85 protein-coding genes and 2 pseudogenes are annotated in these 93,455 nt (G+C 73.5%); 48 read left to right on the top strand and 39 right to left on the bottom strand.

Going from position 1 to position 93,455, the window contains the following annotated elements; translation table 11 throughout:
- Positions 1-169: 169 nt before the first annotated feature.
- A complete protein-coding gene (locus ABZY33_RS18205) occupies positions 170-862 on the bottom strand; it encodes a metal-dependent transcriptional regulator (RefSeq protein ID WP_356492596.1) in 693 nt (230 codons plus the stop codon).
- Positions 863-1,072: 210 nt separating this feature from the next.
- Between ABZY33_RS18205 and ABZY33_RS18200 the strand changes: the two genes are divergently transcribed.
- Entirely contained in the window at positions 1,073-1,837 is a 765-nt protein-coding gene (locus ABZY33_RS18200) for an SIS domain-containing protein (RefSeq protein ID WP_356492595.1), read from the top strand.
- A gap of 33 nt (positions 1,838-1,870) precedes the next feature.
- Here the strand turns inward: ABZY33_RS18200 and ABZY33_RS18195 are convergent, their stop codons facing one another.
- On the bottom strand, positions 1,871-3,250 hold the full coding sequence (locus ABZY33_RS18195; protein WP_356492594.1) for a PAS domain-containing protein: 1,380 nt from the start codon (positions 3,248-3,250) through the stop codon (positions 1,871-1,873).
- A gap of 694 nt (positions 3,251-3,944) precedes the next feature.
- Between ABZY33_RS18195 and iscB the strand changes: the two genes are divergently transcribed.
- On the top strand, positions 3,945-5,297 hold the full coding sequence (iscB, locus tag ABZY33_RS18190) for an RNA-guided endonuclease IscB (RefSeq protein WP_356492599.1): 1,353 nt from the start codon (positions 3,945-3,947) through the stop codon (positions 5,295-5,297).
- Between the two features lie 264 nt (positions 5,298-5,561).
- Here the strand turns inward: iscB and ABZY33_RS18185 are convergent, their stop codons facing one another.
- The 3 genes from ABZY33_RS18185 to ABZY33_RS18175 all read right to left on the bottom strand — a co-directional run bounded on the left by ABZY33_RS18185 (position 5,562) and on the right by ABZY33_RS18175 (position 8,678).
- A complete protein-coding gene (locus ABZY33_RS18185; protein WP_356492593.1) occupies positions 5,562-7,133 on the bottom strand; it encodes a transporter in 1,572 nt (523 codons plus the stop codon).
- Positions 7,130-7,912, bottom strand: a complete 783-nt coding sequence (locus ABZY33_RS18180) for an ABC transporter ATP-binding protein (RefSeq protein WP_356492592.1) — start codon at positions 7,910-7,912, stop codon at positions 7,130-7,132. Before ABZY33_RS18180 ends, ABZY33_RS18185 begins: the two co-directional genes overlap by 4 nt.
- A gap of 79 nt (positions 7,913-7,991) precedes the next feature.
- Positions 7,992-8,678: a bifunctional DNA primase/polymerase gene (locus ABZY33_RS18175; RefSeq protein WP_356492591.1), complete on the bottom strand. Its 687-nt coding sequence runs from the start codon at positions 8,676-8,678 to the stop codon at positions 7,992-7,994.
- Positions 8,679-8,993: 315 nt separating this feature from the next.
- Here ABZY33_RS18175 and ABZY33_RS18170 point away from each other — a divergent pair, with 315 nt between their 5' ends.
- Both ABZY33_RS18170 and ABZY33_RS18165 read left to right on the top strand, forming a co-directional pair.
- Positions 8,994-10,382 (top strand): transcriptional regulator, encoded by a 1,389-nt coding sequence (locus tag ABZY33_RS18170; RefSeq protein WP_356492590.1) that lies wholly within the window; start codon positions 8,994-8,996, stop codon positions 10,380-10,382.
- 152 nt (positions 10,383-10,534) lie between these two features.
- Positions 10,535-12,094, top strand: coding sequence for a hypothetical protein (locus ABZY33_RS18165; protein WP_356492589.1), 1,560 nt, complete (start codon positions 10,535-10,537; stop codon positions 12,092-12,094).
- A gap of 22 nt (positions 12,095-12,116) precedes the next feature.
- Here the strand turns inward: ABZY33_RS18165 and ABZY33_RS18160 are convergent, their stop codons facing one another.
- Positions 12,117-13,385: an ABC transporter substrate-binding protein gene (locus ABZY33_RS18160; RefSeq protein ID WP_356492588.1), complete on the bottom strand. Its 1,269-nt coding sequence runs from the start codon at positions 13,383-13,385 to the stop codon at positions 12,117-12,119.
- Between the two features lie 117 nt (positions 13,386-13,502).
- On the opposite strand from ABZY33_RS18160, the gene ABZY33_RS18155 reads away from it, so the two are divergent.
- Both ABZY33_RS18155 and purU read left to right on the top strand, forming a co-directional pair.
- Positions 13,503-14,003, top strand: a complete 501-nt coding sequence (locus ABZY33_RS18155) for a hypothetical protein (protein WP_356492587.1) — start codon at positions 13,503-13,505, stop codon at positions 14,001-14,003.
- An 85-nt stretch (positions 14,004-14,088) separates the two neighbouring features.
- Positions 14,089-14,967, top strand: a complete 879-nt coding sequence (gene purU / locus ABZY33_RS18150; protein ID WP_356492586.1) for a formyltetrahydrofolate deformylase — start codon at positions 14,089-14,091, stop codon at positions 14,965-14,967.
- A 473-nt stretch (positions 14,968-15,440) separates the two neighbouring features.
- Here purU and ABZY33_RS18145 read toward each other — a convergent pair whose 3' ends face one another.
- Positions 15,441-16,721 (bottom strand): zf-HC2 domain-containing protein, encoded by a 1,281-nt coding sequence (locus ABZY33_RS18145; RefSeq protein WP_356492585.1) that lies wholly within the window; start codon positions 16,719-16,721, stop codon positions 15,441-15,443.
- Positions 16,718-17,290 carry a sigma-70 family RNA polymerase sigma factor gene (locus ABZY33_RS18140; protein WP_356492584.1) on the bottom strand — a complete coding sequence of 191 codons (573 nt, stop codon included), beginning with the start codon at positions 17,288-17,290 and terminating at the stop codon, positions 16,718-16,720. Before ABZY33_RS18140 ends, ABZY33_RS18145 begins: the two co-directional genes overlap by 4 nt.
- Before the next feature lie 311 nt (positions 17,291-17,601).
- Between ABZY33_RS18140 and ABZY33_RS18135 the strand changes: the two genes are divergently transcribed.
- Positions 17,602-17,976, top strand: coding sequence for an STAS domain-containing protein (locus ABZY33_RS18135; protein ID WP_356492583.1), 375 nt, complete (start codon positions 17,602-17,604; stop codon positions 17,974-17,976).
- Between the two features lie 138 nt (positions 17,977-18,114).
- Positions 18,115-18,612, top strand: coding sequence for an EF-hand domain-containing protein (locus ABZY33_RS18130; RefSeq protein ID WP_356492582.1), 498 nt, complete (start codon positions 18,115-18,117; stop codon positions 18,610-18,612).
- Here ABZY33_RS18130 and ABZY33_RS18125 read toward each other — a convergent pair.
- Positions 18,596-20,158 carry an AMP-binding protein gene (locus ABZY33_RS18125; RefSeq protein WP_356492581.1) on the bottom strand — a complete coding sequence of 521 codons (1,563 nt, stop codon included), beginning with the start codon at positions 20,156-20,158 and terminating at the stop codon, positions 18,596-18,598. The genes ABZY33_RS18130 and ABZY33_RS18125 overlap by 17 nt on opposite strands.
- A gap of 155 nt (positions 20,159-20,313) precedes the next feature.
- On the opposite strand from ABZY33_RS18125, the gene ABZY33_RS18120 reads away from it, so the two are divergent.
- From ABZY33_RS18120 to ABZY33_RS18105, 4 genes are all read left to right on the top strand, one after another.
- Complete coding sequence (locus ABZY33_RS18120) at positions 20,314-21,534, top strand: amidohydrolase family protein (protein ID WP_356492580.1); 1,221 nt, start codon at positions 20,314-20,316, stop codon at positions 21,532-21,534.
- A 7-nt stretch (positions 21,535-21,541) separates the two neighbouring features.
- A complete protein-coding gene (locus ABZY33_RS18115) occupies positions 21,542-22,699 on the top strand; it encodes an acyl-CoA dehydrogenase family protein (RefSeq protein ID WP_356492579.1) in 1,158 nt (385 codons plus the stop codon).
- 2 nt (positions 22,700-22,701) lie between these two features.
- Positions 22,702-23,562 carry an acyl-CoA dehydrogenase family protein gene (locus ABZY33_RS18110; RefSeq protein ID WP_356492578.1) on the top strand — a complete coding sequence of 287 codons (861 nt, stop codon included), beginning with the start codon at positions 22,702-22,704 and terminating at the stop codon, positions 23,560-23,562.
- 444 nt (positions 23,563-24,006) lie between these two features.
- Positions 24,007-24,474, top strand: a complete 468-nt coding sequence (locus ABZY33_RS18105) for an ATP-binding protein (protein WP_356492577.1) — start codon at positions 24,007-24,009, stop codon at positions 24,472-24,474.
- Between the two features lie 87 nt (positions 24,475-24,561).
- Here the strand turns inward: ABZY33_RS18105 and ABZY33_RS18100 are convergent, their stop codons facing one another.
- Positions 24,562-25,488 carry a cyclase family protein gene (locus ABZY33_RS18100; RefSeq protein ID WP_356492576.1) on the bottom strand — a complete coding sequence of 309 codons (927 nt, stop codon included), beginning with the start codon at positions 25,486-25,488 and terminating at the stop codon, positions 24,562-24,564.
- 102 nt (positions 25,489-25,590) lie between these two features.
- Here ABZY33_RS18100 and ABZY33_RS18095 point away from each other — a divergent pair, with 102 nt between their 5' ends.
- From ABZY33_RS18095 to ABZY33_RS18085, 3 genes are read left to right on the top strand one after another with little or no spacing between them, the layout of a single operon-like run.
- Positions 25,591-26,502 (top strand): SDR family oxidoreductase, encoded by a 912-nt coding sequence (locus ABZY33_RS18095; protein WP_356492575.1) that lies wholly within the window; start codon positions 25,591-25,593, stop codon positions 26,500-26,502.
- A 36-nt stretch (positions 26,503-26,538) separates the two neighbouring features.
- Entirely contained in the window at positions 26,539-27,750 is a 1,212-nt protein-coding gene (locus ABZY33_RS18090; RefSeq protein WP_356492574.1) for an acyl-CoA dehydrogenase family protein, read from the top strand.
- A 3-nt stretch (positions 27,751-27,753) separates the two neighbouring features.
- On the top strand, positions 27,754-28,803 hold the full coding sequence (locus ABZY33_RS18085; protein WP_356492573.1) for an alcohol dehydrogenase catalytic domain-containing protein: 1,050 nt from the start codon (positions 27,754-27,756) through the stop codon (positions 28,801-28,803).
- A 52-nt stretch (positions 28,804-28,855) separates the two neighbouring features.
- Here the strand turns inward: ABZY33_RS18085 and ABZY33_RS18080 are convergent, their stop codons facing one another.
- Complete coding sequence (locus ABZY33_RS18080; RefSeq protein ID WP_356492572.1) at positions 28,856-29,833, bottom strand: helix-turn-helix domain-containing protein; 978 nt, start codon at positions 29,831-29,833, stop codon at positions 28,856-28,858.
- A 71-nt stretch (positions 29,834-29,904) separates the two neighbouring features.
- On the opposite strand from ABZY33_RS18080, the gene ABZY33_RS18075 reads away from it, so the two are divergent.
- Positions 29,905-31,230, top strand: a complete 1,326-nt coding sequence (locus ABZY33_RS18075) for an MFS transporter (protein ID WP_356492571.1) — start codon at positions 29,905-29,907, stop codon at positions 31,228-31,230.
- A 13-nt stretch (positions 31,231-31,243) separates the two neighbouring features.
- Here the strand turns inward: ABZY33_RS18075 and ABZY33_RS18070 are convergent, their stop codons facing one another.
- Genes ABZY33_RS18070 through ABZY33_RS18060 form a run of 3 tightly spaced genes read right to left on the bottom strand, consistent with a single transcriptional unit; the run spans position 31,244 to position 34,984 of the window.
- Positions 31,244-31,867, bottom strand: coding sequence for a flavin reductase family protein (locus ABZY33_RS18070; RefSeq protein ID WP_356492570.1), 624 nt, complete (start codon positions 31,865-31,867; stop codon positions 31,244-31,246).
- A 50-nt stretch (positions 31,868-31,917) separates the two neighbouring features.
- Positions 31,918-32,736 (bottom strand): enoyl-CoA hydratase-related protein, encoded by an 819-nt coding sequence (locus ABZY33_RS18065; protein WP_356492569.1) that lies wholly within the window; start codon positions 32,734-32,736, stop codon positions 31,918-31,920.
- A gap of 25 nt (positions 32,737-32,761) precedes the next feature.
- Positions 32,762-34,984, bottom strand: a complete 2,223-nt coding sequence (locus ABZY33_RS18060) for an acetate--CoA ligase family protein (RefSeq protein ID WP_356492568.1) — start codon at positions 34,982-34,984, stop codon at positions 32,762-32,764.
- A 247-nt stretch (positions 34,985-35,231) separates the two neighbouring features.
- Here ABZY33_RS18060 and ABZY33_RS18055 point away from each other — a divergent pair, with 247 nt between their 5' ends.
- Positions 35,232-36,635, top strand: a complete 1,404-nt coding sequence (locus ABZY33_RS18055) for a hypothetical protein (RefSeq protein ID WP_356492567.1) — start codon at positions 35,232-35,234, stop codon at positions 36,633-36,635.
- Between the two features lie 7 nt (positions 36,636-36,642).
- Here the strand turns inward: ABZY33_RS18055 and ABZY33_RS18050 are convergent, their stop codons facing one another.
- Positions 36,643-37,815, bottom strand: a complete 1,173-nt coding sequence (locus ABZY33_RS18050) for an NAD(P)/FAD-dependent oxidoreductase (protein ID WP_356492566.1) — start codon at positions 37,813-37,815, stop codon at positions 36,643-36,645.
- A gap of 188 nt (positions 37,816-38,003) precedes the next feature.
- On the opposite strand from ABZY33_RS18050, the gene ABZY33_RS18045 reads away from it, so the two are divergent.
- Both ABZY33_RS18045 and ABZY33_RS18040 read left to right on the top strand, forming a co-directional pair.
- Entirely contained in the window at positions 38,004-38,453 is a 450-nt protein-coding gene (locus ABZY33_RS18045) for a DoxX family protein (RefSeq protein ID WP_356492565.1), read from the top strand.
- Complete coding sequence (locus tag ABZY33_RS18040; protein ID WP_356492564.1) at positions 38,453-38,890, top strand: Zn-ribbon domain-containing OB-fold protein; 438 nt, start codon at positions 38,453-38,455, stop codon at positions 38,888-38,890. The genes ABZY33_RS18045 and ABZY33_RS18040 overlap by 1 nt, the downstream gene beginning before the upstream one ends.
- A gap of 21 nt (positions 38,891-38,911) precedes the next feature.
- Here ABZY33_RS18040 and ABZY33_RS18035 read toward each other — a convergent pair whose 3' ends face one another.
- Complete coding sequence (locus ABZY33_RS18035; RefSeq protein WP_356492563.1) at positions 38,912-39,568, bottom strand: pyridoxal 5'-phosphate synthase; 657 nt, start codon at positions 39,566-39,568, stop codon at positions 38,912-38,914.
- 69 nt (positions 39,569-39,637) lie between these two features.
- On the bottom strand, positions 39,638-40,807 hold the full coding sequence (locus ABZY33_RS18030) for an acetyl-CoA acetyltransferase (RefSeq protein ID WP_356492562.1): 1,170 nt from the start codon (positions 40,805-40,807) through the stop codon (positions 39,638-39,640).
- 103 nt (positions 40,808-40,910) lie between these two features.
- Between ABZY33_RS18030 and ABZY33_RS18025 the strand changes: the two genes are divergently transcribed.
- Together ABZY33_RS18025 and ABZY33_RS18020 are read left to right on the top strand one after the other, a co-directional pair.
- The gene (locus tag ABZY33_RS18025; protein ID WP_356492561.1) at positions 40,911-42,107 is read left to right on the top strand and encodes an acyl-CoA dehydrogenase family protein; all 1,197 of its coding nucleotides are present in this window, start codon (positions 40,911-40,913) and stop codon (positions 42,105-42,107) included.
- Positions 42,107-42,583 (top strand): nitroreductase family deazaflavin-dependent oxidoreductase, encoded by a 477-nt coding sequence (locus ABZY33_RS18020; RefSeq protein ID WP_356492560.1) that lies wholly within the window; start codon positions 42,107-42,109, stop codon positions 42,581-42,583. The genes ABZY33_RS18025 and ABZY33_RS18020 overlap by 1 nt, the downstream gene beginning before the upstream one ends.
- A gap of 92 nt (positions 42,584-42,675) precedes the next feature.
- Here the strand turns inward: ABZY33_RS18020 and ABZY33_RS18015 are convergent, their stop codons facing one another.
- A complete protein-coding gene (locus tag ABZY33_RS18015; RefSeq protein WP_356492559.1) occupies positions 42,676-43,323 on the bottom strand; it encodes a TetR family transcriptional regulator in 648 nt (215 codons plus the stop codon).
- Positions 43,324-43,529: 206 nt separating this feature from the next.
- Here ABZY33_RS18015 and ABZY33_RS18010 point away from each other — a divergent pair, with 206 nt between their 5' ends.
- Together ABZY33_RS18010 and ABZY33_RS18005 are read left to right on the top strand one after the other, a co-directional pair.
- A complete protein-coding gene (locus ABZY33_RS18010; protein WP_356492558.1) occupies positions 43,530-44,282 on the top strand; it encodes a VOC family protein in 753 nt (250 codons plus the stop codon).
- A gap of 194 nt (positions 44,283-44,476) precedes the next feature.
- Positions 44,477-46,831: a PQQ-binding-like beta-propeller repeat protein gene (locus tag ABZY33_RS18005; RefSeq protein ID WP_356492557.1), complete on the top strand. Its 2,355-nt coding sequence runs from the start codon at positions 44,477-44,479 to the stop codon at positions 46,829-46,831.
- 22 nt (positions 46,832-46,853) lie between these two features.
- On the opposite strand, the gene ABZY33_RS18000 is transcribed toward ABZY33_RS18005, so the two are convergent.
- Positions 46,854-47,852, bottom strand: coding sequence for a hypothetical protein (locus ABZY33_RS18000; RefSeq protein WP_356492556.1), 999 nt, complete (start codon positions 47,850-47,852; stop codon positions 46,854-46,856).
- A 97-nt stretch (positions 47,853-47,949) separates the two neighbouring features.
- Between ABZY33_RS18000 and ABZY33_RS17995 the strand changes: the two genes are divergently transcribed.
- Positions 47,950-48,552 carry a hypothetical protein gene (locus ABZY33_RS17995; RefSeq protein WP_356492598.1) on the top strand — a complete coding sequence of 201 codons (603 nt, stop codon included), beginning with the start codon at positions 47,950-47,952 and terminating at the stop codon, positions 48,550-48,552.
- Positions 48,553-48,558: 6 nt separating this feature from the next.
- On the opposite strand, the gene ABZY33_RS17990 is transcribed toward ABZY33_RS17995, so the two are convergent.
- From ABZY33_RS17990 to ABZY33_RS17980, 3 genes are all read right to left on the bottom strand, one after another.
- Entirely contained in the window at positions 48,559-49,332 is a 774-nt protein-coding gene (locus ABZY33_RS17990) for an enoyl-CoA hydratase/isomerase family protein (protein WP_356492555.1), read from the bottom strand.
- Positions 49,329-49,787, bottom strand: a complete 459-nt coding sequence (locus ABZY33_RS17985) for an OB-fold domain-containing protein (RefSeq protein ID WP_356492554.1) — start codon at positions 49,785-49,787, stop codon at positions 49,329-49,331. The genes ABZY33_RS17990 and ABZY33_RS17985 overlap by 4 nt, the downstream gene beginning before the upstream one ends.
- Positions 49,788-49,861: 74 nt before the next feature.
- Positions 49,862-51,037, bottom strand: coding sequence for a lipid-transfer protein (locus tag ABZY33_RS17980; RefSeq protein WP_356492597.1), 1,176 nt, complete (start codon positions 51,035-51,037; stop codon positions 49,862-49,864).
- Positions 51,038-51,131: 94 nt separating this feature from the next.
- Here ABZY33_RS17980 and ABZY33_RS17975 point away from each other — a divergent pair, with 94 nt between their 5' ends.
- The gene (locus tag ABZY33_RS17975; protein ID WP_356492553.1) at positions 51,132-52,715 is read left to right on the top strand and encodes a FadD3 family acyl-CoA ligase; all 1,584 of its coding nucleotides are present in this window, start codon (positions 51,132-51,134) and stop codon (positions 52,713-52,715) included.
- 103 nt (positions 52,716-52,818) lie between these two features.
- Here the strand turns inward: ABZY33_RS17975 and ABZY33_RS17970 are convergent, their stop codons facing one another.
- Together ABZY33_RS17970 and ABZY33_RS17965 are read right to left on the bottom strand one after the other, a co-directional pair.
- Complete coding sequence (locus ABZY33_RS17970; protein ID WP_356492552.1) at positions 52,819-53,502, bottom strand: nucleoside/nucleotide kinase family protein; 684 nt, start codon at positions 53,500-53,502, stop codon at positions 52,819-52,821.
- A 44-nt stretch (positions 53,503-53,546) separates the two neighbouring features.
- The gene (locus tag ABZY33_RS17965; protein ID WP_356492551.1) at positions 53,547-54,299 is read right to left on the bottom strand and encodes a DUF4232 domain-containing protein; all 753 of its coding nucleotides are present in this window, start codon (positions 54,297-54,299) and stop codon (positions 53,547-53,549) included.
- A gap of 189 nt (positions 54,300-54,488) precedes the next feature.
- Here ABZY33_RS17965 and ABZY33_RS17960 point away from each other — a divergent pair.
- The 3 genes and pseudogenes from ABZY33_RS17960 to ABZY33_RS17950 form a co-directional block, all read left to right on the top strand.
- Positions 54,489-54,737: pseudogene (locus ABZY33_RS17960) on the top strand (helix-turn-helix transcriptional regulator); the annotation flags it as partial.
- 954 nt (positions 54,738-55,691) lie between these two features.
- A pseudogene (locus ABZY33_RS17955) lies at positions 55,692-56,582 on the top strand (transcriptional regulator); the annotation flags it as partial.
- Between the two features lie 170 nt (positions 56,583-56,752).
- Positions 56,753-57,979 (top strand): PLP-dependent aminotransferase family protein, encoded by a 1,227-nt coding sequence (locus ABZY33_RS17950; protein WP_356492550.1) that lies wholly within the window; start codon positions 56,753-56,755, stop codon positions 57,977-57,979.
- On the opposite strand, the gene argS is transcribed toward ABZY33_RS17950, so the two are convergent.
- On the bottom strand, positions 57,976-59,736 hold the full coding sequence (gene argS / locus ABZY33_RS17945; protein ID WP_356492549.1) for an arginine--tRNA ligase: 1,761 nt from the start codon (positions 59,734-59,736) through the stop codon (positions 57,976-57,978). The two genes, ABZY33_RS17950 and argS, sit on opposite strands and share 4 nt — an antisense overlap.
- Before the next feature lie 348 nt (positions 59,737-60,084).
- Here argS and lysS point away from each other — a divergent pair, with 348 nt between their 5' ends.
- Complete coding sequence (gene lysS, locus ABZY33_RS17940) at positions 60,085-61,833, top strand: lysine--tRNA ligase (RefSeq protein ID WP_356492548.1); 1,749 nt, start codon at positions 60,085-60,087, stop codon at positions 61,831-61,833.
- Between the two features lie 94 nt (positions 61,834-61,927).
- Here lysS and ABZY33_RS17935 read toward each other — a convergent pair whose 3' ends face one another.
- The 3 genes from ABZY33_RS17935 to ABZY33_RS17925 all read right to left on the bottom strand — a co-directional run bounded on the left by ABZY33_RS17935 (position 61,928) and on the right by ABZY33_RS17925 (position 65,226).
- Positions 61,928-63,178, bottom strand: a complete 1,251-nt coding sequence (locus tag ABZY33_RS17935) for a DUF2637 domain-containing protein (RefSeq protein ID WP_356492547.1) — start codon at positions 63,176-63,178, stop codon at positions 61,928-61,930.
- 129 nt (positions 63,179-63,307) lie between these two features.
- Complete coding sequence (locus ABZY33_RS17930) at positions 63,308-64,189, bottom strand: DUF3558 domain-containing protein (RefSeq protein WP_356492546.1); 882 nt, start codon at positions 64,187-64,189, stop codon at positions 63,308-63,310.
- Between the two features lie 155 nt (positions 64,190-64,344).
- Positions 64,345-65,226: a DUF3558 domain-containing protein gene (locus ABZY33_RS17925; protein ID WP_356492545.1), complete on the bottom strand. Its 882-nt coding sequence runs from the start codon at positions 65,224-65,226 to the stop codon at positions 64,345-64,347.
- Positions 65,227-65,429: 203 nt separating this feature from the next.
- Here ABZY33_RS17925 and ABZY33_RS17920 point away from each other — a divergent pair, with 203 nt between their 5' ends.
- Positions 65,430-66,623, top strand: coding sequence for an RtcB family protein (locus tag ABZY33_RS17920; RefSeq protein WP_356492544.1), 1,194 nt, complete (start codon positions 65,430-65,432; stop codon positions 66,621-66,623).
- A gap of 46 nt (positions 66,624-66,669) precedes the next feature.
- Here ABZY33_RS17920 and ABZY33_RS17915 read toward each other — a convergent pair whose 3' ends face one another.
- Positions 66,670-66,834, bottom strand: coding sequence for a hypothetical protein (locus ABZY33_RS17915; protein WP_356492543.1), 165 nt, complete (start codon positions 66,832-66,834; stop codon positions 66,670-66,672).
- A gap of 282 nt (positions 66,835-67,116) precedes the next feature.
- Here ABZY33_RS17915 and ABZY33_RS17910 point away from each other — a divergent pair, with 282 nt between their 5' ends.
- On the top strand, positions 67,117-67,452 hold the full coding sequence (locus tag ABZY33_RS17910; RefSeq protein WP_356492542.1) for a YnfA family protein: 336 nt from the start codon (positions 67,117-67,119) through the stop codon (positions 67,450-67,452).
- Between the two features lie 75 nt (positions 67,453-67,527).
- Positions 67,528-68,295: an SDR family NAD(P)-dependent oxidoreductase gene (locus ABZY33_RS17905; RefSeq protein WP_356492541.1), complete on the top strand. Its 768-nt coding sequence runs from the start codon at positions 67,528-67,530 to the stop codon at positions 68,293-68,295.
- Positions 68,296-68,370: 75 nt separating this feature from the next.
- On the opposite strand, the gene ABZY33_RS17900 is transcribed toward ABZY33_RS17905, so the two are convergent.
- Complete coding sequence (locus ABZY33_RS17900; protein WP_356492540.1) at positions 68,371-69,189, bottom strand: helix-turn-helix domain-containing protein; 819 nt, start codon at positions 69,187-69,189, stop codon at positions 68,371-68,373.
- 79 nt (positions 69,190-69,268) lie between these two features.
- Here ABZY33_RS17900 and ABZY33_RS17895 point away from each other — a divergent pair, with 79 nt between their 5' ends.
- From ABZY33_RS17895 to ABZY33_RS17885, 3 genes are all read left to right on the top strand, one after another.
- On the top strand, positions 69,269-69,868 hold the full coding sequence (locus tag ABZY33_RS17895) for a TIGR03086 family metal-binding protein (RefSeq protein WP_356492539.1): 600 nt from the start codon (positions 69,269-69,271) through the stop codon (positions 69,866-69,868).
- A 65-nt stretch (positions 69,869-69,933) separates the two neighbouring features.
- Entirely contained in the window at positions 69,934-71,031 is a 1,098-nt protein-coding gene (locus tag ABZY33_RS17890) for an LLM class flavin-dependent oxidoreductase (protein WP_356492538.1), read from the top strand.
- On the top strand, positions 71,028-71,681 hold the full coding sequence (locus tag ABZY33_RS17885) for a CE1759 family FMN reductase (protein WP_356492537.1): 654 nt from the start codon (positions 71,028-71,030) through the stop codon (positions 71,679-71,681). The genes ABZY33_RS17890 and ABZY33_RS17885 overlap by 4 nt, the downstream gene beginning before the upstream one ends.
- A 6-nt stretch (positions 71,682-71,687) precedes the next feature.
- Here the strand turns inward: ABZY33_RS17885 and ABZY33_RS17880 are convergent, their stop codons facing one another.
- The 3 genes from ABZY33_RS17880 to ABZY33_RS17870 form a co-directional block, all read right to left on the bottom strand.
- Positions 71,688-73,220: a hypothetical protein gene (locus ABZY33_RS17880; protein ID WP_356492536.1), complete on the bottom strand. Its 1,533-nt coding sequence runs from the start codon at positions 73,218-73,220 to the stop codon at positions 71,688-71,690.
- Between the two features lie 10 nt (positions 73,221-73,230).
- A complete protein-coding gene (locus ABZY33_RS17875; RefSeq protein ID WP_356492535.1) occupies positions 73,231-74,538 on the bottom strand; it encodes a glycosyltransferase in 1,308 nt (435 codons plus the stop codon).
- 333 nt (positions 74,539-74,871) lie between these two features.
- Positions 74,872-75,462, bottom strand: a complete 591-nt coding sequence (locus ABZY33_RS17870; protein ID WP_356492534.1) for a hypothetical protein — start codon at positions 75,460-75,462, stop codon at positions 74,872-74,874.
- A 244-nt stretch (positions 75,463-75,706) separates the two neighbouring features.
- On the opposite strand from ABZY33_RS17870, the gene hemL reads away from it, so the two are divergent.
- The 6 genes from hemL (at position 75,707) to ccsB (ending at position 82,854) form a co-directional block, all read left to right on the top strand.
- Complete coding sequence (hemL, locus tag ABZY33_RS17865; protein ID WP_356492533.1) at positions 75,707-77,041, top strand: glutamate-1-semialdehyde 2,1-aminomutase; 1,335 nt, start codon at positions 75,707-75,709, stop codon at positions 77,039-77,041.
- Positions 77,038-77,733 carry a histidine phosphatase family protein gene (locus ABZY33_RS17860; RefSeq protein WP_356492532.1) on the top strand — a complete coding sequence of 232 codons (696 nt, stop codon included), beginning with the start codon at positions 77,038-77,040 and terminating at the stop codon, positions 77,731-77,733. Before hemL ends, ABZY33_RS17860 begins: the two co-directional genes overlap by 4 nt.
- A 157-nt stretch (positions 77,734-77,890) precedes the next feature.
- The gene (locus ABZY33_RS17855) at positions 77,891-79,147 is read left to right on the top strand and encodes a hypothetical protein (protein ID WP_356492531.1); all 1,257 of its coding nucleotides are present in this window, start codon (positions 77,891-77,893) and stop codon (positions 79,145-79,147) included.
- 129 nt (positions 79,148-79,276) lie between these two features.
- On the top strand, positions 79,277-80,053 hold the full coding sequence (locus ABZY33_RS17850) for a cytochrome c biogenesis protein CcdA (protein WP_356492530.1): 777 nt from the start codon (positions 79,277-79,279) through the stop codon (positions 80,051-80,053).
- A 3-nt stretch (positions 80,054-80,056) separates the two neighbouring features.
- Positions 80,057-81,766, top strand: coding sequence for a cytochrome c biogenesis protein ResB (locus tag ABZY33_RS17845; protein WP_356492529.1), 1,710 nt, complete (start codon positions 80,057-80,059; stop codon positions 81,764-81,766).
- The gene (ccsB, locus tag ABZY33_RS17840; RefSeq protein ID WP_356492528.1) at positions 81,763-82,854 is read left to right on the top strand and encodes a c-type cytochrome biogenesis protein CcsB; all 1,092 of its coding nucleotides are present in this window, start codon (positions 81,763-81,765) and stop codon (positions 82,852-82,854) included. The genes ABZY33_RS17845 and ccsB overlap by 4 nt, the downstream gene beginning before the upstream one ends.
- 117 nt (positions 82,855-82,971) lie before the next feature.
- Here ccsB and ABZY33_RS17835 read toward each other — a convergent pair whose 3' ends face one another.
- Both ABZY33_RS17835 and ABZY33_RS17830 read right to left on the bottom strand, forming a co-directional pair.
- Positions 82,972-83,421 (bottom strand): nucleoside deaminase, encoded by a 450-nt coding sequence (locus tag ABZY33_RS17835; protein WP_356492527.1) that lies wholly within the window; start codon positions 83,419-83,421, stop codon positions 82,972-82,974.
- A gap of 213 nt (positions 83,422-83,634) precedes the next feature.
- Positions 83,635-83,982 carry a PLD nuclease N-terminal domain-containing protein gene (locus tag ABZY33_RS17830; RefSeq protein WP_356492526.1) on the bottom strand — a complete coding sequence of 116 codons (348 nt, stop codon included), beginning with the start codon at positions 83,980-83,982 and terminating at the stop codon, positions 83,635-83,637.
- A 129-nt stretch (positions 83,983-84,111) separates the two neighbouring features.
- Here ABZY33_RS17830 and ABZY33_RS17825 point away from each other — a divergent pair, with 129 nt between their 5' ends.
- Together ABZY33_RS17825 and mqnP are read left to right on the top strand one after the other, a co-directional pair.
- Positions 84,112-85,566 (top strand): menaquinone biosynthesis decarboxylase, encoded by a 1,455-nt coding sequence (locus ABZY33_RS17825; RefSeq protein ID WP_356492525.1) that lies wholly within the window; start codon positions 84,112-84,114, stop codon positions 85,564-85,566.
- Positions 85,563-86,468 (top strand): menaquinone biosynthesis prenyltransferase MqnP, encoded by a 906-nt coding sequence (gene mqnP, locus ABZY33_RS17820; RefSeq protein WP_356492524.1) that lies wholly within the window; start codon positions 85,563-85,565, stop codon positions 86,466-86,468. The genes ABZY33_RS17825 and mqnP overlap by 4 nt, the downstream gene beginning before the upstream one ends.
- On the opposite strand, the gene ABZY33_RS17815 is transcribed toward mqnP, so the two are convergent.
- Positions 86,458-87,216 carry a hypothetical protein gene (locus ABZY33_RS17815; RefSeq protein ID WP_356492523.1) on the bottom strand — a complete coding sequence of 253 codons (759 nt, stop codon included), beginning with the start codon at positions 87,214-87,216 and terminating at the stop codon, positions 86,458-86,460. The two genes, mqnP and ABZY33_RS17815, sit on opposite strands and share 11 nt — an antisense overlap.
- A 60-nt stretch (positions 87,217-87,276) precedes the next feature.
- Positions 87,277-87,897: a rhomboid family intramembrane serine protease gene (locus ABZY33_RS17810; RefSeq protein ID WP_356492522.1), complete on the bottom strand. Its 621-nt coding sequence runs from the start codon at positions 87,895-87,897 to the stop codon at positions 87,277-87,279.
- 106 nt (positions 87,898-88,003) lie between these two features.
- Between ABZY33_RS17810 and ABZY33_RS17805 the strand changes: the two genes are divergently transcribed.
- On the top strand, positions 88,004-88,684 hold the full coding sequence (locus ABZY33_RS17805; protein ID WP_356492521.1) for a UbiX family flavin prenyltransferase: 681 nt from the start codon (positions 88,004-88,006) through the stop codon (positions 88,682-88,684).
- Here ABZY33_RS17805 and ABZY33_RS17800 read toward each other — a convergent pair.
- Complete coding sequence (locus ABZY33_RS17800; protein WP_356492520.1) at positions 88,681-88,815, bottom strand: hypothetical protein; 135 nt, start codon at positions 88,813-88,815, stop codon at positions 88,681-88,683. The genes ABZY33_RS17805 and ABZY33_RS17800 overlap by 4 nt on opposite strands.
- A 140-nt stretch (positions 88,816-88,955) precedes the next feature.
- Between ABZY33_RS17800 and ABZY33_RS17795 the strand changes: the two genes are divergently transcribed.
- Both ABZY33_RS17795 and mqnE read left to right on the top strand, forming a co-directional pair.
- Complete coding sequence (locus ABZY33_RS17795; RefSeq protein WP_324776280.1) at positions 88,956-89,411, top strand: Lrp/AsnC family transcriptional regulator; 456 nt, start codon at positions 88,956-88,958, stop codon at positions 89,409-89,411.
- 74 nt (positions 89,412-89,485) lie between these two features.
- Positions 89,486-90,649: an aminofutalosine synthase MqnE gene (gene mqnE / locus ABZY33_RS17790; protein ID WP_356492519.1), complete on the top strand. Its 1,164-nt coding sequence runs from the start codon at positions 89,486-89,488 to the stop codon at positions 90,647-90,649.
- A gap of 28 nt (positions 90,650-90,677) precedes the next feature.
- On the opposite strand, the gene ABZY33_RS17785 is transcribed toward mqnE, so the two are convergent.
- Positions 90,678-91,226, bottom strand: coding sequence for a GNAT family N-acetyltransferase (locus tag ABZY33_RS17785; RefSeq protein ID WP_356492518.1), 549 nt, complete (start codon positions 91,224-91,226; stop codon positions 90,678-90,680).
- Between the two features lie 108 nt (positions 91,227-91,334).
- Between ABZY33_RS17785 and ABZY33_RS17780 the strand changes: the two genes are divergently transcribed.
- Together ABZY33_RS17780 and ABZY33_RS17775 are read left to right on the top strand one after the other, a co-directional pair.
- Positions 91,335-91,628, top strand: coding sequence for a DUF4229 domain-containing protein (locus ABZY33_RS17780; protein ID WP_356492517.1), 294 nt, complete (start codon positions 91,335-91,337; stop codon positions 91,626-91,628).
- 370 nt (positions 91,629-91,998) lie between these two features.
- Positions 91,999-93,333, top strand: a complete 1,335-nt coding sequence (locus ABZY33_RS17775) for a dicarboxylate/amino acid:cation symporter (protein ID WP_356492516.1) — start codon at positions 91,999-92,001, stop codon at positions 93,331-93,333.
- Positions 93,334-93,455: the final 122 nt, after the last annotated feature.

The following is a 93,455-nucleotide window of genomic DNA, read 5'->3' as shown; positions in this document are numbered from 1 at the left end:
AGCGGCGCCAGGTGACGGACCGGGCCAACGGGACGACGGACGGGGTGCTCTCCCCCGACGGCGAGTGGATCTGGTGGTTCAGCGACACCGACGGGAAACTCCCTCAGGGGCGCGGGGAACTGCGCGCTCGGACCCCGCTGAAGTCGGGCTCGAAGAACGGCGGGCACGCCTATCGCTTGGCCACGAACACATGCGAAGCAACATCCGCCACCAACTCCGCCGCCTCCCCACTGCTCCCCACCAGCACCCCACCCGGCGACTGCGTCACACTGACCACAGACCCGGGCTGCACCCCGGCCCGCCGCAACGTATACATCAGCTGCGCATCCGTCTGGATCGGCTCACCGATACGCCGCACGACGACCGTCTTGCCGTCCGCACCAGGGTCCAGATCGGCCAGCGACACCATGCCCTCGTCCAGGAACGGATCCGCCCCGTCCTTCTCGCCCAGCTCCTCAAGGCCCGGGATCGGGTTCCCGTACGGCGACTCCGTCGGATGCCGCAGCAGCTCCAGGACGCGCCGCTCCACGGCCTCGCTCATCACGTGCTCCCAGCGGCACGCCTCCGCGTGCACCTGCTCCCACTCCAGGCCGATCACGTCGACCAGCAGACACTCGGCGAGCCGGTGCTTGCGCATCACGCGCGTCGCGAGCCGGCGCCCCTCGTCGGTCAGCTCCAGATGGCGGTCGGCGGCGACGGCGACCAGGCCGTCCCGCTCCATACGGGCCACGGTCTGGCTGACCGTCGGGCCGCTCTGGTCGAGCCGCTCGGCGATCCGGGCGCGCATGGGGACCACACCTTCCTCTTCGAGCTCGAGGATGGTGCGGAGGTACATCTCCGTGGTGTCGATCAGTCCGGACATACGTGCCCCTCGTGTAGCTCTGCTCCGTGACGGCCCCGCGGCCGCCGCGACGCTCCTGCGCCGGCCCTGCCCCCAATTCTGACGCATACCGCTGACAACGGTCCCGCGCCAGGGGAACGGCGGCCCGGCAGAGCACCGGAGGCGTATTGACACAACCCTGGTCCAGACCGCACCGTGATCCGCGACACCACGACGCAAGGGGCTACGCAGATGCGCGAGACCAAGCCGGCGACGCAGTATCTCGACGCCGCGATCAGCCTGCTCCAGCGGGTCCGCGACGAGGAGACGGCGAACATCACCGCCGCCGGCACCCTGCTCGCCGACACCGTCATCGCCGGCGGCCGCCTCTTCGCCTTCGGCGCCGGACACTCCTCGCTCGCCGCGCAGGACGTCGTCTACCGCGCGGGCAGCCTCGCCCTGATGAACCTGCTGGCCGTCCCCGGCGCCGTCGGCGTCGACGTCATGCCCGCCACCCTCGGCTCCGCGCTCGAACGGGTCGACGGCCTCGCCGCCGCCGTCCTCGACTCCAGCCCCGCCACGGCCGGCGACGCGCTGGTGATCATCTCGCTCTCCGGCCGCAACGCGCTCCCCGTCGAGATGGCCATGAACGCCCGGGCGCTCGGCCTCAAGGTCATCGGCGTCACCTCCCTCGCCTACGCGAGCGGACCCGACGCCCCCCGGTCCCGGCACGCCTCCGGCACGTACCTGCGCGACCACTGCGACGTCGTCCTGGACTCCAAGATCGCCGTCGGGGACGCGGAGCTCGGCCACGAAGGGGTCGACGCCCCCTTCGCCTCCGCCTCCACCGTCACCACCAGCGCCCTCATGCAGGCCACCCTCGCCACCTGCGCCACCACCCTCGCCGACCGCGGCATCCAGCCGCCCCTGCTGCGCTCCGGCAACGTGGACGGCGGCCACGACTGGAACGCCAAGGTCTTCGCCGAGTACCGCGACCGCATCTTCTACCAGCACTGACGAGCGCCCCCCGGCCGGCACCGGGCGGCGCGCTCAGCCCCCGGCCCCGCCCAGCGCCGCCAGATCCACCGCGGCGGCGATACGTGCCGCCACACTCTCCGCGTACATCGCGTCCCCCCGCTCGAACCGGGCCCGGCTCGCGCCCCGCAGGAACGTCACCACCCCCAGCGTCCGCCCCCGGCTGCGCAGCACCGCGCAGAGCGCGAACACGGACCCCTCCGGCCACTGCCGGGCCGCCGCCCACCGCCCGGCCTCCGCGCCGCCCGGCTCCGGCGCCCCGGTCCGCACCGAACCGGCCCGCTCCACGCACTGCACCGCCGGATGCCCCTCCCCGTACCGCACCGGCAGCGTGCCCCGCGGCACGAGAAGACTGGCGCCGGGCGCCCCCGAAGGCGTCGCGGCGGCGCGCACCAGCCGCAGCGGCTCCTCGTTCTCCACCAGGTCGATCAGCGCGTGGTCGGCGAAGCCCGCCAGCGCGAAGTCCAGATGGACGGTGGCCGCCTCGGCCGGGTCCTCGCACTCCGCGGCGGCCCGCGCGGCACGGTGCAACTGATTGGCCCGAAACCGCAGTTGCGCTGCCTCCTGCTCCACGAGCCGGGCCTCGGTCACGTCCTGGAACAGCCAGCCGACACCCAGCGGCACCGGCTCCTCGGCCAGCGGCGACGAAAGCCGTACGAACCCGCTCCGCCAGCACCTGCGCTCGGGCCGCCCGCCGGCCTCGCCGGGCACCCGCAGCGTCACCCACACCTCCATCGGCGACGGCGGCGCCCCCTCCGCCAGTACGTGGCCGAGCGCCCCCTCCAGCTCCTCCACGCCCTGGCCGATCAGCTCACCCAGCGGACGGCCCAGAAGGGCGGTGCGCCCGGAGCCCAGGGCCCGCGCCGCGTACGCGTTCACCACGGCGGGCCGCAGGTCGGCGTCGACCAGCACCACACCCCACGCGGCGTCCTCGAACAGCGCCTCGCTCAGCGCGATGGACCGCTCCAGGTCGATCTGCGCGTGCACCTCGCTGAAGGCGCAGTACACCCCGACGGGCTTGCCGTCGGCCCCCGGCACGGCCGCGGACTGGGTCCGCACGAGGACCCGCCCCCCGTCCTTGGTCACGAGCGCGAACTCGTGCACCTGCCGCCCCGGCGCGTGCATCGCGGCCAGCAGCCGCCCCTGCACCTCGTCCGCGTCGGCCGGCCGCACAGCCCACCCCGCGAACCCCGTACGCCCCACGGCCTCCGCCGCCGACCAGCCGAGAATCCGCTCGGCCTCCCGGTTCCAGTGGGTCACGACCCCGTCGGCGTCCAGCGCGCAGAGCGCGGCGTCCATCCCGTCCAGCAACGCGGCCAGCAGCTCACCCCCGTCCCGCCCGGGCTCATCGGGCCCGAGCGCGCCGGCGGTCCCCGTACGCCGGGAAGCACTCACCTGGCACCCCCTGCAGGCTGTGTCGGCGCTACGGAATCGGCGCGGTCCTCGTACTGCTCCAGATCATTCAACTCGAACGTGACGCACCGCACACGGAGTTCGGTCAACTTCACGCCACCCGATGTGATCATCCACCCAGCATGCCCGGACGTCCATGACGCGTCTCGACCACCCCGCCTCTGCGTCCCGCTCCTTACCAGTCCACTGGGGAGGAGACCCGAAGAAGCGCGGATATTCGCGCATTCGTGCAGGACGCGGCTCGGGGCCGGTGGTCCCGGCCGGGAAGCCGTAGCGTCGGCGCCGTACACGAGAGGGGAGGCCACCTGTTCCCCGGCCGGAAGGCCGATGGGTGGCCAGCCCGAGTCATCGCGATGAAGGAGCTGTCGCTTCGGTGACTACGTTTCCGATGGGCGAGCAGACCCACTCCGGCGTGCTTCCTCAGCGCCGGACTCTGGAATCCGTGGGAGCAGACAACCCTGGGAGCAGGGACGAAACGGCTCACGGACTTCCCGGCGGTGGCCGGGGCACCGGTCGGAGACATGGGCGAGGGGAGACCGGCGGGAACGACAGCGCGTCCCGTCGGCGTCACACCGGTCCTGCGGCCTCGGCGGCAGGGACGGTAGAGAACGAGGGCGGTGACGCTCTCGCTTCCCGGCGCGACGAACGGTGTTTCGGCGCGGGATGGGTATTCGTACTGGCCAGGGAGGGGCGGCCGCTCATGCCGTGCCATCCGGCGCGCGCCCGGGAACTGCTGGGCAGGGGCAGAGCCGTGGTCGTGCGGCAGATCCCGTTCACCATCCGGCTGCGGGACCGGACGCGCACCGAGTCCGAGATCGAAGGAGTGCAGCTGCGCATCGACCCGGGCTCGAAGGGGACCGGTATGGCTCTGACCGACGAGAAGCGCGAGGTCGAAAGGGGCGGCGGCACGGTGACCGTCCGCCGCGGTCTGCTCGGCATCGAGCTGCGGCATCGAGGCGACGGCATCAGCCGCTGCCTTCGACAGCGTGCTGGTTTCCGGCGCAGGCGGCGCACGGCCAACCTCCGCTACCGGGCTCCGAGATTCGGCAACCGGGCACGACCGGAGGGCTGGCTGCCACCATCGGTCCGGCACCGGGTGGACACGACGGTCTCACTCGCCACCCGCATCTGCCGTTACGCGCCGGTGACGGAGATCCACGTCGAATGTGCGGCTTTCGACACCCACTCCCTGAGTGTGGGCCGCAGGCTGACCGGCCCCGCGTACGGAAGGGGTGTCCTTGCCGGGACGGACGTCCGGGCCGAGCTGCGAGCGAGGTGGGGCGATGCCTGTGCCTACTGCGGCGCCTCGGCCGTTCCGCTCAACATCGAGCACCTGCATCCGCGCAGTCGGGGCGGATCGGACCGGATCGCCAACCTTGTCCTCGCCTGCGTGCCCTGCAACCGGGCGAAGGGAACCCAGTCCCTGCGGCGCTTCCTCGCCCACGACGCCGTCCGGCTGGCACGCGTGCTCGCGCACGTGCGGCCTTCCCTGCGGGACGCCGCGGCGATGAACTCCATCGGCCGCCCCCTCGTCCGGGCCCTGGGTGCTCTCGGCAAGCCGGTACAGAGCTGGCCTGCGGCGCTCACCCACAGGAACCGTACGGCCTCAGGGCTGGACAAGACGCATACGCTCGACGCCCTCGTGGTCGGGCCGTCCGCCGGCGGCGGCGCCCCCCTCGCCGTACGGGTGCCGCACCAGGTCCTCGTCGTCACGGCGACGGGCCGGGGCTCCTACGCGCGTACGACGCCGGACCGGTTCGGCTTCCCCCGCCTGCGACGTGCACGGGGCAAGCGCCACTTCGGGTACGTCACGGGCGATCTGGTGCGCGCGACGATCCCGCGTGGACAGTGGGCGGGCGTCCGGACCGGGCGTATCTCGGTCCGGGCCAGGGGGCAGCACAGTCTCGCCACGCCGCACGGCCGGATCAATGTCTCGTATCGATGGCTGCGCCTGGTCCAGCACGGTGACGGCTACGCCTACAGCCGTCGGTGGGAGGCCGGTTCTCCGCTGTTCCGAAAAACCGCTTGAGTGCCGGCACATCGGTTCCTAGGCTGTGGTGCACAGAGGAGAGGAGGTGGTTCGGAGCATGTATGCCCACCGGACGTCTGAGGTGACTGCGGGCTAGCGGCCCGTCGTCGCATCTCGGATTCGGCGCCGGACCGGCACGTGAGTGTTGGCGTGCAGCCGGCCCTATTCCCAAGCAGTCACCCGACCCGCGAGCCGCCGGTACGTCCGGCCGGCTTCCGACCGTCTCGTACGGGAGGAACCACGGCTCGCGGGTCGTCTGCGTGTTCAGCCCTTGCTGACCGCCGTCAGGATCTCCGGCAGCCGTGCCGCCGTGCGCGGGGCCGCCAGGCGCAGGCCGAGGTGGGTCGCCGCCGCGCCGTAGGCCGCGCCGACCGGCAGGAGCGTCCAGGTCCAGGCGGTGGACCCGGTCGCGTGCAGGGCGACGGTGAGCGCGAGGACGGGGGCGCAGAGCAGGGCCGCGGCCACCATGCCGCCGAAGATGGAGATCCAGGCGAGCCCGGCCTGGCCCGGCGCGACGTTCTTGTAGCCCTCCTGCGGGATCGAGTAGGGGAAGCGGGCCGAGGACCAGGCGCCCGTCGCGAGCATCGCGCCCAGTAGGGCGAAGGAGAGGCCCAGCACCTCGGCGAGGTCGCCCCAGGCGCCGAGCAGCGCCGTGGTGACGACGGTGACGAGCGTCGCGTAGGGCAGCGTGATCACGAGCAGGGCCAGGGCTCGCGCGCGCATCTCCAGGTAGGCGTCGCGGGGCGAGGCGATGGTCATCGCCACTATCCAGAACGCGGACGTGTCCTGCCCGAACTGGTTGTACATCTGGATGCCGAGCATGCCGGCGGCGAAGCACGCGAAGTAGACGGAGCCGGTGCCCTGGAGCGCGTTGAAGACCGGCACGATCAGGCCGATGGCGAGGGACGTGATCCAGGCGGCCTTGGTCTTCGGGTCGCGCCACACGTAGCGCAGGGTCCGTTCCATGACGACGCCGGTGCGGCCGTCGGGGAGCCGGCGCCGCCCGCCGCCGGTGCGCCGGCGGGTGGGCTGTGCCGCCTGGACGGTCGAGCCGTCGGGGGAGGTCATCAGGCGGGTCAGGGCGCGCCGCCAGAGGGTGAGCAGGGCCGCCAACCCGGCTGCTGTGAGCAGGAGTTGGGCGGCCGCCCGGAGGTAGGCGCCGTCGCCCGCCGCGTCGACCGCGCCGATCGCCGCGGCCGGCGGGATCCAGCGCAGCACGTCCGCGACGGGGTCGAGCGCCCCCACGCCGCCGGCCGAACCGAGGCGCTGCACCCCGAAGTTGACGAGCTGGGCGCCGACGGCGACGACGAGGCCGCTGAGGACGGCGAGGTCGCGGCCCTTGCGGCTGGTGAGCAGCCGGATGTTGGCGGCGGCGACGGCCCGGGCGAGGGCGACGCAGGTCAGGACGGTGAGCGGCACCGCGAGCATGGCGACGAGGGCGGCGCCGGGACCGCGGGCGGCGGCGTACGCGGCGCCGGCCGCGAGGCAGAGCGTGAACAGCGGGCCGATGCCGACGAGGGAGGCCACGAGCAGTCCGCGCACGAGCGCGTCGGGGCGCAGCGGCAGCATCGCGAGGCGGGTCGGGTCGAGGGTCTCGTCGCCGCTGGGGAAGAAGAGCGGCAGGACCGCCCAGCCGAGCGCGAGCAGGGCGGTGAGGAGGGTGCCGACGGTGGCGGCGTGGGCGTTGCCGTGGAGCAGGACGAGGCCGAGGAGCTGGAGCGCCGTGATCAGCAGGACGACGGTGACCGAGGCGAGGTAGGCGGCGCGGCGTCCGGCGGAGCGGCGCAGGCCGTTGCGGAGCAGGGCGAGTTTGAGCCGGACCAGGACGCGGGTCACCGCGCGCCGCCGAGCCAGTCGAGGGCGGTGCCGCCGTCGCGGCCGCCCGCTCCGACGAGTTCGAGGAAGGCTTCCTGGAGGGTGGCCGCGGAGCCCTTCACCTCGGCGAGGGGCCCCTGGGCGCGGATGCGGCCGGCCGCCATCACGGCGACCCAGTCGCAGAGCGATTCGACCAGTTCCATGACGTGGGAGGAGAAGACGACCGTGGCACCGCCGTGGGTGAAGCGCTCCAGGACGCCGCGGATGGTCTGCGCGGAGACGGGATCGACGCCCTCGAACGGCTCGTCCAGGAAGAGGACTTCGGGGTTGTGCAGGAGCGCCGCGGCGAGCCCGATCTTCTTGCGCATGCCGGTCGAGTAGTCGACGACGAGCTTGTGCTGGGCGGTGGCGAGGTCGAGGACGTCCAGGAGCTGGGCGGCGCGTCTGTCGACCTCCGCGCCGGGCAGACCGCGCAGCCGGCCGGTGTAGGCGAGGAGTTCGCGCCCGGAGAGGCGCTCGAAGAGGCGCAGGCCCTCGGGCAGGACGCCGATGCGGGCCTTGACCTCGGCCGGGTCGGCCCAGACGTCGTGGCCGGCGACGTGCACGGTGCCGCGGTCGGGCCGCAGCAGGCCGGTGAGCATGGACAGGGTGGTGGTCTTGCCGGCTCCGTTCGGGCCGACGAGTCCGATGAACCTGCCTGCGGGGAGGGCGAGTTCGATGCCCGCGACGGCGGTCTGTGGGCCGAACGCCTTCCACAGGTCGTGTACGCGTACGGCGGCCGGTTCCTCGGTCGGGGTCACCGGGGCGCGCTCCCTTCGTCGGCGTCAGCGTGCGTCCGGGCACGATACGTCGGCGGCCGGGCGGGTGCGGTCAGGGGGCTCAGCCGCGCCGTCCCTCGCGCGCGCAGGCGTAGGCGAGGGGCGAGAGGAGTTCCTCGGCGTCGGGCAGCCAGCGGTTGGCGGCGGTGGGGCGGCAGGCCCATTGGGCGGCGCCCCGGTTGCCGAAGCGGGTGGGCGGCGCCGCCACGTAGCGGCCCTCGCCGAGGGTGACGAGGTCCAGGATGGCGGGCGGCCAGCCGAGCCTGCGGACGAGGTCGGGGACCTTGAGGCCGGCGCCGGGCAGCACGAAGAAGTGCATGCGGCGGTCGGGGGTGCAGGTGACCGGGCCGAGGGTCAGCTCCATGCGCTCCATGCGGGCGAGGGCGAGGAAGCCGGCGGTCTCGGGGACGTCGATCGCGTCGAAGGTGCGGCCGGTGGGGAGCAGGATCGACGCCGTCGGCTGCTTCGACCACAGGCGGCGGGCGCCGGTCGCGCTGCCGGTCGCCTGGGCGGCCCAGTCGGGGCGCGCGGGGTGGGCGCCGGGCGCCGGGCACGCGCCGTCGCCGCAGGAGCAGCGCTGCACGCCGTCCACGTACTCCAGCGAGGTGCCGGGGACCACGTCCCAGTGCCGCTCCTCCGCGTAGCGCACGGCCGCGTCGAGGAGGCTGTCGCCCCGCTGCTGGGGGATCTGTCCGGCGGCGGTGACGGGTGAGGTGACGTCCGGGGTGCCTGCGAGGGTCTCTTCCACGACGTTCTCAACTCCCGCCGCCATTCGGGGTTACGGGCGGACACGCGCGCGGCACGGGAGCATCGTTCCCGCATGTGGGGCGCATGGATGCATGGGCGGGGGCGCGCACGCGAGACGGCCGCGGGGGGTGGGTAGGGCGGTGAGGGAACGAGGGGGAGGGCGAGGAGGAGGTGCCACCGGGCGGCGCCACGCCGAGTGCGCGGTTTGATACCCGTTTGTGGTGCATCTTCCGTTTCTCCGCCGGGCAGTGATCACATCGGCCGGCTGCCCTCGCAGCCGGGACACCGGGAGACGGGCACAGCAGGGGGTAACGCCATGGCCGCACGGCCACTCGTCGCGCGACAGCCCAACGAACGCTTGCAGGCACTCATCCAGGAGGCGGGGTGCTCGAACGCGGGCCTGGCCCGCCGGGTCAACATGTGCGGAGCGGAGCACGGCCTCGATCTGCGGTACGACAAGACGTCCGTGGCGCGCTGGCTGCGCGGGCAGCAGCCGCGCGGCCGGGCCCCGGGCATCATCGCGGAGGCGCTGGGCCGCAAGCTCGGCCGGACCGTGACGATCGACGAGATCGGCATGGCCAACGGCAAGAACCTCGCCTCCGGCGTCGGCCTGCAGTTCTCGCCGACCGTGCTCGGCGCCATCGAGCAGGTCTGCGAACTGTGGCGCAGCGACGTGGGGCGGCGGGACTTCCTCTCCGGTTCCTCCGTGGCCTCCTCCGCGCTCGTCGAGCCCAGCCGCGACTGGCTGATCTCGGTGCCCGACTCGCAGGTCGGCCGGGCGGCCGGGCCGCGGGTCGGCCCCTCGGACGTGGCGGCGGTGCGGGCGATGACGCGGGCGCTGACCGACCTCGACCACCAGTACGGCAGCGGGCACGTGCGCCCGGTGCTCGTGCACTACCTGAACAGCGTGGTCAGCGGGTTGCTCGCCGGCTCCTACCGGGAGGCGGTCGGGCGCGAACTGTTCGCGGCAGTCGCGCGGTTGACGGAGCTGGCCGGATACATGGCCGTCGACACCGGGCAGCCGGGGCTCGCCCAGCGGTACTACATCCAGGCGCTGCGCCTTGCCCAGGCCGCCGGGGACCGCGGCTACGGCGGATACGTGCTGGCCGCGTCGATGAGCCACCTGGCGGCGCAGCTGGGCAATCCGCGCGAGATCGCCCAGCTGGCCCGCGCGGCGCAGGAGGGCACGCGCGGGCGCGTGACTCCGCGCGCCGAGGCGATGTTCCACGCGGCGGAGGCCCGCGGCCACGCCCTGCTCGGGGACGCCCGGGCCGCGCAGCTCTCCCAGGGCGCGGCGGTCGACGCGATGGAGCGGGCCGACGGAGTGGCCGGCTGCGGTGACGACCCGGTCTGGATCGGCCACTTCGACCACGCCTATCTCGCCGACGAACTCGCCCACTGCCACCGCGATCTGGGGCAGGCGCGGGAGGCGGCGCGGTGGGCGCAGGAGGCGCTCGACGGGCACCCCGAGTCGCGGGCCAGGCGGCGCGCCATCGGCCTGGTCCTGCTGGCCACGGCGCAGGTGCAGCAGCGCGAGGTGGAACAGGGCTGTGCCACGGGACTTCGGGCCGTGGAGCTGCTCGGCACGCTGCGCTCCAACCGGGGCGCGGAGTACCTGGAGGACTTCAAAGAACGGCTCGAACCGTTCGGAGAGGAGCCGGTGGTACGGGAGTTCGGGGCGCGGGTGGAACTTCAGGCGGCCTGAATCCGGCGCCCGGCGCGTAAACAGCGCTCACCTGCGTTGTTTTGTTACTCCCGGCACGGGGGAGGCTTCCTTGATTTGAGGTGCGTAGCACGGGCGTGCGGGGACCCGGTAGCGTGAGCCGACGATTCCGACCCCCATACGTAGGAGTCCCGGTGACGCAGCAGCGCGGACACGGAGAAGATCCGCATCTTCCCGCGGCACGGCAGGCACGTGAAGGTGTCGTGCTGCCCGCCGACGGCGGAGAGCCTCTGTTGCCGGGCACCTTCGGCGACCAGGCGGGGCCCGCGGGCGCCTCCCCGTGGGGCCAGCCCTGGGGCCCCGAGACGCAGCAGCCGGGCGCCGCCGGGCCGATGCCGACCTACGAGTGGGGCCGGCCGCAGCCGGGCGCCCCGCTGCCGCCGCAGAGCCCCGCCCAGCCGCTGCCGCCCGCCGCGCCCACCGGGTACGACGGGACGCAGGACGGCGGCTCCGGCGCCGGGTACGCCGGTTCCTACGACGCGTACGCCTCGTACGACAGCGATGCCACGCAGTACATCGCGCCGGTCGCACAGCCACAGCCACAGCCGCAACCGCAGCCGTACGCGCAGTCGCACCAGCAGTCCTACGCGCACCAGCAGCCGCAGCCGTACGCGCAGCCGCAGCCGCACCAGGAGCCGCCGCACGGGCACGGCGCCGCCCCGCTGCCGCCGGAGGCGCCCGTCGCCGACGCCACGCAGTTCCTGGGCCGGGCGGTGTCCCGGCCGATGCCGGGGGCGCTGCCCGACGCGGTGCCGGGCGGCCCGGACAGCGAGGCGACGCAGTACATACCCCCGGTGCCCGCGCAGCCCTCACCGCCGCCGCAGGGCACCTCCTACGACGTCCGGCCCGGCGCGCCGGGCGAGCGGCAGCCGCCCGCCGAGTTCGACGCCCTCTTCCGTACGGAGCCCGAGAGCGCGGCCGGATCGACGCAGCAGATGCCGCGCTTCGATCCGCACGCCCAGCAGCCGCGCCCGGCGCCGCACGCCGCGCACGGACCGGGCGGCCGCGGCCCGCAGGCCCCGCCGGAGCAGCCCTACGAGCCCCGGCCGCCGCGCCGCCCGGCCCGCACCGGCTCCAAGGTCCCGCTGATCGCCGCGATCGGTGTCGCGCTCCTCGTCGTCGGCGTCGGCGCGGGCGCCCTGCTCAGCGGGGGCGGCGACGACGAGAAGACCGACGCCACGAAGACCGTCTCGGACTCCTCGCCCGCCGCCTCGGACGCGTCGTCACCGGCCGCGGACCCCGCCAAGACGCAGGCCGTCGCCCTCGACAAGCTGCTCGCCGACTCCAACAACAGCCGCGAGGCGGTCGTCGGGGCCGTGGCGAACATCGGCGCCTGCAAGGAACTGCCCCCCGCCTCCCAGGCCCTGCGGGACGCCGCGACCCAGCGCGCCAACCTCGTGACGCGGCTCGACGCCCTCGCCGTGGACCAGCTCCCCGGCAACGCCGCGCTCAAGGACGCCCTCACCAAGGCGTGGAAGGCGTCCGCGTCGGCGGACACCCACTACGCGGCCTGGGGCGACCAGGCCGCCGGGAAGAAGGGCTGTCACAAGGGGCGGGCCAAGGTGACGGCGCAGCGGCACGCGGGCGACGCGGCCAGCCGGACGGCGTCCACCGAGAAGACCAAGGCCTCGGGCCTGTGGAACACCATCGCCGCGAAGTACGGGCTGACCCAGCGCTCGGCGGTGCAGCTGTAGCAAAGCCGGGCGGGCGCCCCGCTCAGGGCGCCTTCGCCAGGGTGTCCGTCACGTCCACCGCGTCCCTGCGGGTCGCGACGAGCCGGCCTCCCCGCACCTGCTGGAAGGTGACCCGGGCGTTGACCAGGCGGGGGAAGTCACCGGCCGCGGACATGTGGTCGTAGCTCCAGCGCAGCGGTGGCGTGAGGCCGCCCGTCGTGATCCGGCGGCCCTGGTCGAGCGAGCGGCGCAGCGCCCGCGCGCTCACCTCGCCGTTTCCGGCCCCCTCGACCAGCTGTTTCAGGACGGTGTACGCGATCCAGGTGGTCTGCACGCCCGCGTCCGCCGGGTCGATCCGGTTGTCACCGAACGCCTGTTCGTTGATGGCGTCGCGCATCCGCTTCCAGCGCGCGTCGTCGGCCGCCGGGTACCAGCCGGTGACGTACGCGCCCTCGTACGGGCTGCTCGCGCCGCCGGTGCGGTTGATGACGCTCTGGTCGACGCTGCCGAGGACGCTCGCCGTGCGCACCGCCGGATACTGCGCGCGCAGCCGCCGGAACGAGTCGAAGAACGTGGCCGTACGGTCCCCGAGCACGGCGGCGACACAGCCGTCGGCGAGCGGGTCGGCGCTCGCCGCGCGCAGCGCCCTGCGGGCCTGGCCGCCGTAGTCGGACGCGTTCTCCGGGGCGCGCAGATCAATGGCGGCGGAGCGGTCGCGCAGCGCGAGCCCGGTGGTGAGCAGGTCGGGCAGTTCGTCGCCCGCGATGGTGTCGGGGCGGATCAGGACGGTGCGGTCGCAGGCCCCGGCGAGCTGTTCGCCGTTGCCGGCGAGCAGGGCCGCCTGGCCGCCGTTGACCGGGTAGGACAGCGGGCTGGTGAACTCCGCGTCGGTGACGCCGTAGCCGCCGATGTAGGGGATGCCGGCGGACTCCAGCGGTGAGAGGAAGGCGCGGCCGTGCTGGCTGTAGGAGCCGACGACCGCGACGGCGTCCCGGTCGACGGCGGAGCGCGCGCACTTGGCCGCGCCCACGCTGTCGTTGTGGTCGTTGCAGGTCAGGACCTTCAGCGCCCGGCCGCCGAGGCCGCCGTGGGCGTTGACCCAGCGCGCGTACGCCCGTGCCATGGCGGGCATGCCGGGCATGTTCGTCGCGTCGGTCTTCTCCGGGGCCCAGGTCATCACGGTGACGCTGTCGCCGCCCGCGCCGTCCGCCGTGCCGGGGACGAGTCCGCAGCCCGCCACCAGGGCCGCGCCCACAGCGGCGGCGGCGAAGCGGACGGTGCTCTTGCTGCGGGTGTGACGCCGATGGGTCATGGACCCGCACGATTCCCCCGCACACCGAACCACCGAGTGACCCGCGGTCGACACCGGGTGACACGGAGGTGAATTACGGGGGGAGGTCGGGGCGTTCCGGGACGGGACGTACGATCGATGACCGTGCAAAGCTCGGAGAACTCTTCCCGCCGCGGCCGTCGCTCCACAAAGATGGGCGCCATGCCACTCAACGACATGCCGTGGTGGCGCTGGCGCAGCAATGTGCGCTCCGCGCTGCACATGCTCTCCGACCCCTCCTTCCAGCGGGACGTCTGGCTGGCCGGCGTGGACGGGTACGGGGACGTGACCGACGCCGTCTACCGCCTGGTCGAGGACACCTGGCTGGACAACTGGTCCGCCGAGAAATACGTCGGGACGATATTCCGGGACTCGCAGGAGGCGGCGCTCGTCGACACCGCCGTGCTGCGGGTGCTGCGGATCATGCACCAGGTCGGCCCGGACGCACCCGTCTCCGCCTACCTGGACGACCCCGGATGGCCGGACGCGGTCCGTTCGGCGCGGGACGCGCACGTGCGGCTCGCCACGAGCGACGGCGAGGACCCGGACACCGCGCCCCGCACGCTCGACGTGCTGCGGATCATGACGCGGGCCGCGTAGCGCGGGCCCGCTCGCCGGCTGATCGGGGCGTCCGGCACCCAAGACGTGCCGACGCCGGACGCCGCCGATGTGCGAACCTTTTCGCATGAACGCGTCCGCGCCTGTCGCCACCGGCCCCGATCAGTACGTCCTCACGCTCTCCTGCCCCGACAAGCAGGGCATCGTGCACGCCGTGTCGAGCTACCTCTTCATGACCGGCTGCAACATCGAGGACAGCCAGCAGTTCGGTGATCACGACACGGGACTGTTCTTCATGCGCGTCCACTTCAGCGCGGAGGCGCCCGTCACCGCGGAGAAGCTGCGCGCCAGCTTCGCCGCGATCGGGGACTCCTTCCAGATGGAGTGGCAGATCCACCGGGCCTCGGACCGGATGCGGGTCGTGCTGATGGTCAGCAAGTTCGGGCACTGCCTGAACGACCTCCTCTTCCGCGCGCGGATCGGCGCGCTGCCCGTGGACATCGCCGCCGTCGTCTCCAACCACACGGACTTCCGCGAGCTGGTCGGCTCCTACGACATCCCCTTCCACCACATCCCGGTCACCAAGGACACCAAGGCCCAGGCCGAGCAGCAGGTCCTCGACCTGGTGCGGGCGGAGGGCGTCGAGCTGGTCGTGCTCGCGCGCTACATGCAGGTGCTCTCGGACGACCTGTGCAAGCAGCTGAGCGGGCGGATCATCAACATCCACCACTCTTTCCTGCCGAGCTTCAAGGGGGCGAAGCCGTACCACCAGGCGCATGCGCGCGGGGTGAAGCTGATCGGGGCGACGGCGCACTATGTCACCGCCGATCTCGACGAGGGGCCGATCATCGAGCAGGAGGTCGAGCGGGTGGGGCACGACGTCACTCCGGACCAGTTGGTGGCGGTGGGGCGGGATGTCGAGTGCCAGGCGCTGGCGCGGGCCGTCAAGTGGCATGCGGAGCGGCGCATTCTTCTCAATGGGCGGCGCACGGTGGTTTTCGCCTGACGTCTACGCTGGCCGCTTCTTGGGCGGGCCCGCACGGGGCTGCTTTGCGCAGTTCCCCGCGCCCCTGAGGGGGTCGCCTGCCCGCGGCCCGGTGGGGCTTCTCCTAGGTAGCTGCTTGCCCGCGGGCCGGTGGGGGCTGGTCGCGCAGTTCCCCGCGCCCCTGAGGGGGCTTGCGGCTTCGCCGCTGCCCCCAGGGGCGCCCGATGAGATGGCGCACGAAGTGCGCGTCTCGGGGGCGCGGGGAACTGCGCGAGAAGCCCCACCGGCCCGCAGCCGAAAACGTGGGCGCACGCAGTGCGCCTTTCAGGGGCGCGGGGAAAATGGGGGCGCACGTAGTGCGCTTCTCGGGGGCGCGGGGAACTGCGCGACCAGCCGCGATGCGAGGCGCGCTCGGCGGGCTTGCCAGGGGCGCGGGGAACTGCGCGACCAGCCCTCGCCGGGTCGCGGCCGGGGCCCGTTACAAGCGGGCAGCGTTATAGGCGACTCAGCGCTGCCGTGGCCGAGAGGACGTCGCGGATCGCCGCCCGGTCTCCCACCTGCCCCGCAGCCGCCTCGTCCGGCGAGACATGCCCCGCCGCAAGCCGGCAGAACTCCACCCCGTCGAGCGCGACATGCGCCACCTCCCGCCCGCCGCCACCCCCGTCGAGGGAGATCAGCCACTCACCCCCGCCCGCCCCCTCGACCTCCAGCCGCACCACACGACCGGGCCCGACCCCCGCCACGGGGGCGAGGAGGCCACTGTCGCGGCGGGCGGCGAGCGAGCCGGGCAGCATCCGCGCGGCGAGCTCGATCATGCGCCCGAGGTGGCGCGGCGCGGGCGGCTCGTAGGGGTAGTCGACGGCGTCCGCGATGTCCCCGGCATGGATCCAGCACTCGAAGGCCCGGTCGACCATGGCATCCCGCAGCGCGAGCTCGAAGTCGCCGTACGAGACGGGCAGCCGCCCCGAACCCCCGGCCCCGCCGCGGTCCGACCCGGCGAAGGAGACCGTGCGGATCAGGGCGTGCGACTGGTCCCGCCAGGTCCCCCGGACGGCCCGGGACGCCGGCAGCCACCCGGCCCGCCAGTACGCCTCCGTACGCGCCGCGGGCCCGAGCCCGCTCAGCGCGGCGGCGGCCCCCGCGCGGTGCCCGGCGCCCGCCGGCGGATCGTCGAGGCCGAGGGCGCGGGCGACCAGGGCGTCGACACCGGTCAGATGGGCGATCACCCCGGCGACCGTGGTCCGGCGGCCGACCTGCTCCTCGCCCTCGTACCAGCGCAGCCGCACCGGCGCGTGCCACTCGTCCTCGCCGATGTCCTGGAGCAGCGCGTCGAGCCGGGCGGTCTCCGCGTCGTACGGGGCGGCCCAGCCGGGGACCGGGATGCGCGCCGGGCGCCGGCCGAGGCAGCCCTCCAGGACGCGGGCGCGCAGCATCGGATCGAGATCGAGGGACTCCTCGGCGTGCAGCAGGCCGACGGCGTCGCGCAGCCGCAGCGCCTCCTCGGCGCAGGCGCCGCAGAGGTCGAGGTGGGCGTCGACGGCGGCGGACTCCTCGGGCGAGCAGGCGGCGAGGGCCCAGGCGCCGAGCAGCGAGGTCAGGACGCGGTGCTCCAGGACGAGCGCGGCGGGCGGCCGCGGCAGGGGGCGCGCGCTCTCCTCGACGGAGACGCGCGGCGGCGGTATGCGGGGCGCGCCGCCCGCGCGCTGTCCGCCCTCCGCGTCCCCGCCGAAGGGGTCGAAGGGGTCGAAGCGGCCCGGCCCGTGCTCACCGTTCACTCCGGCCTCCCGGGCCGGCCGGGCGGGGCCCCGCTGTCGTGCGCCGTCGAGAGCAGCTGGAGGCCGAGCCGCAGCCGGCGGCGCGCCTCGTCCTCGGTGACACCGAGATCGGCGGCGGTCTGGCGGTAGTCGCGGCGCTGGAAGTAGGCCGACTCCAGGGCGGCCCGCAGCGGGGCGGGCATCGCCGTGACGATGTAGTCGGCGCGGGCCGCGGCGGAGGCGTGGCGCACCTTGCGCTCCAGGTCCTCGGTGGTGCCGAGGCCGGTGCGGGCGAGGACGGCCGACTCGGTCCTGCGCAACTGCTGGACGGCCTCCTGGTGGGTGAGGGTGGCGAGGTAGGAGCGCAGCGGTCCCTGCCGGGGCTCGTACGCCTCGGGGGTCTCCCAGATCCGGGTGAAGACCTCGCGCGTTATCTGGTCGGCGGCGTCCTCGTCGTCCAGGACCCGGTGGGCCAGGCCGTGCACCAGGGACGCGAAGCGGTCGTACAGCTCGCCGAGCGCGGCGGCCTCGCCGTGCGCGAGGCGCTGCTGCATCCTCCGGTCCCAGCGGGACGGAGTCTCCTTGGGCATGGGGCCCCCTCACCGACCGCCCGTGGTGCTGAACTGCTGAACTGTTCTGCCTAGTAACCGAATGTAGACCGCGGCACCGGTACCGCACCTTCCTTTACACATTGTGCGCGCCGGTGTGGTAGTGGATGGTAAAGAACGGCGCCACGCAGTGACCGTAACTGATCGAATACGACCGGCCCGGTTTTCACAAGGTCATATGTGATAGGCCTGCCGGGGTGTTTCAGCGCCGCCGCCGCCGGGCAGCCGCGCTGTGCAAGCGTAGTGACAGGTTCCGGATCTGGATCACCGGCGAGCGGGAGGAGGGGTGGCGCGTGACGCTCAGGATGAGCGAGAGCGGACGGGGCGGGTGGGCCGTCGTACGGGTGTCGGGCGAGATGGACCTCGTGACCTCACCGGCGCTCCGCCAGCAGGTCCACGACGCGGTGGCCGACGGCCGCCACAGTCTCGTGCTCGACCTCTCCGACGTGCTGTTCTGCGACTCCAGCGGGGTCAGCGTGCTGGTCGCCGCCCGCCGCCTGATGCGCTCCTGCCAGGGCCGGCTCCGGCTGATCCTGCCGGCGCAGGGCGCGGTCGACGGCTCGCACGTGAACCGGGTGCTCGCCGCCCTCGGCGTCCGCCGTCTCTTCGAGGTCTACCCGGACGTCGCGGCGGCCGTGGACGACGAGGCCGAGCCCCTGTCGGCCTGAGGGCGGCGCGAGGCCGCCCCCGCGGGACGGAAATCCAGCGGCCTTGCCCCAACCCCCGTACTTCCGGCCCTGGTCGGGGCCTGTCCGACGTACGCTCCCAGGGGTAGGACCCACCGATGCGAGAGGCGGCTCATGAGCATGGACGAGCGGAGGATCGCGGACCGGTTCGCCGGCTTCGACCAGGACGGCAACGGATACATCGACCGCGAGGACTTCTACGTCGCGGCCAAGGCGCTCCTCGCCGAGTTCTCCACCACGGCCCGCTGCGACAAGGGGCAGGCCCTCTTCGCCGGGGCGGAGGCGTTCTGGCAGGGCATGGCGGGGATCGCGGACGTGGACGGGGACCAGCGGGTGACCCGGGGCGAGTTCGTGACCGGGGCGGTGAAGCGGCTGCGGGACAGCCCCGAGCGGTTCGCCGAGATCGCGCGGCCGTTCCTGCGGGCCGGCCTCGCGGTGGCGGGCGCGGACGAGACCGGGGTCGGCTCCGAGGCCGCGCGGCGGGTGCTGAAGGCGCTGGGCGCCGCGGACGACGCCGCCCAGGAGGCGGTCGCCGCACTCGACGCGGACGGGGACGGGCGGATCAGCGAGGACGACGCCGTCCAAGGCTTCGCGCGGTACTTCACCGTCCCGGAGTGAGCGCCCCGCCCCCGCCCGAATACCGCTCCCGCAGCTGGTACTTGAGAACCTTGCGGAGCGTGTCGTTGCGGGGGAGGGCGTCCACCACCTCCAGCTGTTCGGGGAGCTTGACCGGGGACAGGCCCTGACCGCGCAGGTACGCCGTGACGGCGTCCAGCGTCAACGGGCCGTGTCCTGGGCGTAGTTCCAGCACCGCGCAGACCCGCTCCCCGCGCTCGGCGTCGGGCAGGCCGATGACCGCCGCGTCCTGGACCGCCGGGTGCCCGTGGAGCAGGTCCTCGATCTCCCTGGCGGAGATGTTCTCGCCCTTGCGGATGATGATGTCCTTGGCGCGGCCGGTGAGCACCAGGTGGCCGGATGGCAGGACGTGGCCCAGGTCGCCGGTGACCAGGAAGCCGTCCGCGTCGAAGGCGGCCGCGCTCTGGCGCGGGTCGAGGTAGCCACGGCAGACGGCCTCGCCGCGCAGCCGCACGGCGCCGTCGGTCCCGGCGGGCAGTCGCTCGCCGTCGGCGCCGACGATCCGGATCTCCATGCCCGCGGGCGGCCGCCCCTCCGTCGTAGCCAGGTGGTGCGCGGTGTCGTCGGGCGCCCCCATCGTGATCATCGGCACCTCGGTCATGCCGTAGCCGTGGGTGAGCTGGACGCCCATCTCGCGCACCACCGCGTGGTACAGCTCGGGCGGCTTGGGCGCGCCGCCGCCCGCGAGCAGCCGCAGCGACGGGATCAGCCTCCGCCCGGGGTCCTTGCGTTGCTCGGCGAGGAACATCGCGTAGAACGCCGTCGAGCCGCCCGCCACGGTGACGCCGTGCCGCCGGTACTCCGCCAGCGCGCCGGGCAGCGCGAACTGCTCGAACAGCACCGCGGGGAACCCGTAGAGGAGCAGCATCACGGTGTAGTCGGGGCCCGCGATGTGCGCGTACGGGAAGGCCATGGAGCCGACGTCCGCGGCGGACAGGCGCAGCGCGTGGGCGAGGCAGGAGCCGCCCGCGATGAGGGAGCGGTCGGTGTGCAGCACGCCCTTGGGGTCGGAGGTGGTGCCGGAGGTCCAGTAGATCCAGCGGACCGCGGTGCCGTCCGCGGGCGGTGGCGGCAGCACGGCGGGGTCGGCCTCCGGCAGCTCCTCGTACGCCTCGAAGACGCCCGGGGCGCCGAGCCGGTGCGCCATGGCGGTGTGGTCGAAGCCGCGCCACACCCCGGGCGTGGCGAAGAAGGCGGCCCGGGACTGCCGCAGCGCGAAGCCCGCCTCGCGGTCCCGGCAGAAGGGGATGAGGGGGGTCTGCACCGCGCCGATGCGGGCCAGCGCGAAGGTGAGCAGGACCGTCTCGATGCGCGTGGGCAGCTGCCAGGCGACGACGCTGCCGGGGCGGACGCCGCGCCCGTACAGGGCGGCCGCCACCCGCTCGGAGCGCTCGCGCAGCGCACCGAAGGTCAGCCGTCGGTCGCCCTGGAGCAGGACCGGGCGGTCCGGGGTGAGCGCGGCGCGGCGTTCGACCAGCTCCCACAGGGTGCGGGAGGCGCCCAGGGCGTGTGCGGTGCTCTGCGTCATGGCCGTGACCCCCATTGCGTACCCGGGCGGGCGCCCGGAACTGACGGAGCGTCAGAATGAGGGAGAGCGTAGGTCCGTCCTCCTTGTCGGTCCAGGGGTGCGGGGCTAGCCTGGATCTGACGGGGCATCAGGTACGGCGGAGGGGCTCAGCACTCATGACGGAACTGCCGCGCATCGTCAGCGTCGACGACCATGTGATCGAACCGGCCCACCTCTTCGACACCTGGCTGCCTGCCAAGTACCGCGACCGCGGGCCCCGGCCGCTCACCGCCGGGATCGGTGAACTCGCCTATGTGGCGGGCAAGTACCAGATCACGATGGACCCCGCCGGGCCGCCCGCCGACTGGTGGATCTACGAGGACCTGAAGTTCCCGTACAAGCGCAACATCGCCGCCGTCGGCTTCGACCGGGACGACATGACCCTGGAAGGCATCACCCGCGAGGAGATGCGGCGCGGCTGCTGGGACCCGAAGGCGCGCCTGGCCGACATGGACCTCAACCACGTCGAGGCCAGCCTCTGCTTCCCGACCTTCCCGCGCTTCTGCGGCCAGACCTTCGCCGAGGCTCACGACAAGGAAGTCGCCCTCGCCTGCGTGCGCGCCTACAACGACTGGATGGTCGAGGAGTGGTGCGGCGACAGCGGCGGCCGGCTCATCCCGCTCTGCATCGTCCCGCTCTGGGACATCGGCCTCGCCGTCGCCGAGATCCGGCGCAACGCGGCCCGCGGCGTGCGCGCCGTGACCTTCTCCGAGATCCCCACCCACCTCGGCCTGCCGTCGATCCACTCCGGGTACTGGGACCCGTTCTTCGCGGTCTGCCAGGAGACCGGCACGGTCGTGAACATGCACATCGGCTCCTCCTCCCAGATGCCCGCCGCCTCCCCGGACGCCCCGCCCGCCGTGCAGGCCTCGCTCAGCTTCAACAACGCCATGGCCTCGATGATGGACTTCCTCTTCAGCGGCGTCCTGGTGAAGTTCCCGACGCTCAAACTCGCCTACAGCGAAGGCCAGATGGGCTGGATCCCGTACGCCCTGGAGCGCGCCGACGACGTGTGGGAGGAGCACCGCGCCTGGGGCGGCGTCCGCGACCTGATCCCCGAACCGCCGTCCACGTACTACTACCGGCAGATGTTCTGCTGCTTCTTCCGCGACAAGCACGGCGTCGCCTCGCTCGACGCCGTCGGCCGCGACAACGCCACCTTCGAGACCGACTACCCGCACGTCGACTCGACCTTCCCGCACACCAAGGAGGTCGCCCTCGACCACGTGAAGGGGCTCGACGAGGCGACCGTGTACAAGCTGATGCGGGGCAACGCGATCCGCATGCTGGGCCTGACCCTCGACCGGGACGCCGCGCACGCCGGGCACGGCAAGTAGGCCCGGTATGGACCTCGCGTACACCGACGAGGAAGAGGCGTTCCGGGCCCGGCTGCGGGAGTGGCTCGCCGCCGAGCTGCCGACCCTGCCGGCGAGACCGTCGCCGGACGACTGGCCGGGGCGGCGCGCCTACGACACCGGCTGGCAGCGCCGCCTGTACGACGCCGGGTACGGGGAGGTCCACTGGGACGCCTCCCCCGCCACCCGGCTGATCTTCCTGGAGGAGACGGAGAGGGCGGGCGCGCCCTACGTCGGCGCCAACTTCGTCGGCCTGCTGCACGCCGGGCCGACCGTCGCCGCCGAGGGCAGCGAGGAGCAGCGGGCGCGCTGGCTCGCGCCGATCCTGCGCGGCGACGCCGTGTGGTGCCAGGGGTTCAGCGAGCCGGACGCGGGCTCCGACCTCGCGGCCCTGCGCACCCGCGCGGTGCGCGACGGCGACGTGTACGTGGTGGACGGCGCGAAGATCTGGACCTCGCACGCCGAGGTCGCCGACTGGTGCGAGCTGCTCGTACGCACCGACCCAGCCGCCCCCCGGCACCGCGGCATCTCCTGGCTGGCCCTGCCGATGGACACCCCGGGGATCACCGTGCGCCCGCTGCGCACGCTCGCCGGGACCGCGGAGTTCGCGCAGCTGTTCCTCGACGGCGTACGGGTACCGGTCGCCAACCGCGTCGGGGCGGAGAACGACGGCTGGCGCGTCACGAGGGTGACCCTGTCCTTCGAGCGCGGCACCGCCTTCGCCGGCGAGGTCGTCGCCTGCCGGCGCACCCTCGGCGAACTGGCCGCGCACGCCCGCAGGACCGGCCGCTGGGACGATCCCGTCCTGCGCCGCGAACTCGGGCTGCTGAACGCCGAGTTCGGCGCCCTGTGGCGGCTCACGCAGTGGAACGTGAGCGAGGCCCAGGCGAGTGGCGGCGGGCCCGGCACCGGCGGCTCCGTCTTCAAGCTGCGCTACTCCCACGCCCGCCAGTGGCTGTACGACGCCGCGGCCCGGGTCCTCGGCGGCGCCGGGGCGCTCGACACCGGCCAGGAGTGGACCCGCGAGCGGCTCTCCTCGCTCTCCTACACGATCGCGGCGGGTACGTCGCAGATCCAGCGGAACATCGTCGCCGAGCGCATCCTCGGCCTGCCCAGGGAGCCGGGCCCGGCCGAAGGCAGGCGGTGACGGTGCGCTTCGAACTGACATCGGAGCAGCGGGAGTTGCGGGCCGCGACGCGCGGGCTGCTCGCGCGGCGGTGCGGGCGGGACGCGCTGAGGGAGGCGGTCCGCGAGCCCGGGATCGACCGGGCGCTGTGGCGGGAGCTGGGGGCGGCGGGGCTGTTCGCGCTCTGTCTGCCGGAGTCCGCGGGCGGCCTCGGGCGCGGACTGCCGGAGGCCGTCGTGGTCTTCGAGGAGTGCGGCCGGGCGCTGCTGCCCGGGCCCGTGGTGGCCACGTTCCTCGCCGCGGGCGAGGTCCCGGAGGCGGCCCGCGGCGCGGCGGTCGTGACGCGGCCCTGCCACGGGCTGGTCCCCTGGCTCGACGCGGCCGACACGGTGCTCGGGGACGTCACGGACGCCGCGCCGCTCGCCTCCGCCGACCCGCTCACGCCCCTGCACACCGCTCCCGGCGACCCGGCGCGAGCGCCGGGCGAGGCCGTCCTGCTGTACGCCGCGGAACAGCTCGGCTCGGCCGGCCGCACCCTGGACATGGCCGTCCAACACGCCCGGGAGCGACAACAGTTCGGCCGCCCGGTCGGCTCCTTCCAAGCCGTCAAACACCTGTGCGCCGACATGCTCGTACGGACGGAAGTGGCCCGTGCGGCGGTGTACGCGGCGGCCGTCACCCGGGACCCGGTGGAGATCGCCGCCGCGCATCTGCTGGCCGGCGAGGCGGCCGTGCGGGGCGCCCGCGACTGCCTCCAGATCCACGGCGGCATGGGCTTCACCTGGGAAGCCGACGTCCATCTGCATCTGAAGCGGGCCTGGGTGCGCGCCGAGTTGGCGGGCGGGGCTCGGGCCGCGGAGGAGGCGCTGGCCGCCGCGCTCTGAGAGGGCGGGCGGACGGGACGCGCACGCCTTGAGGAAAGTTGTACGGACAGTGACGGCGCGTCGATACCGGGTTGTGTCCTTCAGGAGGCTCGTCACGGCATGGAGTCGGCCTCCGGCTCCGGTACCTTGTGGCAGATGCGAGTGGTGCTGAACCCGAGCGACGGTGCCGGTGTTGCCTCCGAGGCGGCTCCGGGGCCGGGGATGCCCGCCGTTCGCCGGGCAGGCCGGTACGGCACGCCTGCCTGTTCGACCCCCCGCAAGACGCGTCGCACAGTATGCCGCACGCGTACTCCTTCGCGCTGGAATATGCCCGAAGCGCTTGTTGGGGTGACTGTACGTCAACCATGCTGTGCAGCACAGGGATCACGGACCGTGATCCCGGGCAGTGACCAGGATGGTCAGTGGCGCGAGGCGACGTGTCCGCCGGTTCGGATGGTGTGAGCGGTGCAGCTGCTTCAGGTTCAGTTGGAGGTCGGGGCCGACCCCGCAGAGGTGGGACGGGCCCGCAGGTGGGTGCGGACGCGCCTCGCCGGTTCGGGTATACAGGCCGACGAGCCGCTGGCCGAGACGCTGCTCCTGCTCGTCTCCGAACTCGTCACCAACGCCGTGGTGCACACCGGCCGCCCGGCGGTCCTGCGCATCGTGCTGCGCGGCGGTGAGGGGCAGGCGCTCGGCACCGTGCGGGTCGAGGTCTGCGACACCAGCGCGCGGCCGCCCGCGCCCCGGCACGCGGACGGCGACGAGACGAACGGGCGCGGCCTGGAACTCGTCGACGGTCTCGCCGACCGCTGGGGGTGGCGGCCGGAGGGCGCCGGCAAGGCCATCTGGTGCGAGATCGACCGCTGCGCGGCGGCCGCCGCCGGGAGCGTGGGCATGGGCGGCTACGACACCGTGGCGTTCGAGGCGGTGTGACCCCCTGGGGGGCCCGGCGCGACCGCGCTGGGCCCCCCAGGGCGCAGCCGCCACGTCCCTGACCTGCCCCGGCCGGGCGCTCCGTGCTCACAGCACCGCCACCGGTGCCACCGGCGTGCCCGTCGCCCCGGTGAAGGGTTCGGGCATCGCCGCGAGGAAGAACGCGTAGCGGCCTTCTTCTCCACAGGCTGTGGACAACTTTTCGAGATTCCAGTTCTGGCCCTGGAGCATGCCCATCTCCACCAGGTCCAGCGCGTGCACGGGCAGCCAGAGCCCCTCGATCTCCGGCGGGAAGATCTCGAAGGTCAGGGTGTCGTTCGCCACGGCCGCCACGTCATGGGCGTGGAACCACTCCGGGGTGCGCACCGACAGGCCCGGTGACGGATGGCCGTAGCCGTGCTTGTCGCCCGCCAGGTAGACCTGTACCTGGCCGGTGCGGACCAGGACGACATCGCCGGGGCGGACCTGGACGCGGCCGAACTCCGCCGCCTCGTCCAGGTCCTCGGGCGTGACCGCGTGGTCGCCGGGGAGGCGGGCCACGCCCTTCGCCGCCGCCACGTCGAGCAGGACGCCGCGCCCGACGACGTACGGGACCTTGTCGATGCCGCTGAACCCGGCGCCGCCGTGCGCCGTGATCGTGGCGGCGGGGCGGCCGTTGTAGAGGCGGCCCGAGTGCGAGACGTGCGGGAGCGCGTCCCAGTGGGTGCCCGCCTGGAGGCCCATGGTCACCGCGTCGTCGCTGGTCGCGACGGTGTCCGGGCCGAAGATCTCCTGGTTGATCTGGACCATCGTGTGCAGCGGGTTGACGCGGCCCGGGATCAGGCCGGCCTGGACGCCGTCCGCCCGGAGCGGGAGCGCGAGGGGGACGCGGCGGCCCGTGCGGACCCCGGCGGCGGCCGCGCGCACCGCCTCGCCGGTGATCAGGTTCAGGGTGCCGATCTCGTCGGCCGCCCCCCAGCGCCCCCAGTTGTTCACGCGTCCGGCGATGGCGTGGAAGTCGGCGGACAGCGGCATCGGGGGCCTCCCGGGTCTTGTGTTCCGGTAGCTGACGGGTCGTAAAATCCGAACCTCAGCAAAATCTAACGGGTCGTCAGAAACCGCGGGAAGGGGCCGGGCGTGGGGAACTTCTTGGCTGGCAAGGTCGTCGCCGTGACGGGGGCCGGGCGGGGCATCGGGCGGGCCGTGGCGCTGGCGTGCGCCGCCGAGGGCGCGAAGGTCGTCGTCAACGACCACGGGGTCTCCCTGGCCGGTGCCGAGCCCACGTCCGAGGTGGCCCTCGGTGTGGTGCGGGAGATCGAGGCCGCGGGCGGCACCGCCGTCGCCGTGGCGGACGACGTGTCGGCCATGGCCGGGGGGCAGCGGGTGGTCGACGTGGCCGTGGCGGAGTTCGGCCGGCTCGACGGGGTGGTGTGCGTCGCCGGGATCCTGCGGGAGCGGATGCTCTTCAACATGTCCGAGCAGGAGTGGGACCCCGTCGTCGCCACCCACCTGAAGGGCACCTTCACCGTCTTCCGGGCCGCCTGCGCCGTCATGCGCGCGCAGGGCTCCGGCACCCTGATCGGCTTCACCAGCGGAAACCACCAGGGGTCGGTGGCGCAGGCCAACTACAGCGCCGCCAAGGGCGGGATCATCTCGCTGGTGCGCAGCGCGGCCCTGGGGATGCACAAGTACGGGGTGAGCGCGAACGCCGTCGCACCGGTCGCCCGTACGCGGATGTCGGCCGGTGTGCCCATGGAGCTGAAGGAGATCGGGGAGCCGGAGGACGTGGCCGCGCTCGTCGTCTACCTGCTCAGCGAGCGGGCCCGCGCCGAGCGGATCACCGGGCAGGTCTACACCGTCGCCGGCCCGAAGATCGCGGTCTGGGCGCAGCCGCGGGAGCTGCGGGCCGGGTACGCGCAGGGGCGCTGGACGCCGGAGCGGATCGCCGACTTCCTGCCCGGGACCGTCGGGACCGACCCCATGCCGCTGCTGGCCACCGTGGAGGAGATGGCGCGGGCCGCGGTGGCGCGGGAGCGGCCCAACCGATAGGCGGGTCAGGGACTTCGGCGCGGGAGGGTGGTCGGTGTGGACGACGGGCCTGGGGCCGGGTTCGGCTTCGGTTTGGGATCCCAGGCGCGGGACGAGGCGTTCCGGTCGGAGGTGCGGGAGTGGCTCGGCGCGCATCTCGTCGGCCGGTTCGCCGCGGGCGGCGCGCGGGCGGGGGCGGACGTACGGCGGGCGTGGGAGCGGGAGTTGGGGGCAGCGGGCTGGATCGGACTGGGGTGGGGCGCGGCCGGGCGGGGGGCGTACGGGAACCGGGTGGTCCCGCTCGCCCAGCAGGTCGTCTGGGCCGAGGAGTACGCGCGCGCCGGGGCCCCGGGGCGGTGCGGGCACATCGGGGAGAACCTGCTCGCCCCGACGCTGCTCGCCCACGGCACCGAGGAGCAGCGGCGGCGGTACCTGCCGCCCATCGCGCGCGGCGAGGAGCTGTGGTGCCAGGGGTACAGCGAACCCGGCGCGGGCTCGGATCTCGCGTCGGTGCGGACCGCCGCCGCGCCGGGCGGGGACGGGCGGTGGCGCGTCACCGGGCAGAAGGTGTGGACCTCGCTGGCCCGGGAGGCCGACTGGTGCTTCGTGCTCGCCCGGACGGAGACCGGGTCGGTACGGCACCGGGGGCTCTCCTTCCTGCTGGTGCCGATGGACCAGCCGGGACGGATCGACGTACGGCCCATCCGGCAGCTGACCGGGACCAGTGAGTTCAACGAGGTGTTCTTCGACGGGGCGCTCGCCGCGGAGGTCGTGGGGGGCGCCGGCGCGGGGTGGCGGGTCGCCATGGGGCTGCTCGGGTTCGAGCGGGGGGTGTCGACGCTCGCGCAGCAGGTGGGGTTCGCGGAGGAACTGCGCGCGGTGGTGCGGTGCGCCGTCGCGTCGGGCGCGGCGGGGGACCCGGTGGTGCGCGGGGAGATCGTCCGGCTCTGGGCCGAGCTGCGGGTCATGCGGTGGAACGCGGTGCGGACCCTGGGCGACGCGGGCGGCGGGGACGCGGGAGCGGCGAGCGTCGCCAAGCTGCTGTGGGGCCGGTGGCACCAGCGGCTGGGGGAACTGGCCGTCCGGGTGCGCGGGGCCGAGGGGGCCGTCGGACCCGAGGACTGGGACGCCGCGGCGCCCTACGAACTCGACGAGCGGCAGCGGCTGTTCCTGTTCAGCCGGGCCGACACCATCTACGGCGGTTCGGACGAGATCCAGCGGAACATCATCGCCGAGCGCGTGCTCGGCCTGCCGAGGGAGAAGGCGTAGGAGATGAGAGGTGTGCTGTTCGACGGGGGGCGGGCGGTCGTGGTCGACGACCTTCAGGTGCGCGGGCCCGGGGCCGGGGAGGTGCTCGTCGCCGTCGCCGCCGCCGGGCTCTGCCACTCGGACCTCTCCGTGATCGACGGGACCATCCCCTTCCCGCGGCCGGTGGTGCTGGGGCACGAGGGGGCGGGCGTCGTCGAGGCGGTGGGGGAGGGGGTCGGCCATGTCGTCCCGGGGGACCATGTGGCGCTCTCCACCCTGGCCAACTGCGGGACCTGCGCCGAGTGCGACCGCGGGCGGCCGACGATGTGCCGCAGCGCGATCGGCAGGCCGCGGCGGCCGTTCTCGCGCAACGGCGAACCGGTCTACCAGTTCGCGTCCAACTCGGCGTTCGCCGAGCGGACCGTGGTGAAGGCGGTGCAGGCCGTGAAGATCCCCGCGACCCTCCCGCTGACGTCGGCGGCGCTGATCGGATGCGCGGTGCTGACCGGGGTCGGTGCCGTGCTGAACCGGGCCCGGGTGGACCGTGGGGAGTCGGTCGTGGTGATCGGGGCGGGGGGTGTGGGGCTGAACGTGCTGCAAGGGGCGCGCATCGCCGGGGCGTCGACCGTGGTCGCGGTCGACGCCAACCCCGGAAAGGAGGAGATCGCCCGGCAGTTCGGGGCGACGGAGTTCCTGACGGACGTGGGCGCGGTGCGCGGCGTGCTGCCGGACGGCGCCGACCACGTCTTCGAGTGCGTCGGCCGGGTGGAGCTGGTGCGGGCGGCGATCGACCTGCTGGACCGGCACGGACAGGCGGTGCTGCTCGGCATGCCGGCGGCGGACGCGGAGGCCTCCTTCGTGCCTGCCGCGCTCTTCCTGGACAAGTCGGTGCTGGGCTGCCGGTACGGCTCGTCGCGGCCGCAACGGGACATCCGGCTCTACGCGGAGCTGTACGGGGCGGGACGGTTGCTGCTGGACGAACTGGTGACGCGGACCTACGGGGTGGAGGAGTTCGGCCAGGCGGTGGCGGACGCGGAGGCCGGGCGGATCGCGCGGGGGGTGCTGACCTTCTAGGGGTGCGATCGGGCGGGGGTGCGGGGGCCGGCTCCGCCTGCGGCCGGGCCCGCTACGGAAGCGTCTGGAACGTGCGGCGGTAGGTCGTCGGCGTCACTCCCAGGGCGGCCTGGAGATGCTGGCGCATGGACTGGGCCGTGCCGAAGCCCGCGTCCCGGGCCACCTGGTCGATGGAGAGCGCGGAGGTCTCCAGCAGATGGCGGGCCCGCTCCACGCGCTGCTGGGTGAGCCACTGCCCGGGGCTGATCCCCGTCTCCTCGCGGAAGCGCCGCGTGAAGGTGCGGACCGACATGGACTCCTGCTCGGCCAGGTCGCGGAGCCGGAGCGGCTCGTGCAGCCGGGCCAGGGCCCACGCGCGGGCCGCCGTCGTGGTCGCCGCCCCCGCCTCGGGCACCGGGCGCCGGATGAACTGGGCCTGGCCGCCGTCCCGGTGGGGCGGCACCACCGTGCGCCGGGCCACCTCGTTGGCGACCGCCGCCCCGTGGTCGCGCCGCACGATGTGCAGGCACAGGTCGATCCCCGCGGCGACCCCGGCCGAGGTCAGCACCTCCCCGTCGTCGATGAAGAGGACCTCCGCGTCGACCCGTACGGCCGGGAACATCCGCTGGAAGGCCGCCGCGTCCGCCCAGTGCGTGGTGGCGGGCCGCCCGTCGAGGTACCCGGCCGCCGCCAGCACCCAGCTGCCGGTGCAGATCGAGACCAGCCGGGTGCCGGGCCGGACCCGGGCGAACGCGACGGCCAGCTCCGGGGTGAGACGGCCCTCCTCGTGGACCGGGCCGAGTTCGTACGACGCCGGGACGATCACGGTGTCCGCGCCGGCCAGCGCCTCGGGGCCGTGCGCCACCAGGATCTCGAAGTCCGCGTCCGTGCGGACCGGGCCGGGCCCGCCGACCCCGCAGGTCGTCACGGAGTACAGCGGCTCGCCCTCCGGGGTTCGCGCGCGGCCGAAGATGCGCTGCGGAATGCCCAGTTCGAAGGGGATCACCCCGTCGAGGGCGAGCACGGCGACATGGTGCGGCTGGGCGGTCATGGCCCGATCCTAACGAACAATGGCATTCGGGCCACTCGTTCCGGGGTGCCCGCTGCTCCAGGCTCGAAGCCGTGACGACGCAGACGCAGGACCCTTCTTCCGCCACCCCGAGAGCCACCGGCCGCCGGCGACCGCACCGCGCCTGGGCCGTGGCCGCGGTCACCTTCGTGACGATCATCGGCGCCGCCGCCTTCGCCTCGCTGCCCGGCCTGCTCATCGAACCGCTGCACGACCCGGACCTCGGCTTCGGCTGGTCCCGCGGCACCATCGGCTTCGCCGTCTCCATCAACCTCGCCCTGTACGGCGTCACCGCGCCGTTCGCCGCCGCGCTGATGGACCGGTTCGGCATCCGCAGGGTCGTCGCGGCCGCCCTCCTCACCATCTCGCTCGGCTCGCTGCTCACCGTGTGGATGACCGCCGCCTGGCAGCTCGTCCTGTACTGGGGCGTCCTGGTCGGTCTGGGCAGCGGGTCGATGGCGCTCGCCTTCGCCGCCACCGTCACCAACCGGTGGTTCGCCGCCCGCCGCGGACTCGTCACCGGGCTGCTCACCGCCGCCGGCGCGTCCGGGCAGCTGATCTTCCTGCCGCTGCTCGCCTGGATCGTGGAGGAGCACCAGTGGCGGCCCGCCGCGGTCACGGTCGCCCTGGCCGCGCTCTGCGTGGTGCCGTTCGTCTGGCTGCTGCTGCGCGACCACCCCGCCGACGTGGGCGCCGCGCCGTACGGGGCCACGGAGTTCGTGCCCAAGCCCGCCCCGGTGCCCGGGGCCGCCCGGCGCACCGTCACCGTCCTGGTGAAGGCGGCCCGCACCGGTCAGTTCTGGCTGCTCGCCGGCACCTTCGCGATCTGCGGCGCCTCCACGAACGGGCTGGTCAAGACGCACTTCGTGCCCGCCGCCCACGACCACGGCATGCCCGTCCCCGCCGCCGCGTCGCTGCTCGCGGTCATCGGGGTCTTCGACGTGGTGGGGACGGTCGCCTCCGGCTGGTTCACCGACCGGTTCGAGGCCCGCCGGCTGCTCGCCGGGTACTACGCGCTGCGCGGCATCTCGCTGCTGTTCCTGCCCGTGCTGCTCGCGCCGGACGTGCACCCGCCGATGGTCTTCTTCATCGTCTTCTACGGCCTGGACTGGGTCGCCACGGTGCCGCCGACCATCGCGCTCTGCCGGGAGCACTACGGCGAGGACAGCGCCATCGTCTTCGGCTGGGTGCTCGCCTCGCACCAGGTCGGGGCGGCGGTCGTCGCCTTCCTCGGCGGCCTCGCGCGGGACGCCTTCGGCTCGTACGACGTGGTCTGGTACGCGGCCGGGGCCCTGTGCGCCGTCGCCGCGCTGATGTCGCTGGTGATCCGGCGCGGCGGGCGCGGCGCGCAGGCCGTGATCCCCGCCGCCGCCGGCTGAGTCCGGGCGGGGTTCAGCCGTCGGCGAGCCGGGCGAAGCGGCCCCGGTGGAAGAGGAGCGGCGGGCGCTCGGCGGGGTCGGCGCCGAGGGCGGTGACCCGGCCGACCACGATCAGGTGGTCACCGCCGGTGTGGACGGCGTGGATCGCACAGTCGACCCAGGCGGCGGCCCCGTCGAGCAGCGGCGCACCGGAGACCGGCGCCGGCCGGTGGCCCACCCCCGCGAACTTGTCGGCGCCGCTCACCGCGAACGCGCGGCACAGCGTGCCCTGGTCCGCGCCGAGCACGTTCACGCAGAAGACCCCCGCGCGGGCGATCCGGGGCCACGTCGCCGACGTGCGGGCCACCATGAACGCCACCAGCGGCGGGTCGAGGGAGAGCGAGGCGAACGACTGGCAGGCGAAGCCGGCGGGGCCCGCGCCGGGCGAGGCGGGCGGGGCCGTGACGACGGTGACGCCGGTCGCGAAGGCGCCGAGGACGCGGCGGAAGGCGGCCGGGTCGACCGGGGCCCGCTCGTCCGCGGCGACGGCCCGCAGCTCGGGGCGGGGCAGCGGTTCCACGGGGCCCGCCGTGGTGGCGGCGCCGACCGACCTGAGGTAGCGGACGGCGGTGGCCGCCATCCCTGCGTGTCCCATCATGGACCCAGTGAAACTGACGAACCGTCAGATGGGAAGGGGTGGGCAGGCCCTCACCGGCCCCGGAAGCGCGGGTCGCGGCGCTCCCGGAAGGCGGCGACGCCCTCGTTCGCGTCGTGCGTGGCCATGTTCAGCTCCTGCGCCGCCGCCTCCGCCGCGAACGCGGTCGCGCGGTCCGTGTCCGGAGCCGCGTTCACCAGCTGCTTGGTCAGGGCCAGGGCGCGGGTCGGACCGGCGGCGAGGCGCTGCGCCCAGTGCCGCGCCACCGGCTCCAACTCGGCGTCCGGCACAGCCCTGTTGACCAGTCCAAACCGTGCCGCCTCGGCCGCGGACAGCGCGTCGCCGAAGAACATCAGCTCCTTCGCCCGCCGCGGCCCCACCAGGCGCGGCAGCAGATACGCGCCGCCTGCGTCCGGGACCAGGCCGCGCCGGACGAACACCTCGATGAACCGGGCCGACTCCGCCGCGAGGACCAGGTCACAGGCGAACGCCAGGTGCGCGCCGAGCCCGGCCGCCGTGCCGTTGACCGCCGCGATCACCGGCTTCTCGCAGTCGAGCACCGCGCTGACCAGCCGCTGGGCGCCGAGCCGGATCGTGCGGGCCACGTCGCCCGCGATCCGCTCCCCGGGCGCGGCGGGCGCGCCCCGCAGGTCCGCGCCCGCGCAGAACCCCCGGCCGGTCGCCGTGAGGACGACCGCGCGCACCCCGGGGTCCGCGGAGGCGGCGGCGAGCAGGGCGATGACGCGGTCCCGCTGGTCCCAGGTGAGCGCGTTCATCGCCGCGGGCCGGTTGAGGGTGATCCAGGAGACGTGGTCCTCCACGGTGTGCAGGACGGCGGCGCCGGGCGCGGGTGAGGGCGAGGGATCGGTCATGCGGACGCGGCTCCGTTCCGGGCGGTCAGCGGCAGACGGCCAGCGCGTCGAGGGCGACCGCGCCCTGGCCGCGGCCGAGCACCAGCAGCGGGTTGATGTCCAGCTCGGCGAGGTCGTCGCCGAGTTCGAGCGCCATGCGCTGGATCCGCAGGACCACCTCGACCAGCGCGTCGACGTCCGCCGGGGGCGCGCCCCTGACCCCGTCGAGCAGGGCGCGGCCGCGCAGCCGGCCGAGGGCGGCGCGGGCCTCGCGCTCCCCGAAGGGCGGCACGCACACGGCCGTGTCCCGCAGCACCTCGACGAGGACGCCGCCGAGGCCCACGGTGACGGTCGGGCCGAACAGGTCGTCGTGGGTGACACCGACGACCATCTCCACGCCCCGCTCGACCAGCTGGCAGACGAGGACGCCGTCGAGGTCGATGCCCTCGTAGCGGGCGATGTCGGTGAGTTCGCGGTAGGCGTCCCTGACCTGGCTCGCGGAGGTCAGGTCGATCTTGATGAGGCCGAGTTCGCTCTTGTGGGCGAGCTGGGGCGCGGACGCCTTCATGACGACGGGGTAGCCGACCTGTGAGGCCGCCCGCACCGCCGCCGCCGCGCTGGTCACCAGCTGCTCGCGCGGGACACGGATGCCGTACGCCCGCAGCAGCTGCTTCGCCGCGTGCTCGCTCAGCTGCCGGCCGGGGCGCATCAGGGCCTGCGCCTTGCGGAACGAGGGGGAGGGGGTGCGCGGGGCCTCGTCGAAGGGCGAGCGGTAGCCCGCGACGAAGCGGTGGTGGTCCAGGTAGGCGCGGACGGCGGTGATGCAGTTGGCGAAGGTGCGGAAGGTCGCCACCCGGGAGGAGCCGAGGAGCGTCTCGCGGTACGCGGCCTCGGTGCCCACCGGCGAGCCCCACACCACGCAGACCAGCTTGTCGGTGCGCTCGGCCGCGTCCACCAGGTCCTGGGCGAGCCTGTCGCTCATGGGAGGGAACGGGCCGGTGACGGGGCAGATGAGCACGCCGATGTCCGGGTCGGCGAGGAGCGCGTCGATGATCTTCCGGCCGCGCTCGTCACCGGCCGGGTGGCCGCCGTTGTCGACCGGGTTGGCGACGCTCAGGTAGCCGGGGATCCACTGGTGCAGTGCGGCCTGGCGCGCCGCGCCGAGCGTCGGCAGGGTCAGCCCCGCCGCGGCCGCGAGGTCCGCGAAGTGGGCGCCGGTGCCGCCGGAGATGGAGTAGACGCAGACGCCTTCGGCCCGGGGCGGCCGGGCCCGGGCGAGCAGCGCCGCGGTGTCCTGGAGTTCGTCGAGCCCGTCGACGCGGACGACGCCGAACTGGCGCATCGCCGCGTCGGCCACGGCGTCGGCGCCGGTCAGCTTCCCGGTGTGGGAGGCGGCGGTGCGGGCGCCGGTCTCGGTGCGGCCGACCTTCACCGCGACGACGGGCACACCCGCGCGCGCGGCCCGGTCGGCGGCGAGCAGGAAGGACCGGCCGTCCTTGAGCCCTTCGACGTAGGCGGCGATGGCGCCGACCTCGGGGCACCGGGAGAAGTACGCGATGAAGTCGGCGCTCTCCAGGTCGGCCTCGTTGCCGGTCGGCGCCCAGTGCGAGAGGCGGATGCCGAGTTCCTGGAGGGCGAAGACCGGGCGGCCCTGGTGGCCGGACTGGGTGATGAGCGCGATGGCGGGCCCGTCGAGGTCGTCCCGGAAGTGCTCGAAGGCGTTCAGGTTCGTGTTCGGGCCGAGCAGCCGCAGCCCGGTTCCCTCGACCGCGGCGGCGAGCCGTCGCTGCGCCGCCGCGCCCGCCTCGCCGGTCTCGGCGAACCCGGAGGCGAAGGCGACCGCGAACTTCACCTTCGCCTCCACCAGTTGGCCGATGACGGGCAGCGGATCGGCCACCAGGAGGACCGCGAGGTCGACCGGCCCCGGCAGCTGGGCGACGGACGGGAAGCACGGCAGGCCGAAGACCGCCTCCCGCGTGGGGTGCACCGGGTACAGGCGGGCGCCGACGCGCTCCGCCCAGCTCAGCAGCCGGCGGGTGAGGCCCGCGTTCGGGCGCCCTTCGGTGTCCGAGGCCCCGACGACGGCCACGGACTCCGGGCGGAAGAACCGGTCCAGGTCGGGGACGTCCGCGTGCAGCGGCCGGCCGCTGACGTCGCGTGCGCCGGCGCCGGTCCTGCCGTGCACGGCAGGACCGGGCTGCTCGCCGCAGGCGATCACGCGGGCCCGGCGGGAGTCGGTGGTCAGGGTGCCGTACGTCGATCCAAGCATCGGTCCGCCCCGCTCCTGTGTGACAGCGACTGTGACAGCGACAACTGGTGCCCGTGCGGTACGTCGGCGGGCGCGCGACTGCCGGACGCCGACTGACGCGGTGTCAGGTTACTGAACTGACGGTCCGTCAGGAACCGTGCTGCACGCAAAGGATGGGACGGATGCTGCCGCACCGGCCCGGCCCGCCCGCTATCCCTGCCCACTGCGCGGGCGCGCGGAACGGAGCCGGGTCCGTACAACCCTCTCCATGGCCGGATCGTCTCCCTTCGTGGCGGCCCGGTCCGGCCGCGCCTCCCCGACCGCGAAGGACGCCATGAGACTCCCCGCCCGTGTCACGGCCGCGGCCGCGCTGACCGCCCTGGTCGCCCTCGGCCCCCTCGGCGCGCCCGCCTCGGCCGGCGAACCGGAGAGCGACCAGCTCTGGCTCGCCACCCCCTACGAACTGCCGCTCCCGGCCGGGGACGCCCACCGCCCCGGCGCGGCGCGGGCGTTGGACATCGGGCTCTACCACGACAACGCCCTCGCCACCGTGGCCGACGGCCGGGTGCGCGTCGACGCCTCGGGGATCGCGGACGTCGCCGAGATCGACTGGCCGGAGAACTGCGCGCCCACCGGCGCCACGGCCGTCTGCTCGGTGCCCGTCGTCAGCGCCACCGGCGACGCCGACGACATCCGGCTCACGGTCCGGGCCGCGCCCGGCGCCGCGGGCGGCGCGCGGGGCACCGTCCGCTACTCCGCGACGGCGACCGGCGGCCCCGACGGGACGCTGACCGCCTACGAACAGGAGACCGCCGTTTCCGTGGCCGCCGGGCCCGACCTCGCCCCGGCCGGCCTGCGCGACGTCGAACACGCCGTGCGCGGCTCCACGCTCACGCAGCCGGTGGCGGTCGTGAACCGCGGCACCGAGGCCGCGCACGGGTTCACTCTGGAGATGAACGTCCCGTACGGACTGGACTTCGCCCGGCGCGGGCCCGAGTGCCAGTACCGCGCCACGGATGGCGGGAACGCGCCGATCACCTTCGCCACCTGTACCTACGACACGGTCGTGGCGCCGGGTGAGACCTTCACGCTGCCCGGCGGGGTCGGCCTGGCGGTCCGCGCGCACGCCATGGACGAGCGGTTCGGCGTGACGGTGACCCCCGGCGGCGGCGCCACCGACATCGACACCGGCAACGACTCGGCGTACGCGTCCGTGCGGGCCGACAACACCGCGGACTTCCGGGTCCGCGGCGCCACGGTCCGGGGCGCGGCCGGCCAGACCGTCACCGCGCGCGTGCGCTTTCGCAACGCCGGCCCGGCGTGGGTGGCGAACCTCGGCTCGGGCGACCCGGTGGCCTCCCTCGGCTTCGTCGTCCCGCGGGGCGCGACCGTCACCGGCTACCCCGAGGAGGAGTGCCACCCCACCACCCTGAGCGGGCAGTACTACGAGGGCACGACCGGTGCCCCGCGCTACGCGTGCGCGCTGCCGATCTGGGCGGCCCCCGACGCGGTGCGCGACTTCGTCTTCGCGCTGCGCGTCGACACGGTGGTGCCCGGCGCGACCGGGGCGCTCACGCTCACCCCGCCCTACGGCGACGGCACCTTCCCCTTCGACCCGAAGCCGGGGAACAACAAGGCGAAGGTGGTGCTGAACCCGGGGGCGAAGCCGTAGGGCCCGCTCAGAGGGACTTGGCCAGGGCCCGGCCGATCCGGTCCGCGTCCAGGGCGAGTTCGCGCAGCATGCCGCTGATCGGATTCGTGTAGCCCGAGAAGTACAGGCCCGGCGCGGCCGGCAGGGTGCGGGCGCCGTGCGGGCGGGGGCGGCCGGTCGCGGGGTCCAGGACGCCGAGGTGGCCCACCAGCGGCTCAAGGCCCCGGCGGTAGCCGGTCGCCGCGACCACGGTGTCCGGGGTGAGGCGGGCGCCGTCCGCGAGGACGGCCTCGGCGCCGTCGAAGGACGCGACGGCCGCGACGGGCTCGATCCGGCCGGAGCGCACCGCGGCGACGAGCCCGGCGTCCTGCACGGGGATGGCGCCCGCGCGGGCCCGCGAGTACAGCCCGGTGTCCGGGCGCGGCAGCCCGTGCTCCGAGAGGTCCGGCACGCTGAGCCGGCCCAGCGGGACGGCCAGCCGGTCGACGAGCCGCACCGGCAGCCGGCGGCAGAGGATGCCGGTGCGCTGGGCCGGCCAGCCCAGCGTGGAGCGGCGCACGATGTGCGGCGCCGTGCGCACCGCGAGCCGCACGCGCGCGGCGCCGCCCTCGACGAGGTCGACGGCGATCTCCGCCCCGGTGTTGCCGGCGCCGACGACCAGGACGTCCTGGCCGGCGTAGGGGGCGGCGTCGCGGTACGCACTCGCGTGCAGCAGCCGCCCGGTGTACGAGGAGGCGCCCGGCCAGTCGGGCAGGTACGGGGTGTGGTTGTAACCGGTGGCGACGACGACCGCGGCGGCCGTCAGCTCGCGTCCGCCGGTGGCCCGCAGCACCCAGCCGGCGCCGTCCGGGGCGCGGTCGACGCGGGTGACCTCGACGCCGGTGACCACTTCCAGGTCGTGGAAAGCGGCGTACTTCTCCAGGTAGCGCACCACGTCCTCGCGGGCCACCCAGCGGCCGAACCGGCGCGGCATCGGCAGGCCGGGCAGGGCCGAGAGGCGGCGGGTGGTGTGCAGACGCAGCCGGTCGTAGTGGCCGTGCCAGGCGGCGCCGACCCGGTCGGACTTCTCCAGGACGACGGCCCGCACGCCGTGGTCCTTCAGGCGTGCGGCCGCCGCGAGTCCGCCGGGGCCGCCGCCGATGACGTACACGGGCGGGCGTTCGTGGCTGCGGGGGGCCGGTGAGGAGATCGGGGCGGTCATGTGCGGGAGCGTAATCGCGCGCTTACTTGATGGGTCTCGGTCAAGGCCGGAATCGGTTGCGAATTGATCACGGCTGTCCGTGCGGGGCGTTTTCGGTGTGCGGACTCTTGCGCGGGTGGCGGCCGGTGCGCTGAACTGACGTACCGTCAGAAACGCGGGACGCAACCGATCACGGACGGCGGGAGCGCATGGACGCGGTGGTTCTCAACGGCGCCGAATGGTTCGCCGTGCTGCGGATCGGGCTCGGCCTGTGGTGGCTGGAGAGCTGGCGGCACAAGGACAAGAAGGGCTGGTTCGAGCGCGGCACCGGCATCGCGTGGGCCGCGGACGTCGCCGCGAACCACCGCTGGGCGGCCGTGCGCGGCGGCTTCGACGCCGTCGTCCGGCCCCGGCCGACGACCATGTCCTACCTCGTCGTGTACGCCGAACTCGCCCTGGGGCTCGGCCTCGTGCTCGGGCTCCTGACCCCGGTCGCGCTCGTCGGCGGGCTGCTGCTCAACGTCCTGTACTTCACGCTGATGATCCACGACTGGGCCGAGCAGGGGCAGAACGCGATGATGGGGCTCATCTCCCTGGTCGCACTCTTCGCGATGGCCTGGCAGACCTGGTCCCTCGACCACGTGATCGGCCTGTTCTGATGGCCGCCGACAGCGCCGCCGGACGCTTCGACGTCCCCGAGCCCGACGCCTTCAGCCGGACCTACTGGGACGCGGCCGCCGAGGGACGGCTGCTGCTGCGCGGGTGCGCGGCCTGCGGACGGGCGCACCACTACCCGCGCGAGTTCTGCCCCTACTGCTGGAGCGCGGACCCGGACACCGTCTCGTGGCAGGTCGCCGGCGGGCGGGCCGTGCTCTACACGTGGTCCGTCGTGCACCGCAACGACCTGCCCCCGTTCGGCGAGCGCGCCCCGTACGTCGCCGCCGTCGTCGACCTCGCGGAGGGGCCGCGGATGATGACGGAGATCGTGGACTGCGCGGCGCGGGCGCTGCGGCCCGGGATGGAGCTGCGCGTCGCCTTCCGGCCCGGCGGGGGCGGGTTCACCGTGCCGGTCTTCCGGCCCGCCGACCGCGCCTGAGCCGGGCCGGCCCGGGTCCGCTCAGGGCCACAGCAGCTGCTTCGCCCAGCCGTCCGGGCGGCGCGTGTAGGTGAGCCGGACGTGCCGGCGGCGCGCGTCGCCCTGGAAGAACTCGACCTCCCGCGGCTCCAGTTCGTACACCGTCCACGACGGCACGGCGGCGTCCGGCTCGCACCGCGCCCGCTCCCAGGCCGCCTCGGAGGCGCGGACCAGGGTGTCGTAGGAGGCCAGCGGCTCGCTCTGGTGGCCGGTGAGCGCGGCGGCGAGCGCCCCTGTCGAGCGGGCGTGCAGGTCGGCGTGGGCGGCCTCGGCGGGGGCGGTGCGGACCGGGCCGCGCAGCCGGACCTGCCGGCCCTGGACGGGCCAGTAGAAGCCGAGCGCCGCGAACGGACGGGCGGCGAGCTGGCGGCCCTTCGCGCTGCCCGCGTGCGAGGCGAAGTGCAGGGACCGGTCGTCGGCGCCGTGCAGCATCACCGTCCGCACGTCGGCGTGGCCCGCTTCGTCCGTGGTCGCCAGCGACGGGGTGTGCGGCTCGCGCTGCCCGGCCGCCACCGCCGCCGCGAACCACTGCGTGAAGAGCGGCAGCGGGGCGGCGGGCGCGGCCTCGGGGTCGAAGGCGGGCAGCTCGGTGTCCCACACACGCAGGGAGCGCAGCAGGGTGTCCAGGTCTGTTTCCATGGGGCGATTGTCGCGGGCCCGCCGCCGGGACCGGACGCGGCCGCGCGGGGCGGGCGCGACGGCGGGCGCTCAGTCGCGGCCCAGCACGACCGTGCCCGAGGAGCAGAACCAGCCGCCCGTGCCGGAGGCGACCGCGAGCGCGGGCGGCGAGCCGTCCGGCCGGTACACCTGGTGCCCGCCCGCCTCCCCGCGCAGCTGCCGCACCGCCTCCACCAGCAGGAAGAGCCCGCGCATGCCGGGGTGCTGGGCGGAGAGGCCGCCGCCGTCGGTGTTCGTCGGCAGCGCGCCGTCGTGCCGCAGCCGCCCCTTTCCGACGAACGCGCCACCCTCGCCCTTGGCGCAGAACCCGAGGTCCTCCAGCGTCACCAGCGTCATGTACGTGAACGCGTCGTAGATCTCGGCGATGTCGATCTCGTCCGGGCCGACCCCGGCCCGCTCGAAGGCGGACCGCCCGCTGACCGCGGCCGGGGAGAGCGTGAAGTCGTCCCACTGCGACATCGTCGTGTGCGAGACGTACGTGCCCGAGCCGAGCAGCCAGACGGGCCGCCCCGCGCAGTCCGGCACCAGGTCCTCGGCGACGATGAGCACGGCGGCGCCGCCGTCGGAGCGCAGGCAGCAGTGCAGCCGGGTGAACGGGTCGGCGATCACCGGCCCGGCCAGGACGTCGTCGACGCCGATCGGGTCGCGGAACATCGCCTCCGGATTGCGCGCCGCGTTCGCCCGCGCCGCCACCGCCACCTGGGCGAGCTGGTCGAGCGTGGTGCCGTACTCGTGCATGTGGCGCCGGGCCGCCATCGCGTACTTGGCGATGAGCGTGTGCCCGTAGGGGACCTCGTACTGCAACGGGCCGCGCGCGCCGAACGACAGGTTCGCCGTGCGCCGCCCGGCCCGGATGTCGGCGCGGGCCGTCGAGCCGTAGACCAGCAGGACGGCGCGGGCGTGCCCGGCGGCGACGGCGTCCGCCGCGTGCGCCGCCATCACCTCCCACGTGGCACCGCCGACCGCGGTCGAGTCGACCCAGCGGGGCCGCAGCCCGAGGTACTCGGCGACCTCGGCCGGGGCGAGCGTCCCGAGGCCCGCGCTGGCGAACCCGTCGACGCTCTGCGGGCCGAGCCCGGCGTCGGCGAGGGCGCGGCGCGCGGCCTGCGCGTGCAGGGCGTAGGGGGTGGCGTCGTCGATGCGGCCGCAGTCGGAGAGGGCGACGCCCGTGATGGCGGCCTTGCGGTGGGGGCCAGACATGGATCTGACGGTACATCAGTTCTGGTGTGCCGTAACGGGTGTTGCGGGCCTGGGCATCCGCGGCCCGCGGCCTTAACATGACGACCCGTCAGGAAGGGGCCCCATGGACGACGCCAGGTTCACCGAGGAGCAGCGGGAGATCCGCCGCACCCTGCGCGCACTCACCGCCGAACGCTGCACCCCGGACGACGTCAAGGCCGCGGCCCGCACCCCGAGCGGCCACGACGCCGCCCTGTGGCACACCCTCGGCCGGGAACTGGGACTGCCCGGCCTCACCCTGCCCGAGGCCCGCGGCGGCGTCGGCGCGGGCCCGGCCGAAGCGGCCCTGGCCGCCGAGGAGCTGGGCCGCGCCCTCGCCCCCACCCCGCTCTTCGCCACCAGCGCCCTCGCCGCCCCGCTGCTCCAGGCGCTCGGCACCGAGGAGCAGCAGGCGGCGCTGGTGCCGCGGATCGCCGACGGGAGCCTGACCGCGACCCTCGCCGTCCCCGGCGCCGGGCTCGCCACCGCCCTCGGACTCACCGCCGACAACACGGGCGACTGGGCCGGCGGCGGCCGGGCGGGCGGCGTGCAGGCCACCCGGACCGCGGCCGGCTGGCAGCTGTACGGGCAGGCCGGGCAGGTCCTCGACGGGCACAGCGCGGAGCTGCTGCTCGTCGCCGCGCACACCGGCGGCTTCGCCCGCTCCCGGACTCTGCTCTTCCTCGTCCGCGCCGGCGCCCCCGGCCTCGCCCGCACCCGGCAGACCTCCCTCGACTCGACCCGGCCCCAGGCCCGGGTCGAACTCCGCGACGTGGCGGCCGCATTGCTCGGCGAGGAAGACGCCGACGTGGCGGGCGCGCTCGCCGCCACCGGTGACACCGCCGCCACGCTGCTCGCCGCGGAGGCCGTCGGCGCCGCCGGCCGGGCCCTGGAGCGGACGGTCGAGCACGTCAGGCAGCGCGAGCAGTTCGGCCGCCCCATCGGCTCCTTCCAGGCGGTCAAGCACCGGCTCGCCGACGTGTACGCAGGGGTGCAGGCGGCGCGCTCGGCCGCGTACTACGCCGCCTGGGCCGCGAGCCGCCACGACGGCGAGCGGGCCGGCGGGCTCGCCCTCGCCCAGGGCCTCGAAGCGCTGCGCACGGCCGCCGCCGAGGCCGTGCAGCTGCACGGCGGCACCGGCTTCACCTGGGAGCACGACGCCCACCTCTACCTGAAGCGGGCCACCGGCGACGAGCTGCTCTTCGGCCCCGTCCACCTGCTGCGGGCCCGCGCGGCGCAGGCCGCCGAGCTGTTCGGGCGGGCCGGGGCGGTGAGCGCCTGATGGTCGCGCCCGGCGTCCGGCTCGTCCAGAAAATCTCCTCGACCCGCGCCTTCGCCCGCGCCGCCCCCTACGTCGTCCCGGCCTTCGACCGGGCCGTGCACCGGCTGACCCGCGGCAAGGTGCTGCCCAGCGCGCGGATGCTGCCCGGCGCCGTCCTCGGCGTGCGCGGCGCGCGGACCGGGACCGTGCGGCGGACCCCGCTCGCCTGCCTGCCCGAGGAGGAGCGGGGGACCTGGCTGCTGATCGGGTCGAACTTCGGGCGGCCCGGCCACCCCGCGTGGACGGCGAACCTGCTCGCCCACCCGGACGCGGTGATCAGCCTGCGGGGCCAGGACGTGCCGGTACGGGCCCGGCTGCTCGGCTCCGCGGAACGGGCCGAGGCATGGGCGGCCGCGCTGGCGTTCTGGCCGCCGTACGCGGCGTACCAGGCACGGGTGGACCGGGAGATCAGAGTGTTCCGCCTCGAACGGCGCTGAGGCGCGGAGGAACGGCAACGGCGGCGGCTCACGAGGAACTCGCGAGCCGCCGCCGCACGACAGGACCAGGAACGCAAAAGGCGGGCAGACGCCTACTTCGTCGGCTTCTTGCCGGTGACGCCGAGATGCACCAACAGGGCCAGATTCGGTTTGAGTTCGGCCTGCTTGACGCCCCAGGTCTGGAAGCCGCGCTGGTGCGAGGCGACCGCCGCGAGCATCGCCACCAGGGATCCGGCCACCGCCGCGGGGCTCACGTCCTTGTCGACCTTGCCCTTGTCCTGCAACCCCTTGACCGCGTCCGCAAGGGAGTTGTTCACCGAGTTCAGGATCTTCATACGGAGCTTGTAGAACCGCTTGTCACCCTCGGCGGCGCCCAGGTCGACCACGCGCAGGATCGCGTCGTTGCGGCGCCAGAACTCCAGGAACCCGTCCACGAGTTCCTGCGCCGTGGCCCAGCCGGCCTTGCCGACCCAGGAGCGCCCGGCGACCAGATCGGTCAACGCGGCCCCCTCGGCGGCCATTTGCTCGGCGATCTCCAGAACGGCGCCCTCGACGTCCGGGAAGTACTGGTAGAAGGTCGCCGGCGACGTGCCTGCCTTGCGGGCCACATCGATGACTTTGACGTCCCGATAAGGCGAGGAGCTGAGCATCTCGCCGAGGCAGTCGAGCAGCTTCTGACGTGTTGCCTGACCACGCCGTCCGGCCACACGGCCGTCGACGGTACGCACTTGTCCTGTCATGCCGTCAGCTTACCGAGGGGTGATCGGAGCGCGATCTGACCGACTGCAAATGGGGTTGGGCCCCGGTGGGCGGGGTCCGCGGCCGCGGCGCGCCCAGGCCACGGGAAGGCCCCGCCGCCGGACAAAACCGGGGGCCGGGGGCCACAATCCGGCCAGAGGCACGGAGCGGAACCACCGGGCCCGCATCCCGTGGCTAGCGTTGTTTCATGTACCCGGACTTTCCCGAAGGCGCCCCGTGCTGGGCCGACGTCCGGCTGCCCGACGTCGAGGCGGGCAAGCGCTTCTACGGCGACCTCTTCGGGTGGACCTTCGACGAGGGCGCGGGCGCCGAGCGCGGCTTCTACACCGGGGCCTACGCCGCGGACCTGGCCGTCGCCGCCCTCGCCCCCGGCGGCCCCGGCTGGACCGTGTACTTCGCGGTACGGGACGCCTACACCGCGGCCGGCCGGGTCGTCGCGGCCGGCGGCCACCTCGTGTCCGGGCCGGTCTCGGACGGCGCCGTGGCCACCGTCGCCCTCGCCGCGGGCCCCGACAGCGCGGTGTTCGGGCTCTGGCAGGCCGGCAGCCACCAGGGCTTCGAGCGGACCGGGGCGCCGGGCGCCCTCTGCCGCGCCGAGCTGCGGACCCCGGACCCGGCGCTCAGCGACGCCTTCTATCCGCGGGTCTTCGGGTACCCGGCGCCGCGCCCCGGCGGCGGTACCCCGCCCGGCCCGCGGATATGGCGCCGGGGCGGCCCGGCGGGGGCCGGACCCGGGGCGCCGGAGGTGAGCCGCCGGCCGCTCCGCGGGGGGCACGCCCGCTTCCTGCCCCACCTCGGCTCGGCCGACCTCGCCGCCACCTGCGCCGAGGCGGTCCGGCTCGGCGGGCGCGTCCGGGCGGCGCCGCACCCCACCCCGTACGGTCCGGTCGCGGTCCTCGGCGACGACCAGGGCGCGGTCTTCGCCGTGTGCGCCGCCTGAACCCGGCTCCGGCGCGCCCCTGGAGGCCCGGGACACCCCGATTTGCCCCCAGGTTCGCCACCAGCGCCTCGGACAGGAAGAATCAGGGTGCGTGCCGCCGTAGCGCTGCGGTGGTGAGACGCTGACGGGGGCCGTATGTGCGAGGGGCCGGGAAACCCGGGGATTCCGGCATCGCACGGGGAGGTGGCAGGCAAGTGATGGATCAGCTGACGCAGCACGATCCGAGGAGGATCGGCCCGTTCGAGGTCCTGGGGCGGCTCGGCGCGGGCGGCATGGGTCTGGTCTATCTGGCCCGCTCGGCCTCCGGCCGCCGCGTGGCGATCAAGACGGTCCGCACCGAACTCGCCGAGGACCAGCTGTTCCGGGTGCGCTTCACGCGCGAGGTCGAGGCGGCCCGGGCGGTGTCCGGCTTCTACACCGCCGCCGTCGTCGACGCCGACCCGCGCGCCGCCGTCCCCTGGCTCGCCACCGCGTACGTGCCGGCGCCCTCCCTCGAAGAGATAGTGAACGAGTGCGGGCCGCTGCCCGCCCAGGCCGTGCGCTGGCTGGCGGCCGGCGTCGCCGAGGCGCTCCAGTCCATCCACGGCGCGGGCCTGGTCCACCGCGACCTCAAGCCGTCGAACGTGCTGGTGGTCGAGGACGGGCCGCGCGTCATCGACTTCGGCATCGCGTCCGGCGTCTCCAACACCCGCCTGACCATGACGAACGTGGCGGTCGGCACCCCCGCGTACATGTCGCCCGAGCAGGCGAAGGACTCGCGCAGCGTCACCGGCGCCTCCGACGTCTTCTCGCTCGGCTCGATGCTCGTCTTCGCCGCCACCGGGCACGCGCCCTTCCATGGCGCCAACCCCGTCGAGACGGTCTTCATGCTGCTGCGCGAAGGCCCCGACCTGGAGGGGCTCCCCGCCGAGCTGCGGCCGCTCATCGAGTCGTGCATGCAGATGGACACGGCCCGGCGTCCCTCGCCGGCCGATCTCCAGGCCCAGCTCGCCCCGCACCTCTTCGGCCCCGGCAGCGACGACAGCGGGACGGCGTCGGCGTGGCTGCCCGAGCGGTCCGTCGCGCTGATCGAGGCGCGCCGCGGGGTACGTACCGTCGCCAAGCCCGCCGCCGCCCGCACCCCGGGCCACGGCGCCCGGGTACCCGCCATGCCCGCGCAGCCGCCCGGCCCGCTCTCCTTCGACGGGCCGCGCCCCGCGCCGGCCCTGGCGGGCCCCGGCACCGACGGGCCGGTCCACCTGGCCGGGGCCCGGGTGCCGATCGGCCCGGGGCCGCGGGTCGCCGACGCGCGCGCCGCCGCGGTGAAGGCGCCGCCCGCGGAGTCCGGCCTCGTCGCCTCCTGGACCCGGGCCCGGACCACCGGGGCCGCGCGGGGCGCCGCGCCGGACCCGGTCGTGCCGCCGCCCGCCCCGGCCGAGGGCGCGGCGTGGCGGCCCTGGCGGTTCCGGATGTCGAACGACGTGTGGGGCACGCCCAAGGTCGCGGGCGACCTCGTGTACGTCACGTCCTTCGAGGTCCACGCACTGGACGTGGCCACGGGGCGGCGCCGCTTCAAGACACGGGACGTCGCGTGGGCCATGGACGTGACCGACGGTCGCATCCACGCCTCCGACGGCCCGACCCTGTGGGCGCTCGACGCCCGCGAGGGCGGCGATCTGTGGCGCCTGGGCACCGACGCCTGGGTGTACGCGCTGCGGGCCGACCGCGGCACCGTCGTCACCGCCACCCGCGGCGGCGGCGTCCAGGCCCGCGAGGCCGTCACCGGCGACCTGCTGTGGGAGATCACCGGGTGCCAGACCGACTTCGAGGCGCCCGAGGCGGGCCCCGTCGTCCACGACGGCACCGTCTTCGTGTGGCAGGACGCCCGGCTGCGCGCCCTGGAGGCCCGCACGGGCGAGGAACGCTGGTCGTACCCGATCGGCGACGCCGCGTCCTGCGGCGGCGTCCCGGTCCGCCTCACCCCGGCCGCCGACGGCTACGTGTACGTCGCGGCCGGCACCCGGGTGCTCGCCCTCGACACCGGTTCCGGGCACGTGCGCTGGCACTTCGAGGCGCCCGCGGTCTTCCTCTCGCCGCCCGCCTTCGCCCCCGGCCCCGCGGTGGCCGGCGGCGGCATCTACCTCGCCGACCACCTCGGCACGGTCTACGCGCTCGACGCGACGGACGGCCGGGACCGCTGGCGCATCGCGACGGAGGCGCGGCCCGCCTCGACCGACCCGGTGCTGGTGGCGCACGGCCATGTGCACGTCGGCAGCGGCCAGGGCCTGTACACCCTGGACGCCGTGGCGGGCACCCCGAAGTGGCGGTTCCAGGCGGGTGGGGAGATCGTCGGCTCGCCGGTGGTCGCCGACGGCCGGGTGCACTTCGGCTCGACCGACCACCTGCTGTACACGCTGAAGGCGGACGACGGCCGGCTGCGCTGGAAGCTCGCGACCGGCGGCGAGATCACCGGTACCCCGGTGGTGCGGGACGGGGTGGTGTACGCGTGCAGCAAGGACCGGTGCGTGTACGCGCTGGACGCGGAGAAGGGGACGGGGACCAGCCGGTAGCGGCCCCGCCCCCGCCGCACCGTCAGGCGGGCCCGCCCCGTTCGTCCCGCCGGGGGCTGCCGGAGCTTACGGTGCTGCCCCCGGCGGGGCCGGCGCCGTCCGGGTCGTCGGCCCCCGCGTCCGGGTGGCCGTTCCCCCAGGTGGGGGGCGTCTCCGGCGGCGGGCCGGGGTCCGTGCCGTCGCCCGGGCCCGCCCAGCTCTGCTGCTGCCCCGCAGCCGTGCCCTGCGGGCGGCCGTAGGCCGGGATCTCCTGCGTCTCCCCGGCTGCGGCCGCACCACCGGCCGGGCCGGGGTAGGGAGCCGGTGCGGTACGGGGCTGGCCAGCCGGGGTGGGGTCCGTGGCCGGGGCCGCGTAGAGGGGGCCCGTGAGGGTGGGCGGGCCGTCGTAGGGGTCGGCCGCCGGGGGCGGCGGGGTGTTCCAGGTGACCGGCTGCTGCCGGTCCTGGCCGGTGGTGTCCCAGGCCGCGGGCTCGCCGTGACCGGCCTCCGTGCCGGTCTCCTGCCACGGGCCCGGCTGCCCGGCCGCGCCGGTGGCGTACGGCCCGGGGTCGTCGCGCCGGCTCTCGTCATAGGCCCGCGGGTCGTCCCTGCGGTACCGGCTCCGGCCGTGGCCGGACATGACCAGCGCGGCCACGAGCAGCAGCAGCCCGCCGCCGAGCGAGGCCGCGACCCCGTCGCCGACACCGCGCCCGTCGGCGGTGAGGACCAGCTCGCCCTCGGCCTGGGCCACCCGCACCATCCACAGCACCGTGCCGGCCAGCACCACGACCCCGGTCAGGGCGACCAGCAGCCGGGACCGGAGCACCAGGCCCAGCAGGGCGAGCAGCGCGAGGATCACGAAGGGCAGGAACAGGGAGCCGAACAGCTCGGCGCGGGTGCCCGTGATCCCGCCGCGCGAGAACAGGTCCCCGAGCCGGTAGTCACGGCCGTGCCGGCTGTCGTACCAGAGGCGGAAGGGGCTCCAGACGACGGCCGCCGCCCCGACGAGAGCCAGGACCGATCCGACGATGTTGCGCAGCATCAGGCCTCCTCGGTCTCGGTTCCGACGCTACGCCGGGTGGGTCGGGGGTGCCACGCGGCCATGGGCGGGACGCCCACGGGGTAGGGTCCCGGGCGTGATGAAACGGGGAATGAAGCTGACGGCGGTAGCGGCGATGGTGGTGCTGGCCCTGACGGGGTTCTCCACCGGACGGGGGCATTCGCGGGGGCACCACAGCAGCAGCGGGGGAGGCGGCGGGTGCAGCAGCTCCTCGCAGAACCACGGCAGTTCGTCGAACTCGTCGACTTCCGGCGGAAGTTACGGCTCGTCGGGCTCGACCGGCTCGACCGGGTCCACGTACGACGACGATGACGACGACCGGTACGGCAGCGGCACCGGCGGCAGTAGCTACAACCGGCGGCCCGGGTACCGGTCCACGCCGACGTCGTCCGCGTCCGGCAGCGGCCGCACCGCGCAGGAGGGCACCGCGCGCCTGATCACCTGCGCCGGCGCGGGCCGGCCCTACGCCACCGTCGAGGTGCGCAACCCGAACGCCCGGCGCGTCCGGTTCGCCGTGCACGTCACCTTCACCGACGCCTCCGGCGCCACCGTGAAGGACACGTACCACGAGGTCAAGGCGGGCGCGAAGGACAAGGTCACCGTGCGGGTGCCGGTGGGCAGCGCCGACCGGGCCGCACGGGTGGAGCACTGCGCGGTCGACCGGGACGCCACCGTGGTGTGACCGCGCTCAGCGCACGCGGTAGCCGCCCGGGGTCCGGGCGGCGAACAGCTCCGCCTGGCCGGCGGGGGGCAGGTTGCCGAGGGCGATCAGGTGCGGGGCCTGGGCGAAGGCATGGGCGCGGGCGGCCTCCGTGGCCGCCCACACCGCCCGCACCGTGCCCTGCACCGCCGCCGCCGGATACCCGGCGATCGTGCGGGCACAGCGCAGCGCCGCCGCCAACGCCTCGCCGGGCGGGGTGACTTCACTGACCAGGCCCGTCTCCAGGGCCCGCCGCGCCGACATCCGCTCCGCCGATCCGAGCAGCGCGAGCCGCGCCACGTCGCCGGGCGGCATGCGCTGCGCCAGGTACACCGACTCGTACGCGCTGACCATGCCGTACGTGGTGTGCGGGTCGAAGAACGTGGCCGTCTCGTCCGCGACCACGAACTCCGCCTCGCCCAGCAGGTAGAACGCCCCGCCGCAGGCCATGCCGCGCACGGCGGCGATCACCGGCTTCCACAGGTCGTTGGCCTTGGGGCCGATCGTGAGGAGCGGGTCATCCGCCGAGAAGGGCGAGTCCGGCTGCGGGACGTCGGTGGCGCGGTCGACGCCCGTGCAGAACGCGCGGTCGCCGGCGCCGGTCAGCACGATCGCCCGCACCCGGTCGTCGAAGCGGAACTCCCTCCAGGCCGCCGCCAGTTCGCGGGCCGTGGGCGCGTCGATGGCGTTGTGCCGGTGCGGGCGGTCCAGGGTGACCACGGCGACCCCGGCCGCCGTGTCGGTCTCGGTGCGCAGGGTCACGGCCGCTCCAGGACCCAGCGGGGCAGGGTGACGTCGCCGACCCGCGCGAAGACGGCCTGGACCCGCGCGCCGATACGGATGCGGGCGGGGTCGACCGAGTCGAGACGGGCGTCGGCGGCCGCGACCAGGTTGCCGACGAGGCGGATGCGGGGGGCCTCCGCGAGTTCGACGACGATCGCGTTGTACGGGGCCTGCGCAGCGTAGGCCGGGAGCAGCGGCGGGTGCGGGACGACGTAGGACCAGATCCTGCCGCGCCCGCTCATCCTGCGCCACGCGCTGTCGAAGGAGTGGCAGTGCGGGCAGCAGGGGCGGGGCGGGAAGCGGAGTTCCGCGCATGCGGGGTTCGCGCAGGTCTGGATGCGGAGTTCGCCCCGGGCGGCGTAGGCCCAGAAGGGGGCGCCGTCGTCGTCGGCGGTGGGGGTGAGCAGGGGGGCTGTCTCCGTCGCGTCTGCCATGTTCGGTCCTTCGTCGGGTGCGGCTCTCGTCGTGGCTCGTCGCGCAGTTCCCCGCGCCCCTTGCGGGGCGCTGTCTAGGCCGTTGTCAGGAGTACTGCCGAGGTCGGCACGCCCTCGCCCGCCGTCACCAGGCAGGTGCGGGCGCCGGGGACCTGGGCCGTGCTCGTGCCGCGTAGTTGCCTGACGCCCTCGGTGATGAGGTTGAAGCCGTGGACGTACGCCTCGGAGAGGCCGCCGCCCCCGGTGTTGAGCGGCAGCCGGCCGCCGGTCTCCAGGGCGCCGCCCTCGGTGAACGCGCCGCCCTCGCCGCGCCCGCAGAAGCCGTAGCCCTCCAGGGAGAGCGGGATGAGCGGGGTGAACGCGTCGTAGATCTGCGCGACATCGACGTCCTCGGGGGTGAGGTCGGCGTGTTTCCACAGGTGCCGGGCGGCCGTCCAGGCGGGGCCGGTCAGCGGGTCGTCGTTCCAGTAATTGACCATGCCGTGGTGCTGGGCGGGCAGGCCCTGCGCGGCCGCGTGCACGTAGACCGGCTTCCGGCGGCAGTCGCGGGCCCGTTCGGCGGAGACGACGACGCAGGCCAGCGCGCCGTCGGTCTCCAGGCAGTTGTCGAAGAGGCAGAGCGGTTCGCTGATCCAGCGGGCCGTCATATACATGTCCCGGGTCAGGGGGCGCTCGTACATCATCGCGGCCGGGTTCTGGTTGGCCCGGTTGCGGCAGGCGAGGGCGACGTTGAAGAGGTGGTCGCGGGTGGCGCCGTACTCGTGCATGTAGCGGCGGGCCAGCAGGCCGATCTCGTCAGCGGGCCGCAGCAGGCCGAAGGGGCGGGTCCACTGCGCGGGCGTGGGGAGCTGGACGGCGGTGTCGCGCCACGGGCGCGGGCCGCTGCCCCGCTTGCGGGAGCGCCAGGCGACGCCGACGGTGGCCTGGCCGGTGGTGATCGCGGCGGCGAGGTGGGCGAGGGTCGCGCAGGAACCGCCGCCGCCGTAGCCGACCCTGCTGAAGTAGGTGACGTCGCCCGCGCCGATGGACTTGGCGATCTCCACCTCGTCCGTCTCCTCCATCGTGTAGGAGACGAAGGCGTCGACCTCGGCGGGGGCGATGCCCGCGTCGTCGAGCGCGGCGAGGACCGCCCGGCACGCCAAGGTCTTCTCGGACTCGGGGAGTTGCTTCGCGAAAGCGGTCTGGCCGATGCCGACGACGGCCGTCGTGTCCTTGATCCCCACCGTGATCCCGCTCGCCGCGTGCGCCATGGCCACCCCCGCCTGCTTCCGCGTGTGCTGACAGCGCGTCAGGTTACAGCTAATCTGACGGTTAGTCAGCTGCGGTGCGGCGGAAGGTCGTTCGATGCGTGAGGGCGGCGAGTGGGGGACGATCCCGGAGCTGGTCCGGGACGCGGCCGGGCGGCACGGCGCGCGCGAGGCCGTCGTCGAGGGGCGCACCCGGATCAGCTACGCGGAGCTGGGCGAGCGCGTCGAGCGGGCCGCCGCCGCCTGCCTGGCGGCCGGGACCGAGCCCGGCGACCGGGTGGCCCTCTGGGCACCGAACACCCTCGACTGGATCGTCAGCGCCCTCGGCGCGGTCACCGCGGGCGCCGTCCTCGTCCCCCTCAACACCCGGTTCAAGGGCGCCGAGGCCGCCGACGTCCTGGCCCGCTGCCGCGCCCGCCTCCTCTTCGTCACCGGCACCTTCCTCGGCACGTCGTACGTGGCCTCACTGCGCCGCGCCCAGCAGGCCGGGGCCGAACTGCCGTACCTGGAACAGGTGGTGGTGCTCGGCGACAGCGCGCCCGCCGCACCGGGGTACCAAACCTGGAAGGAGTTCCTGGCGGCCGGGGACCCGGTGCCGGGCGCCGCGGTCCGCGCGCGCGCCGCCGCGATCACCCCGTCCTGCGCGTCGGACATCATCTTCACGTCCGGCACCACCGGGCGGCCCAAGGGCGCGGTCATCACCCACGCGCAGACCCTGTGCGGCTACGCGATCTGGTCGGACCTCGCGGGCCTGCGCGCAGGCGACCGGTACCTGATCGTCAACCCCTTCTTCCACACCTTCGGCTACAAGGCGGGGATCATCGCCTGCCTGATGCGCGGCGCGACGATGGTCCCCCAGCCCGTCTTCGACGTGGACACGGTCCTCGCCAACATCGCGGCCGAGCGCATCTCCGTCCTGCCCGGCCCGCCCACCCTGCACCAGGCCCTGCTCGACCACCCGGGCCGCGACGCCCACGACCTCTCCGCGCTGCGCCTGGTCGTGACGGGCGCCGCCGTGGTGCCGCTGCGCCTCGTCGAGCGGCTGCGCGGGGAGCTGCACATCGACACCGTGCTCACCGCGTACGGCCTGTCGGAGGCGAGCGGCATCGTCACCATGGGGCGGCGCGGCGACCCGGCGGAGCTGACCGCGGGGACCTCGGGGCGGGCGATCCCCGGCACCGAGCTGCGGGTGGCGTCGGCCGGGCCCGGAGAACCCGGCGAGGTCCTGGTCCGCGGCTTCAACGTGATGCGGGGGTACTTCGAGGACCCGGCCGCGACGGCGGAGGCGGTCACCGAGGACGGCTGGCTGCGCACCGGCGACGTCGGCGTCCTCGACGCCCGCGGCTACCTCCGGATCACCGACCGCCTCAAGGACATGTACATCGTCGGCGGCTTCAACGCCTACCCCGCCGAGATCGAGCAGCTCCTCGGCCTGCACCCGGGCGTCGCCGACGTCGCGGTCGTCGGGGTGCCGGACGGGCGGCTCGGCGAGGTCGGCAAGGCGTACGTGGTGCGCCGCCGGGGCGCGGTGCTGAGCGGGGACGACCTGATCGCCTGGGCGCGCCGGGAGATGGCGAACTACAAGGTGCCGCGTGCGGTCGAGTTCGTCGGCGAGCTGCCCCGGAACGCGTCCGGGAAGGTGCTGAAGGGGGAGCTGCGTACGCGCACGCGCACCGGGTGAGACCGGGGGCCGCGGGGGGCTCTGGTGCCGGGTCCGCGGGGTGGTCTTGTGCCGGGTCCGCGGGGCGCGGTGTCCGGAAGCCGGGCCGCCCGACGGGGGCGGTTCAGTGGTGGCGCGGGTCCGGGCCGGGCGGCGGGGTGTTCGTGCGGCCCGTGTCCAGGTCCACCACCAGGTCCGCGCGGTCCCGGCCGGAGGCCACGCGGCGGGCGTTCGCCTCGTCCGAGCGCAGCACCCACGCGCGGGCCGCCGACGGGGACTTGCCGAAGGCGACGTGCCGGGCGACGAGCCGGTCGACGCGCAGCGCCTCGTCCACGGCCACCCACCACACCTCGTCCAGGAGCGGGCGCACCGCCGTGGACCAGGGCTCCTCGTCGAGCAGCAGGTAGTTGCCCTCGGTGACGACCAGCGGGACGTCCGGCGGGACCGGCAGCGACCCGGCGACCGGCTGCTCCAGCTCGCGTTCGAAGGCCGGGGCGTAGACCGTCTCGTCCGGGTGGCGCGGAGCGCGGAGCCGGGCCAGCAGCGCCGCGTACCCGTACGCGTCGAACGTGTCCGGCGCGCCCTTGCGGCCGGCCCGGCCCAGCCGGGCCAGTTCGGCGTCGGCGAGGTGGAAGCCGTCCATGGGGACGAGGGCGGCCCGCCCGTCCAGGGCGCTCACCAGTTGCCCGGCGAGCGTGGACTTGCCCGCGCCCGGCGGACCTGCGATGCCGAGGACACGGCGCGGGCCGCCGGGGGTGGCCAGGGACCGCGCGCGGGCGGCCAGTTCGTCGACGTGGGGCAGGGACATGGTCCGAGCCTGCCAGACGCCGGGGGCGGCGGCGGAAGCGGCCGTCACCAGCTCAGGACGGAGTCCATCGACTGCTGCCAGTAGGTGACCTCCAGGGTGTCGTCGACGTAGACGCCCTTCGGGGGCAGCGCCGGGTGGGCGCCCGAGCCGACGCTCTCGTTGCCGGAGCGGCCCTGGAAGTACACCGCCAGGGACCTGGCGGTGTAGCCGTTCGAACCGCTGCCGTCGTTGCCGCCGGAGAGCCGCACGGAGGCGTAGCCGGACTGGCCCGGCTCCAGCGTGACGACCGCCTGCGGCTGGGTGCTCTCGTCGACCGGCGGCACGGACTGGGCCTCGCCGAAGCGGACGGCCGGGTAGCCGTAGAGGAAGCAGGGGTTGCTGCCGGTGTTGGTGACGGTGAGCAGCATGTGGTTGATGGGGCGGGACAGGGGAGCCGCGACCGTCTTGGTGACGGAGCCCTCGCAGGTGACGAACTTGCGGGCGGCGCCCGGGGCCTTGGTGGCGCCCGGCGCCTTCGTGGCCCGGGACGGGGCGGCGTCGGCCGTCGGCTTCGCGGCGTTGCCCTGGCCTGCCTGCGAGCCCCGCGAGCCCTGCGCGTCCTTCGCGCCGTCGGCGGAGGGGGAGGCGGCCGGGGCGGACGGCGAGTGCGTCGCGGCCGGGCCGGCCGCCGAACCGGACGACGCGCCCTCGTCCTTGACGCCCGTTCCGTCGTTGCACGCGGTCAGCGAGAGCGCGGCGATCACGACGGAGGCGGCGGCGGTGACGAGACGGGCGCGGGGGGTGCGGATGCTGTTCATGTGGTGGAGCCCCTTCGGTGGTTCAGTGGGTGTGGTGCTTGGATGACCGGAGCTTGCGGGGTGATCCGTCCCAGCCGCCACGGCCGGCGGGAAGTCAGGGACGCCGGAACGCTGGGACAGGCTCTGACCAGGGGTTTTATCCGTCCCCTGGAACGGCCGAACGGGACGCGGGGAAGGAATGAGGGGGAGATGGCGGACGACTTCGCGGAGCAGTTGCGCGCGCTGAAGGACCGCTCGGGGCTGAGTTACGGGGTGCTGGCCAAGCGGCTGCACATGAGCACGTCGACGCTGCACCGGTACTGCAACGGGACGGCGGTGCCGAACGAGTACGCGCCGGTCGAGCGGTTCGCCCGGGCCTGCCGCGCGACCCCCGAGGAACTCGTCACGCTGCACCGCCACTGGATCCTGGCGGATGCGGGGCGGGGGCGTAAGGGGGAGCCAGGGGCGACCGGGGCGGTGGTCGCGGGTGCGGGTACGGGTGTGGGGGCGGCAGGTGCGGAGGGGGCGGCTCCGGTTGCCGGGTCGGAGCGGGCGCCGGGCGGGCATGGCGGGGGCGCCCATGGCCCGCGCGGTGAGACGCTGTCCGGTGCCGGTGCCGGTGAGACGCCGTCCGGTGAGACGCCGGAGGGGGTGACCTCGGGTGGGGCGACCCCGGGCGATGTGACCTCGTCCGGTGGCACTTCGGGCGGGACGACCTCGGGCGGTGGGGCTCCGTCCGGTGGCATGTCGGGTGGTGTGACTCCGGGCGGTGGGACTCCGTCCGGTGGCACCTCGGGCGGTGGCACCTCCGGCGGTGGGACTTCGGGGGGCAGAAGCCCTGGCGGCGAGACTCTGGGCGGCATGACCCCGGCCGGTGGCACTTCGGGCGGCGTGACTCCGGGCGGTGCGACCTCGTCCGGTGGCACTTCGGGCGGGACGACCTCGGGCGGTGGGACCTCGGATGGTGTGACTCCGGGCGGCGAAACGCCGGGCGGCTCAACGCCGTCCGGTGGTACCCCGGACGGCAAGAGGCCGGGTGGCATGGCCCCGTCGGGTGGCACTTCGGGGGGCGGGGCCCTGGGCGGCAACGGCCCGGACAGCGAAATTCCGGGCGGCAAGACCCCGTCCGGTGGGGCCTCGGGTGGCATGACCCCGGGCGGCGAGACTCCGGGTGGCATGACCCCGTCCCTTGACGCGGCGGGTGGCGGGGGCCCGGGTGGTGCGTTCCCGTTCGGTGGGATCCCGGAGGGCCACGTCCCGGGTGACGGTGTGGGCAGTCCTTCCGGGGCCGTGTCGCGTGGTGGCTCGGGCGGATCTTCCGGGGGTGCGCCGGGTGGGTCCTCCGAGGCTGAGGGTCCCGTCGTCACCGATGGTGGGGGCGTGGGCGGGGCGCGGCGTCGGCGTGGGTGGGCCGCGGGCGTTGCCGGGGCCAGTGCGGTGGCCGTCGTCGCCGCCGTCGTGCTCGCCGTGAACCTGTCCGGGTCCGGCGACGGCGCCCAGGGCGACCGGGCGGACCGGACGCCGGCCGGGGCCACGGCCGCGGACGACCCGGCGTCACCCTCCGCCTCCGTATCCGCCTCCGCGTCCAAGCGCGGCACGCCGAGCCGCACGCCCTCCGCGAGCGCCCCGGCGCGGCCCACCGCCCGGGCGACCGGCAAGCACGGCGCGGGCGGCGGCGCCGCGGGCAGCGGCGGCGGCACCCTGCTGAACGTCGCCACGCGGCCCTACGTCTACGACAGTCCGTGCAGCCAGCACTTCCTGGTGAACAGCCGCCCCGAACAGGTCGGACCGCCCGCCCCGACCGAGCAGGACGCCCCGCGCTGGGCCGCCGCGTACGGGGCCGTCTCCGCCGACGAGCAGGAGGTCGCGCTCACTCTCCAGGGCACCGGCAGCGACACCGTCGTCCTGGAGAAGATGCACGTCCGCGTCCTCGGCAAGGCCGCGCCGCTCGCCTGGAACGACTACTCGATGGGCGTCGGCTGCGGCGGCAACGTGTTCACCAAGTCCTTCGACGTCGACCTGGACAACGGCAGCCCCACCGTCACCGCCAAGAACGGCCAGCGCGACTTCCCGTACAAGGTCAGCGAGACCGACCCGGAGGTCTTCTACGTCACCGCCCACACCAAGGCCCACGACGTCCGCTGGGACCTGACCATCGAGTGGTCCAGCGGCACCCGCCGGGGCACGGCCCACATCGACAACAACGGCACCCCCTTCCGCACCAGCGCCGCGACGGGCCGGCCCGGCTACGACTACCCGCTGGGCGGCAGCGAGTGGATCGAGCGGGTGGAACAGACGGGCTGACGGGGCACGCGGGCAGGGCGCAGGCCGGGGTGGGCGCCGCCGCCCCCTCCCACCGCGCGCCGCTGCGGCCCGGCCCGCCCCGGGACGTCCGGATCGCGGAAACCCGTGTGCGCCGTGCGGCCGCCTCCGTAGGGTCCCCGCAAGACCGCCGCCCGAAGGAGCCGCCCGCCATGACCGCCAGCGACCCGCGCCCCACGACGTCCCGGCCCGCCGCGCCCACCCCGCCGTTCGCCGCCCGCGCCGCGGCCGCCGGCGGCTCGCCGATCCGCGACATCCTCGCCGTCACGGCCCGCCCGGAGTTCATCAACTTCGCCGGCGGCCTCCCGGCCCCCGAACTCTTCGACACCGACGGCATAGCGGCCGCCTTCGACCACGTCCTGACGCACGAGCCGCAGCGCGCCCTGCAGTACTCCACCACCGAGGGCGAACCCGCCCTGCGCGCCGCGCTCGCCGCGCGCACCACCGCCCGCGGACTGCCCACCGACCCCGACGACCTGCTGGTCACCACCGGATCACAGCAGGCCCTCTCCCTCCTGGCGACGGCGCTGCTCGAACCCGGCGACACCGTCCTCGTCGAAAGCCCCTGCTACCTGGCGGCACTTCAGGCCTTCGGCCTCGCCGGGGCCCGCGTCATCGGCGTGCCCTGCGACGACGACGGCATCGACCCGGCCGCCCTCGACGCGCTCGTCGCCGAGCACCGCCCCAAACTCCTGTACACGGTGCCGACGTTCCAGAACCCCACCGGCCGCACCCTGCCCGCCGCCCGCCGCGCGGCCGTCGCCGCGGTCGCGGCCCGGCGCGGCCTGTGGATCGTCGAGGACGACCCGTACGGCGAGCTGCGCTTCGCGGGCGACCGCGTCGGCTGGATCGCCGCCGACGACGCCGCCCGGGACCGCACGGTCCTGCTCGGCTCGTTCTCCAAGGTGATGGCGCCGGGCCTGCGCCTGGGCTGGCTGCGGGCGCCGGAGGAGCTGCGCCGCGCCTGCGCCGTCGCCAAACAAGCCGCCGATCTGCACACCCCGACCGCCAACCAGCTGGCCGCCGCCCGCTATCTGGTCACCCGCGACCTGGACGCGCACGTCGCGAAGGTGGCGGGGGAGTACGGCAGGCGCCGCGACGCGATGCTCGCGGGCCTGCCCGGCTGCCTCCCGGCGGGCTCCACCTGGACCCGCCCCGAAGGCGGCATGTTCCTGTGGGCGCGGCTGCCCCAAGGACCCGGACACGACACGACCGCCCTGCTCAGCAAGGCGGTCGCGCACGAGGTGGCGTACGTCCCGGGCGCCCCGTTCTACGCCACCGACCCCGACCCCACGACCCTGCGCCTGTGCTTCGTGACGCAGACGCCGGAAGAGATCGCGGAGGGGCTGACCCGGCTGGGCCGGGCCCTGAACGGCTAGAGCTTCTCGGGGGTCCGGATGCCCAGCAGGGCCATGCCCTGGTGGAGCGTCCGAGCCGTCAGGTCGCAGAGGAACAGGCGGTTCTCCCGCTGCTCCGCCGTGTCGGCCTTCAGCACCGGGCACTGGTCGTAGAACGTCGTGTACAGCGACGCCAGCTGGTACAGGTACGCCGTCAGCTTGTGCGGCGCGTACTCGGCCGTCGCCTCCGCCAGCAGATCGCCGAAGGCGTCCAGGTGCAGGCCGAGCGCGCGCTCCGCCGGGGCGAGGGCGATCTCCGGGTGCGCGGCCGGGCTCGACCCCTCCGCCTTGCGCAGGATCGACCTGATCCGCGCGTACGCGTACTGGAGATACACGCTCGTGTCGCCGTTCAGCGACACCATCTGGTCCAGGTCGAACTTGTAGTCCCGGTTGGCCGACGTCGACAGATCCGCGTACTTCACGGCGCCGATCCCGACGTACCGGCCGTTCTCGACGATCTCCTCCTCGGTCAGGCCGACCTTCTCCGCCTTCTCGCGCACCACCGCGGTGGCCCGCTCGACCGCCTCGTCGAGGAGGTCCTCGAGGCGGACCGTCTCACCCGCACGCGTCTTGAACGGCTTGCCGTCCGCGCCCAACACCGTGCCGTAACCCATGTTGTGCGCGGTGACGTCGTCACCGAGCCAGCCCATCCGGCGGGCCGCCTCGAAGACCATCTTGAAGTGCAGCGACTGCCGTACGTCCACCACGTACAGGAGCGTCGTCGCGTCCAGGTCCTTGACGCGGTTGCGGATCGCGGAGAGGTCGGAGGCCGCGTAGCCGAAGCCGCCGTCCTTCTTCTGCACGATCAGCGGCACCGGATCGCCGTCCTTGCCACGGATCTCGTCGAAGAAGACGACGAGCGCGCCGTCCGAGCGCACCGCGACACCCGACTCCTCCAGGAGCCGCGCCGTCTCCGGCATCATGTCGTTGTACGCCGACTCGCCGACGATCTCCTCGTCCCGGATCTCCATGTCGAGCTTCTCGAAGACCGAGTAGAAGTAGACCTTCGACTCGTCCACGAACCGCTGCCACAGCTCCAGCGTCTCCTTGTCGCCGGACTGGAGCGCGACGACCCGCTTGCGGGCCCGCTCCTTGAACTCCTCGTCCGCGTCGAAGACGGCCCGGGAGGCCTTGTAGATCCGGTTCAGGTTCGACATGGCCTGCTCGCCGTCGACCTCGTCGGCCGGGGCCAGCTCGCCCGGGTTCTCGATCAGGTACTGGATGAGCATGCCGAACTGGGTGCCCCAGTCGCCGATGTGGTGGCGGCCGATCGTCTTCTCGCCGGTGAAGTCGAGCATGGCGCGCAGCGCGTCGCCGATGACGGCCGAACGCAGGTGGCCGACGTGCATCTCCTTCGCCACGTTCGGCTGCGCGTAGTCGATGACCGTGACGCCCGGGTGCTCCTTGCGCGGCACGCCGAGCCGGTCACCGTCGGCGGCGCGCGCCGCGAGCGTCTCGGTGATGGCCCGGTCGGTGACCGTGACGTTCAGGAAGCCGGGGCCGGAGACCTCGACGCCGGCGAGCAGGTCACCGTGGACGATCTTCTCGACGACCTGCGCGGCCAGCTCCCGCGGGTTCGCCTTGGCCTTCTTGGCGAGGGCCAGGATGCCGTTGGCCTGGTAGTCGGCACGGTCACTCCGTCGCAGCAGTGGGTCTCCGACGGTCTCCGGGAGGGCGGTGGTGAGGGCGTCGGAGAGGTGCCGGTGGACTGCGGCGGTGATGGACGTGACCGGGGCCATGGGTATGGGCTGCCGTTCTGGTCGGGGCTGGTTCGTTGGTTCCGGTCAGTATCCCACGGGGCCGCAAAGGGGTTTTCGCCCTTCGTGCCCGGCCGCGGCTCCGGTGGGGGCTGGGCGCGCAGTTCCCCGCGCCCCCAGAGCATGCGGCTCCGCCGCAGCCCCAGGGGCCGCTGAGAGGGCGCACGCAGTGCGCATCTCAGGGGCGCGGGGAACTGCGCGAGGGGCTCACCGGGGCGCGGCCGGGCAGGGAGGTGATGCCCGCCCCGCGGAACGCGTTTCCGTTCCGCCCCGGCCGCCTGGGACAATAGGCGGACGCACAGCCCACCCGAACCGAAAGGCCGACCGATCGTGGCAGCCCAGAGCAACGGCGCGGGAACCCAGGAAAGTACCGACTGGGTCTCCCGCTACGCGGACGACGTCATCGCCGAGTCGGAGCGCCGCGCCCCGGGCAAACCGGTCGTCGTCGCCTCCGGCCTCTCCCCGTCCGGCCCGATCCACCTGGGCAACCTGCGCGAGGTCATGACCCCGCACCTGGTCGCCGACGAGATCCGCCGCCGCGGGTACCAGGTGCGGCACCTGATCTCCTGGGACGACTACGACCGCTACCGCAAGGTCCCGAACGGCGTGCCCGGCATCGACGCCTCCTGGGCCGAGCACATCGGCAAGCCGCTCACCTCGGTGCCGGCCCCGGCCGGATCGGCGTACCCGAACTGGGCGGAGCACTTCAAGGCCGCCATGGTCGAGGCGCTCGCCGCGCTCGGCGTCGAGTTCGACGGCATCAGCCAGACCGCGCAGTACACCTCGGGCGTCTACCGCGAGCAGATCCTGCACGCGATGAAGCACCGGGGCGACATCGACGCGATCCTCGACCAGTACCGCACCAAGAAGGCCCCGGCCAAGAAGCAGCAGAAGCCGCAGGACGAGGCCGAGGTGGAGGCCGCCGAGGGCTCCGGCGCCGCGGCCGAGGACGACGGCAGCGGCGGCGCGGGCGGCTACTACCCGTACAAGCCGTTCTGCGGCCAGTGCGGCAAGGACCTCACCACCGTCACCGGCTACGACGACGGGACGACCGAGCTGAGCTACACCTGCACCCTGGACGGTTTCACCGAGACCGTCCGGCTCAGCGAGTTCGACCGCGGCAAGCTGGTCTGGAAGGTCGACTGGCCGATGCGCTGGGCCTACGAGGGCGTGATCTTCGAGCCGTCCGGCGTCGACCACTCCTCGCCCGGCTCGTCGTTCCAGGTCGGCGGCGAGATCGTCACCCTCTTCGGCGGCGAGCGGCCGATCGGCCCGATGTACGCCTTCGTCGGCATCAGCGGGATGGCGAAGATGTCGTCCAGCAAGGGCGGCGTGCCGACCCCGGGCGACGCGCTGGAGATCATGGAGCCGCAGATCCTGCGCTGGCTCTACGCCCGCCGCCGCCCCAACCAGTCGTTCAAGATCGCCTTCGACCAGGAGATCCAGCGGCTCTACGACGAGTGGGACAAGCTCGCCGGGAAGGTGGCGGACGGCAGCGTCCTGCCCGCCGACGCGGCCGCGTACAGCCGCGCCGTCGGCACCGCCGCCGGTGAACTGCCGCGCACCGACCGCCCGCTGCCCTACCGCACGCTGGCGTCCGTCGCCGACGTGACGGCCGGGGACGAGCGCCAGACGCTGCGCATCCTCGCCGAGCTCGACCCGCAGGACCCGGTCACGGACCTGTCCGCCGTCCGCCCCCGGCTCGACAAGGCCGAGACCTGGATCTCCAAGTACGTGCCCGCCGAGTCGCGCACCATCGTCCGCGCCGAGCCGGACACGGAGGCGCTCGCCGCACTCGACGAGGAGAGCCGCAAGTCCATCGCCCTGCTCCTGGACGGCCTGGACTCCCACTGGTCCCTCGACGGCCTGACCCACCTCGTCTACGGCGTCCCGAAGGTGCAGGCCGGCTTCCCCGCCGACGCCACCGCCAAGGAACTCCCGGCCGAGATCAAGGTGGCCCAGCGCACCTTCTTCGCGCTCCTCTACCACCTGCTCGTGGGCCGCGACACCGGCCCGCGCCTGCCCACGCTGCTGCTCGCCGTCGGCGCGGAGCGCGTCCGCAAGCTGCTCGCCGCGTAGACGAGCCGACACGGAAGGGGCGGCGCCGGATCTCTCCGGTGCCGCCCCTTCCGTACGGCCGTGCCCATGCCCATGCCCGTGCCCGTGCCGGGGCTCAGGCGATGTGGTCCTCCATCAACTCCGCGTTGTAGCGCGCCTCGAACAGGTCCGCGTACCGGTTCACGTCCCGCGGCTGGAGCCGGATGCCGAACGAGTCCTCCACGTCCGCCGCGAACCGTCCCGGCGAGGGCACCCCCTCGCCCTGTATCGCCTGCCGGTAGACCCGGTACAGCTCCTCCTCGGAGGGCGCCGCGGCCACCGCCTCCTCCTGGACCCCGTCGCCCAGCGGACGCGTGCCACCGGCCCCGTTCGGCACCGGGAACTGCGGGTCCACGAACTCCGGTTCCGCGGCCGCCTGCCGCGGCCGGGGTACCGGTACCGGGATCTGCTGCGGCTGCTCCTCGTACCAGTCCTGGTGCTCCTGCTCGGGCACGTACGTCGGGTCGTACCCGCCCTGGTACGGCTGTGCCTGCGGCGGCGGCGACGCGAACCACTGGCTCGGCGCCTCCGCGACGGCCTCCGCCGCCGGGGCGTCCACCGCCGCGGGCGCCTGGACCGGCGCCTGTTCCAGCTCGGCCGCCGCCGCCGGCTTCGGCTGCGGCGGCAACAGCTGCGGCTCGATCCCGGCCGCGGCGAGCCCGGCCGGCGCCGTCTCGGCCAGCGGCACCCCGTACCGGGCCAGCCGCAGCGGCATCAGCGACTCCACCGGCGCCTTGCGCCGCCACGCCCGGCCGAACCGGGAACGCAGCCGCGCCTGGTAGACGAGCCGCTCCTGCTCCAGCTTGATCGTGGCGTCGTAGGACCGCAGCTCCCACAGCTTCATCCGCCGCCACAGCAGGAACGTGGGGAGCGGGGAGAGCAGCCAGCGCGTGAGGCGCACGCCCTCCATGTGCTTGTCGGCGGTGATGTCCGCGATCCGGCCGGTCGCGTGCCGGGCCGCCTCGACCGAGACCACGAACAGGACCGGGATGACGGCGTGCATGCCGGTGCCGAGCGGGTCGGGCCAGGCCGCCGCGCCGTTGAACGCGATCGTCGCCGCGGTGAGCAGCCACGCCGTCTGCCGCAGCAGCGGGAACGGGATCCGGATCCACGTCAGCAGCAGGTCGAGGGCGAGCAGCACGCAGATGCCCGCGTCGATGCCGATCGGGAAGACGTAGGCGAAGTTCCCGAAGCCCTTCTCCAGGGCGAGTTCGCGCACGGCCGCGTACGAACCGGCGAAGCCGATCCCCGCGATGACGACCGCACCGGCCACCACCAGACCGATGAGCATCCGGTGCGTCCGTGTCAGCTTCAGTGGCGCGGCCACTCCAGTTCCCCTCCCAGTTCGGCTGTTGCGCCCCACAGACTGGCACACGTGTGCGGAAGGCCGCGTGCCGGTACGGCGGGAGCCCGGCGCCAAAAGGGGCCGGGCTCCTCAAATCGCGTGAAACGACGGTTACTTGTCCGCGGCTTCCGTCTTCTTGCCGTCCGTCTTGTCGTCCGTCTTCTTGTCCGACTTCTCGCCGGCCTTCTTCGACGCGGAGGGGGACGGCTTCGCCGACGAGGACGCCGGCGAGGACGCGGAGGCCGACGGCTTGCTCTTCGCCGAGGCCACGACCGAGGCCACGGTCTCCTTCGCCGCCTTCTCGGTGTCCTTCGACAGGTCGTCCGCGTCCGGCGTCTTCTCGCCCGCGAGACCCGAGCCGTTGTAGTTGACCGTCACCACGACGTTGTCCACGCGCGAGACGACCGTCTGCTGCCTGGACGTGACGTCCTTCTTCTTCTCCTTGTACGTGCTGTCGAAGCGCACCAGCGTCGCCTCGTCACCCGCACCCGGCACCGGCTGCGTCTTGACGCTCTTCGCGCCCTGCGTCGCCTGCGCGTCCTTGACCTGCTTCGCGTAGTACGCCGAGGCGAGCTGGTCACCGCTGCCCCGGTTCACATCCGACTCGAACCGGACCAACGAGACATTCAGCCAGCGGAACTGGGAGCCCTTGACCCCGTTGTTGTCCAGGCTCGACCAGGAGCAGTTGTCCCGCGTCGCCTCGTCGTCCGCCGCGCCCGCCTTGCTGTCGCCCTTCGGCACCAGATCGTCCAGCGTCTTCTTCGACAGCGCCGAGCAGGCCTTCGGCAGCGTCTTGTACGTCGCCGGAGCCACCTTCTTCGCCGCGTCCCCGGTGGCCGGGGCGGACGACGCCGGATTCGACCCCTTCCCCGCCGCGTCACCGGAGCCGGAACCGGACCCGGAGTCGGAGGAACAGCCGGCTACGACGAGAACCACCGGCACGGCGGCTGCGCAGGCGAGGACGCGGGTGAGTCGCTTGGTGGGACGGTGCATGGTTCCTTCACTAGGACGCTGGCGGGAGCACGGGCCCGGAAGCGCGACGGCTTCTTCACAGAGCCACCACGAACCCGGGTCCGATGGGCCACCGTACGCCGTAGCCGCACCGGGCGCCTCGGGTTCCTCCGGGCGCGAAAGCCCCCGGCCGCCCGCTACTCGCCGAACTTCCCGACCAGCTTCTGCGCCAGTTCCTCCGCTGTGTCCTGGGATTCCTTGCTGTCCGGCGCCTCGCCCGGGGTCGCCGACTGGGCCGTGTACGTGAGGGTCACCAACGCGTTCGACGTGCGGAACACCACAGTCACCGTGCGGCTGCGGGCCGCCTCGGGCCCCGACAGCTCGTCGTCGATGAACGCCTCGTCGCCGAGCCCGTCCAGCAGCCGCGGCTGCAACTCGGCGGGCGACACAGACGTGGAAGGCGAGGCGGGCGGCGAGGACTTCCCGTCCTTGTCCGCGCCGTCCTTGCTGCCCGCGCCGTCCTTACCGTCCTTGCCGTCCGCGTCCTTCTGGCCGCCGGACTCCTCGTCGCCGGGCTCGGAGGCGTCCGCGGTCTCCGGCACCGAGCCGGTCGGCGCCGCCGCCGGCAGGTCCGCCTTCTCCTGCTTCGCCGCGAACACCGCCCGCGCCCGGTCGTCGTCGCTGACCGCGGCGTCGTACGACACCACCCGCTCGAAGTCGAGCGTCAGCCGGTGCGTGCCGCCGGCCGCCGAACCGTCCTTCCAGCCGCACCCGGCCCGCCGGTCCGTGTCGTACGTGGCCGTCGCCGTGCCCGCGTACGCCTTCTCGCGCTGCCGCTCGTCCGCCAGCTCCTGGATGCCGGGGAGCATCGCGTCCAGCGTCGCCCGGTCGGGCTGGGCGCACGGCTCGGGCAGCGTCCGGTACTTGCCGGGCTTGGCCGCCGGTACGGAGGCGCTCACCCCGCCCGGCTTCTCGTCGCCGTCGCCGGAATCCGACCCGGAACCTCCGGTGCACCCGGCGAGGAGCACCGCCATGAGCACGGCGACACCCGGCACGTACGCGTACGACTTCCGCTGCACCGTATGGGCTCCTCTCGGCGGGTCACGCCTGGTTAATCGGTTGCCGCCGCGGGGCGGCCAGTGCTGACAATGTCTATCGCACGCACTGCCGTGGACGCCGGTCCGTCTTCCCTTTCGTCGACCTTGGCCCCGGTATTTGCGTTATCCGACTCCAGCACCACTCGTGACCGTTTCACCAACCAAGCCTGCTTTCGGGGGATTTCATGTCGTACGTAGAGGTACCGGGCGCCAAGGTTCCCATCCGGATGTGGGCGGACCCCGCGTCCGTCGAGGACGGGGCGATGCAGCAGCTGCGCAATGTGGCGACGCTGCCCTGGATCAAGGGCCTCGCCGTCATGCCCGACGTCCACTACGGCAAGGGCGCGACGGTCGGCTCGGTCATCGCGATGCGCGGCGCGGTCTGCCCGGCGGCGGTCGGGGTCGACATCGGCTGCGGGATGAGCGCGGTGAAGACCTCGCTGACCGCGAACGACCTGCCCGGCGACCTCTCCCGGCTCCGCTCGAAGATCGAGCAGGCGATCCCGGTGGGCCGCGGCATGCACGACGACCCGGTCGACCCGGGCCGGCTGCACGGGTTCGCGACGAGCGGCTGGGAGGAGTTCTGGGGGCGGTTCGGGGGCGTGGCGGACGCGGTGCGCTTCCGTGAGGAGCGGGCGGCGAAGCAGATGGGCTCGCTCGGATCCGGGAACCACATGATCGAGGTCTGTCTCGACCAGTCGGGCACGGTCTGGCTCATGCTGCACTCGGGCTCCCGCAACATCGGCAAGGAGCTGGCGGAGCACCACATCGGGGTCGCCCGGAAGCTCCCGCACAACCAGGGGCTGATCGACCGGGACCTGGCCGTCTTCGTCTCGGACACCCCGCAGATGGCCGCCTACCGGAACGATCTGTACTGGGCGCAGGAGTACGCGAAGTACAACCGCGCCATCATGATGGCGCTGTTCAAGGACGTGGTCCGCAGGGAGTTCAAGAAGGCCCATCCGGTCTTCGAGCAGGAGATCTCGTGCCACCACAACTACGTCGCCGAGGAGCGGTACGACGGCATGGACCTGCTCGTGACCCGTAAGGGCGCGATCCGGGCCGGGTCCGGCGACTTCGGCATCATCCCCGGCTCGATGGGGACCAGCTCCTACATCGTGAAGGGGCTGGGGAACGCCAAGGCGTTCAACTCGGCCTCACACGGCGCCGGGCGTCGGATGAGCCGCAACGCCGCAAAGCGGCATTACACGGTGCGTGACCTGGAGGACCAGACGAGAGGTGTGGAGTGCCGTAAGGACTCCGGCGTCCTGGACGAGATCCCCGGGGCCTACAAGAACATCGACCAGGTCATGGACCAGCAGCGCGATCTTGTGGAAGTCGTCGCGAAGATCAAGCAGGTCGTCTGCGTGAAGGGCTGAACTCACGCGAAGAGCCCGGGCCGCCTCCGGCCCAGGCCCTCTTGGCTCACTCCGGCATCGCGACCCTGCCGCTGCGCAGCCGCCACAGGCGTACCTGGCAACTGCTGGGGGTCCGGCCCAGCTCCTCAGCGGCAGAGGCAGGGTCGTCGTGCTCCAGGAGCAACCGGTCCTCCCACGCCTTCCAGCGCCGGGACGTGTAGGCCGCCCTCATCTCCGGGGGGCGGCCTACACGTCCCGTCGGGGGCCGTTCGGTTGCCTGATGTCGGAGTCGACGCTAGGCATTCCGTTCGTTCGCCGTGCACGTGATCGATCCGCGTCACTCGTGTGAGTGGATCAGGGGCGGTCAGAAGCGGTGGGGCGGCCAGGGTGGTGGGGGTGAGCGCGCGGCGCGTCGGGACCTCGGTACGCGGGAGTGGCAGGGGTGCGCGCCCGATCTATCCCACGCCCGGGGCGTACGGCCCCGGGCTCGGCCCCGCGTGACACCCTGGGGCGCATGCTCGTCGCCCGTTCCGTCGCCCTCTTCGTGGTGGCCGCCCTGTTCGAGATCGGCGGCGCCTGGCTGGTGTGGCAGGGGGTGCGGGAGCAGAGGGGCTGGGTGTGGATCGGCGCCGGTGTGATCGCGCTCGGCCTGTACGGCTTCGTGGCGACGCTCCAGCCGGACGCCGAGTTCGGGCGCATCCTGGCCGCGTACGGCGGCGTGTTCGTGGCGGGTTCGCTCGCCTGGGGCATGGTCGCGGACGGCTACCGGCCGACCCGCTGGGACGTGACGGGCGCGCTCGTCTGCCTGGCCGGGATGGCTCTGATCATGTACGCGCCCCGGGGCGACTGAGACCCGGGCCGTAGGCTGGGCGGCGTCGTTCACCCACCGGTGATCTTGTCGTCCCCGCCGTTCGAGGAGTAGCTCATGGCCCCCGCCGCGTCTTCCCGTATCGCCGTCGTCACCGGCGCGAGCAGCGGTATCGGCGCCGCGACCGCGCGGCAGCTGGCCGCCGCCGGGTACCGGGTGGTGCTCACGGCGCGCCGCAAGGACCGGATCGAGGCGCTGGCCGAGGAGATCGCGGCGGCGGGGCACCAGGCGACGGCGTACGCCCTGGACATCACCGACCGGGCCGCCGTCGACGAGTTCGCGACGGCGTTCAAGGCGGTCGGGGTGCTGGTGAACAACGCGGGCGGCGCGCTCGGCGCGGACCCGGTGGCCTCCGGCGACCCGGAGCAGTGGCGCCAGATGTACGAGACGAACGTGATCGGGACGCTGAACGTGACGCAGGCGCTGCTGCCCGCGCTGACCGCGTCCGGCGACGGCACGGTCGTCGTCCTCTCCTCGACCGCCGGGTTCGCGACGTACGAGGGCGGCGGCGGGTACGTGGCGGCCAAGCACGCCGAGCACGTGCTCGCGGAGACGCTGCGCCTGGAGATCGTGGGCACGCCGGTCCGGGTGATCGAGGTGGCGCCCGGCATGGTGAAGACGGACGAGTTCGCGCTGACCCGGTTCGGCGGGGACAGGGAGAAGGCGGCGAAGGTGTACGCGGGGGTGGCGCAGCCGCTGTCGGCGGACGACGTCGCGGACACCATCACGTGGGCGGTCACCCGCCCCAGCCACGTCAACATCGACCTGCTGGTGGTCCGGCCGCGCGCCCAGGCCAGCAACACCAAGATCCACCGTGAGGGATGACGCCGGACCCGCCGGACGGGCTCCGGTACGCGTACGCGTACGGCGAACGGCGCACACGCAGCAGGATGGCGGGGTTCAGGGGGAGGGGTAGGCGGTCGGCGGGACGCCGACCGTCGCGGTGAAGTCGCGGACGAGGTGGGCCTGGTCCGCGTAGCCGAGGTCGGCGGCGAGGGCGGCCCAGTCGACGCCGGTGCGGGTGCCGGCCGCTTCGACCGCGTCGTGGATGCGGTAGCGCAGGATGCACCATTTCGGGCTGACGCCGACGTAGCCGGCGAACAGCCGTTGCAGCGCGCGCACCGACAGCCCCTCGGCCCGCGCGAGGTCCGCGACGCGGCGCACGCCGCGCTCGGCCCGGATGCGGGCGACGAGGCCGCGGGCGAGTTCGGCGGCGGGGTCCGGCGCGGCCGGGGCGAGGGAGAGCAGGTAGGCGTCGAGGGCGGCAATCCGGTCGCGGTCGTCGGCGGGGCCCACGAGGGCGGCGATCTCGGTGCGGGGGAAGACGTCCTCGTAGGGCAGGGCGCGGCCGGTCCACGCGGTGGCCGGCTCGCCCGGGGCGAACGGGCGGAACGCGCCGGGCCAGAACTTCGCCCCGCAGACCCGGCCGCGCCCGCCGATCTTGCGCGTGTAGAGGCCGGGCGCTGCGACCCCGGTGACCTCCCCGTAGGGCGCGCCCTCGTCCTCGTCCCACTGGAAGGTGAGGTTCACCGAGGGGTGCGGGACGACGGTCGAGGCGTAGGGCGCGGGCAGGTCCCAGTCGATGAACCAGTACGTCTCGACGTACGGGCGCAGCGGCCCGGCGGGCGCGTGGCGGCGGAAGCGGACGCGGCTGAGCAGGGACGCCGGGTCGACGATCCCCCGGGTGTCGCGGCGGAGTGCGGAGTGGTCGCCTTCCATGCCCGGATCGTACGGCGGCCTGCTGACGGCGTCGCGTTTGTTCAAGCGGCGCGGGCGGCGGGCTCGTAGCGTCGGAGGCATGGACACGAACGAGCAGCAGAAGACGGACGGGACCGGGGAGCTGATGGCCGCGGCGGCGGCGCGGGCCGTGCCGGTCGTGGCCGGTATCGGCGACGGGACGCTCGCCGCACCCACCCCGTGCGCGGAGTACGACGTGAAAGCCCTGGTCAACCACCTCTTCCAGGTGGTCGAGGAGTTCCGGAAACTGGCGGGTAAGCAGAACGCGGACTTCAGTGGGACGGCGGACCGGGTGGGGGAGGGCCCCGACTGGCGGGAGCGGTTCGCGGCCGCCGTGCGGGAGCTGGTGGCCGCGTGGTCGGCGCCGGGCGCGGACGAGGGGACGACCGGGGCGATGGACATGCCGGCCCCGCTGGTCGGCGCGATGGCGCTGCTGGACCTGACGGTGCACGCCTGGGACCTGGCGCGGGCCACCGGCCAGCCGTACGAGGCGCCGCCCGAGGTGGTGGCGCCGCTCGCGGGCGCGGTGGCGCAGCTGTCGCCGACGGCGAGGTCGATGGGGGTGTTCGGGGAGCCGGTGGCGGCCGCGGCGGACGCCTCGCCCTTCGAGCGGCTGCTCGCGGCGACGGGCCGGGACCCCCGGGGAGGCGGCCGGGAATAGCCGGCCCGCACCCGCCGTTCCCGGGGTATAGTTGAACCGTCAACAACCCCGGGAGGGTGAGCAGCATGCAGTTCGGGATCTTCACCGTCGGTGACGTCACGACCGACCCGACGACCGGACGCGCGCCGAGCGAGCACGAGCGCATCAAGGCGATGCTCGCCATCGCGCAGAAGGCCGAGGAGGTCGGGCTCGACGTCTTCGCGACCGGTGAGCACCACAACCCGCCGTTCGTGCCGTCGTCGCCGACGACCCTGCTCGGCTACCTCGCCGCGCGCACCGAGAAGCTGATCCTCTCCACCTCCACCACGCTGATCACCACGAACGACCCGGTGAAGATCGCCGAGGACTTCGCGATGCTCCAGCACGTCGCGGACGGCCGCGTCGACCTGATGATGGGCCGCGGCAACACCGGACCGGTCTACCCCTGGTTCGGCAAGGACATCCGCGACGGCATCGACCTCGCCGTCGAGAACTACGCGCTGCTGCGCCGCCTGTGGGACGAGCCCGTCGTCACCTGGAAGGGCAAGTTCCGCACGCCGTTGCAGTCCTTCACCTCGACCCCGCGCCCGCTGGACGGCGTCGCGCCCTTCGTCTGGCACGGCTCGATCCGCTCGCCGGAGATCGCCGAGCAGGCCGCGTACTACGGCGACGGCTTCTTCCACAACCACATCTTCTGGCCCGCGAGCCACACCAAGCAGATGGTGAACCTGTACCGCCAGCGCTACGCCCACTACGGGCACGGCACCCCCGAACAGGCGATCGTCGGCCTCGGCGGCCAAGTGTTCATGCGGAAGAACTCCCAGGACGCGGTCCGCGAGTTCCGCCCGTACTTCGACAACGCGCCGGTCTACGGGCACGGCCCCTCCCTGGAGGAGTTCACGTCCCAGACGCCGCTGACCGTCGGCTCCCCGCAGGAGGTCATCGAGCGGACCCTGTCCTTCCGGGAGTACGTCGGCGACTACCAGCGCCAGCTCTTCCTGATGGACCACGCGGGCCTGCCCCTGAAGACCGTCCTGGAACAGCTCGACCTGCTCGGCGAAGAGGTCGTGCCGGTGCTGCGCAAGGAGTTCGCGAACAAGCGCGCGGCGAACGTACCGGACGCGCCCACCCACGCCGCCCGCGTCGCCGCGAAGAACGACGCACAGGAAGGAAGTGCGCGATGAGGCTCGTCGTCGTCTCGGCGGGGCTGAGCTCCCCGTCCTCCACCCGGCTGCTCGCCGACCGGCTGGCCACCGCGACCCTGGGTCACGCCGACGCGCAGGTCGAGACCCTCGAACTGCGGGACCTGGCCACCGAGATCGCCCAGCACTTCGTCACCGGGTTCCCGCCCGCCCGCCTGGCCGCCGCGCTCGACGCGGTGGCCGCCGCGGACGGCCTGATCGCCGTGACCCCGGTCTTCGCCGCCTCCTACAGCGGCCTGTTCAAGTCGTTCTTCGACGTCCTCGACAAGGACGCGCTGACCGGCAAGCCGGTCCTCGTCGCCGCGACCGGCGGCACGGCCCGGCACTCCCTGGTCACCGAGCACGCGCTGCGCCCGCTCTTCACGTACCTGCGCGCCCTCGTCCTGCCGACCGCCGTCTACGCGGCCTCGGAGGACTGGGGCGAGGAGGGCCTGGAGCAGCGCATCGCCCGCGCGGGCGCCGAACTGGCCCGCTTCATGGCGCCGTCCGCCGCGACCGCCGCGCCGGAGGTCGACACGGCCGCCGCGATCGCGCCCCGCTCGCTGACCGGCGCGATCACGTCGGTGGACCCGGCGGGCGGCTTCCGGATCGAACCGTTCGCCGAGCGGCTCGCGGCGCTGCGGGCCGACTGACAGGCCCTACGGGCCCAGCGGCCCGCGCCGCAACGGCACCGGCGCCTTCCACGCCGTCCAGCCGCGGGTGCCGGGCAGGTCGTACGGGGTCCAGTCCCGGGCGTAGCGCGGCGGCCGGCGGCCGGGCCCGGTGAGCAGCGCCGTGGGGACCCGCGCGGCCCGGCGCAGCAGCGCGGCCCGGGTCGTGGAGCGGTTGTTGCCCCGGGTCTGCGCGGAGGCGCACCCCGCCGCGTACCCCACGGGCAGCGCGCGCGGGCCCGTCACCAGGCACGGCGGCGTCAGACCCATGGCACGCAGCCCCCGGGCGGCCGCGACGTAACGCGCGTCGGTGCGCGCCGTCTGCGTGACCTGGGCGTCGAGCACGACCAGCTGCCCGGCGAGGTGGCACACGAGGACGGCCACGGCGGCGTACGCGAGCAGCCGCCGGCCTCGCAGCCGGCGCAGCAGCACCGCCAGCGGCAGGGACAGCAGCGCGTACGACGGCAGCAGGAAGCGCGGCGCCGCGTACCCGATGAGCAGCAGATACGGGACGCAGAGCGCGGCGGCGCAGGCCACCGGCAGCAGGACCGGGGCGGCCCGGCGCTCCCGCCCCGCGACGTACACGGCGGCCGCCACCAGCAGCGGCAGGGCGAGCCACCACAGCGCCAGCCCGGGCAGGGCGGGGTGGCCCGCCGTACAGGGGCGGCACAGCAGCGGGCCGTTCACCGCGCGCCAGGCCGTGCCGACGTTCAGGTGCAGGCCCATGTCGCCCTCGGTGGCGCTCGACACGCGCAGCCGCTCCAGCACCCCGCCCCAGCGGACATACGCCTCCACGACCCACTGGGCGAGCCCCGCGCCGAGCCCCGCCGCGAGGAACGGCAGGGTCTCCCGCCGCCCGCGCCGCAGCAGGGCGGCGCCGGCCAGCGCCAGCACCAGCCACACGGCGTCCGGCGCCCGGAACAGCGCCACCGCGGCGACACAGCCCGCGAGCCACCAGCGGCGGCCCCGGCCGCCCTCCCGCAGGAACCAGCCGACGGCGCCGACCGCTCCGAACGCCACCCACAGGTTCGGCATGGCCATCGCGCCGGACAGCACCGCGATCCACAGCCCGGCGAAGAGAAGCGCCGCGAGAGCGGTCGTCCGCGCCCCGACCAGCGGCCGCCACACCCGGAACGCGGCGTACAGCGCGGCCGACGACAGTACGGCGAGCGCGGCGCGCAGCACGACCGCGGAGCCGCTCACCGCGGTGAGCGGTGCGGTCAGCAGACTCGTGCCGCGCGAGCGCGGGGCGCTGAAGAAGACGGTCGGGGTGCGGGGGTCGTACTGCGACACGTACACCGACTCGTCCCAGCCGAGTCCGTGCCCGAGCCGGGTCACGACCAGGGCGAGCTGAGCGAGGCAGTACAGGGCCGCGACACCCGCGAGCCAGGTGTCGCCACTCACGGCGCGCGGGGCGCGAGCGACCGTCACCTGCGGTCCCGTGCCGGAGCGCCACCACAGCAACCCGGCGGGAGCGGGGGAGGCCGGGGGCGCGGTCCGCTGCGCGGAGTGCGTCGGCATCGCGCGGCTCCTAGGAGCGGCCGGGCTGCGCCGCACCGGGCGCCTGACGGCCTCGGCGGTCATGCGGTGTCCCCCCTGACCCGCCCGGCAGCGCAGCGCGCAGCGAACGAGTTCTCCTGCGCGCCCAGTTGGCGGCCCGGGCGCGGAACCGTTGCCATGCTCGACGGTGCCGGGAGGCCCGGAGTTCCAGGAACAGGGAGTCATAACGCGCCACGATGGGCTCCGCGTCGAAGCGGTGTGCGGAGGCGAGCGCGGCCGCGGCCATCGCCCGGCGGGCCGGGGCGTCCTCGATCAGCTCGGTCATCGCCGCGGCGAGCGCCCGGGCGTCGCCGACCGGCACCAGCCGCCCGTCGACGCCGTCCGTGATGATCTCGGCGGGGCCCAGCGGCGCGTCCGTGCTGATCACGGGCGCCCCGCAGCGCGCCGCCTCGACCAGCGTCATCCCGAACGCCTCCGCGTCCGAGGCGCTCACCACGAGCGCGGCCGCGGCGAACTCCGGCTCGATCGGCGACACCGTGCCCATCAGGCGGGCCCGGCCGGTGAGCCCCAGGTCGTCGATGAGCGCCCGCAGCTGCGCCTCCTGCGCGCCGCCGCCGTAGATCCGCAGCTCCCACTCCGGCTGTCCGGCGGCGACCTGCGCGAACGCCTCCAGGAGCAGGTCGTAGCGCTTGCCGGGGGCGAGCCGGCCCGCCGCCGCGATGATCTTCGACTCTCCGGTGGAGGGCGCGACGGAGGCCTGCGGCACGATGTTCGGCACGGCCAGCACCCGCACACCGGGCAGCCGCATCCGCGACCGGTAGACCCTCGCGTCGGCCTCCGTCACCGTCACCAGCGCGTCGAGCCGCCGGTAGTGCCGGGCGAGGCAGGTGCGCAGCTTCTTGGTGTGCGCGTCGTGGCGCAGGTGCTCCTGCCCGATCCGCAGCGCCCGCCGCGGCCCCCACTGGGCGAGGTAGACGTTGATGCCGGGCCGGGTGCCGACGACGACGTCCGCGGCGCAGTGCTCCGTGAGGTACGCGCGGACCCGCCGGTCGTGCAGGAGCGTGTACTGCCGGTAGCGCTTCTCGGCGGCCGGGAAGTCCCGCGAGGGCTCGGCGAACGCGGGGTCCCGGGTGTCCGCGGCCCCCTCCCGCGTGTCGACCAGCGGTACGAGCCTGATCCTCGGGTCGACGGCGAACCGGGGCTCCGTGCGGTGGCGGGACATCGACACGATCTCCACCTCGTGCCCGCCGTGCTCGACGAGCGCCGCGGCGAGATTGAGGGTGGTGCGCACCGTGCCGCCGACGGCGTACACGTTGTGCAACAAGAACACGATCTTCATACGTAGCGCCTTCCCCGGCGGACGCCCCGTACGGGCCCGCACCCCCCTTGATGTACCGCCGCCGGGGCCCGGGGGCGGGTACGCCGCTCTCGCGCACGGGGTGACAGCACGCGACCAGCCCATTGGCTGCCGCCCGAACGGGGGCCTGGACGCGGCCGGGGACGCGGCCGGTCGTGCAGTTCCCCGCGTCCCTGGGCAGTCCTTCGCGTGCGGCTCTCGTCGTGGTTGCTCGCGCAGTTCCCCGCGCCCCTGAGATGCGCACTGTGTGCGCCATCTCAGCCTCCTGCGAGGCGGGGCCGCCGCGGCTGTGACCGCGTAGAAGAGAGCAGGCGCTCAGGGCCAGACCAGGCAGTACGCCTGATGGCCCGCGTCGTGCAGCCGGTGGCTGAAGTCCTGCCACTCGTGGAGCAGCTGGTAGACGTTGAACGCGTCGCGCGGGCCGCCGCGGTCGGGGACCGTGGACCAGATGAAGGCGGCCGCGCCGACGGCCTCCTCGCCCACGCCGCGCAGCGGGTCGACGACCGTCATCGGGAGCTTGACCACCGCGTAGTCGGGGTGCAGGACGACCAGTTCCAGCGGCGGGACCTTGTGCAGGGGTATGCCCTCGATGCCGGTGAGGACCATCGCGGCCATCGTCTCCGGCTTGATCTTCGTGAACATGCCGCCCATGCCCAGCTCGTCCCCGCCGAGCTCCTCGGGGCGCATGGAGATCGGGACGCGGGCGGCCGTCGCGCCGTCGGGCGCGCCGAAGTACTTGTACGTCACCCCCACCCGGCCACCATTCCCGCTGTCCCCGCCGCCTGTCGCTCTCTGGACCCGTGCCGCCGCCTCGTCGTGGCCCTCGCGCCGGTGCTTTCCCCGCCGGGCACGCCGGGGGCCCAGGTCGTCGGTCCCCTCGCCCAGTCCGCCGCCACCGCGATGCATATCTCCACCCGACTGCTGTTCTCAGGGCGCCAGGCCCTTTTCTAGGCCGCGCGACCGCCGACGCGCAACCCGATCATCGTGTCAGTGACCTCCCCCACGGTCACCCGCCGAAACGTCCGGACGGAACAACCGCGCGACCGACCGGCCCCCCCCCCGCCGCGGTACAGCGCACCGACAGCCCGAGTCTAGGGCGCCCGGGGTCCGCGCGAGGGGGCCCGGGGAAGCGGGCCGTACGCTGAGGGGCATGGCAGAGGCGAACAACACCCCCTATCCCTATGAGGCACCCGTTTCGCAGGGGCTCTTCGACCGCGCGGCACGCGTCACGCCCGGTGGCGTGAACTCCCCGGTGCGGGCGTTCGGAGCCGTGGGCGGTACGCCCCGTTTCATGGTGTCCGGTACCGGTCCGTATCTGACGGACGCCGACGGTCGCAGCTACGTCGACCTCGTCTGCTCCTGGGGGCCGATGATCCTCGGCCATTCCCACCCCGAGGTCGTCGCCGCCGCCCAGGAGGCCGTCGCCCGCGGCACCTCCTTCGGCACGCCCGGCGAGGGCGAGGTCGCCCTCGCCGAGGAGATCGTCGCGCGGATCGCCCCGGTCGAGCAGGTGCGCCTGGTCTCCTCCGGCACCGAGGCGACGATGTCCGCGATCCGGCTCGCCCGCGGCTTCACCGGCCGCGCCAAGGTCGTCAAGTTCGCCGGCTGCTACCACGGCCACGTGGACGCGCTGCTCGCCGCGGCCGGCTCCGGCGTCGCCACGTTCGCGCTGCCGGACACCCCCGGGGTCACCGGCGCCCAGGCAGTGGACACGATCGTCCTGCCCTACAACGACCTGGAAGCGGTGCGGGCCGCGTTCGCCGCCCACCCCGGCGAGATCGCCTGCGTCATCACCGAGGCCTCGCCCGGCAACATGGGCGTCGTGCCGCCGCTCGACGGCTTCAACGCCGGGCTCAAGGCGCTCTGCCAGGACAATGGCGCGCTGTACATCTCCGACGAGGTGATGACCGGTTTCCGTACGTCGAAGGCCGGCTGGTTCGGTGTCGACGGGGTCGTGCCCGACCTGATGACCTTCGGCAAGGTGATGGGCGGCGGCTTCCCCGCCGCCGCGTTCGGCGGGCGCGCCGACGTCATGGCGCACCTCGCCCCGGCCGGCCCGGTCTACCAGGCGGGCACCCTCTCCGGGAACCCCGTCGCCACCGCGGCGGGCCTCGCCCAGCTGCGGCTGCTCGACGACGCCGCGTACGCGAAGGTCGACGCGGTCAGCGAGCAGCTGCGCGCGCTGGTCACCGAGGCGTTCACCAAGGAGGGCGTCGCGCACCGGGTGCAGAACGCCTCCAACATGTTCTCCGTCTTCTTCACCGAGACCCCCGACGAACCGGTCCGCGACTACGCGGGCGCCAAGGCGCAGGAGTCCTTCCGCTTCACCGCCTTCTTCCACGCGATGCTGGAGCGGGGCGTCTACCTGCCGCCCTCGGCGTTCGAGTCGTGGTTCGTCTCGACCGCCCACGACGATCAGGCCGTCGAGCGCGTCGCCGCCGCGCTCCCGGCCGCCGCCCGCGCGGCCGCGGAGGCCACGGCATGAGCGACAGCGCGAAGAACGACATCACCGTCGTCCACCTGATGCGCCACGGCGAGGTGGAGAACCCGGAAGGGGTCCTGTACGGGCGGCTGCCCGACTACCACCTCTCCGAGCTGGGCCGGCAGATGGCCGACCGGGTCGCCGAGCACCTCGCCTCCCGGGACATCACGCACGTCGTCGCCTCCCCGCTGGAGCGGGCCCAGGAGACGGCGACGCCGATCGCCAAGGTGCACGGGCTCGACCTGAACAGTGACGGCCGGCTCATCGAGGCGGCCAACGTCTTCCAGGGCAAGACCTTCGGCGTCGGCGACGGCGCCCTGAAGAACCCGCAGAACTGGAAGCACGTCGTCAACCCGTTCAAGCCGTCGTGGGGCGAGCCCTACGTCGAGCAGGCCGTGCGGATGATGAGCGCGCTCGACGCCGCCAGGGACGCGGCGCGCGGGCACGAGGCGGTCTGCGTCTCCCACCAGCTGCCGATCTGGACGGTGCGCAGCTTCGTCGAGAAGCGCCGGCTCTGGCACGACCCGCGCAAGCGGCAGTGCACGCTCGCCTCGCTGACCACCTTCACCTACCAGGGCGACCGCATCGTCTCGGTCGGGTACACCGAGCCCGCGCGCGATCTGGTCCCCGCCCACCTGCTGGCGGGCGCCAAGCCGGCCAAGGGCGCCCAGGGCGGCAAGGCGTTCGGCGCCTGACGTCCTCGGTCCGCGGGCCGCCGGTGAACGGCGGTCCGCGGCCCACCCGCCCCCACCAGCACATCTGTCGCCGGATTGGCGGAACCCCCGCCTGCCTCCCGCCCTCTAACTGGGTGCCCGCCACGAATGGGTGCACAGCGTGAGGAATGGTGACGGAATGCGCGATGTCAGTCGTAGGGGACTTCTCGGTCTGGGGGCTGGGACGGCGGCCGCGGCGGCGCTCGCCGGCTGCGGATCGGGCGGCGCTCCCCGGACCGTCTCGCCAGGCGGTCACGGCGGCTCCGCGAAGCGGCCCGAGAAGCCCGCGGCCCGTCCGATCGGGGACGGCTCGACCTCGTACACCGGCGCGCAGCCGCACCAGCCCCCGGCGCCCGAGCGGCTCGAACCGGGGCAGCGGCCCCCGCAGTTCGTGATCTTCTCCTGGGACGGCGCGGGCGAGGTGGGCAACGGGCTCTTTCCCCGCTTCCTCGACCTCGCCAAGGACCACGGCGCGCACATGACCTTCTTCCTCTCGGGCCTGTACCTGCTGCCCGAGTCGAAGAAGCGGCTCTACCACGCGCCGAACAACCCGGTGGGCGCCTCCGACATCGGCTACCTCACCGACGAGCACGTCAAGGCGACCCTGAAGTACGTACGCCGGGCCTGGCTCGACGGGCACGAGATAGGCACGCACTTCAACGGCCACTTCTGCACCGGTACCGGCACCGTCGCGAACTGGACGCCGCAGCAGTGGCGCAGCGAGATCGACCAGGCCAAGAGCTTCGTGCAGCGGTGGCGGACCAACTCCGGCTGGCACGACCTGCCCTCGCTGCCCTTCGACTACGACAAGGAACTGGTCGGCGGCCGCACGCCCTGCCTGCTCGGCCAGGAGAACCTGCTGCCCACCGCCCGCGACCTGGGCTGGCGCTACGACGCCTCCTCGCCCGGCGGCCGGCAGCGCTGGCCCGACAAGAAGCAGGGGATCTGGGACCTGCCGCTGCAGGCCGTCCCCTTCCCCGGGCACAGCTTCGAGGTGCTCTCGATGGACTACAACATGCTGGCCAACCAGTCCCTGAACTCCACCAAGGCGCCCGCCCACAACTACCCGGGCTGGCGCAAGCAGTGCACCGAGGCGTACATCGCCGGCTTCCAGCGGGCCTACGAGACGAACCGGGCCCCGTTCTTCATCGGCAACCACTTCGAGGAGTGGAACGGCGGCATCTACATGGACGCCGTCGAGGCCGCGCTCAAGCACATCGCCCGCACCGCCGAGCAGCACGGCGACGTCCGCCTCGTCTCCTTCCGCCAGTACGTCGACTGGATGGACGCCCAGGACCCCGCGGTGCTCGACCGGCTCCGCACCCTCGACGTCGGGCAGCGGCCCGCCGAAGGCTGGCGCACCTTCCTCGCGAAACCGCCGAAAAACCCGTCCTGAAATGGGCTTTTCCGTACATGAGGGGGGTGCGGAAATCCCCCTGACCGGACATGCGAAACTTTTCACATGAGTGCCGCCCGCCGCACCCCGCGCACCCCCGTGCCCCCGCGCCCGGAGAAGTGAGCGACGGTGCCCCCCACGCTTGTCACGCTCGCCGCCTACGGCGACCAGAACAGCACCATCCTGAGCGGCGCGCTCCTCCTCGCCATCCCCGTCGCCCTCATCGGCGGCCTGGTCTCCTTCTTCTCGCCGTGCGTCCTGCCCCTGGTGCCCGGCTACCTCTCCTACGTCACCGGCGTCACCGGCACCGACCTGATGGAGCAGCGCCGGGGCCGCATGGTGGCGGGCGCCACCCTCTTCGTCCTCGGCTTCACCGCCGTGTTCGTCTCCGGCGGCGCCCTCTTCGGCTACTTCGGCCAGACGCTGCAGGAGTACCAGAGCGTCCTGAACAAGGTGCTCGGCGCACTCATGATCGTCATGGGCGTGTTCTTCATGGGGCTGATGCCCTGGATGACCCAGCGCGAGTTCCGCATCCACCGCAAGCCCGCCGCCGGACTGATCGGCGCCCCGCTGCTGGGCGCCCTGTTCGGGATCGGCTGGACCCCGTGCATCGGCCCGACCCTCGGCTCCGTGATCATCCTGTCCCAGGATCAGGGCAGCGCCGGGCGGGGGGCCATACTGACGGTCGCGTACTGCCTCGGTCTCGGCGTGCCCTTCGTGCTCGCCGCGATCGCCTTCCGCAAGGCGCTCGGTGCCTTCGGCTGGGTCAAGAGGCACTACGCATGGGTGATGCGCATCGGCGGCATCATGATGATCCTGACCGGAGTCCTGCTGCTCACGGGTGCCTGGGACAGCCTCGTGGAGCAGATGCGGACCTGGTCCACCGGCTTCCAGGTGGGAATCTGACTTATGAGCAAGACGCACACCCCGGACAGCCCGGAGACCACCGAGCAGGACGCCGGAGCCCAGCTGAGCACCGCCCCGGTGGAGGACCAGACCCCGAACCTGCCGGGGCTCGGCGTCATCGGCTGGATCCGCTGGTTCTGGCGCCAGCTCACCTCGATGCGGGTCGCGCTGATCCTGCTGTTCCTGCTCTCGCTCGGCGCCATCCCCGGCTCGCTGATCCCGCAGGCCGGGACCGACCCGCTCAAGGTCGAGGACTTCCAGAAGGCGCACACCACGCTGGGGCCGCTCTACGACAAGCTCGGCCTCTTCCACGTCTACAGCTCGGTGTGGTTCTCCGCGATCTACATCCTGCTGTTCATCTCCCTCATCGGCTGCATCGTGCCGCGCACCTGGCAGTTTGTCGGCCAGCTGCGCGGCCGCCCGCCGGGCGCCCCCAAACGGCTCGACCGGCTGCCCGCCTACGCGACCTGGCGCACGGAGGCCGAGCCCGAGCAGGTGCGCACCGCGGCGCTCGCGCTGATGAAGAAGCGCCGCTACCGCGCGCACCTCGCCGGGAGCGCGGTCGCCGCCGAGAAGGGCTATCTGCGTGAGGTCGGCAACCTCGCCTTCCACCTCGCGCTGATCGTGATGCTGATCGCCTTCGCCTGGGGGCAGCTCTTCAAGTTCGAAGGGGGCAAGCTCGTCGTCGAGGGCGAGGGCTTCTCCAACGTGCTGCCGCAGTACGACGACTTCAAGTCCGGCAACCTCTTCGACAGCGACCGCGACCTGTCGCCGTTCAGCTTCACCCTCGACAAGTTCACCGCGACCTACGCGCGCACCGGACCGGAGAGGGGCACCCCCCGCACCTTCCGGGCCGACGTCAGCTACGACGAGGGCACCGGCGGCAGGACGAAGAAGACCTCCATCGAGTCCAACCACCCGCTGGAGATCGACGGCACCAAGATCTTCCTCAACGGCCACGGCTACGCCGTCAACGTCACCGTCCGCGACGGCAAGGGCAAGGTCGTCTCCCAGCAGGCCGTGCCGATGCTGCCGATCGACTCCAACATCTCGTCGCAGGGCGCGATCAAGGTGATGGACGGCTACCGCAACGCGAAGGGCAAGAAGGAGCAGCTCGGCTTCAGCGCCTGGTTCGTGCCGACCTTCGCGGGCGCCGGCAAGGGCACCATGTTCTCCCAGTTCCCCGCGCTCGACTTCCCCGTCCTCGCGCTCAACGGGATGCACGGCGATCTGGGCGTGGACGCGGGGCTGCCGCAGAACGTCTACCAACTGGACACCTCTCACCTGAAGGCGTTCAAGGACTCCCAGGGCAAGCCGCTCAAGGCGCGCCTGCTCCCGGGCGAGACGATGAAGCTGCCGGACGGGGCGGGCTCCATCACCTTCGACAAGGACATCAAGGAATGGGTCACCTTCCAGATCTCGCACCAGCCCGCTGACGGCTGGGCGCTGGGCGGCGCCGTCTGCGCGATCTTCGGCCTGGCCGGCTCCCTCTTCATCCAGCGCCGCCGCGTCTGGGTGCGCGCCGTCGCAGGGCCCGACGGCGTGACCGTCGTCGAGATGGCGGGCCTCGGCCGCAGCGAGTCCGCCCGGCTCCCCGACGAGCTGGCCGGCCTGATCGGCCACCTGCACCCACTGGCACCCACCGCCCCCGAACCCCCTAAGACCCCCGAACCATCCACTGCCGTACCCGCCGCCGAAGGGGCTGAGAAGTGACTCTCGCCGCCGCAACGAACGAATCCCTGGCGCATACGAGTAACGTCCTCATCTACTCGTCCATGGCCGTGTATCTGCTGGCGTTCTTCGCGAACATGGCCGAGTGGATCTTCGGCAGCCGCAGCAAGGTCGGCCGCACCGCCGCCGCCCTCACCGGGAAGGCCGAGGCCGCCGCCGCCACCGCCGCCGTGCAGGTCCAGGTGAAGCAGCAGAACGGCGGCACCGCCGTCCTGGAGCGGCCCAAGGTCGTCACCCGGGCCGCCCCCGGCGCCCGCGACGTGCCGGACGGGCCGGGCGCCTCCGGCGGGGACGCGCAGGGTGACCTCTACGGGCGTATCGCCGTCTCGCTCACCGCGCTCGCCTTCCTCGTCGAGTTCGCCGGGGTCCTCACCCGGGCTCTGTCGGTGCAGCGCGCGCCGTGGGGCAACATGTACGAGTTCAACCTCACCTTCTCCACCGTCGCCGTCGGCGTGTACCTCGCGCTGCTCGCGCTGAAGAAGAACGTCCGCTGGCTCGGACTTCCGCTGGTCACCACGGTCCTCCTCGACCTCGGTCTCGCTGTCACTGTCTTGTACACCGCCAGCGACCAGTTGGTTCCCGCCCTTCACTCGTACTGGCTGTACATCCACGTCTCGACTGCGATCTTCTGCGGCGCGGTCTTCTACGTCGGCGCGGTCGGCACGATCCTGTATCTCTTCAAGGACTCGTACGAGAACAAGCTGGCGAGCGGTGGCCGGCCGGGCCGGTTCGCGACGTCCGTCATGGAGCGACTGCCCGCCTCGCAGTCCCTCGACAAGCTCTCCTACCGGGTCAACGCGGCGGTCTTCCCGCTCTGGACGTTCACGATCATCGCGGGCTCGATCTGGGCCGGCGACGCGTGGGGCCGCTACTGGGGCTGGGACCCCAAGGAGACCTGGTCGTTCATCACCTGGGTCGCCTACGCCGCGTACCTGCACGCTCGTGCGACCGCCGGCTGGAAGGGCCGCAAGGCCGCCTACCTGGCCCTGGTCGCCTTCGGCTGCTGGATCTTCAACTACTACGGCGTGAACATCTTCGTCACCGGCAAGCACTCCTACGCCGGCGTGTGACGGACCGCCGGACGGACCCGTAGAGGCCGTGACGGCCGGAGGCCGGTTCCCGTGACACGTGGTCACGGGAACCGGCCTCCGGCCGTCACGGGTGTCCGGGCGTCGCGCGCCCCCGGCCTACTCGCCGATGTCCTCGTGCCACAGCTGCGGCTCGGCCGCGATGAAGCTCTCCATCATCTCCACGCACCCGGCGTCGTCGAGCAGCACGATCTCGACGCCGTGCTCGGCCAGCCAGTCGTGCCCGCCGTGGAAGGTGCGCGCCTCACCGATGACGACGCGGGAGATGCCGAACTGCCGTACCAGGCCCGAGCAGTACCAGCAGGGGCTGAGCGTGGTCACCATCGTGGTGCCCCGGTAGGAGCGCTGGCGCCCGGCCGCACGGAACGCGTCGGTCTCCCCGTGCGACGACGGGTCGGCGTCCTGCACGCGCCGGTTGTGCCCGCGGCCCAGCACCGTGCCGTCGGCCGCGTACAGGGCGGCGCCGATCGGGATGCCGCCCTCGGCGAGACCGGCCTGCGCCTCCGCCACGGCGGTGGCGAGCCAGGTGCGGGCGAGATCGAGTTCCATGACGCACGAGCCTTTCTGGACGGCGGAGGGGGAGCGGTCGCGCCGGCGCAGCAGCGCGTACAGGAGGGCGCCGAGCCCGAGCCCGACACGGCGACGCCGACGAGCAGGTCGGCCAACCCGGCCGGGTTGTTGAAGGACCGGCCGGCCAGCGCGTCGTCGGGGAGCGCGCGCCGCGCGCCCCCGCCGGGACCGGGGCGGCTGCGACCGCGGGGTTCAGTCCTGGTCCTGCTCGCCCTCGCGCCGCTTGCGCTCGTCCCGGGGGTCCGGGTCGTCCTCGGAGAGGGAGGCGAGGAACTCCGGGTTGTCGTCCGGGGCGACGAACGTGGCGCGGCGGCCGCGGGGCCACGCGGACGGGGCCGGGCCGGCCGCGGGCGCGCGGCGGTGCTTGCCGGCCACGAGCCAGGCGACCGGCCCGACGAGGACCTCGCCGAAGAGCAGGATGACGAGGACCCACACCACCTTCGGCAGCCCGCGCACCTCCTCCTCGGGCGTGTTCACGCAGTCGATGAAGGCGTAGATCCACAGCGCCAGGACCAAGAGGAACGGCAGATACCTGAGCATGACGGTGCGGGCCCCCCGGGGCGTACGACGAATTCTGGGTGCGCGAAGGCGGGGCCAGGGTAACGCCCGCCCCCGCCCAGAACCCGGCCCGCGGCAAGATCGGTCCGCGGGGATGACAAACTGAAGGACATGGCTTACGACGATCTTCGCTCCCTGCTCCGGGCGCTGGAGCGCGAGGGCGACCTGCTGCGCATCAAGGCCGAGGTCGACCCGCACCTGGAGGTCGGTGAGATCGTCGACCGCGTGCAGAAGTCCGGCGGCCCGGCCCTGCTCTTCGAGAACGTGAAGGGCTCCGCGATGCCCCTCGCGATGAACGTGTACGGAACGGACCGCAGGCTCCTCAAGGCCCTCGGCCTCAAGGCGTACAGCGACATCAGCGACAAGATCGGCGGCCTGCTCAAGCCCGAGCTGCCGCAGGGCTTCGTCGGGATCCGCGAGGCGTTCGGCAAGCTCGGCGCCATGACCCACGTACCGCCGCGCAAGGTGAAGGACGCGCCGGTGCAGGAGGTCGTCCTGCGCGGCGACGATGTGGACCTCGACAAGCTGCCGGCCCTGTTCACCTGGCCCGAGGACGGCGGCTCCTTCTTCAACCTGGGGCTGACCCACACCAAGGACCCCGAGTCCGGCGTCCGCAACCTCGGCCTGTACCGCCTCCAGCGGCACGACAAGCGCACCATCGGCATGCACTGGCAGATCCACAAGGACAGCCGCAACCACTACCAGGTGGCCGCCCGCAAGGGCGAGAAGCTCCCCGTCGCCATCGCGTTCGGCTGCCCGCCCGCCGTCACCTACGCCTCCACGGCGCCGCTGCCGGGCGACATGGACGAGTACATGCTGGCCGGCTTCCTCCAGGGCAAGCGCGTCGAGATGGTCGACTGCAAGACCGTCCCGCTCCAGGTCCCGGCCAACGCCGAGGTCGTCATCGAGGGCTGGCTGGAGCCGGGCGAGATGCTGCCCGAGGGGCCGTTCGGCGACCACACGGGGTTCTACACTCCGCAGGAACCCTTCCCCGCGCTCACCATCGACTGCCTGACGATGCGCAGGCGCCCGCTGCTCCAGTCGATCGTCGTCGGCCGGCCGCCGACCGAGGACGGCCCGCTGGGCCGGGCCACCGAGCGCTTCTTCCTGCCGCTCCTCAAGGTGATCGTCCCGGACATCGTCGACTACCACCTGCCGGAGGCGGGCGGCTTCCACAACTGCGCGATCGTCTCGATCGACAAGAAGTACCCCAAGCACGCCCAGAAGGTGATGCACGCGATCTGGGGCGCGCACATGATGTCGCTGACCAAGCTGATCGTCGTCGTCGACTCCGATTGCGACGTCCACGATCTTCATGAAGTCTCGTGGCGGGCCCTCGGCAACACGGACTACGCACGGGACCTGACGGTCGCCGAAGGGCCGGTCGACCATCTCGACCACGCCTCCTACCAGCAGTTCTGGGGCGGCAAGGCGGGCATCGACGCGACGAGGAAGTGGCCCGAGGAGGGCTACACGCGGGACGGCGGCTGGCCCGAGATGGTCGTCTCCGATCCCCGAACGGCGGCCCTGGTGGACCGCCGCTGGAAGGAGTACGGACTCTCGTGAGCTCAGCATCCGCCGCGATCCCGCAGCAGCCGGGCCGCACCAGGGCGTTCCTGCGCCTGGTCATGATCGAGCACTCGGTCTTCGCGCTGCCGTTCGCCTACACCGCGGCGCTGACCGCGATGTTCGAGCTGGACAAGAACATCCACTGGGGCCGGCTGCTCCTGGTCACCATCTGCATGGTGGGCCTGCGCACGTTCGCGATGGCGGCGAACCGGATCATCGACCGGGAGATCGACGCCCGCAATCCGCGCACCGCGCACCGCGAACTCGTCACCGGCGCGGTGTCGGTGAAGTCGGCGTGGACCGGCGCGCTGATCGCGCTGGTGATCTTCCTGGCCTCGGCCGCGCTCCTGAACCCGCTCTGCCTGGCGCTCGCGCCCATCGCGGTGATCCCGATGGTCGTCTACCCGTACGGCAAGCGGTTCACCAACTTCCCGCAGGCCATCCTCGGTCTCGCCCAGGCGATGGGCCCGATCGGCGCGTGGATCGCGGTCACCGGCTCCTGGTCGTGGGAGGCGGTGATCCTCGGTCTCGCGGTCGGCATCTGGATCGGCGGCTTCGACCTGATCTACGCCTGCCAGGACGTGGAGACCGACCGGGAGGTCGGCGTCATGTCGGTGCCCGCCCGCTTCGGCATCCCCGCCGCCATCCGGGGCGCCCGCGTCTGCCACACCGTCACCACGGCCCTGTTCGTCTGGTACGCGCTGGCCACCGGCGCCGGCACCTTCTTCTGGGCCGGACTCGTCATCGTCGCGGGCGCCTTCCTGTACGAGCACACGATCGTGAAGCCGCACGACCTGTCCCGGCTGAACCGGGCGTTCTTCCAGGTCAACGGGTTCATCGGTATGGCGCTTTTCGCGTGTGCGCTGCTTGACCTCCTGGTGCGCGGCCTCACGGTGTGAGCGGCTGCGGGCCGTCCTCGGCCCGCAGCAGGCGCAGGAAGGCGCGGAGCCCGGCGATGATCTCCTGGTTGTCCGTCAGCCGGTTCACCACCGACTCGAACTCGCGGCTGAGGGCCGCGACGCGCGCCTCCACGCGGTCCGCGCGCCCATGGGCGGAGAGCCCGACGGCGTCGACGGAAGTACGCAGTTCGGCAAGGGCCCGGTACATCTCCTCGGCCTTCTCCTCCTGGAGGGCCGCGCCCTTCTGGAGCGCGGCGACGGCGGAGCGCACGGCGGCGACGTCGTCGCGCGGGAAGCGCACCTCGGCGTGGAGGGTGGTGAGCCGGCGCCGCAGCGCGCCGAAGTAGGCGCCCGCGGGCCGGAACAGGGTGCTCAGCAGGTAGAGCCCGGCCAGCCAGTACCCGGCCGTGCGCCCCGTGGCCCAGGCGGCGAGGACCGTGCCGGCACCGGTGAGCAGGTGCGCGCCGAGCGCCAGGCGCAGCAGCACGGCGGCGATCCGGGCGGCCTCCGCGTCCCGGTCGGCGGGGATGCCGAGGCCCCTCTCCCGGCTGACGCGGGCCTCATGGACGACGGAACGGGCGCGGAAGTACAGGTTCCAGGGCACGGTGAGCAGCAGCACGAGCCACAGCAGGCAAAGCGTCGCGGCGCCGGCGAGCAGCAAGGTCTGCGCGGGTACGCCGAGGGCGTGGACCAGGACGAGCGAGGCGGCGACGGCCACCCCGCAGAGCACCATGTGTCGGACCTTCATGGCGCCATGCTGATTCGCGGGCGGCGCGCCCCGCATGCGTCGCCGTACTCAGTCGCGTACTCAGCCGCCGCCGGCCGGGAGCCGGGGCGGCTGCGGGCGGCGCCGGACGGCGAAGGCGGCCGCCACGCCCGCGAGCAGGCCGATCAGGTGGCCCTGCCAGCTCACGCCGTCGTTGGCGGGGGAGAGGCCCGCCAAAATGGTCGTGCCCCAGTAGGCGCCGATGAGCACGCCGACCACGATGCCCAGCGGTCTGCGCTCGACGAAACCGCTGAGCACGACGAAGCCGAACAGGCCGAAGATGAGGCCCGAGGCACCCGCCGTGTTCGAGTGGGCCGGAGCCACCAGCCACACCCCGAGGCCGTCCGCGACGACGATCAGGGCGCAGGCCGCCAGGAAGCGGCGCAGTCCGGAGAGGGCCGCGACGAAGCCGAGGACCAGCAGCGGCAGCGAGTTCGCCGCGACGTGGTCGAAGCCGAAGTGGATGAACGACGCCGGGACGACGTCGACCAGCTCGGCCGGGTCGCGCGGCTCGATGCCGAAGCGGTCGAGCGCGTGGCCCGAGGCCGCGTCGACCCCTTCGATCAGCCACAGCAGGGCGACCCACCCCACCATGAACTTGCCCGCGGCGAGCACGCGGGCGCCGCGGGCCGGCCCGCGTACCGTGCTCGTGCTGTCCGTCATCTCAGCCCCACCCCCATGGGCCCGCCGTCGCCGTACGGCTTCGCGGGAACAACGACCACGGCCCCTGCTCAAGTTCCCCTGCCGGGGCGCCGGATAGGCTCGTGGTGTGGAGCACGTTAACGCACCGAGCCGCAGGCCCTGGGTGGTCGGGGTGTCCGGCGCATCAGGGACCCCGTACGCCGCCGCCGTGCTGCGCGCGCTGCTTGCCGCGGGCGAGGCCGTGGACCTCGTCGTCTCGCGGGCCTCACGGCTCACGCTGCTCGACGAGACGGGCATCGCCTTCCGGGACGCGCACTGGCGCGCGGACCTGGGGCAGTGGCTGGCGCGGGGGGCTGACGGCAAGCCGGGCACGTTCGGCGAGGTCGACCTGAGCGGTGTGCGGCACTGGCCGGCCGGTGATCTCGCGGCGGGCCCGTCCTCGGGCTCGTACCCGGTCAAGGGAATGATCATCGTGCCCGCTTCGACGGCGTGCGTGGCGGGTGTGGCGCTCGGGCTGTCGAAGGACCTGCTCCAGCGCGCGGCGAGCGTGACGCTCAAGGAGCGGCGCAGGCTGGTGGTGGCGGTCCGGGAGACCCCGCTGAACGGGCAGACGCTGCGGCATCTGGTGACGCTGGACGAGGCGGGCGCGGTGGTGCTGCCCGCCTCTCCGGCGTTCTACGCGGGCGCGACGCACATCCAGGATCTGGTGGACTTCGTCGCGGGGCGGGCGCTGGACGCGGCGGGAGTGCCGCACACGCTGTACCGCCGCTGGGAGGGAGAGCTGGGGGGAGCCTCTCGGGATGGCTAGCGCTTCTTGGCGCGGGCGGCGGACTTCCTGGCCGCGCGGCGCCCGGCGGTGGCGGACTGGTGGACACGGGAACGAACGGCCTCGGCCTGCATCTCGCGCATGCGGGCGTACGCCATGTCGATCGTGAACACGGTGACAGCACTCCTGTGAGTCGATGGATCGTCGCTGATCCGGCGGTTGAGCTTTAGATTTTGCGGGGCGTTTCCCCCGCTCGCCTTAAATTCTACACGTAAACTCGCGTCAACGCTGAACAATGAAAGGCTTCGGACCTATGGACGCCGTGGACAGGCAGCTCATCCAGGCCCTGCGCGAGAACGGCCGCGCCTCGTATGCGGAGTTGGGCCGGCTCGTCGGCCTGTCCGGGCCGAGCGTCACGGACCGCATCAACCGTCTGGAGGCGGCCGGTGTCATCACCGGCTACCGGGCCACCGTCGACTCCGCCTCGCTCGGCCTCGGCGTGACCGCCCTCATCGGCATCTCGCTCTCCGACGCCGCCGACCACGAGGACGTGGCGCGCCGCCTGAAGGACCTGCACGAGATCGAGGACTGCTGGTTCATCGCGGGCGACGACTCCTACATGCTCAAGGTGCGCGTCGGCGACGTCGACGGCCTGGAGAAGACGATCCGCCGGCTCAGCGGGACCAAGGGCGTCTCCCGTACGCGCACCACGATCGTGCTCTCCACCAAGTGGGAGAACCGGGTGGGCGAGCTGCCCGAAGAGGTGTGAACGCGGCCCTGTCACAGGGTGGGCGTACGGTGGAGCGGACTTAAGGGTCAGTGTTGGCAGGGAAAGGTACGGGCATGGACGCAGGGCTCAAGCGCGAGCTGGAGCAGAAGGTCAGGGACGGTGAGCGGCTGTCCCGCGAGGACGGCATCGCGCTCTACGGGTCGGACGACCTGGCCTGGCTCGGCGGTCTCGCCCACGAGGTGCGCACGCGCAAGAACGGCGACGTCGTGCACTTCAACGTCAACCGCCACCTGAACATGACCAACGTGTGCACCGCCTCGTGCGCCTACTGCTCGTTCCAGCGCAAGCCGGGCGAGAAGGACGCGTACACGATGCGCATCGAGGAGGCGGTCAAGCTCGCCAAGGCGATGGAGTCGGAGAACCTCACCGAGCTGCATATCGTCAACGGCCTGCACCCGAACCTTCCGTGGCGCTACTACCCGCGCTCCCTGAAGGCCCTCAAGGAAGCGCTGCCGCACGTCGGCCTCAAGGCGTTCACCGCCACCGAGATCCACCACTTCGAGAAGATCTCCGGCCTCACCGCCTCCGAGATCCTCGACGAGCTGATCGAGGCGGGCCTGGAGTCGCTGACCGGCGGCGGCGCCGAGATCTTCGACTGGGAGATCCGTCAGCACATCGTCGACCACGACACCCACTGGGAGGACTGGTCGCGCATCCACCGCCTGGCGCACGAGAAGGGGCTCAAGACCCCCGCGACGATGCTGTACGGGCACATCGAGGAGCCGCGCCACCGCGTCGACCACGTGCTGCGCCTGCGTGAGCTGCAGGACGAGACCGGCGGTTTCCAGGTCTTCATCCCGCTGCGCTACCAGCACGACTTCGTCGACATGAGGGACGGCAAGGTACGCAACCGCCTCCAGGCGCGCACCACGATGGCGACGGGCGCGGAGGCGCTGAAGACCTTCGCGGTCTCGCGCCTGCTCTTCGACAACGTGCCGCACGTCAAGTGCTTCTGGGTCATGCACGGGCTGCACACCACGCAGCTCGCGCTCCAGCACGGCGCCGACGACATGGACGGCTCGGTCGTCGAGTACAAGATCACGCACGACGCGGACAACTACGGCACGCCCGCCAAGCTGACCCGCGAGGACCTGCTCGACCTCATCCGCGACGCCGGCTTCCAGCCCGTCGAGCGCAACACGCGCTACGAGATCATCCGGGAGTACGACGGCCCGGACCCGGCGCGCCGGGACTCGCCGCAGCCGATGCGCGTCTGAACCCCGCGCCGGGCCCGCCGCCGCGGGCTCAGCGCAGCGGCAGCATCATGTGGATGTCGTCGCGGTCGTCGCCCGGGGCCACCCGGATCGCCCCGGGTATGCGGCCCACCTCCTGATAACCGCAGGCCGCGTAGAAGGAGTCCGCGCCCGTGCCGCCGCGGCAGGTGAGGCGGAGCGCCTCGACGCCCTCGAAGCCGCGGGCCGCCTCCTCGGCGGCGGACATGAGCGCCCGCCCGTACCCCTTGCCCTGGTGGCGGGGGTGCACCATCACCGTGTACAGCCACAGGTGGTGGCGCATGAGGCGGTGCGGGCTGGGGACCAGGAACGCCGTGGCCGCGACCGCGCCGTCCCCGTCCCGCGCGACCAGGAGCCGGGTGCGGCCCGCGGCGATCGCCGTGAGGTGCGTGTCCAGCGCGGGCCGGATGTCGTCGGGCGTGACGGGCGGGACGAAGCCCACCGCACCGCCCGCGTTCGTCACGTCCGCCCACAGGGACAGGACGCCGTCCACCAGACCGGGATCGAGGACCGGGTCGAGCGTGAGGGTCAGGGGCGCGGGCGACGAGGCTGTAAGAGTCATAGAGCGAAGTTAACCCTTACCCGAGGGACCGCTCAACACCCGTCCCCGCGCGCGTGCTTCACTGGAGGGGCCATTTAGCAACGGATCGCTACGGAAGAGTGGATTGAGATGCTCCGCTACACGCTGATGCGCCTCGGAGTCTTCGCGGGCTGCTTCCTCGTCGTCTGGGGTCTCGTCGCCGCCGGCCTCGTCCCGCGCGGCCTGGGTGGCTCCAACTACCTGTGGATCGCCCTGCTCGCCCTGGTGATCTCCGCCCCCCTCAGCTTCGTACTGCTGCGCCGGGAGCGCGACCGGGCCTCCGAGAAGATCGTCGCCCGCGTGGACCGCGCCAAGGCCAACCTGGACGCCAACCGCGCCATGGAGGACGAGGCGGACGACGCCGCCCGCACCCAGCGCGCGTAACGTACCTCACAAGCACTCCGCCCCCGACGCCGCACCGGCGCCGGGGGCGCCTGCGTTTTCAAGGCACATACGCCCTTATGCACGGATGAGGGCCCCGCTCACCCCCAAGAACCCCTTTGATGTTCCCAAAGCGCTGGTGTTAACGTTCCTGTCATGAAGACATCGGCCACGCATCGCACAGCCCTGGGCGTCTCGCTCGTGGCGCGCCTGCACGTCGATCTCTGCCGCTGCATGTCCGCGGCCTGTCGCGCCTGACGCGCCCCCCCCTCGATGCAGCGGCGCCGCTGACCTCCGCACACGGTCGCCGCTCCCGTACGTCTCCGTACGCCACCCCGCCTTGTCCCCGCGTGTCCTTCACTGGAGTGCCTCCGTGTCCGCGAACACCACCCCCGCCGGCTCCGCGCCGGCCGAGCCGAAGCCCGGCTCGCGCATACCGAAGATCCCGTTCTGGGCGCAGATCCTGGGCGGCCTCGTCCTCGGTGTGCTGCTCGGCTGGCTCGCCCGCAGCCAGGACATATCCTGGCTCGTCACCACCCTGGAGAAGGTCGGCGGCATCTTCATCCAGCTGCTGAAGCTGGCGGTCGCCCCGCTCGTCTTCTTCGCGATCCTCGTCTCCATCACCAACCTGCGCAAGGTCAACAACGCCGCGCGGCTCGCCACCCGCACCCTGCTCTGGTTCATGATCACATCGTTGATCGCGGTCGCCATCGGCCTCGTCATCGGCCTGGTCACCAACCCGGGCGCGGGCACCGGCCTCACCCCCAAGGACGGCGCCAAGCCGGACCACGCGGGCTCCTGGATCGACTTCCTCACCGGCATCATCCCCACCGACGTCATCACGCCGTTCACCGAGCTGAACGTCCTGCAGATCGTCTTCATGGCCGTCGTCGCCGGCATCGCCGTCCTGCAGATCGGCGAGAAGGCCAAGCCGATCCTCACCCTCTCCGAGTCGATCCTCGAACTGCTCCAGAAGGCCCTGTGGTGGGTCATCAAGCTGGCGCCGCTCGGCACCGTCGGCCTCATCGGCTACGCCATCGCCACGTACGGCTGGGACCTCATCAGCAAGTACGCGACCTTCACCGCCGACATCTACGTCGGCTGCGCCCTGGTCCTCTTCGGCGTCTACCCGCTGCTCCTCGCGACCGTCGCCAAGCTGAACCCGCTGCAGTTCTTCAAGGGCGCCTGGCCCGCGATCCAGCTCGCCTTCGTCTCCCGCTCCTCGGTCGGCACCATGCCGCTGACCCAGAAGGTCACCGAGCGCCTCGGCGTCCCGAAGGAGTACGCCTCCTTCGCGGTCCCGTTCGGCTCCACGACCAAGATGGACGGCTGCGCCGCGATCTACCCGGCGATCGCCGCGATCTTCGTCGCGCAGATCTTCGACATCGACCTCGGCGTCGGCGACTACCTGCTCATCGCCTTCGTCTCGGTGGTCGGCTCCGCCGCCACCGCCGGCCTCACCGGCGCCACGGTCATGCTGACCCTGACGCTGTCCACGCTGGGCCTGCCGATGGAGGGCGTCGGCCTGCTGCTGGCCATCGACCCGATCCTGGACATGATGCGGACGGCCACGAACGTCGCAGGTCAGGCGCTCGTGCCGGTGATCGTCTCCGCCCGCGAGAAGATCCTCGACCACGAGGCCTACGAGAACGCGTCCTCCTCCCCGGTGGACGAGCCGCGGCGGGTGGCCGTGGAGACCGCCGCCTGACGGTCCCCGGCCCCGACACCGCGCCGTTGCCTATTTCACGCAGGCACGGCAGGTCCTGGGTGGCGGCGTGCAGCACCCACTCCGCGTCCGCGATGGCCGCGCCGAAACCGGACAGGTCCGGA

This window comes from Streptomyces sp. NPDC006552, assembly GCF_040611655.1.
GTDB lineage: Bacteria > Actinomycetota > Actinomycetes > Streptomycetales > Streptomycetaceae > Streptomyces.
Note: the sequence above shows the minus strand (reverse complement) of the source record. Positions and strands in the feature narration are given on the sequence as shown.

Coding starts and splice junctions, on each gene's coding strand:
- ABZY33_RS18205 (WP_356492596.1), bottom strand. CDS start 862: ATGTCCGGACTGATCGACACCACGGAGATGTACCTCCGCACCATCCTC.
- ABZY33_RS18200 (WP_356492595.1), top strand. CDS start 1,073: ATGCGCGAGACCAAGCCGGCGACGCAGTATCTCGACGCCGCGATCAGC.
- ABZY33_RS18170 (WP_356492590.1), top strand. CDS start 8,994: ATGGCCGCACGGCCACTCGTCGCGCGACAGCCCAACGAACGCTTGCAG.
- ABZY33_RS18160 (WP_356492588.1), bottom strand. CDS start 13,385: ATGACCCATCGGCGTCACACCCGCAGCAAGAGCACCGTCCGCTTCGCC.
- ABZY33_RS18155 (WP_356492587.1), top strand. CDS start 13,503: ATGACCGTGCAAAGCTCGGAGAACTCTTCCCGCCGCGGCCGTCGCTCC.
- purU (WP_356492586.1), top strand. CDS start 14,089: ATGAACGCGTCCGCGCCTGTCGCCACCGGCCCCGATCAGTACGTCCTC.
- ABZY33_RS18140 (WP_356492584.1), bottom strand. CDS start 17,290: ATGCCCAAGGAGACTCCGTCCCGCTGGGACCGGAGGATGCAGCAGCGC.
- ABZY33_RS18130 (WP_356492582.1), top strand. CDS start 18,115: ATGGACGAGCGGAGGATCGCGGACCGGTTCGCCGGCTTCGACCAGGAC.
- ABZY33_RS18125 (WP_356492581.1), bottom strand. CDS start 20,158: ATGACGCAGAGCACCGCACACGCCCTGGGCGCCTCCCGCACCCTGTGG.
- ABZY33_RS18120 (WP_356492580.1), top strand. CDS start 20,314: ATGACGGAACTGCCGCGCATCGTCAGCGTCGACGACCATGTGATCGAA.
- ABZY33_RS18115 (WP_356492579.1), top strand. CDS start 21,542: ATGGACCTCGCGTACACCGACGAGGAAGAGGCGTTCCGGGCCCGGCTG.
- ABZY33_RS18100 (WP_356492576.1), bottom strand. CDS start 25,488: ATGCCGCTGTCCGCCGACTTCCACGCCATCGCCGGACGCGTGAACAAC.
- ABZY33_RS18085 (WP_356492573.1), top strand. CDS start 27,754: ATGAGAGGTGTGCTGTTCGACGGGGGGCGGGCGGTCGTGGTCGACGAC.
- ABZY33_RS18080 (WP_356492572.1), bottom strand. CDS start 29,833: ATGACCGCCCAGCCGCACCATGTCGCCGTGCTCGCCCTCGACGGGGTG.
- ABZY33_RS18070 (WP_356492570.1), bottom strand. CDS start 31,867: ATGATGGGACACGCAGGGATGGCGGCCACCGCCGTCCGCTACCTCAGG.
- ABZY33_RS18065 (WP_356492569.1), bottom strand. CDS start 32,736: ATGACCGATCCCTCGCCCTCACCCGCGCCCGGCGCCGCCGTCCTGCAC.
- ABZY33_RS18060 (WP_356492568.1), bottom strand. CDS start 34,984: ATGCTTGGATCGACGTACGGCACCCTGACCACCGACTCCCGCCGGGCC.
- ABZY33_RS18055 (WP_356492567.1), top strand. CDS start 35,232: ATGGCCGGATCGTCTCCCTTCGTGGCGGCCCGGTCCGGCCGCGCCTCC.
- ABZY33_RS18050 (WP_356492566.1), bottom strand. CDS start 37,815: ATGACCGCCCCGATCTCCTCACCGGCCCCCCGCAGCCACGAACGCCCG.
- ABZY33_RS18045 (WP_356492565.1), top strand. CDS start 38,004: ATGGACGCGGTGGTTCTCAACGGCGCCGAATGGTTCGCCGTGCTGCGG.
- ABZY33_RS18040 (WP_356492564.1), top strand. CDS start 38,453: ATGGCCGCCGACAGCGCCGCCGGACGCTTCGACGTCCCCGAGCCCGAC.
- ABZY33_RS18035 (WP_356492563.1), bottom strand. CDS start 39,568: ATGGAAACAGACCTGGACACCCTGCTGCGCTCCCTGCGTGTGTGGGAC.
- ABZY33_RS18030 (WP_356492562.1), bottom strand. CDS start 40,807: ATGTCTGGCCCCCACCGCAAGGCCGCCATCACGGGCGTCGCCCTCTCC.
- ABZY33_RS18025 (WP_356492561.1), top strand. CDS start 40,911: ATGGACGACGCCAGGTTCACCGAGGAGCAGCGGGAGATCCGCCGCACC.
- ABZY33_RS18020 (WP_356492560.1), top strand. CDS start 42,107: ATGGTCGCGCCCGGCGTCCGGCTCGTCCAGAAAATCTCCTCGACCCGC.
- ABZY33_RS18015 (WP_356492559.1), bottom strand. CDS start 43,323: ATGACAGGACAAGTGCGTACCGTCGACGGCCGTGTGGCCGGACGGCGT.
- ABZY33_RS18010 (WP_356492558.1), top strand. CDS start 43,530: ATGTACCCGGACTTTCCCGAAGGCGCCCCGTGCTGGGCCGACGTCCGG.
- ABZY33_RS18000 (WP_356492556.1), bottom strand. CDS start 47,852: ATGCTGCGCAACATCGTCGGATCGGTCCTGGCTCTCGTCGGGGCGGCG.
- ABZY33_RS17995 (WP_356492598.1), top strand. CDS start 47,950: ATGAAACGGGGAATGAAGCTGACGGCGGTAGCGGCGATGGTGGTGCTG.
- ABZY33_RS17985 (WP_356492554.1), bottom strand. CDS start 49,787: ATGGCAGACGCGACGGAGACAGCCCCCCTGCTCACCCCCACCGCCGAC.
- ABZY33_RS17980 (WP_356492597.1), bottom strand. CDS start 51,037: ATGGCGCACGCGGCGAGCGGGATCACGGTGGGGATCAAGGACACGACG.
- ABZY33_RS17975 (WP_356492553.1), top strand. CDS start 51,132: ATGCGTGAGGGCGGCGAGTGGGGGACGATCCCGGAGCTGGTCCGGGAC.
- ABZY33_RS17970 (WP_356492552.1), bottom strand. CDS start 53,502: ATGTCCCTGCCCCACGTCGACGAACTGGCCGCCCGCGCGCGGTCCCTG.
- ABZY33_RS17965 (WP_356492551.1), bottom strand. CDS start 54,299: ATGAACAGCATCCGCACCCCCCGCGCCCGTCTCGTCACCGCCGCCGCC.
- ABZY33_RS17950 (WP_356492550.1), top strand. CDS start 56,753: ATGACCGCCAGCGACCCGCGCCCCACGACGTCCCGGCCCGCCGCGCCC.
- argS (WP_356492549.1), bottom strand. CDS start 59,736: ATGGCCCCGGTCACGTCCATCACCGCCGCAGTCCACCGGCACCTCTCC.
- ABZY33_RS17930 (WP_356492546.1), bottom strand. CDS start 64,189: ATGCACCGTCCCACCAAGCGACTCACCCGCGTCCTCGCCTGCGCAGCC.
- ABZY33_RS17920 (WP_356492544.1), top strand. CDS start 65,430: ATGTCGTACGTAGAGGTACCGGGCGCCAAGGTTCCCATCCGGATGTGG.
- ABZY33_RS17915 (WP_356492543.1), bottom strand. CDS start 66,834: ATGAGGGCGGCCTACACGTCCCGGCGCTGGAAGGCGTGGGAGGACCGG.
- ABZY33_RS17910 (WP_356492542.1), top strand. CDS start 67,117: ATGCTCGTCGCCCGTTCCGTCGCCCTCTTCGTGGTGGCCGCCCTGTTC.
- ABZY33_RS17905 (WP_356492541.1), top strand. CDS start 67,528: ATGGCCCCCGCCGCGTCTTCCCGTATCGCCGTCGTCACCGGCGCGAGC.
- ABZY33_RS17900 (WP_356492540.1), bottom strand. CDS start 69,189: ATGGAAGGCGACCACTCCGCACTCCGCCGCGACACCCGGGGGATCGTC.
- ABZY33_RS17895 (WP_356492539.1), top strand. CDS start 69,269: ATGGACACGAACGAGCAGCAGAAGACGGACGGGACCGGGGAGCTGATG.
- ABZY33_RS17890 (WP_356492538.1), top strand. CDS start 69,934: ATGCAGTTCGGGATCTTCACCGTCGGTGACGTCACGACCGACCCGACG.
- ABZY33_RS17885 (WP_356492537.1), top strand. CDS start 71,028: ATGAGGCTCGTCGTCGTCTCGGCGGGGCTGAGCTCCCCGTCCTCCACC.
- ABZY33_RS17880 (WP_356492536.1), bottom strand. CDS start 73,220: ATGCCGACGCACTCCGCGCAGCGGACCGCGCCCCCGGCCTCCCCCGCT.
- ABZY33_RS17875 (WP_356492535.1), bottom strand. CDS start 74,538: ATGAAGATCGTGTTCTTGTTGCACAACGTGTACGCCGTCGGCGGCACG.
- ABZY33_RS17870 (WP_356492534.1), bottom strand. CDS start 75,462: ATGCATCGCGGTGGCGGCGGACTGGGCGAGGGGACCGACGACCTGGGC.
- hemL (WP_356492533.1), top strand. CDS start 75,707: ATGGCAGAGGCGAACAACACCCCCTATCCCTATGAGGCACCCGTTTCG.
- ABZY33_RS17860 (WP_356492532.1), top strand. CDS start 77,038: ATGAGCGACAGCGCGAAGAACGACATCACCGTCGTCCACCTGATGCGC.
- ABZY33_RS17855 (WP_356492531.1), top strand. CDS start 77,891: ATGCGCGATGTCAGTCGTAGGGGACTTCTCGGTCTGGGGGCTGGGACG.
- ABZY33_RS17845 (WP_356492529.1), top strand. CDS start 80,057: ATGAGCAAGACGCACACCCCGGACAGCCCGGAGACCACCGAGCAGGAC.
- ABZY33_RS17835 (WP_356492527.1), bottom strand. CDS start 83,421: ATGGAACTCGATCTCGCCCGCACCTGGCTCGCCACCGCCGTGGCGGAG.
- ABZY33_RS17830 (WP_356492526.1), bottom strand. CDS start 83,982: ATGCTCAGGTATCTGCCGTTCCTCTTGGTCCTGGCGCTGTGGATCTAC.
- ABZY33_RS17825 (WP_356492525.1), top strand. CDS start 84,112: ATGGCTTACGACGATCTTCGCTCCCTGCTCCGGGCGCTGGAGCGCGAG.
- ABZY33_RS17815 (WP_356492523.1), bottom strand. CDS start 87,216: ATGAAGGTCCGACACATGGTGCTCTGCGGGGTGGCCGTCGCCGCCTCG.
- ABZY33_RS17810 (WP_356492522.1), bottom strand. CDS start 87,897: ATGACGGACAGCACGAGCACGGTACGCGGGCCGGCCCGCGGCGCCCGC.
- ABZY33_RS17795 (WP_324776280.1), top strand. CDS start 88,956: ATGGACGCCGTGGACAGGCAGCTCATCCAGGCCCTGCGCGAGAACGGC.
- mqnE (WP_356492519.1), top strand. CDS start 89,486: ATGGACGCAGGGCTCAAGCGCGAGCTGGAGCAGAAGGTCAGGGACGGT.
- ABZY33_RS17785 (WP_356492518.1), bottom strand. CDS start 91,226: ATGACTCTTACAGCCTCGTCGCCCGCGCCCCTGACCCTCACGCTCGAC.
- ABZY33_RS17780 (WP_356492517.1), top strand. CDS start 91,335: ATGCTCCGCTACACGCTGATGCGCCTCGGAGTCTTCGCGGGCTGCTTC.